This window comes from Bradyrhizobium sp. BR2003, from assembly GCF_009720285.1.
Lineage (GTDB): Bacteria > Pseudomonadota > Alphaproteobacteria > Rhizobiales > Xanthobacteraceae > Bradyrhizobium > Bradyrhizobium elkanii.
The window spans coordinates 57,672-173,014 of record NZ_SMYJ01000035.1; the positions used below are offsets into that span (position 1 = coordinate 57,672).

Genomic DNA, 115,343 nt, shown 5'->3' on the forward strand with positions numbered 1-115,343 from the left:
GGCATAGGCGCCCTCCCAGAGCAGGAAGTCCGACAGCCGCTTCTCGCCCGAGGTACGGATGATCAGATCGACGTCGCGCAGTCCGGCCTCGCCGGTGATGAGATCGGCGAAAGTCTCGCGGCTCAGCTCGCCGGCGCCGGCCGCGCGCGCGGCGGCGTTCAGGATGGCGTCGCGCGCCGAATAATCGATCGCGATGCGCAGATGCAGCGTGGTGCCGCCGGCGGTTTCGGCCTCCGCGCGCGTGATCGCTGCGGCGATGCCGTCGGGCAGCCGGTCGCGGCGGCCGATCACGGTGAGCCGAACGCCGTTGCGCACGAGCGCGGCGATCTCGTTGGCGAGATAGAACCGCAGCAGCCCCATCAGTGCCGCGACCTCGGCCTTCGGACGGCGCCAATTGTCGCTCGAGAAGGCGTAGAGCGTCAGCGTGCCGACGCCCTGGTCCGGTGCGGCCTCGACGATGCGACGGATCGCCTCGACGCCGGCCTCGTGTCCGCGCAGGCGCGACAGGCCGCGCCGCGTCGCCCAGCGGCCATTGCCGTCCATGATGATGCCGACATGGAGCCTGATGGCGGCTTCCGGCTTGAGCGCGACGTTACTTTGCATCACAAAGTCTCCGGACAAAATGGGATGATTCAAACCGGCTGGATACCGAGGCGGCCAGCTGCGACGTCGTCCTTGCCGGCGACCTTCTCAGCCTTGCCGCCGGCCTTGTCTGCCGTGCCGGCAGCCCTGGCCGCGTCACGCACCAGCTGCTCGAGCACGGCGAGATAGTCGAGGAAGCGGCGGCGGCCGCTCTTGGTCAGGCGGCAGGTGGTGTGCGGACGATTGCCTTCATAGCCCTTGATGACGTCGACGAGACCGGCCTCCTGCAGCACGTGCAGGTGCCGGCTGAGATTGCCGTCGGTCAGGCCGCAGAGCTGCTTGAGATCGGCAAAGGCGAGCCCCTTCGGATGCGCCATCAGCGAGGTCAACAGGCCGAGCCGCGCCTTCTCGTGGATGACGCGGTCGAGGCCGTCATAGGCAAATGGCGCGGTGGTCAGGTCAGTCTTCGGCATCATGGCCTCCGGAAGCGAAATAAAGCAGCGCTGCGAGCAGCAACTGGCCGATCGCGAATGGCAGTCCCATGGTCCAGGGCGACAGCGCGTGGCTCTGGCTTGCGATCAGCAGCACCGTGAAGCCCGACAGGAAATACCATGCGCCGCCAAGCGCGATCGTGCGCGGCAGCAGGCGGACCGAGGCGAACACGCCGAGGCTGACCAGCACCTGCCACAGACCCGGCAGCATCCACAGCGTCTCGGGCGCGAACTTCCATTGCAGGACAGCGAGCAGCACGCCGGCGATAACAGCCGGAACGAACTGCTCGATCGCCTGTTGGACCATCGCGTCCGCAAGACCGGAATGATGCCGCCGCGAGCGCGCCTGCATCTCGATCCAGATCAACACGGCGGAGACCAACGCGGCCGCCGCCCAGCCTGCGAGGAACGCGATCGGATGAGCGGTGGGATCGGCGAGCCAGAGATATTGCGCAAGCGCCGTAATGAGCGCGATGCCGCTGGTGGCAGCGACGGTCGCCGGACCGTAGCCGCGAAACGCCGTTCCGGCCGCAATCTGGCTGCGGATCGCGAGGATATCGGCCAACGCCTTGTCGAGGTCACGCATGATTCGCCCGAACTTTGTATTGCAAAGTATACGGGATCACCAAGTAAACACAAGCGGCATCGCGCCGCCTGCCGAGCGTGATGTTTAACGGCCGGTTACTGCGCGGATTGCGGCGAAACCGTGCCGCGTCAAACCTTCACGAGGCTGGCGAAGCCGCCATAGATCATCCGCTTGGCGTCGAACGGCACATCGCCCGTGCCCATCGACGCCAGGCGCGGATCGGCCATCACCCTGGCGTTGATCCTGTCGCGCTGGGCGCGCGACTTGTAGGTGATCCAGGCGAACACGACGGTTTCGCCGGCCTTCAGTTTCACGCTCTGCGGAAATGAGGTCAGCTTGCCCGGCTTGACGTCGTCGGCGACCCACTCGCGATAATCCAGCGCGCCATACTCGCGCCAGACCTTGCCGGCCTTCTTCGAGAGCTGCGCATAGGCTTTGAGCTTCTTCTTCGGCACGGCGACGATGAATCCATCGACGTAGGGCATGGGCGATTCCTGTTGTTTGGGCTCCCTGTCATTGCGAGCGTCAGCAAAGCAATCCATCTCTCCAAACGCCGAGGAATGGATTGCTTCGTCGCTTGCGCGCAAAAATTGCTCTGCAATTTTGCCGCGAACCCCTCGCAATGACGATCAGGAGTGACAGCAGGATGCCTGAACCGGCGTCGGTTGGTACTGGTCACGTAGCCGCACCCAGTCCATCGGATAGGGCAATCCTTCCTCGTGGCGGCCGAGCGGCGTCAGGTCGAGGTAGTGATAGGCGGCATTCATCATGTCGAGGCCGCGCGCGAAGGTCGAGTAGGTGTGGAACACGCTTCCCTGCTTGTCGCGACAGAACACGCTGATGCCGGGCAGTTCGGGACCGTAGAGCGGGGTCGTTCCATAATTGTACTCCGCGGTCCCCGCATCGATCTGCGCTTGCGTGAACGAGACGCCGTAATCGTAGTTGAAGTCGCTCTCTCCCGAGGAGACCCAGTCGAAGGTCCAGCCCATCCGGGCCTTGAATGCGTCGAGCTTGGCGAGCGGCGCCCGCGAGACCGCGATCATCGTGGTGTCGCGCGCGGCCAGATGCGGAACCATACGCTCGAAGCCGTCGGCCCAGAACGAGCAGTTCTTGCACGCCGCGTCCCATTCCGGCGCAAACATCACGTGCTGCACCACGAGCTGCGGCCTGCCCTTGAAGAGATCGCCGAGGGTCATTGTGCCGCCGGGGCCGTCGAAGACATAGTCCTTGTCGACCTTGACCCAGGGCAGTTCGCGGCGCTGCCGGCTCAGCGCTTCGCGGGCCTGGGTCAACTCCTTCTCGCCGATCATCAGCGCCTTGCGGGCTGCGATCCATTCTTCGCGCGAAGCGATCTTGTGCTGTTGCATGGGATGCTCCTTTGCAGATCAGGCGTCGACAAAGCTTTCCAGATTGCCGAGGAATGCGGTCCAGCCGCGCTGGTGGTTGTCGCGGGCGGTCTCATCGACGAACTGCGCGTGATGGAAGGTGAGCAGCGTGCCGCCGGCATCGGGCTTGATCGATATCGTCACCTCGGATTCGCGCTCGGGCGTCGAATGCCAGGCCCAGCTGAACACCAGCTTCTCGTTCGGCACCACCTCACGATAGACGCCGCCGACCTCGTGATATTCGCCGTTCGTGCCGATGAATCCGATGCGATAGCGTCCGCCGACGCGGACATCGAGCTCCGCGCGCGTCGTAGCCGGCTTGACTCCACCCGGTCCGAACCACTGCGCTAGATTTTCCGGCTCGGTCCACGCGGCGTAGACTTTTTCCGGCCGCGCGCGGAGCCGCCGCGTGAGGGTGAGGCTTGGGCGCGCGGCGAGGCCGGCGTCGGCGGCGACTGCGGATTTGTTTGCCATGGATCTTCCTCCACAAAAGCGGCAAGGCGGTCGAGGTTGTCGGACCAGAATTGCGCGTAGCGATTGAGCCAGTTCATCGCCTGCTCCATCGGCCGCGCGGTGAGCCGGCACGCCACCGTGCGGCCGGTCTTTTCGCGCGCGACGAGACCCGCATCGGTGAGCACGTCGAGATGCTTCATGATCGCCGGCAACGACATCGCGAACGGCTGCGCCAGCTCGCTCACCGACAGGCTGTCCTGCTCGCCGAGCCGCGCCAGCAGGGCGCGGCGGGTGGGATCGGAAAGGGCCGCAAAGGTGCGGTCCAGCGTTTCGTCTTTAAACTTAACCATATGGTTTAGTATAGGCGTAAACGGCGCGACGTCAAGCGCGCGGCTTCACGATCGCGTCAGGATGGACCCGGCGCGGGGACGAACGTCAGGAATGGTGGGGGCAGACTGCCTTGCGATGATGCCGCAACACTAGTCGGGATAAACGGTCCGGTGCCGGCGCTGATAGCGGCGCGGTGGCGGCGGTTCACTGAACAGGAAGCGCGGATTTTCGCCGCAATAGAGATAGCGGCCCGACACGCTCGCGAGACACTGCTCGTAGGTTCGGTAGGCGCATTCGCCGGGGTAGCCCAGGCTCGGGCCCTGCGCACACCATGGGTAGTCATACGGATCGGCGGAGGCGGGCGTGATACTCGCCGCGCCGGCGAGCGTCATCGTTCCCAGAACAAGCATTGCCAATCCCGATGCGCGCATGATCCGGCTCCTCGGATGCCGCAGTTAGTCAGGTGCGGCATCTTTTGTAAGGTTCCTGAACGTCAATTTATTCCGCGTCAAGGCCCGACGAACTTGCCTGCACCACGCGGGCCACATTTGTCCCGCGCGATCCAGCATCGCAAACCTTGCAAGGCCTACTCGACCTTGAGGCCGGCGAACTCGACCACCTTCTTCCACTTGTCGGTTTCGGCCTTGATGTCGTTGCCGAAGGCTTCCGGCGTCTGGATCAGCGGATCGCCGCCGAGCTCGACCAGACGCTTCTTCATGTCGGGTTCGGCGAGCACGGCGTTGATCTCGGTGTTGAGCTTGGCGATAACTTCCTTCGGCATGTTCTTCGGCGCGCCCATGCCGAACAGCGCGCTCGCCTCGTAGCCCTTCACGGTCTCGGAGACTGACGGGACGTCCGGCAGTTGCGAGGATCGCTCGGTTGACGTCACCGCCAGCGCGCGCAGCGCGCCGGAGCGGATGTGCTGGATGATCGAGGGCATGTTGTCGAAGATCACCTGCACTTGGCCGCCGAGCATGTCGGTGATCGCAGGCGCGGCGCCGCGATACGGCACGTGCTGCATCTTGCAACCGGTCATCGCCATGAACATCTCGCCGGAGAGATGCACCGAGGTGCCGTTGCCGGAAGAGGCCATGTTCACCTTGCCGGGGTTGGCCTTCACATATTCGATGAACTCGGCGACGTTCTTGGCCGGCACGTCCTTGTTGACGGTCATCACGTTCGGCACGCGATTGAAGGAAGCAACCGGCGCGACGTCGCGCACGAAGTTGAACTTCAGATTGGCGTAGAGCGAGGCGTTGATGTAATTGGCCGGATTGACCAGCAGCACGGTGTAGCCGTCCGGCTCGGCGTTGATCGCCGCCTCGGTGCCGATATTGTTGCCGGCGCCCGGCTTGTTCTCGATCACGAATTGCTGCCCGAGCCTCTCCGACAGCCGCTGCCCGACCAGGCGCGCGATGATGTCGGTGGCGCCGCCCGGCGGATAACCCACGATCCAGCGCACCGGCCGCGCCGGATAGTCGGCAGCGGAAGCGCGGCCGATCGCGAATGTCGAAATCCCCGACCCGATCAGGCCCAGCGCGGTACGGCGTGAAATCATGAAGTTTCTCCCAATCCAGCAGGGTTTGGCGCCCTGCCCGTTTCTGTTGCGTTGCGTGCGGCGCGGTTTTAACAAACAATGCCTGAAGCGGCCAGTGCGACACGTGCGCCGCCGACCGCGACGAAAGACTAAGCTGCAACGCTCTGGACCGAAAAGGATCGATCATGTCCGTCAAGGTGAATGGGCTCGACCATCTCGTGATCAACGTCACCGATGTCGTGCGCTCGGTTGCCTGGTACAGCAGGATCCTCGGCATGGAGGTGAAGGTGTTCGACGCCGGCAAGGGCAAGACGCCGCGCACCTCGCTGGTGTTCGGCAACCAGAAGATCAATGTGCGGCCGCGCGATGCCGACAAAGTGGACTGGTTCACCGCCGATCATGAGGCGGCCGGCAGCGACGATCTCTGCTTCCTTACCTCGAGCACGCCCGAGGAAGTGGTCGCGCATCTGAAGGCCAATGGCGTCAGGATCGAGGAAGGCCCGGTGGCCAAGCAAGGTGCGCGCGGCACGCTGCGCTCGGTCTATTGCCGCGACCCTGACGGCAGCCTGATCGAGATCTCGTCGTACGAGAAGGACGCGACCTAGCTTTCGATCGACATTGCGAGCCGGCGTGGCGTGCGAATGCGCGCTCGATGACGGATGCCGCGAACAAGTCGATCTCTTCCGCGCGGCGGAACAGATTGCTTTGGCGCAAAACCGCTTTGCAAATCCCGATTTGCTCTCGGCGCACGCCGATGGCAGAACAGCTCCCAACCAAGACCAATGGCGGCCGACAAGGCCGCGCGGGAGGACATATGAACAATTCAAAAGCAGTGCCGGGCGTCGTGGGACCGTTTGCGGGACTCGATGTGCCATGGCTGCTCAAAATGCGTGCCGAGGTGCGCCGCGATCATCCATTCCTGATCTGGGCGCCGTTCGACGCGCCGGCGCGGCGCTGGAGCTACGGCCAATTGCATGAGCGCGTCGGCGCGCTGGCTGCGGGCCTTGCGAAGCGCGGCATCCGGCAGGGCGACTATGTCCTGATCCATCTCGACAATTGCATCGAGGCGATCATGGCGTGGTTCGCCTGTGTCGAGCTCGGCGCCATCGCCGTCACCACCAACACCCGCTCGGCCGCCGCCGAGATCGAATATTTTGCCGGCCATTGCGGCGCGGTCGCTGCGATCACCCAGCCGGCCTATGCCGAGCTGATATCAGCCAACTGCAAGGGCCTGCGCTGGATCGCCGTGACCTCGCACGACGCCGGGCAAGCGCCGGCGCAGCCGCCCGCGCGCGGCGACAGTTTCGAGACGCTGTTTGCCGACAGCGCCGACCGGCCGCGTCGCCCGACCGATCCGCTCGCACCCTGCAGCGTGCAATACACCTCCGGCACCACGTCGCGACCGAAGGCGGTGCTTTGGACCCATGCCAACGCGCTGTGGGGCGCCAAGATCAACGCCGCGCATCAGGACCTGCACGCCTTTGACGTGCACCAGACCTATCTGCCGCTGTTCCACACCAACGCGCTGGCCTATTCGATGCTGGCGAGCCTGTGGGTCGGGGCGACCTGTGTGATCCAGCCGCGCTTCTCGGCGAGCCGCTTCTGGCCGGTGGCGCTCGAGCACGGCTCGACCTGGACTTCGACGATCCCGTTCTGCATGAAGGCGCTGCTGGAACACGAGGTGCCGAAGAATCACAAGTTCCGGCTCTGGGGCACCGCCGTGAACGAGCCGCCGGCGTTTGCCGTGTTCGGCATCAAGATCATCGGCTGGTGGGGCATGACCGAGACCATCACCCACGGCATCATTGGCGAGGTCGATCAACCCAACACGCCGACGTCGATCGGCCGCGCCGCGCCCGAATACGAAATCCGCATCACCAATGACGACGGCACGCCGACCGGCGTCGGAGAGACCGGCAACCTCCTGATCAAGGGCATTCCGGGCCTGTCGCTGTTCGCCGAATATCTGCACAACGAGACGGCCACGCGCGAAAGCTTCGACGAGCACGGCTATTTCATCACCGGCGACCGCGTCACGATGCTGGAGCGCGGCTACATCAAGTTCGGCGACCGCTCCAAGGACATGCTGAAAGTCGGCGGCGAGAATGTCGCGGCCTCCGAGATCGAGCAGGTGATCGCGGTGGTGCCGGGCGTGCGCGAGGCCGCCGTTGTGGCGAAGAAACACCCGATGCTGGACGAGGTGCCCGTCGTCTTCATCATCCCGCAAACCGGCGTCGCCGCCCTGCCCGCCGATCTGCACGACAACGTCATGACCGCCTGCCGCTCCGCGCTAGCCGACTTCAAGGTGCCCCGCGAGATCCGCTTCGTCGACGAGATGCCGCGCTCGACGCTGGAGAAGGTCGCGAAGGCGGAGCTCAGGAAGATGCTGGAGTGAGGATTCCGTCATTGCGAGGAGCAAAGCGACGGAGCAATCCATGCTTCCGTATGGGGCGCCATGGATTGCTTCGCAGAGCCTGTCATCGGGCGCGCGTTCGCGCGACCCGTTGGCCCGCAATGACGCTCAATTCACCTCGAAGCGGATCGGCAGCTTCTTCGGGCCGTTGACAAAATAGGCCTGCGTCATCTTCACCTCGCCGTCGAGCGACAGCGACTTCAGGTGCGGCAGCAGCTCCTCGAACAGGATGCGCATCTCGAGCTTGGCGAGGTACTGACCGAGGCAGAGATGCGCGCCATAGCCGAACGCGACATGGCGATTGGGCTTGCGGTCGCTGCGGAAGCGATCGGGGTCCTCGAACACCTCCTCGTCGCGATTGCCCGAGGCGTAGCACAGCATCAGCCAGTCGCCCTTGGCGATCTTGCGGCCGCCGAGCTCGGTATCCGCGGTGGCCGAGCGCATGAAATGCTTGACCGGGGTCATCCAGCGGATCGACTCGTCGACCAGGCCCGGGATCAGGTCCGGGTTGGCCTTCACCTTGGCGAATTCCGCGGGGTCCCGGGCGAGCGCCCAGATCGCGCCGGCGGTCGAGGATGAGGTGGTGTCGTGGCCCGCGGTCGCGACGATCATGTAATAGCTGGTCTGATCGTGCTCCGGCATGTAGTCGCCGCCGATCTTCGCATTGGCGATGACGGTGGCGAGATCGTCGCGCGGATTCTGGCGGCGATCCTCGGTGATCTTGCGGAAGTAGGCGGAGAAATCGGCGATGATCGCCTGCAGCATCGCGGAGACCTGCTCCGCGCTGAGCGCGTCGCGGACCCGCGCGGTGTCGGGATCCTGCGGGCCGAACAGTTCCTGCGTCAGCTTGAGCATGCGCGGCTCGTCCGCCTCGGGCACGCCGAGGATCTCCATGATGACGTGCAGGGGATAGCCGAGCGCGACGTCCTCGACGAAGTCGCAGGCGCCGCCCCTCGCGAGCATGCGCTGCACCGTGGTGCGCGCGATCTCGCGGACGCGGGCCTCGAACTTGCCGAGATTGGCCGGCATGAACCAGCCCTGCGTCAGCGCGCGATATTTCGGGTGGTCGGGCGCATCCATCTGCACCAGCGAGCGCACCAGGTTTGGCCCGCCGGTGATTTTGCGAACGCGCTCCTCGAGCGCCTGCGTCGTCAGCGTGGTCGGCCGGTCGGCGTTGTGGAACAGCTCGTTCTGGCGGCTGATCGCCTGGATATGGGCGTGCTTGGTCACCACCCAGAACGGATCGAACTTCTCGGGCCGCGCGATGCCGAGCGGGTTGTTGGCGCGCAGCCAGCGATAGCTCTCGTGGATGCGGTCGTCCGCATAAGCAACGGGATCGACAAGGGTTGCCGCGATGTCGGCGGGGATGTCGAAATCGCCAGTCGTTGCCGTATCCATGATCGTCCTCACCCGCCCAAGTCAGGCGCTCAAGCATCGGTCCTGCCGATGATCACCGGAATCTAGGCGGAGGTAAGGAGCACGACTTGCGTTGATTGGCTAGGGCCAGACACGTCATTCCGGGGCAACGCACGCAGCGTTGAACCCTCAGGTGCGCAATTGCGCACCGAAAATCTCGAGATTCCGGGTTCGATGCTCACGCGTCACCCCGGCATGACATGAACTCAATAATGCCCGAACGCCACCGGGCGGAACGCTTGCAGCAATTGCTGGTCGAGCTTGCCGCCCATCTCCTCCATCATGGAGAACGCCTTGGCGTGGGTGAACTGCAGCCGGTAGGCGCGCTTTTCGACCAAAGCGGCATAGACATCGACGATCGTGGTGACGCGGACGATGTCGCTGATCTGGTTGCCGCTGAGGCCGTTCGGATAGCCGGTGCCGTCGAGGAATTCATGGTGGTGCAGGATCACGTCGAGCATTTCCGGCGGGAAGCCGCCCTGAGCCGACAGCGCCTCGTAGCCGCGGCGCGGATGCTCGCGCATCTCGGCCATTTCCTCGACCGTCAATGCGCCGGGCTTGTCGAGCAGCGCGACCGGAACGAACGCCTTGCCGACGTCGTGCAGCAGCGCGGCGCGGGCGAGCCGGCGCTGGTCGTCCTCGCGCATGCCGAGATGCTGCGCGAACGCGACCGCGAAGCCGGTCACGAACAGGCAGTGCCGATAGGTCTCCTGGTGATGGCAGCCGACCGTGGTCAGCCATTCGCGCAGCGAGTTGTGCTTGATCGCCTTGAGGATCTTGTTCTCGGCGGCGACGATGTCCTCGAACTTGAGCGGCTCGCCGGCGCGCATCCGCTCGAACATCTTGACCATCACGCCGTGCGCGGCCTCGACGCCGCGGTTGAGCGCCTTGCCGCGGTCGGTCTCGTCATAGCCGCTGTCGTCGGGGAACGCGGCGCGGATGCGCTGCAGGATGCCGCGCGCATCGAACGGCCGCGAGATCGTGTCGGTGGCGCCGAGCGCCCAGGCCTGCATCGAGGCGTGATGCAAGGCATCCGCCAGCACGAACAGCCGCGGCATCTCGCGATAGGCATCGGCCTGCAGCTTGGCGCGGACGAGCTGCACGGCTTCGGGCGAGCGCAGGTTGATGTCGACGACGATGCCGGAGAGATCGCGGGCCGGCCGCTCGGGAATGTCGGAGGTCGGAACGGTATCGACCTCGCCCACCGAGCGCAAAATACTGGCGAGCTCGTTGCTCTGGTCGCTTCGATCTGACGCCAGCAGGAGGCGGCGCTTCGAAGTCTGGTTGTTGGCTAAGGCAGTCATGGCATCCCCGTCGCGGTAACGACCGACGCCGGGACGCTACCTGACGATGCGTTCCCTCCAACTTAATGGGGATGCTGAACGGCGCTTAAGCGCAATGGATACAATTTGAGGGATCGCCAAATCCGCCAGCAAAATCAGGCCGGCCGAAATTCAATGCAGATGCGGGCGTCGGTGGCGAATCATGAATTCTTGCAGCGTCAAAGTTGACGCCGTCACCGCCCGGCCGACGCGCGGAGCCAAGAAACGCCGGAGAGCTCATCCTCTCCGGCGTCCTTGTTCGTTCAGGCCGTTACGCCTTCATCGCCGCCTTGACGGCTTCCGCGGTGATCGGCAGGCCGCGGACGCGGGCACCGACCGCGTTGAAGACGGCGTTGCCGATCGCCGGCGCCACTACCGTCACCGCGGGCTCGCCGACGCCGGTCGCCTTCTCGCCATTGGCGATGACGTTGACCGCGACTTCCGGCAGCTGGCTCATCCGAAGCGGCGTGTAGCTGTCGAAGTTGGTCTGCTCGATGCCGCCGTCCTTCAACGTCGCCTTCTCGAACAGCGCCAGCGACATGCCCCACAGCGCCGCGCCCTCGACCTGGGCCCGGATGCCGTCGGGATTCACCTGCGTACCGACGTCGGTCGCAACCGTCAGCTTCTTCACCGTCACCTCGCCCGACGGGGCGACCGCGACATGGGCGACGCAGGCGGTCCAGCTCGCCGTGGCGCGCTCCTGCGACGACACGCAGGCAACGCCCATGCCTTCGCCCTTGGGCAGCTGCTTGGTGCCGTAGCCGGCAAGGCCCATCGCAGCGAGCAAGGTGTTGCGCAGACGCTGCGCGCCGCCGTCATTCTTGCCCTTGCCGTCGAGCAACGAGATGCGCAGCTGCGCCGGGTCCTTGCCGGTCGCATGCGCGATCTCGTCGATCATGCTTTCGACCGCCCAGAACGTCCAGCCCGGCGCCACCGAGCGGAGCTGACCCGACGGGGTGGCGTTGTGCGCCATCTCGTTCTTGATCGCCCGCACATAGTGGTTCGGCACGGTGTAGAAGAAGTCCGCTCCGTTCACGGTGAACGAGTCGAGCGGGCCTTTCTTGTCGACCGACGGTGTGAGGAAATCGGGGATTCCCCAACGCGCGGTCGGCCAGGCCGAGACCACGTCGTGGCTCATCGCGACGATCTTGCCGTCGCCGTCCATGCCGGCCTTCACTTTCTGGTAGGTCAGCGGACGCGAGAAATCCATCGTCATGTCGTTTTCGCGCGTGTAGATGACCTTGACCGGCTTGCCGACGGCCTTCGCCGCCTGCACCGCGGGCACCATCATGTCGGCGTCGAGACGCCGGCCGAAGCCGCCGCCCAGCCACATCTGGTGCATCACCACGAACTTCGGATCGATCCCGGCGGCGCCGGCTGCAATCGCGCCGGAGCGCGTCGCGAACTGGTTGCCGGAATAGATGTGCAGGATGTCGCCCTTGAACTCCGCGGTGGCGTTCATCGGCTCCATCGGCGCGTGGATGTTGATGTTGGTGGTGTATTCCGCCTCCAACACCTTGGCCGCCGAGCCGTACGCCGCGTTCGGATCGCCGTCCTTGACGAAGAACTCGCCGGAATCGCTGAGCCCCTGAAGCCGCTTGGCCTCGGCGAACAGCGATTCGCTCGACAGCTTTGCGTTCGGACCGCCGTCATAGCTGATCTTCAACGCCGCCGCGGCCTTCTTCGCCTGCGCATAGGTGTTGGCGACCGCGACGACCCAGCCGGTCGTGGTTGTGGTCTTGTCGTCGAGGGTGACAGCCTTGATGAAGCCGGGCAGCTTCTTGGCCGCGCTATCGTCGACCGACTTCACGGTGGCGCCGTAACGCACCGGCGGGGTGACCAGCGCGCCGTAGACCATGCCCGGCACCATCACGTCGATGCCGTACTTGGCCGTGCCGTTGACCTTCGACGGAATGTCGAGCTGCGGCACCGAGACGCCGATCATGGTGTACTGGTCGGGCGTCTTGAGCTTGATCGCCTTCAGGTCATCCGCCGTGAAAGTCTTGGTCGCCTTGCCGCTCTTCACCACCTCGGCGAACGACATCGACTTCTTCGACTTCGCATGGCTGATCCTGGAATCACGCACCACCAGCTCGCCGGCCGGCACGCCCATGGAGGCTGCCGCCGCTTCGGTCAATGCGATGCGGCCGGCGGCGCCGGCGCGGCTCATGGCATCGAAGTTCATCATCGTCGACCAGCTGCCGCCGGTGATCTGCGCGCCCAGCACGGGATCATTGAACTTCGGATCGTTGGAGGCGAGCTGGACACGCATGTCCTTCCAGCTCGCGCCGAGCTCTTCGGCCACGATCTGCGCCATGGTCGAGGCGACGTGCTGGCCCATGTCGGCCTTGCCGCAGGTCACGGTGACGAGACCATCGGGCGCGATCGAATACCAGACGCTCGGCTCGAAGTTGGTGGTTGCGGGTGCCGCGAGCGCCTGGTCGATGCCGGACGCGGCGTAGCCGAGCACGAGGCCGGTTGCAGCGGTGCCGACCAGGAAGGAACGGCGGCTGAGATCGGTCGTCTCGGGCGCGAGGTTTTTCACGTGCTTGTTCATGTGGCCCTCCGCTCGGATCCGGTGGCCGATGCAGTGCGCATGTCGGACGCAGCGCGCATGATCGCCTTCTGGATTCGTGAATAGGTCATGCAACGGCAGAGGTTGCCGTCCATATGCGCGACCACTTCTTCCTTGGTCGGGTTGGTGTTCTTCGACAGCAGCGCCGCCGCCTGCATGATCTGGCCGGACTGGCAGTAGCCGCATTGCGGCACCTGCTCGGCGACCCAGGCCTTCTGCAAGGGATGATCGCCCTTGGCGGAGAGGCCTTCGATGGTGGTGATTTTCTTGCCGACGGCGTCGGCGACCGAGGTCTGGCAGGACCGCACCGCTTCGCCGTTGACGTGAACCGTGCAGGCGCCACACAGGCCGGCGCCGCAACCGAATTTGGTGCCCGTCATCTGCAATTGCTCGCGGATGACCCAAAGCAGCGGCGTGTCATTGGCCGCCTCGACGGACATATTCCGTCCGTTGATATTGAGATTTGGCATCTCTCTCCCCTTCCGGTGTAGGAAGCCGCTTACGGCGGCAACTCACTGTTGGGTCTTGGCCGGCGCCCACCGGGTCAGCGACAGTTGCCGAAACAATGATCCGGTTCCCGGCTGGAGGCAATCCAATTTGGAATTGCTCGAAAAGAATAAATTTCCGAAGATGCCTGTTGTGCGATGCGGCAACGGCATGACGCTTTTTGGAATGCCAGCGTTCGTGTCTAATCGACTGGCGCTTGCTCAAAGCGTCGGCAGCAGGAATCGGCAACGCCGTGCGATGACAGCGGCGAGAGAAACACAAGGAGCCCGTCAATGGCCAAGCTCAACCGCAGCGGCGTCGACATCTACTACGAGGTTCACGGCAGTGGCCCGCCGCTGATCCTGACCCACGGCTATTCCTCGACATCGGCGATGTGGCAGGGCCAGATCGAGGCGCTGTCGCAACGGCACAAGCTGATCCTGTGGGACATGCGCGGACACGGCCGGTCCGACTATCCCGATGATCCCGATGCCTATAGCGAAGCGCTGACGGTCGGCGACATCGCCGCTTTGCTCGACGCCGCCGGCGCCGACAAGGCGATCGTCGGCGGGCTGTCGCTCGGCGGCTACATGTCGCTCGCCTTTCACCGCGCCCATCCGGAGCGGGTGCGGGCGCTGCTGATCATCGATACCGGCCCGGGCTTCAAGAAGGACGACGCCCGCGAGGTCTGGAACCAGCGCGCCCGCGACACCGGCGACCGCTTCGACCGCGAAGGGCTCGAGGTGCTGAGATCGCTGAGCGCCGAGCGCGCGTCGGTCACCCATCGCAACGCCAGGGGCCTCGCGCTCGCGGCGCGCGGCATGCTGGCACAGCGCGATGCACGGGTGATCGAATCGCTGCCCGAGATCCAGGTGCCAGCGTTGGTTGTGGTCGGCGCCGACGACACGCCGTTCCTGGCGGCGTCCGACTACATGGCGGCAAAGATCCCCGGCGCGCAGAAGGCGGTGATCCCGAACGCCGGCCACGCCGTCAACATCGACCAGCCGCAGGCCTTCATCGCCGCGGTGCTGGCGTTCCTGGATGGCCTTGAGGCCGGCGCGCCGGGAAAGACCGCGCCATGAAGACGATCGCGGTTGCCTTGTTGCTGACTGCGGCCACGACAGGGGCGAGCGCGCAGACGCTGCCGTTCGTCACAGCCCCGTCCACTTTCACCGCGACGTTGTCCAACACCACGCCGCTGGTGTTCGGCATGGGCGTCGCGGACGCGCAGCGCGCGCTCGGCACGCCCCTCACCTATGTCAGCGGACGGCCCGGCAACGAGATCTTCCTGACCTTCCGCGACCTCGGCGGCAGCGGGCTGTTTCCGCATCACGACCGTCTCTTCCTCCAATTCCGCAAGCACCGGCTGACCGGCTGGAAGGCCGACTGGGGCGAGAACTGGATGTGGCGATAGAGCATGGTCCGGACCCGGAGGGCCGCGTTAGCGCAAAGTGCGAAGCGGTTTTCCGAAAAGGCCATGCTCAAACGAAGAGCCAAAGCACGATGACAATTTCATCGCGCCCTGGACCTCATCATCGAGAGCTTCATGCAACCCCCAACATGACAAGGATGGACCATGGGACAAGACATCAAACTCAAGGCTTCGGACGGATTTGAACTCGGCGCCTACCGCGCCGATCCTGCCGGCGCGCCGAAGGGCGCGGTCGTCGTGATCCAGGAGATCTTCGGCGTCAATCACCACATCCGCTCGGTCTGCGACCGGCTGGCGAAGGAAGGCTATGTCGCGGTTGCACCTTCGATCTTCGACCGCATCACGCCGAACTTCCAGAGCGGCTATTCCCCCGACGAGATCGCCGAGGCGCGGAAGTTCGTCGCCAATCCGGACTGGGCCGCAATGCTGCGCGACACCCAGGCTGCGATCGACGCGGCGAAGCCGGTCGGGCCGGTCGGCATCATCGGCTTCTGCCTCGGCGGCAGCGTCGCCTACGCGGCCGCCACCAAGCTCGCCGGGCTGTCAGCCGCGGTCGGCTATTACGGCGGCGCCGTCGTGCGCTTCGCCGACGACAAGCCGGCGGTCCCGACGCAGCTGCATTTCGGCGAGAAGGATGCCGGCATTCCCCTGAGCGATGTCGAGACCGTCAAGTCGAAGCGGCCCGAGGTCGAGGTCTTCATCTATCCCGGCGCGCAGCACGGCTTCCATTGCGACGAGCGCGCCAGCTACGACAAGGCAAGCGCCGACATCGCCTGGCCGCGCAGCATGGAATTTTTCGCGAAGCATTTGAAGAAGTAGCATCCGTCATTGCGGGGCAGAGCCGTCCGAAGGACGGCGTCGCTGCCGCTCGCCTATGCCCGGCAATCCATCGAGCGAGTTTCTTGAAGATGGATGGCCGGGTCGAGGCCCGGCCATGACGACGTCTCTAGAACCAGCGCTCGCCGACGAACACCGTATCGCCCGGGCTCATCGGCGTGCCGAGCGGCACCACGAAGCGGCCGGAGCCGGACGCATCGGTGTGGGTCAGCGTCACGCTGTCGCGGCGGGCACGCGGCGAGAAGCCGCCGGCGATCGCGACCGCGCTCTCGACAGTCATGTTCGGCACGTAGGGATATTGGCCGGGGGCCTGGACTTCGCCGAGGATGAAGAACGGACGATAGGACTCGATCTCGACCGCCACCGAAGGCTCGCGGATGAAGCCGTTGCGCAGCCGCGCCGAGATTTCGCCGGCAAGCCCGGCCGGCGTGCGGCCGCGTGCCGGCACCGAGCCGATCAGCGGCATCGTGATCGCGCCCGCGGCGTCGATCGCATAGGAATTGGTCAGGCCTTCCTGGCCGTAGACGACGACGCGGAGCTTGTCGCCGGGGCCAAGATGATAGCCGTTGTCGTAACCGGCGGGCGGTCCACCCGGGGCGGCGGCATAGACGACCGGGGCGCCGGCCGGCGCGGCATAGCCATAACCAGGGGACGCACTGGCGAAGGCGGAACGCAATGCGCTGATCGCACCGCCGCCGCCTGCATCGGCAACCGGAGCGGGTGCGTAGACCGGGCCATAGCTGACGGCATCGACGCCTTGCGGGCCCAAACCTTGCGGGCCAATGGCGACGGGACCGGACGTGCTCATGCAGCCAGACAGCGCGAGCGCAGCCACAACGGCAGTGATCGGCAATCGTAACGCGCGTGCAACCGGCACCGGACCTATCCCTCAACGGCGAGACAGGCCCAGTCTTGCACCACTTATGGTTAATAAAGGGTTTTCGAGGGTCGAGCGGGAGGCCGGAAAAGCCGGCCTCCCATTGGCTTAGCGCCGCGCCCGGGAAGAGCGCAAACCGACTTTCCGGAGCGAGCTCTTTCTCAACAAGAACGCAACAGGACGATCAGGCGGTGACGCCGATGCCGATCGGGCAGGACACACCAGTGCCGCCGAGCCCGCAATAGCCCGCCGGATTCTTGGCGAGGTATTGCTGGTGGTAGTCCTCGGCGAAGTAGAACTCACCTGCCGGCGCGATCTCGGTGGTGATGGCGCCGAGGCCCTTGGCGGCAAGCGCCTTCTGATACATCGCCTGCGACTCATCGGCGGCTTTGCGCTGCGCTTCGCTGAACGTGTAGATCGCGGAGCGATATTGCGTGCCGATGTCGTTGCCCTGGCGCATGCCCTGCGTCGGGTTGTGGCTCTCCCAGAATGTCTTCAGCAGCTTCTCGTAGGAGATCTTCTTCGGGTCGAACACGACCAGCACCACTTCGGTGTGGCCGGTGCGCCCCGAGCATACTTCCTCATAGGTCGGGTTCGGCGTGTGGCCGCCGGCATAGCCGACCGCGGTGGTGTAGATGCCCTCGCCGAGTTCCCAGAATTTGCGCTCCGCGCCCCAGAAGCAGCCGAGCCCGAACACCGCCTGCTCGAGGCCTTGCGGATAAGGCGGCTGCAACTTGCTGCCATTGACGAAATGGGTGGTCGCGGTCGGGATCGGCGTTGCGCGGCCCGGAAGCGCCTCGGCGGCGCTCGGCAACGCGGTGGTCTTGCGCATGAACAACATGGACACCTCCAGCGGGACATCGGCCGACGCGGCAACGGCCTGCGGGCCGGCTGTCACCTATATATGTCCTTACGCGGATGATGGCAGCCCCGTTACTGAGTGCTGCAGCCAAGGAGGCTGCCGACAAGTCAGTCGCGCGCGTAGCCGATCAAGGGCTTGCGCGGCCGGAACAGGATCATCAGCAGAATGCCGGCAATGCCGAGCACTGCGAACACGGGCTGCTCCAGAAGCAGGCGGATCACGTCATTCCAGAGCCAGGGCGCGAAGCGATCCACCCAGGCATGGAATGCCTGCTGGCTCGACTGGTGGATGTCGTTCCAGAACTGGCCGAATTGGGTGAACCGCAGGCTCTGGTCGGCGACGTAGCGGGCCCCGTCATAGACCATGAAGATGAAGCTGCCGGCCAGCAGCAGAAGGCCGATCAGACGGAAAAAGCCGCGGATCATGCGTCACCCTAACTCCCAGTCGCGCCCCACGCGTCGTCAGGCCTTACCGGGCGCCCCCCGGAAATTCAACCTCTTCAGCGGCTTATCCAGCCCCCGCGGGGCGATTTCGGGCCCTTTTTGGGTCCCGAAAGCGTTGACGCTTAAGCCCGCGCCATCTATAAGACCGGCCGATGGCGGCGGGCGCAATCCTGCCGCCGCTGTTCTTTGGACAGTGCCGCAGGCGGGGGCAGCATTTTGCGCTCCTCGCATGGCCGCCTCAAGGACACCCAAGAAAACCACCTTGGACAAATACATCAGAGTTGAGATTTGAACCGGCCGGTGCGCGCAAGCCCGACCACCGAGCGATCACCGCCGAAGGACAGTTAGAGAACCATGGCCAACACCACCTCCGCCAAGAAGGCGACCCGCAAGATTGCCCGCCGCACCATCGTCAACAAATCGCGCCGCACGCAGATGCGTGGCGCGGTGCGCACCGTCGAGGAAGCGATCAAGAGCGGCGACCGCGAGGCGGCGCTGAAGGCGATGAGCCGCGCCGAGCCCGAGCTGATGAAGGCAGCGCAGCGCAACATCATTCACAAGAACAATGCGAGCCGTAAGGTCTCGCGCCTGTCGCAGCGGATCGCCAAGCTCGCCAAGTAAATGCTCGGCGCGTGAGCTGACTGGAAAACACATTTGTCACGAAGCCCGGCTCGCGCCGGGCTTTTTGTTTTTGTCTCGACTTTTGTCGTGGAAGTTTCATAGCGCGAGAACACTACGCGTTGCCGCACAACGAACTGCGTGTCATGTTTCGTCGCGTCCGTAGTTCTACCGGCTCAACATGCTTAACGCGCCGCACTCGCTCACAGATCGTTCTTCGCTAAGCTAGATAGATGGAATAGCGCGCAAGCATTTCGCGGCGAAACTTGCGACGCGGGGTTACCCTGCAAAAGTAATCGAGAAAAATGACGTCTCGCGAATTACTTATGCACATAGCGTTGGACAGCGATTGGAAAAATGACCGGCGCGAGACCAAATGTAAATTTTCTATGAAAAATTTTTGGTATTGCACCGTCGTTTGTGACACGCGTGAATCTGTGCGGTGATTCAAAAACTTGCTTTCGCAACTCAGCATCGGCAACGCCGCAACAGTCGCGAAGAGTCTCGACCCCCGTCGAATCCACGGATTGTCAGGAAATGCGCTTGGTGTATTTATTTCTTGTTCGCGACGCCCACGGCTCTCCAGATCAGCGCGGTTTGAGACCCAGGGGCGGACGCACAAATCGGCGGCGGTGTGTGCGTTAGCGACGCTTTCCAAGCGAAGCTGAATTGACGGCTCATAGCGATATGGGGACGGTCGACCTGTGTCAAAATATCTCCGGCGATGTCCCCGGCAATTTGGGGGATCGAACAAGAGAGACCAGGACGTCAGTCGGAATTTGGCAGCGGGAACGCGGAGCGAGTGAACGGGTTGACGACGACACGGCGGCGGCGAAGCGCCGGGCATTTCGGTGTTCGGTAGCAGCAGTTCGAATTTGAAGACACGAGCAAGCTGACAACTTGCCGCGATACGTCGCGGCGGGAGGGGGAGGTCTTATGCCTTACGGTATCATCACTGCAGTCGAACCAACGACAGCCGAAGCGCAAATTTCCAGTGGTGCCGTAATCAACCCCTCGGACGTCGGCTCTTACCCGCAGCGTCCGTCAAGTACGCGCTGACCTCGCGGGGCGCATCTTCTCCAAACAGCTGATCTGTCGGGTGGCGCACGATCGCCGCACGGGAGAGCTTTGTCCGGAGCAGACCACGCCCGCTAGAGGTCGCGCCGTGGCAGCAAACCTGCACGGCGCTTTCGCAACGATTATCTCTCAGACTTGGAAGTACGAAGGCAATGACGAACACGGAACAGGATCGCTGGTCGCGGGTGAAGGGACGTCTGCGGACGAGCGTTGGCGAGGACGTTTACACGAGCTGGTTCGCACGGATGGATCTGGAAAGCGTGCACGACGAGAGCGTGCACCTGTCGGTTCCGACCCGGTTCCTCAAGAGCTGGATCCAGGCGCATTATGCCGATCGCGTGCTGTCCTGCTGGCAGGCCGAGATGCCGGAAGTGCACAAGATCGACCTTACCGTCCGCTCCGCGATCCGTGCGACGGCTCCGGTGAAGGAAACGGCCGCGCCCGTCGAAGTGCGCCGCATCGAGCGCACCGACGGCCGCCCTGCGCCCGAGTTGCGCTCATTTGCGACAGCGCCGGTGTCGGCAAGCCATGACGCGCTCGGCGGCTCTCCGCTCGATCCGCGCCTGACCTTTGCCAGCTTCGTCGTCGGCCGGTCCAACACCCTGGCTCATGCGGCGGCCCGCCAAGTCGCGGAAGGTCGCCGCGGCGATCCCGTGATGTTCAACCCGCTCTACATTCATGCCGGCGTCGGCCTCGGCAAGACGCATCTGCTGCAGGCGGTGACCTGGGCCGGCAATTCCGGCGGCGAACGCAAGGTGCTGTATCTCACCGCCGAGAAGTTCATGTACGGCTTCGTCGCGGCGCTGAAGACGCAGACGGCGCTGGCCTTCAAGGAGGCGCTGCGCGGCATCGACGTGCTGGTCATCGACGATCTGCAGTTCCTGCAGGGCAAGTCGACGCAGGCCGAGTTCTGCCACACGCTGAACGCGCTGATCGATGCCGGCCGCCAGGTCGTGATCGCGGCCGACCGTCCGCCGTCGGATCTGGAAAGCCTCGACGACCGCGTGCGCTCGCGGCTCGCCGGCGGCCTCGTGGTCGAGATGGGCTCGCTCGGCGAGGAGCTGCGGCTCGGCATCCTGAAGTCGCGCGTCGCCGCGGCTCGCGCCCACCATGCAAGCTTCGACGTGCCGGAGGAGGTGCTCGACTATCTGGCGCGCACCATCACCCATAACGGCCGCGACCTTGAAGGCGCGATCAACCGACTGCTGGCGCACTCCAAGCTCAACAACCAGCCGGTGACGCTGGAGATGGCCGAGCGCGAGGTGCGCGACCTGATCCGCCCGCAGGAGCCGAAGCGGATCAAGATCGAGGACATCCAGCGCGTCGTCGCCCGGCAGTACAATGTCAGCCGCTCCGACCTGCTGTCGTCCCGCCGCACCGCCAATGTGGTGCGCCCGCGCCAGGTCGCGATGTATCTGGCGAAGACGCTGACCTTGCGCTCGCTGCCGGAGATCGGCCGACGCTTCGGCGGCCGCGACCACACCACGGTGTTGCACGCCGTGCGCAAGATTGAGGCACTGGTCGCCAAGGACACGGCGCTGTCGGAGGAAGTCGAATCGCTGAAGCGCCAGTTGCAGGAATAGGGCCGCTTCATCCGCCCGGCTCGTTCCATCGCCCTCCCCTCGCCAAAGGGGAGGGCTAAACTTTTTTCCGACCCAAAACGTGGGGAACGGGGCTCGTTTCGCGCCCGTATCCCTTGCACCGGCCGCCCATCCGCGCCACCTTGCGGTCCCCCCGTGGGTTTGATCAAATCTGGCATTGATCCGGCTTTTCGGGTTTCCAATGCCGCGGTGCTGCCCTGAACGGCCGCCCGGCTTTTCCATCTGAGGGATCTGGCGGGTATTGCAATGAAGGTCACCGTCGAGCGCGCGCAACTCCTGAAATCGCTGGGTCACGTTCACCGCGTGGTCGAGCGCCGCAACACCATCCCGATCCTTGGCAACGTGCTGATCCGCGCCGAGGGCGCCAAATTGTCGCTGAAGGCGACCGACCTCGACCTCGAGGTGACGGAGACCCTGGCCGCTGAGACCGGAACCGCCGGCTCGACCACGGTGCCCGCGCACATGTTCTACGACATCGTCCGCAAGCTGCCCGACGGCTCGCAGATCGTGCTGGAAGCCGATGGCGACCGCTCGGTGCTGGCGGTGCGTGCCGGCCGCTCGCGCTTCACGCTGCAGACCCTGCCCGAGAGCGACTTCCCGGGCCTTGCCGCCGGCGACATGACGCATTCGTTCTCGCTGCCGGCGTCCGATATCAAACGCCTGATCGACCGCACGCAGTTCGCGATCTCGACCGAAGAAACCCGCTACTATCTCAACGGCATCTATCTGCATGCGGCGGGCAACGCCAAGGCGGCGACCCTGCGCGGGGTCGCGACCGACGGCCACCGGCTGGCGCAGATCGACCTCGCGCTGCCCAAGGGCGCAACCGGCATGCCCGGCGTGATCGTCCCGCGCAAGACGGTCGGCGAGGTGCAGCGGCTGATCGAGGGCGACGACGCCGAGATCTCGATCGAGCTGTCGGACGGCAAGATCCGCTTCACGCTCGGCAATGTGGTGCTGACCTCGAAGCTGATCGACGGCACCTTCCCGGACTACGGCCGCGTCATTCCGCAGAACAACGACAAGGAACTGGTCGTCGACAAGAAGGATTTCGAAGCCGCCGTCGACCGCGTCTCGACGATTTCCAGCGAACGCGGCCGCGCGGTGAAGCTCGCGCTGTCCGCGGGCAAGCTGGTGCTCTCGGTCACCAACCCGGATTCCGGTAGCGCCACCGAAGAGCTCGAGGTCGAGTACGCCTCCGACGCGCTCGATATCGGCTTCAACTCGCGCTATCTGCTCGACATCGCCGCCCAGATCGAGGGCGAGGTCGCGGTACTGAAGCTCGCCGATCCCGGCTCGCCGACCCTGGTGCAGGACCGCGACAGCAAGGGCGCGCTCTACGTGCTGATGCCGATGCGGGTGTGATTCTTCACTCGTCATGGCCGGGCTTGACCCGGCCATCCATCGAGCAAGATATGAGCTATTGGGTGTACATCCTCGCGAGCAAGCCCGGTGGAACCCTTTACGTTGGCGTGACTAATAATCTTGTTCGCCGGATTTACGAGCATCGCGAAGGATCTCGCCGAAAGCTTTACGAAGCGATACGGCGTCAAGAGCCTCGTCTACTTCGAGGCGGCCGAGACAATCGCCGCGGCGCTTCAGCGCGAGAAAAACATCAAGCACTGGTCGCGCGAGTGGAAGATCGATCTGATCGTTGCCGGCAATCCCGACTGGCGAGACTTATATGATGAATTTGTCCGCTGACGCGGACGATGGATTGCCTGGTCAAGCCCGGCAATGACAAGGTAACATGACCCCGTCCCGCATTCACCGCCTGTCGCTGACGCATTTCCGCAATTATCGGACGGCGACGCTGCAGGTCGCCGGCGACATGGTGGTGCTGGTCGGGCCGAACGGTGCCGGCAAGACCAATTGCATGGAAGCGGTCTCGTTCCTGTCGCCGGGCCGCGGCCTGCGCCGCGCGACGCTGGAGGACATCGCCGACAACCAGGGCGACGGCTCCTGGGCGGTGTCGGCCGAAGTCGAGGGCGCGCTCGGCCTCGCGACGCTCGGCACCGGCATCGATCCGCCGACCGGTGACGCCGGCAGCACGAGGCGCTGCCGCATCGACCGCGAACCGGTGGGGTCCGCGACCGCGTTCGGCGATCATTTGCGCATCGTGTGGCTGACGCCGGCGATGGACGGCCTGTTCATGGGCGCCGCCTCAGAACGGCGGCGCTTCTTCGATCGCCTGGTGCTGGCGATCGATTCCGAGCATTCCAGCCGCGTTTCCGCGCTGGAGCGGTCGCTGCGTTCGCGCAACCGGCTGCTCGAGGTGCGCAACTATGACGACCATTGGTGTGACGCGATCGAGCGCGAGACCGCGGAGCTTGCGGTCGCGGTCGCCGCGTCGCGGGGCCAGACCGCCGCCAAGCTCGCTGTGATGCTGCGCGAGCGCGGCGCCGCCTCGGCCTTCCCCTCCGCCGAGATCATGCTCGATGGCTGGATGGAGAATGCGCTGCTGCAGGAGCCCGCAACCGCAGTGGAGGACCGCTACCGCGAGATCCTGCGCGCGGGCCGGCCGCGCGATGCCGCCGCCGGCCGCACGCTGGACGGCCCGCATCTGACCGATCTGCAGGTGGTCTACGCGCCGAAGAACATGCCGGCGCGTGACGCCTCGACCGGCGAGCAGAAGGCGCTCTTGATCGGGCTGGTGCTGGCGCACGCCACGATGGTCGCGGAGATGACCGGCATCGTGCCGCTTCTGCTGCTCGACGAGGTCGTCGCCCATCTCGATCCGAACCGCCGCAAGGCGCTGTTCGACGAGCTCGCGAAGCTCGGCGCGCAGGTCTGGATGACCGGCGCCGATCCCGCGGCGTTTGTCGATATCGGCCCTCGGGGGGAGATTTTCGACGTCGAATCCGGCCACGCCACACGGCGCGGCTGAGGGTGCGGAACAGGCTCCGAGAGGGGCTCGAATCCGCCCTCGAATCGGGCTTTTCGAGACTGCCGGAATCGGCCCTTGAAAGCCTTGAAACAGGCCTAAAAAATCCTATTTATTCAATAGTTTGTAGATGGAGACTTTGCGCTAGGCGCAACCCCTCTTTCGTGGCACAAATAGCGGAATCAGCGCCTCATTTTGCGCAGCTGATTCGGACATCCTCGAAGGCCTCACATGACTGAACCTGCCCGGCAGACCCCTGCCGAATCTGAGCATCCCGTTCCGGCCGAATATGGTGCGGAATCGATCCGGGTGCTGAAGGGCCTCGACGCCGTCCGCAAGCGCCCCGGCATGTATATCGGCGACACCGACGACGGTTCCGGCCTGCACCACATGGTCTACGAGGTCGTCGACAACGCGATCGACGAGGCGCTGGCGGGCCATGCCAGCCGCGTCCTGGTCACCCTCAACGCCGACAATTCCGTCACCGTGTACGACGACGGACGCGGCATTCCGGTTGGCATCCACAAGGAAGAGGGCGTCTCGGCAGCCGAGGTCATCATGACCCAGCTGCACGCCGGCGGAAAATTCGACCAGAACTCCTACAAGGTTTCCGGCGGTCTGCACGGCGTCGGCGTCTCCGTCGTCAACGCGCTCTCGAGCAAGCTCGCGCTTCGGATCTGGCGCGACGACAAGGAGCACTACATCGAATTCGCGCACGGCGATGCCGTGGCGCCGCTCAAGGTGGTCGGCGATGCCCCGGGCAAGCGCGGCACCGAGGTCACCTTCCTCGCCTCGGTCGAGACCTTCAAGAACATCGAATATGATTTCGCGACGCTGGAGCACCGGCTGCGCGAGCTCGCCTTCCTCAATTCCGGCGTCAACATCGTGCTCTCCGACATGCGTCATGCCGTCGAGAAGCGCGAGGAGATGCACTATTCCGGCGGTGTCGAGGAATTCGTCAAATATCTCGACCGCAACAAGAAGGCGATCGTGCCGGCGCCGATCATGGTGCGCTCGGAAGCCAACGGCATCGGCGTCGAGGCGGCGCTATGGTGGAACGACAGCTACCACGAGAACGTGCTGTGCTTCACCAACAACATCCCGCAGCGCGACGGCGGCACCCATCTGGCCGGCTTCCGCGGCGCGCTGACGCGCCAGGTCAACGGCTATGCCGAGGCCAATGCGAAGAAGGAAAAGATCGCGCTGACCGGCGACGATTGCCGCGAAGGCCTCACCGCGGTGCTGTCGGTGAAGGTGCCCGATCCGAAATTCTCGTCGCAGACCAAGGACAAGCTTGTGTCCTCGGAGGTTCGACCGGTGGTCGAGAACGTCCTGAACGAGGCGCTCGCCGCCTGGTTCGAGGAGAATCCGAAGGAAGCCAAGGAGATCGTCGGCAAGGTCATCCAGGCCGCCGCGGCTCGCGAGGCTGCGCGCAAGGCGCGCGAGCTGACCCGCAAGAATCCGCTCAGCGTCTCCTCGCTGCCCGGCAAGCTCGCCGACTGCCAGGAGAAGGACCCGGCCAAATCCGAACTGTTCATCGTCGAGGGCGACTCGGCCGGCGGCAGCGCCAAGCAGGGCCGCAACCGCGAATTCCAGGCGGTGCTGCCGCTGCGTGGCAAGATCCTCAATGTCGAGCGCGTCCGTCCCGACAAGATGCTGTCGTCCGAGCAGATCGGCACGCTGATCACCGCGCTTGGCACCGGCATCAGCGACGATTTCTCTGTCGACAAGCTGCGCTATCACAAGATCATCGTGATGACCGACGCAGACGTCGACGGCGCCCATATCCGCACGCTGCTGCTGACCTTCTTCTATCGTCAGATGCGCTCGATCATCGATGGCGGCTATCTCTATATCGCCCAGCCGCCGCTCTATAAGGTCTCGCGCGGCAAGTCCGAGCAATACCTGAAGGACGAGCGTGCGCTCGAGGACTATCTGATCTCGACCGGACTCGATGAATGCGTCTTCAAGCCGGCCTCCGGCGACGACCGCTCGGGCCGTGACCTGCTGTCGCTGGTCGAAGACGCTAGGGTCATCCGCTCGGTGCTGCGCAACCTGCACAGCCGCTATAATCGCGCCGTCATCGAGCAAGCCGCGATCGCGGGCGTGCTCAATCCCAGGATCACCGGCGATATCGCCACCGCCAATTCGGCGGCCGAATACATCGCCAAGCGGCTGGACGCCGTGGCCGAGGAGGTCGAGCGCGGCTGGATCGGCACCTTCACCGAAGGCCAGGGGTTCCAGTTCGAGCGCACCGTGCGCGGGGTCAGGGAAGTCGCCGTGATCGACGACGCCTTCCTCGGCTCGGCCGACGCGCGGAAACTCGACGAATACGCGACCGAGCTGCAAGACACCTACGTGCGCGCGGGCAAGCTGCGGCGCAAGGATGCCGAGCAGATCATCCACGGCCCGATCGACCTGTTCGAGGCCGTGACCGACGCCGCCCGCAAGGGCATCTCGCTGCAGCGCTACAAAGGTCTCGGCGAGATGAACCCGGAGCAGCTCTGGGAGACCACGCTGGACACCGAGGCGCGCTCGCTGCTGCAGGTGAAGATCAAGGAGGTCGACGAGGCCGACGATATCTTCACCAAGCTGATGGGCGACGTGGTCGAGCCGCGCCGCGAGTTCATCCAGGACAATTCGCTCAGCGCGACCATCGACATCTAGGGTTCTGCGCACGGCCAGGCGGGCGTGCGCTTCTCTGTGCCGACGCGGCGCTACCTTTCGGGTGGAAGCAGCGCCGGGAGTTGTGTTACGGTGCCGGGCGGCCGTTGATTCCATTGCAGAATTTCCAACGGCCCAGTCTGAATGATGCGTCAGGGGACATTCCGCGTGCCGCCGATCCAATACATCGTCGAAGGCGGCCGCCGCCTTTCGGGCACCATCGAGCCGTCGGGCAACAAGAACTCCGCGCTGCCGATCATCGCCGCGGCACTGCTCACCGAGCACCCGGTCACGCTGACCAACGTGCCGCGCATCCGCGACACCGAAACGCTGGTCGAATTGTGCCGCTCGGTCGGCGCCAGCGCCGAATGGACCGAGCGCAACACGCTGCAAATTCATGCCAAGGAGATCCGCGCCGCCGATCTCGATCCGGCGCTGTGCGCGCGCATCCGCGCCTCGATCCTGCTCGCCGGTCCGTTGCTCGCCCGCTGCGGCGAGGTCGCGCTGCCGCCGCCCGGCGGCGACGTGATCGGCCGCCGCCGGCTCGACACGCACTTCCTGGCCTTCGAGCAGCTCGGCGCCACCGTCACCGCGACGCACCGGCTCGAATTCCGCGCCACGCGGCTGAAGGGCGCCGACGTGTTCCTCGACGAGCCCAGCGTCACCGCGACGGAGAACGCGCTGGTCGCCGCGGTCGCCGCGCGCGGCACCACCTATCTGCGCAACGCGGCCTCCGAGCCGCATGTGCAGGACCTCGCCAATTTCCTGATCGCGCTCGGCGCCAAGATCGAAGGTGTCGGCACCAACACCATCATCGTGCACGGGCCGGCAACGCTCGGCAGCACGACTTTCGCGATCCAGCCCGACCATATCGAGGTCGGATCGCTGATCGGGCTTGCCGCGGTGACCCGCTCGCCGCTGCGCATCGCGCGCGCCGGCGTCGAGCATCTGCGCTCGATCCGGATGGGCTTTGAGCGGCTCGGCATCGTCTGCGGCGTCGAGGGCGACGACCTCGTCGTCCCGTCCGGCCAGACCATGAAGATCCAGGACGATTTCGGCGGCCATGTGCCGAAGCTCGAGGACCAGCCCTGGCCGGCCTTCCCGGCCGACCTGATGTCGATCGCCATCGTCACCGCGACGCAGTGCGACGGCGTCATCCTGATGCACGAGAAGATGTTCGAATCCCGGATGTTCTTCGTCGACAACCTGATCGCGATGGGTGGCCGCATCGTGCTGTGCGACCCGCACCGCGCGATCGTCGCCGGCCCCAGCCGGCTGCGCGGCGCGCCGATGAACTCGCCCGACATCCGGGCCGGTATGGCGATGCTGCTGGCCGCGGTGTGTGCCGAGGGCACCTCCACCATCAACAACGCCGACCAGATCGAGCGCGGCTATGAGCGGATCGATGAGCGGCTCAACGCCCTCGGCGCCAAGATCAAGCGGATTCCCGCGCGATCGTGATCCCCTGCGGCAGCTTGGTCATCCTTCCGGCCGGTTTGCCGTGCTAAGCGTGCCGTCATGACCTGCATCGACAAGCTCGACCCGGCCGCGCCGAACGCGGCCGTTGTCGTCCCTCGCAACCTGCTCACGGCCGAGCTCGCGGAAACGCTGAAGCTCGCGGTGCCGCTCGCCCTGACGCAGCTCGGGCAGATCGCGATGATGACCACCGATCTCGCCTTCATCGGCCGGCTCGGCAGCGAAAGCGTCGCCGCCGCGGCGCTGGCGCATACCGTGTATTTCGTCAGCTTCACCATCGGCATGGGCATGATGTCGGCGGTCTCGCCCCTGGCCGCGCAGGCGTTCGGCGCGCGCAACCCGCGCGTGATGCGGCGCGCGCTCCGCGTCGGCCTGTGGGCCGGCTTCTTCATGGTGCTGCCGCTGATGGCGCTGCCGTTCCAGGGCGAGCGCATCCTGCTTATGCTCGGCCAGACCCAGGCCACCGCGCACCTGGCGCAGCAATATCTGTTCGGTCTCGCCTGGGGCATCCTTCCGGCGCTGTGGTTCATCGCGCTCCGCGGCTTCATGAGCGCGGTGAACCGGCCGGAGCCGGTGCTATGGATCACGCTCGCGGCGATCCCGGCCAATGCGCTGATGGTCTACCTGTTGCTGTACGGCAAATGGGGCATGCCCGAGCTCGGCATGTTCGGCGCCGGACTTGCGACCACGATCGTCAATCTCGGCACCTTCCTTGCCGGCGTGTGGTTCGCGGCGCGCCGCCGCCCATTCCGCAAATATCACGTCTTCAGCCGCCTCTGGCGCGTCGACTGGCCGCTGATGGGCAAGCTGGTCGCCGTCGGCGCGCCGATTTCGATTGCCTTCCTGCTGGAGTACGGCCTGTTCGGTGCTGCCGGTCTGCTGATGGGGCTGATCAGCACCACGGCGCTGGCTGCGCACCAGATCGCGCTGCAGATCGCGGCGATCCTGTTCATGGTGCCGTTCGGGGTCAGCATGGCCGCTACCGTGCGGGTCGGCCAGGCCGTCGGCCGCCGCGATACCGACGCCGTGCAGCGCGCCGGCTTTGTCGCGATCGCGCTCAGCGGGATCTTCATGAGCATCATGACGCTCGCGGTGATCCTGGCGCGCTTCGAGATCGCGGCGCTGTTCCTCGGCGAGGCCTCCGACACCACCGCGCAGCTCACCGCGGCGCTGCTGCTGATCGGCGCGACCTTCTTCATCGCCGACGGCATTCAGACCACCACCGCGGGCGCGCTGCGCGGCATGAACGACACCCAGGTGCCGCTGCTGTTCGCCGTCATCAGCTACTGGCTGATCGGCTTCGCGTCGGCCTCCGCGCTCGCCTTCTGGGCGAAGCTCGACGCCGCCGGTGTCTGGATCGGGCTGTCGCTCGGGACGGCGGTCTATGCGACCCTCCTTGTCTTGCGTTTCCGCCTGCTGGCACGCAAACTGGGCAAATGAGGGTCGACGAGGTCACGCCGAACGTGGATTCCGCCGCGCTGCTCGCCGGCGCGCAATTCGTCGACGCGTTCCGGATCGCCACTGCGCGCCCCGACCTCGATGCGCGGCACGCCGCCGAGGCGATGGTGGCGCGGCAGCCGCGCTGGATCGAATGGCTGCTTGCCCTGCGCAATTTCATTGTCGCGCCGCTTGGCCTGAAAACCTCGGGCGCGGCCGACGGCGTGGCGCGCGACATGATCGGGATATTTCCGGTGGTGAGCGAGACGCCGGAGCGTCTGGTCGCGGGCTTCAACGACAAGCATCTTGACTTCCGGCTCGTCGTAGACGTCGCCTCCGCGGGAGCTGTGCGCAGCATCACCGCGACCACGCTGGTGCTCACCCACAACTGGTTCGGTCGCGCCTATCTTACGGTGATCCTGCCGTTCCACCGCCTGATCGTGCCGGCGATGCTGCGCAAGGCCGGAGGCTGAACGACGGAACTCCAGACGCGTTTTCTTCACGCGAACCGGTACCCACTTCGCTCGAAAACGCTCTCGTCTCAGGCCGCGCTCTTCTCCGGCGTGTCGGCGACGATCTTCTCGGAGGCGTCGGCGTTGGTGCACCAATTGCCGTGGCAGCGCTTGAGGTCGTTGAGGTTCTGCCGCATCTGGTCGAGCGAGAAGCCGAGCGCGTAGAAGCGCTCGGCGGCATCGACCGGCAGGCCGCGGATCAGGCCGTCCCTGCGCACCGCGGCGACCTCCTCGCTATAGGCATGCAGCGCCGCATCGACCGGCGCCATGTCGGCCGGGCCGCTGCCGGCGCGCAGCGCGGTCGCGACCGCCACCATGTAAGTCACGATCGCCTTGCTGACCTCGGCCAATGGCCGCGCCAGCCTCGCCTGGATATCGGCCGGCAGCGGCACCACACAGGCGCGCCCGATCATCACGACGTCGTGCCGCAGCCGCTGGATGGTCCGCAGCAACGGGCCGGTATCCGGCCCCGATGACAGATGCATCGAGCGCTCTCGCTCGGCCTCGAGGCCGGTCGCGTGCAGATTGGTCACCGCGGTGCCGATGCCGTCCTGGATCCGGTGCAGCGCGTCATTGTCGAGGCCGCGCGTCAGGCCGGCGAGCAATTCGGCGAACGCCGCCGACAGCAGCTCCAGCAGCTTCGATCCATTGACCCTGATCTGGCTGACCGCGCGCGACGGCAGCACCAGGAACGAGATCAGAAGCCCGGTGAGCGCGCCGACCGTCACCTCGAGGACGCGGTCGATCGCGGAATCCAGCGGGTTGGAGTGATGCATCGTCGGCAGCAGCAGCACGATCACCGCCGTCACCGTCGCCGAGTTCAGGCTCGGATTGAGCGCGGCGATGAAGGCGAGCGGCACGATCGCCAGCACCAGCAGCGCCAACAGGCTGCCCTCGCCGGAATGCGGGATCAAAACCGCGATCGCGCCGCCATAGACGGCGCCGCCGATGGTACCGAGCATGTAGTCGCGGCTGGCCTTCAGCGAGCGGCCGACGCTCATTTGCGTCACGATCAGTGAGGTGAGCACCGCCCAGAGCGGCAGCATGAGGTTGAGCGCCAGCGCGATGGTATAGGCCGCCACGCCGGCGGACGCGATCCGGACCGCCAGCGCCAGCTGCGTCTTGCGAGCCCAGAGCTGGTCGAACATGCGTTTTGCGAAGGTCCTCATGCACCGTGATCCGCAATCAAAGGAAAGGCCCGTGTTACATGACTTGAAGCTAACCGACCTGAAGCTAACCGATCTGGAGCATGGCAGCTGCCCGCGGCGGCAAGGTGGCTTGAAAGGCTTGACCTGCCCGCCTACCCTGCGCCGCGAAATTGAGGAAACACGATGGCCCACGAAACCGCAACGCTCGCCGCCTATGTCGCCGACCTGAAATATTCCGACATTCCGCCGGAGGTGCTGGAGCGCGCCAAGGTTTTGACGCTGGATTTCCTCGGCAGCACCATCCGCGCCTGGCGCGATGCGGAATCAACACCCTCGCTGATGAAGATGCTGGAGGCGCTGGCACTCGACGGCAAGGGCGAGGCCACCGTGTTCGGCGACACCAAGACCTGGACCCCGGCGATCGCGGCGCTGCTCAACGGCGCGCTCGGCCATTCGCTCGACTTCGACGACACCCACGCCGATTCCTCGCTGCATCCGAGCGCACCGGTGGTGCCCGCCGCGTTCGCGGTCGGCGAGATGGTCTGCGCGTCCGGCCGCGACGTGCTGACCGCGATCGTCGCCGGCTATGAAGTGTGCTGCCGGCTCGGCAACGCACTCGACCCGACCTCGCATTATGCCCGCGGCTTCCACCCGACCGCGACCGCCGGCACCTATGGCGCCGCCGCCGCGGCAGCCAAGCTGTTCGGGCTGTCGAAGGAACAGATCATCTCCGCGTTCGGCGTCTCCGGCAGCCAGGCCGCAGGCTCGCTGCAATTCCTGGTCAACGGCGCCTGGAACAAGCGCTACCAGGTCGGCGCCGCCGCGATGAACGGCGTGGTCGCCGCGACGCTCGCGCGCAACGACTTCATCGGCTCGAGCGAGGCGGTCGAGGGCAAGCACGGCCTGCTGGTCGGCTACAGCGACGATGCGCATCCGGACAAGGCGGTGGCCGGACTCGGCAGCACCTATGAGACGCTGAAGATCGGCGTGAAGCCGTATCCGAGCTGCCGCTACACCCACGCCGCGATCGACGCGCTGATCGCGATGCGGCGCGAGCACAATCTGACGCCGGACCAGATCAGGAAGGTCGAGATCGGCCTGCACCGCAACGGCATCACGCTGACCGGCGACGCCGCCACCAAGCGCCACCCGACCTCGGTGGTCGGCGGCCAGTTCTCGATGTTCTTCACCGGCGCGATCGCGCTCGACCAGGGTCATTTCGGCTGGGACGATTACGATCGGCTGGGCGATGCGGCCATCGACGCGCTCGCCGACAAGTTCGACGTGGTGCAGGACGACCGGCTCGAGGTCGGCCGCACCCATCCGTTCGGCGCCCGCGTCTCGATCACGACGGATGACGGCACCCATGAGCGCCTCTATGCCGATCCCTCCGGCGAGCCGACCTCGTTCCCCGACGCAAAGGCGATGCAGCAGAAGTTCCTGACGCTGGCCCGCCCGGTGCTCGACAAGCGCGCCGACCAGCTCGCCGACGCCATCCTGACGCTGGAGCGCTTCGACCGCGTGGAGAAGGCGACGCAGCTGGGGCGGCAGTAGACGATCACTCGTTGTGCTGAAGCACGCCGCGCGCCACACCACCGCTGTCGTCCCTGCGCAAGCAGAGACCTATACTCCGCAGCGGAGGTTGCGGTCGGGACTCGTCATTCAGCGCTGCGCAACAACCGGCATTCGTGGTTATGGGTCCCTGCTTGCGCAGGGACGACACTGAGTTTGTTGCACGGCCGTCCGCATTCTCGCGACACGATCTGTCAGTCGCGTCCTTCAAGGATAGCCTTGTCCGACGTCGCTGTGACGACGTCACGGACCAGATCGAACACGCCGTCCGCCTCGAGCGGCATGTTCGGCGAGCGGCCGATCCGCACGATGACGAGGTGCTGCGACGGCACCATAATCACATACTGCCCGATCGTGCCCTTGGCGAAGAAGGCATCGCGCGGCCAGCCGTTTTCGACGCGATAGTTTGCGCCAAAGCTGTCGCCGAGATTGGTCCAGAAGCCCGCGCCGATACCGACCCAGGCGTTCGGCGTCGGCGATGCGGAATACTTGACCCAGCCTTCAGGCAGGATGCGCTTGTCACCGGCCATCCCGTCATTGAGGTAGAGCTGACCGAACCGCGCCCAGTCGCGTGCGCTCGCCATCATCGCGCCCGATCCTTCCGGCGTGCCCGCAGCGTCGAACTGCATCACGACATTGCGCATGCCGAGCGGTCCGAACAGCTCCTCACGCGCGAAGCGCATCACATCAGCCGCATGCCCACCGGCGGCGTTGCGGATCAGATGCGAGAGGATCAGGTAGTTGCCGTCGTGATAATTCCAGATCCGGCCGGGCGCGCTCTCCAGCGGAGCGCTCTCGGCGAAGGCGGCCATATCCGATTCCACGTACTTCATGCGGTTGACCGGCTCGAGCACGGATGCCAGCGACGCCTGCAGCGAGCTACCGAGTGCGAGGCCCGCGGTGTGGCGCAGGAGTTGATCGACGGTGATCACGTGGCGCGGATCTTTCGGATCCTGCCAGGCCGCGATCGGGACCGGCTGGTCGACCGCAAGCATGCCATCGCGCACCAGGATTCCGATCAGCGCCGAGATCACCGATTTGGTCGCGGAGAAACCGAGCAGCGGCGTGTCGGTGCTGATGCCGTCGGCGTAGCGCTCGGCGACGATGCGGCCGTCCTTCATCACGACGACAGCGCGGGTGTGGCGGAACGGCGGCTCCGCCGGCTCGGCAAAGGCGCGGTCGATCGCGGCCGCAAGCTGCGGGGTTTGCGGCGCGACGAGCGCGGGGCCGGCGATCTCGGACAGCAATGCGGCTTGCGGCCTCGAAGGCGGAAGCGCGGTATCGTCCAGCGTCTCGCCATGGTCGAGCGTGCAGCCGAGCGCATCGCGATAGACCGCATGGCTGCGGCCGAGCCCGAACAGCGTCACGGTGACGTCCTTGCGATCGAGGTCGACCTCGGTGGCCATCGCCCAGGTGATCAGGCCGGCGCCCGGCATCGCGTCCGTGGTCTCGGTCAGGTTTCGCCTGGGGTCGAGCCCGCTGACGAAGGTCTCCGAGCAGATCACACTGGCGACAAAGCCGGTCGCGACCTCAGGCACATCGCGGGCGCGGGCGGCAGACAGCGCCAGTGCACCGAACGCGGTGGTGGCGACGAGAATGAAGACGAGCTTTCGACGGGTCACGGGATCCTCCGGCATGGCACGATGAGCGTGTGGCCGGGATCAGGCAGCAGGGTGCGCAAGGGCGCTCGCCGGATTTGGGAAGCGGACTAGTCGAGAACTCGGTTCGGTTCGCCGATTTCGAAATATTGCAATGTTTACAAAGGGCCCGCGGACTCGTGTCACCCCTCCCGCTTGCGGGGGAGGTCGGATCGCATCCAACGATGCGATCCGGGTGGGGGCTCTCTCCCCGAAATGACAGCGCGTACTTCGCTGAGAGACCCCCACCCCGGCCCTCCCCCGCAAGCGGGAGAGGGAGAAGAGTCACACCGCGCTCGCCTTCTTCCGATACTCCGTCGGGGTAACCCCCGTGGTCGCCTTGAAGGCGCGGTTGAAGGGGCCGAGCGACTGGAAGCCGGCGTCCATGGCGATGGTGATGACGGGGACCTCGGCCTGCGAGGGATCGGCGAGCGCGGCCTTGGCTTCCTCGATCCGGTGGTTGTTGAGGAAGACGTTGAAATTGCGGTAGCCGAGCCGCTGGTTGATCAGCCGCCTGAGACGATATTCGGGAATCTTCAGCCGGGTCGCCAGCGTGCCGATCGTGACGTTGTCGTGACGATAGATCCGCTCGTCCGCCATCAGCCGGATCAGGGCATCGATCAGCTTGCGGTCGGCCGCCTCCTCGGCCGCGGCCGGCTTCGCCGGCACGACGGCCTCCGCCGGCACCGTGAACAGGTCGGCGCCGTCGACGCGCATCATCGCCCAGGTGATTGCGGCCACGATGGCGGTGAGCACGGCCGCGTTCATCAGGTTGGCCCATTCCACTGTCACGCGGCTGCCGGCATTGGCAATCTGAAGCAGCGCGTTCATTCCGCCGTACAGCGCGGACGCGGCGACGATGAAGACGCGGACACGGCGGCGACGCTCGACCAGATCCGCCGACCACGATCCAATGGTTTGCGCCACCGCGAGCGCAACGAAGACGAGCGTGAGCGAATTGACCATGATGATCGCGATCCGCGCGTGACCGGCGGGTGCAATCCACATGCAATTGACGAAGCTGTAGGCCACGACCGCGGCCCAGATCAGGCCGTGCCACCAGCGCAGCTGAAACGCGTCATCGAACAGCGCGCGCGTGAACAGCCAGAACACCACGATATCGCCGGTCGAAAGCGCGATCAGTGGCGCATGCCAGTCCGAGACCGGCGGCCCGGCACCGATCGACGCGGTCACCGCATGCGCGGCCGAACCGAGCGCGAAAGCGGCCGCAAGGCGCCCGGACAGCGCCTTGCGCAAATCAGTGAGCAGCAAGGCGGCAAGCACCAGCAGCAGCGCCACGCCGGCGCTGCGCAGGCAGAGTTCAAGTGCGGCCCAATCTGAAGCAGCCGATGTCATCGCCGAACAATCGTCGGTCGGACGTGGTTTTTCAAGATGGCTCGCGCTGCCAGCGCTGGCGTGTCGTCACCCAGATATCGACCACATCGCCCTCGAGCCTGCCCGGCCCCTCGTTGACCGCGCCGAGTCGCCGCGCCACCGCCTGCGAGGCGACGTTGGCAGGATCGATGCAATGGATGATGCGGTCGACCGCGAAGTTGTCGAATACCCAATCGGTCGCGGCCCGCGCCGCCTCCACCGCGTAGCCCTTGCCGCGGTGCTCTTTGGCAATGCCCCAGCCGACCTCGAAGCCGGGCCATTCAGGGGGATGATACGGGCCGACACGGCCGATGTAGCGGCCGGAAGACTTCTCCTCGACCGCGAACATGCCGAAGCCGTGCAGCGCCCAATGGCCGGAGATGACGGCGGCGTTGCGCCAGCCCTTCAGCTCCGAGGTGACCGGCTGATGATCCGGCGTGATGAAGCGCGCCGTCTCGGGATCGGACAGCATTTTCGTGTTCTCAGCGACATCGGATGCGCGCCACGGCCGCAGGATGAGCCGCGCGGTCTCGATCACCGGACCATCGACCTGCAACAGTCTTGCACCTGGCTTGATCAGAGAAACCATGACGTCCTCCAGTTTCCAAGTTTGTACTTGCTGCCATCGAGAGCCGGTGCAAGCCACAAGTAATTCGTCGTCCCGGCTCGTGCCGAGCCTGTCATCGGGCGGCGCTTCGCGCCGACCCGTTGGCTTGGCCGGGACGACGGATAGAGAGTATGATCGCGGCAAAAGAGAAGGAGATTTTTCCATGAGCTGGCAGCCCTCGACCGATCCCGAACTCGGCGATCCCAAGACCTGCGACGCGCTGGATCTGATCATCGTGCCGCGCACCCGCGATCTCGGCGACGGCTTTGCGGTGCGCCGCGCGCTGCCGCACGGCAAGCGCCAGATGGTCGGGCCCTTCATCTTCTTCGACCATTTCGGCCCCGTGCAATATCTCGCCGGCAAGGGCATGGACGTGCGGCCGCATCCGCATATCGGGCTCGCCACCGTCACCTATCTGTTCGACGGCAGCATCATGCACCGCGACAGCGAGGGCAACATCCAGGAGATCCAGCCCGGCGCGATGAACCTGATGACCGCGGGCCGCGGCATCGCGCATTCGGAGCGCACCCCCGACGTGCGGCGCCGCGACGGCCAGAAGATGCTCGGCCTGCAAAGCTGGATCGCGCTGCCTGCGGGCAAGGAGGAGATCGCGCCGTCGTTCCAGCATTATGGTGCGGGCGACCTGCCGATGATCTCCGAGCGCGACTTCACCGCGCGCATCATCGCAGGCTCGGCGTTCGGCATCACCTCGCCGGTCAGCATGGTCTCGCCCTGGTTCTACACTGAAGTAACCGCGAGGGCCGGCACCTCGGTGCCGCTCGACCCCGATCACGAGGAGCGCGCGATCTACCTCGTCGACGGCGAGGTCGAGATCGCGGGCGACCGCCACGAGGGACCGCGGCTCCTGATCTTCCGGCCCGGCGACCGCATCACCGTGAAGACGCTGCGGCCAACCCGCATGATGTTCCTCGGCGGCGACGCCCTGGAAGGGCCGCGCCACATCTGGTGGAATTTCGTCTCGTCATCCAAGGAGCGGATCGAGCAGGCCAAACAGGACTGGAAAACCGGCCATTTCGCGCAGGTTCCGCACGAACACGAGTTCATTCCGCTGCCGGAGTGAGCTATTTCCTGTGATAACCTCGAGCGCCCGCATGCCTCGCGTGCGGGCGCTCGTCTTTGCAAGCCATCTATTTTGAAAAGCCACCTAGAAAGATCACGCCATGACCGCGATGCTATCCAGCGACTTGCCCCTGCCCCGGATCGGCCGCGGCAAGGTGCGCGATATCTACGCCGTCGGCGACGACCGCGTGCTGCTGCTGACTACCGACCGGATCTCGGCGTTCGACGTAGTGATGGCGGAAACCATTCCGATGAAAGGCGCGGTGCTGACCCAGATCAGCGCCTGGTGGTTCCGGCAGCTCGAGGGCACCGTGCCGCATCACATGATCAGCGCCGATGCCGACGAGATCATCCGCGCGGTGCCTGAGCTGAAGGATCATCGCGCCGATATCCTCGGCCGCGCGATGCTGTGCAAACGCACCACCGTGTTCCCGATCGAATGCGTGATCCGCGGCTACATTTCCGGCTCGGCGTGGAAGGAATATTCCGCCGATGGCACCCTGGCCGGCGAGAAGCTGCCGGCCGGCCTGGTCGAGAGCCAGAAGCTCGAACCCGCAATCTTCAGTCCGGCGACCAAGGCGGAGGCCGGCCATGACGAGAACATCACGGTTAATCGGGTGCGCGAGATCGTCGGCGCCGACGTTGCCGCGACACTGGAGAAGATGGCGCGCGACGTCTACGCATACGGCGAGCAGACCAGCCGCGCGCGCGGCATCATCATCGCCGACACCAAGTTCGAGTTCGGCCGCGACCGGGACGGCCGCATCATCCTGATCGACGAGGTGATGACGCCGGATTCCTCGCGCTTCTGGGCGGTCGATGCCTACAAGCCCGGCCAGCCGCAGCCGAGCTTCGACAAGCAGCCGCTGCGCGACTATCTCGACGTTGAGCGCCGCGCCGGCCGCTGGGACGGCGACGCGCCCGCCCCGCCGCTGCCGGCGAGCGTGGTGGATGCGACGAGCAAGCGGTATCTGGAAGCGTATCGCCGCGTGACGGGAAGCGAGCTGAAGGTTTAACCTCTCCGTCGTCGCGTTCGCTCCATCACCGTCAACCTGAGGCTGAGGAGGTTGCAACGCGGCCATCTCGAAGAGGCGACGGCCACCAGCGGGGCTGTGCATCCTTCGAGACGCGCTACGCGCTCCTCCAGCGACAACGGCAAGGCCGTTGCGCGGGGATGACGGGGGAGGTCAGGTGAATCCCATTCACCCCTGTTGAAGACAAACCTTTTGTCGGCGCATCGGCTGCGCTGCACTCTCCACTTAAACGGAGAGCCTCACGATGCGGCAATTGACTTATATCGGCGGCAACAAGGTCGAATGGCGGGATGTTCCCGCGCCGAAACTCCAAGACGATCGCGACGCGTTGGTGCAGCCGCTCGCGGTGACGCGCTGCGATCTCGATCTTGCGATCGTGCACGGCCGATCGGGCTTCGCGGGTCCGTTTGCGCTCGGACATGAGACCGCGGGCCGCATCGTCGACATCGGCGGCGCGGTGAGGAATTTCGCGCCCGGCGATCTCGTCATCGTTCCGTTCCAGATCAGCTGCGGGGTCTGCGACCGCTGCCGGCGTGGCCATACCAATGCCTGCACGGCGGTGCCGTTCCGCTCTTCCTACGGGTTGAAGCCGGTCTGTGGCGTGGAATATGGCGGCGGCCTGTCCGACCTGATCCGCGTACCGTTTGCCGATCACATGCTGGTCCATCAACCACAGGGCCATGCCTTGTCGCAAACCGCAGGACTGGCCGACGGCGCGACCGACGGGTTCAGCGCCGTGGCGCGCTGGCTGCAGCAGCGCCCCGGTGCCGACGTGCTGGTGATCGGCGGTTTCGCCCAGTCGCTCGCGCTGTTCGCGGTGCAGGCGGCGGTGGCGCGTGGTGCGGGCCGCGTCGTCTATCTCGACGACCACGTGCCGCGCCTCGCCAAGGCGAAGTCGCTCGGTGCCGACGTGATCGAAGCGCCCGCTGGCCTCTCGATGGAGCCGCCCGGCGTGTTCCCGATCGTGATCGATGCGGCCGCGACCGACGCCAGCATGCTGCTCGCGCTCCGCGCGACCGAGCCCAACGGCATCTGCCAGCGCATGTATGGCGACTTCGCCGAGACGACCCCGGTGCCGCTCCGCCACATGTATGGCATCGGCGTCACGTTGAAGATCTCGCGCGTCAATGTCCGCGCCGAGCTGCCCGAATGCGTCGCCCATGTTGCGGCAGGCCATTACCACCCGGAGGAGGTGATCACCCGCCGCGTCCGTTTCGAGGACGCGCATGAGGCGATCGGCGACCCGACCATCCGCGTGGCCTTCGTTCGCGATGGCATTGCCTGACCGGGACCGGTAGGTTGGCTCCAACCAACAAACGAAGGGAGCGCCCCATGCCTGATGCCGATACCGTGCTCGTCGAGCGCGACGGTCCCGTCACCATCATCTCCATCAACCGTCCGCACAACCGCAACGCCGTCGATGGCGCCACCGCGCGCAAGCTGTATGACGCGTTTCTCGCCTTCGATGCGGATGCGAGCGCATCCGTCGCGGTGTTCACCGGCACCGGCGGCTATTTCTGCGCCGGCGCCGATTTGAAGGCGGTGGCGGCGGGCGATCCCGAGAAGAAGCGCGAGGTCGGCGGCCACAACACGATCGCGCCGATGGGACCGAGCCGGCTGCGGCTCTCGAAGCCGGTGATCGCCGCGATCGAAGGCTTTGCGGTCGCCGGCGGCATGGAGCTCGCGCTGTGGGCCGACATGCGCGTCGTGGCCGAGGACGCAACCTTCGGCGTGTTCTGCCGCCGCTTCGGCGTGCCACTGATCGATCTCGGCACCATCCGCCTGCCGCGACTGATCGGCCATTCGCAGGCGATCGATTTGATCCTCACCGGACGCCCGGTCGGCGGCGTCGAAGCCCACCGCATGGGGCTCGCGAACCGCCTGGTGCCGAAGGGCGAGACCCGCGCCCACGCCATTGCGCTCGCCAAGGACATCGCGAAATTCCCGCAGAACTGCCTGCGCGCCGACCGGCTGTCGGCGCGGCGGCAGTGGGACCTCGACGAGGAAGAGGCGATCAGGAACGAGATGCGCGGCGGGCTCGAGGTGATCGCCTCGGGCGAAACGCTGTCGGGCGCGGCGCGCTTTGCCTCCGGCGTCGGCCGTCACGGCGCCTTCGGAAATGAGGGCGGGCAGAGCTGACACATAGCTTCGCGCGCGACCGCCTCTCCCTGTCGCGGGAGAGGCGAAAGCGCCCGCGTTGAGAACCGACTGTCACAAAAATCCTGTTGTCGTCCTGCGCCGGGCTCGTCTACGACTGGCGGCGAAAGTTCAGGACATTTTTTACGTGATTAGTCGATCGCTTTATTTCGGCTCGCAAGCGCGGCGGGCCATGCACGACGTGCTCGGCGGCAGCGCCGCCAGTGTGCTCGGCATCACGTTCGGCCTGTCCTACGCGCTTTTGATCTTCGCCGGGCCATTGTCGCCCTATCTGTCATACGGCGTGGCGGCGACGTTCATTTCCTCTGCAGTGCTCGCGACCTTCATCGCACTCGGCAGCTCCCTGCCCTTCGTGGTCGCCGGCCCCGACACCTCCACCGCGGCGGTGACGGGAATCCTGATGGCCTCGCTGGTCGAGCGCGTCAGTGCCGCCAATCCGACGGCGCCGCTGCTCGCGCCGGTGCTGATCACGCTCGGGCTCTCGACCATCGTCACCGGCATCGTGCTGTGCTGCCTCGAGCTGACACGGTTCGGCCGAGCCATCCGCTACGTGCCTTACCCTGTTGTCGGCGGATTCCTCGGGGCAACCGGCCTGTTGATCGTGCTGGGCGCGATCAGGGTCATCACCGGATACCCTGTGCAGGTCAGCACTCTCTTCCATTTTACGAGTATTATCACGATCGCCGAGCTCAGCGCCGCCTGCGCCATGGCGCTGGTGCTGTACCTGACCTGGCATCGCTCGCGCACCCCGTTCGGCCTGCCGATCATCCTGATCGGCGGCGTGATCGTGGCGCACCTCGTATTCTGGATCATCGGCATCACGCCCGAGGAAGCGCATCTGACCGGCTGGACCTTCGAGCCGCCGCCGACATCCACCTTCATGGTGCCGTGGCACATGGCCGAGCTTGCGCAATATCCGTGGTCGGCGGTGCCGGACCTGCTCGGCAACATGATCGCGGTCGTGTTCGTCACGGCGGCGAGCACGCTGTTCAACACCACCGGCATCGAGGTCGCGGTGCATCGCGAGGCCAATCTCGAGCGCGAGCTCAACATCACCGGCTTCGCCAACATCCTGACCGGCGCGCTGGCCGGCTATGCCGGCTGCATCTCGGTCAGCCGCTCGATCCTCAACTTCTCGAGCGGCGGGCGCGGCCGGCTGTCGGGCTGACAGTCGCTGCGATCTCGCTGCTGATGCTGGCGGCCGCTCCCCAGTTGCTCGGCTACATGCCGAAATTCGTGCTCGGCGGCCTCCTGATCTATCTCGGCGCCGACCAGCTGCATAAATGGATGATCGAATCGCGCAAGCGGCTGTCGCAGACCGAATATCTGTCGCTGCTTGCGATCATCGTCATCATCGTGACCTGGGGCTTCGTGCCCGGCATCCTGATCGGCGTCATCATCGGCTGCGCCACCTTTGCGCTCAGCGCGGCACGGGTTGAGGCGATCAAATACGGCTTTGACGGCTCAGAGTATCGCAGCTCGCTGGATCGCTCACGCGACGACCGCGAGGTGTTGTCGGCCCATGGCGGCAAGATCCAGGGGCTGACCCTGCAAAGCTATCTGTTCTTCGGCTCCGCCAACCGCCTGTACCAGCACGTCAAGGCGCTGCTGCGCGAGCGCCCGGAGTGCCGCTATCTGCTGTTCGACTTCAAGCTCGTAACCGGCGTCGATTCGTCAGCGGCCTACAGCTTTGCGCAGATCAAGCGCAGCGCGCACGAGGTCGGCGTCGAGCTGGTGCTGGTGCATCTGTCGGCCAAGGCCGAGCAGGTGCTGCGCTCCAGCGATTTCATCGCCGAGGGCGTTACCGTGATCGACGAGCTCGATCGCGCGCTGGAGTGGTGTGAGAACCAGATCAGCGCGCAGCACCAGGAGCTCGCGCAGGAGGAGGCCGACCTGCGCGGCTGGTTCGCCGGGATGCTCGACAGCGAGAACGACGCCGACGCGCTGATCCGGCGCTGCCAGCGCATCGAGGTCGACGCCGGCGAGGTCATCGTGCACGCCGGCGACGCCGCCGATTCCATGCACTTCATCCTCGACGGCCGCGTCGGCATCATGGTGCCCGCCGAGGACGGCCGCTCCACCCGGGTGCGCAGCCTCGGCCGCTACACCACGATCGGCGAGATGGGCCTCGTCTCGCAGGCCCCGCGCAGCGCCACCATCCAGGCCGAGATGGCGAGCGTGCTCTATGTGCTGAACACCCACCAGTTCGCCGCGATCCGCGATGAGGACCCCGAGCTCAGCCACAAGCTGCTGACCTATTTCGTGTCGGTCATGGCGGAGCGACTGACGTTTGCCAATCGCACGATTGCGGTGCTGCGGCGCTGAAGCGAGGACGCGGATACGCTACAGCAACCCGCGGCTTTCGCTCGCCGCAAGCTGGTCCATCAGCGCCTTGTCCTGATAGCGCGCGAGCGAGAGGCTGCGGGCGAAGGCCGGCACGGGCGCACCGACCACGGCGCGGGCACAAAGGTCGCCGGTGGCGCAGGCCCCCATCGTGCCGTAACCCGACAGCGCCGCGGCGAGGAACACGCCTGATGTTTTCGCAGCCCCGATCAGCGGCCAATTCTCCTTCGTCATCGGATAGTAGCCACCGTAATGCACACGGTCGCGCGGCAGCGCGCCGAGATATTGCGCGAGCAGCGGCTGCAGCCGGCTCGCCGCGCGCAGCACGACTTCGGGGAAATATGGATTCAGCTCCGGCTCGCGAACCGGCTCCGTGGTCTGTTCCGCGTTGAAGGCCCAACCGAGCTTGATCCACTCGCCGTGATCGCCGCCGTCGGGCCGACAATGGATGCTGCCCGGCATCGGCGCCAGCAGGCGCGAAAATTCCGGTGCCGCTGCCAGCGCCTCGCGCTCGTCATCGGACCAGGCCAGCGTCTGGCCGTCGAGATCGATCGCGAACGGCATTTTGCGATCGACCGCGCGGTTGCGATCGGCGAACGCGATCTTCTGCTGCAGCACGTTGACGATCGGAAGCTCTTCGCCATGCATCGCCGCGACATGCGCTGCGAACGGGCCCGCGGCGTTGACGATGATATCGGCCTTGATGGTCTGCCGCGCGCCATCGGCCAGCACATCGATGACGAAGCGGTCGGTCTTCGCGATGCCGAGCACGCTCGCCTGCTGGAATTGCGCACCCAGCGGCCGCATCGTTTCCAGCATGTACTGGCCGAGCTGCTGGCCACTGATATCGCCCGCGCGGCGGATATGCAGCGCAGTCGCGACCTCCTTGTCGAAGCTCGGATAATGCACCTGGATCAGGTCACGGCCGAGCAGAACGTCGACGCCGTCGGGCGCACTCTGCCAGTTCGCCGAATGCGGCGCCAGGTAGCCGCGGCTTGCACCCTCGTGCAGGCGGATCAGCTTTTCGGCCTGCGCGCCATAGCCGGCATGAAGTTGCTGCAGCAGCTCCTCGGGCTTCTCCTCGCGCGTGACCAGGAGATAGCCGCGCCGCGTCATGTGGATGCGGTTGTCGCTGCGGCGCGCGATCTCCTCCATCAGGTCGGTGGAATGGTTGGTGAAGTCGGCCATCGTCGGATGCGGCCACCAGTTGCGGTAGTTCTCGCCGGACTGTGCCGAGGTCAATGCCATCGGCTGGCCTTCATCGACAATCAGCACGCGCGAACGCTTGTGCTGAACGGCGAGATAGTAGGCCGTGGCGATGCCGGCGATGCCCGCACCGATCACCAGGATTTCGACGTCATTGGTCTTCACGCGCACTCTCCATGGGCCGCGCAGCGCGGCCCGCGATCATTCACAAGGTCTGGACGACGATCAGGCAGAGCGCCCCTCGCCTGCATCACGCAGCGCCTGGCGCTGCGCCGAGCGCAGCGTCTTCTGCGTCTCCTCGATATGGTCGCGCAGCAGCCGGACCGCCTTCTTAACCTCGCCGTCGCGGCAGAATTCGAGCAGCCGGTAATGCTCGCGTTGCGGACGCTCCTTGCCGGTCGCCAGCGACACCAGCGCCCGGGTGAAGCGGCCGACATGGCCGTAATTCGCCTCGATCATGCCGAGCAGGCGCGGGCGATTGCACGGCGCGTAGAGCGTGGCATGGAATTTCCAGTTGAAGGCACCCCATTGCGCCGGATCGGGCTCGGCATCGTAGGCGCGGAGGATTTTCGTCGCCGCCTCGAGATCGATCTCGCCCATGGCCGGGATCGCCAAGCGCAGCGCGTGGCATTCGAGCGCGATGCGGATTTCGAGCAGCTCGATCACCTCGTCGATCGAGAGATCCGAGACCACCGCGCCGCGATTGGGCAGGAAAGTCACAAAACCCTCGGCCTCGAGCTGGCGCAGCGCCTCGCGCACGGGAATGCGGCTGGTCCCGAACCGCGCGGCGAGCTCGTCCTGACGCAGCTGCAATCCGGGTGCGAGCTCGCCCGAGCTGATCGCGGCCCGCAATGCCTCGCGCACGGCGTCCGGCGCGGAACCGTGGGGTCCGGCGCCTCGATGGCTGGTGACGGTTGCGGGTTCCATCCGGCTTCTCTCTCGCTGTGCGGCGGCGACCAGGATATCCAACATGGCACTTATTGTATAAAATCGGTTTGCCGATTATGCAATCCATGTGTATAAAATCATACCTTATCGTATCCTATTGCCAGCGTTCGCGAGCATCCGATGCATCAAGCCACCAAGCGACTGATCTACCTAGCTTTTCTGGTGACAGCGTCCGCTCCGGCACAGGCCCAATCGTCCGGCGGCACCCTGGCCAAGATCCGCGACGCCGGCGAAATCCGGCTCGGCCACCGCGACGTTTCGGTCCCGTTCTCCTATCTCGACGACAACCAGAAGCCGGTCGGCTTTGCGATGGACCTCTGCGCCCGGATCGTCGATGCGGTGAAGGCCGAACTCAGGCTGCCGACACTGCAGACCAGGCTGCAGCCGATCCAGCTCTCCACCCAGATCCCGCTGATCGAGAACGGCACCATCGACATCGTCTGCGGTCCCGCCACCAATACGCTGGAGCGGCAGAAGGTCGTCGCCTTCAGCAACACGATCTTCGTGTCGAGCATCCGCGCGGTGGTGCAGAGGGACGCGCCGATCAAGACCTTTGAGGATCTCGGCGGCCGGCCGGTCTCGCTGACCTCGGGCTCGACCTCGATCGGACTGCTGAGTGCACGGGCCCAGGAGAAGAACTTTCAGACCAAGAACATCCTGACGGCGGACCACGCCGCATCGTTCCTTGCGCTGACCACCGGGCGTAGCGAAGCCTTCGTGATGGACGACATTCTGCTGGCGAGCCTGATCGCCGGCAGCCGCAATCCGGCGAACTGGCGCATCATCGACGACAGCCTGCGCACCGAGCCCTACGGGCTGATCATTCGCAAGGGCGATCCGGAGTTCAAGGCGCTGGTCGACCGGAAGCTGGTCGCCATGATGAAGAGCAATGAATTCCAGGAGCTCTACGCAAAATGGTTCACGCGGCCGATCCCGCCCAAGAACGTGAACCTGAATTTTCCGATGACCGCGCCACTGAAGGACGCCGTCGCCAATCCGAACGACAAGGGCGTCTGACTGTGACTGGCAATCGCCAGATCGGCGGCGGATCTTCTGCAGCGGAACCGCGACCATGGAATGCCCACCGCACACGCGCGTGTGGCGCGCGATGGCCTTTCGGCGCTTTCCCTAAAAATCGACGGTCATGGAAAGCCACAGCGTCCGCGGCATGCCGCTGATCACATAGCCGGTAGGATTGCCGATCCAGTAGTGCTTGTCGAACAGATTGGTCAGTGACGCCCTGAAGGTGGTCGGACGCCCCGCGAGGGTGGTCGCGTAGCGCGCACCGATGTCGAAGGTCGCCCAGGCGGGGACGCTTTGGACGTTGTCGGCACTGACATAGGCCCGGCTGGTGTAGATGACACGCGCCGTCGCGGTAAGGCCGGACACGAAGGGCGTATCCCATTCGACACCGAGATTGCCCTGCAGGTCGGGCGCACCGATCGCGTGATTGCCGTCGTAGAGATGTCCCTGCGTTTGGGTGAGCCGGGCATCGAGCCAGGTCACGCCACCGAGAACGCGGACGCCGGGCGTGACCTCGCCGAAGGTATTGAGCTCGATGCCGCGGTTTCTCTGCTCGCCATCCAAGCTGTAGATCTTGGTGATGGGATCGATCACGCCGCTCGGCTGGCTGATCTGGAACGCCGCAAGGCTCGCACCGAGGCCTCCGAGATCGAGCTTCGTGCCGACCTCGACTTGTCGCGTCTTGAACGGCGCAAACACCGCATTGGTATTCACCGCGCCGGAGGGCGGCGTCGGCCCCGGCGTCAGGCCTTCGATGTAGTTGGCATAAAGCGAGAGTTGCTTGATCGGCCTCACCACCAAGGCAATCGAAGGCGACGTCGCGCTGTCGTCGTAATGCGTTGTTTCCAGGCCGCTGACCGGATTGAAGCTGTTCGCGATCACCTGCTGCCGGCGCGCGCCCACGATCACCTGCAACGGGCCCCCCATTGTCGTGATGGTGTCGGCAACGCCGACGCTGCGCAGCCCGAGGAAGCCGGACTTCCCCTCCGGGAATATCGATACCGGTGTGCCGGCGGTCATCAACAAGGTCGGTCTGTAGATGTTGGTCAGGTAGGTCGCGTAGTTGGTCTGGCCGAGCCAGTCCGTCCGGTTTTGCGCGCTGCCGCTGACGACGACCTCGTGGCCGATGGGACCCGCGTCGAAGCGCGCGCGTATACCCGCCTCTCCGGAGGCGCCCTCCGACTTGCCGGTCTGGAATCGGGACGTACCCAAGGCATCGCCTGCGGTGTTGAGAATCGTCGCGCCCGGATCTTCCTGCTTGTCGTAACGGAACTGGTTGGCGCCGATCGCGCCAAACACGGTGACGCTGTTGCTCAGATCGTATTCGGCCCTGGTCAAGCCGGTCAGGCTCTGCGAGCGCGCATAGTCAAACGGCTGCGCGAGATTGATGCGCGGATCGGGGGCGCTCGGCATGGCGATGCCGGGCACGGGCGTATAGCCGCGCTGGGCTGCCTTCATCCAGTCGTCCTGAGAGATGATGTCCGCCGACCAGCGAAAGCGCTCTCCATGATAGTCGACGCCGAGCGAGCCGACGCCGTTGCGCGCCGACTGCCGATCGATCGTGGTGTTGCCGCCGTCGATCCCGCCGTTGAAGCGAACGCCCCATTCCTTCTGTTCGCCGTAGCGGCGTGCGAGGTCCAGCTCCGTTCCAAAACGTCCATCCGAGATGTAGCCGGCGGTCAGGCGCGTGATGTCCTCCGCCGCCCGCTTCGTCACGACATTGACCGTGCCACCGATGCTGCCTTGCGGAGCCATGCCGTTGAGAAAGGCACCCGGCCCCTTGAGCAGTTCGATACGCTCGATGGGGGCCGGATTGACGCGGTAGGCTGGAACGAGGCCGTAGAGTCCGTTCAAGGCGATTTCGCTGTTCTCGACCCGGAAGCCGCGGATGGTCAGCGCGTCGTAACGATTGCTGCTGCCGATCGCAGCACGCACCGACGGATCGGAATTGGTCAGTACTTCCGCAACGCTGGTTGCCTGCTGATTGCGGATCGTCTTCTCGGTGTAGCTCGTCAGGCTGTACGGGGCCTCCATATAGTCCTTGTTGCCTAGCAGGCCGAGCTTCCCGCCGCGCGCGACCTGGCCGCCGATATAGGGCACGGGTAACGCCGCCTGTTGCGCGCCGGCCGTCGGCGCGGCCGCAGCCTGCGGCGCGTGCTCGCGCCTGCTCACCTGACGCGATGCCGACGAGCGCACTGAGCGCGACGACGTCGGCCTCCGAACCGGCGTGGCTCGATGCTGTGGCGCGGTGACGACGACTGGGGGCAGCGGCGCAACACTGCTCGCGGGTGGCTGCTCCGGCGACTGGGCGAGCGAAGGGACCGCAGTAAGGAGGACAGACGCCCATGCGAGTTGGAGTGCGCGTGGAGCGTTTGAACTGACGAGCATGAGGTCCCCGGATTCTTCGTGGCTTCGCCTCGAACATCATCAGGGTTCGAGCGCGACCACCGGGGCATAAGGAGCATGCGTTGTGAGGCCAACTAGAACGCATCTAAGCGACGGGATAACACCTGCCGCGCAAGACAACATCGATGCGGCAGATACCGCGTTTCGATTATTCTTTCGCTGAATCGGCGTTGCGCGCATACGGCTTGCTTCGAATCGCCACCTTCGAGGTTAGAGGGATTCTTGATGCGATCGTCGTCGCGATCGCGCGCTGCATCCAACCGTCGCAATGAATTGTCGCAGACCGCGAATGCGGGCGGCGGAGCGATCGACAATGACGACCGATGGATTCACCGGCATGCGTCCCCTCGCCCGTCAGGGCGAAGGGACACGCAGCTAGGCGATCAGACGCCGGCCATCATCACGTATTTGATCTCGACATACTCATCCATGCCGTGGCGCGAGCCTTCGCGGCCGAGGCCCGATTCCTTGACGCCGCCGAACGGCGCCACTTCGGTCGTGATCAAGCCGGAGTTGACGCCGACCATGCCCGACTCCAGCGCCTCGGCGACGCGCCAGACGCGGCCGATGTCGCGCGAATAGAAGTAGGAGGCGAGGCCGAACGGCGAGGCGTTGCACATCGCGATCACGTCGGCCTCGTCCTTGAAGCGGATCACCGGCGCGAGTGGGCCGAAGGTTTCTTCGTGCGAGACCAGCGCGTCCGGGCGCACATCCGACAGCACGGTAGGCTCGAAGAAGCTGCGGCCGAGCGACGAGCGCTTGCCGCCGGTCACGATCTTGGCACCGCCCTTCACCGCATCGGCGATGTGCCGCTCGACCTTCTCGATCGCTTCCATGTTGATCAGCGGACCCTGCGTCACGCCGGCTTCCGTGCCGTCGCCGATCTTCATCTCCGCGACCTTCTTCGACAGCTTCGTGACGAACGCGTCGTAGATCTTGTCCTGAGCATAGAGACGGTTGGCGCAGACGCAGGTCTGGCCCATGTTGCGATACTTCGAGACGATGGCGCCTTCGACCGCGGCATCGATATCGGCATCGTCGAACACCACGAACGGCGCGTTGCCGCCGAGCTCGAGGCCGAGCTTCTTCACGCCGACCGACGCCTGCCGGTACAGGATCTTGCCGACCTCGGTCGAGCCGGTGAAGCCGACGAAGCGCACCGCCGGATGCTCGCACAGCACCTTGCCGATCGGCGGCGCGTCACCGGTGATGATGTTGAACACGCCCTTCGGCACGCCGGCCTTCTCGGCCAGCGCTACGAGAGCGAGCGCGGACAGCGGCGTCTCGTTGGCGGGCTTCAGCACCACGGTGCAGCCGGCCGCCAGCGCCGGCGAGACCTTGCGGGTGATCATCGAGTTCGGGAAATTCCACGGGGTGATGGCGCCGCAGACACCGATCGGCTGCCGGATCGCGAGCAGACGCGCGTCCAGACGCTGCGTCGGGATCGTCTCGCCATAGACGCGACGCGCCTCTTCCGCGAAGAATTCGACATAGGCGGCGCCGATATCGACCTCGCCGAGCGCTTCGGCCAGCGGCTTGCCCTGCTCGGAGGTCAGGATCAGCGCGAGATCCTCGCGGTTGGCGATGATCAGGTCGAACCATTTGCGCAGGATGTTGGAGCGCTGCTTGGCGGTCAGCTTGGCCCAGGCCGGAAACGCGCGCTCGGCGGCTTCGACGGCCCTGGTGGCGTCGTCGGCGCTCAGCTGCGGGATCTTGATCAGCTCGACGCCGGTCGCCGGATTGTTGACGGCAAATTCAGGCGTGCCGACCCAGGCGCCGTCGATGTAGCAGCGGTCGCGCAGCAGCGAGGGGTCCTTCAGGCGGCTTTGCAGGGAGGATGCTGCGGATGGCGTGGCGCGTGCGGCAACGGGCGGGGTCATGGCGTTACTCCTGTCATTTCTGGAATTTCTTGAATTTCTTGGGGGTGTTCGCCGCCTATATAAGCGGAAAGCCGCTGCGATGCACCGGCGCCGGGCGCGACCCTGCTTCAAGCAATATTGAGGGCTCGCGCGCGATCGTGAAAACGGAGAAACTGATACGTCGTCATTCCGGGACCGTGCGCAAGCACCAGATCCGGAATCTCGAGTTCCGGGTTCGATGATTTGCATCACCCCGGAATGACGGCTCCGTCTCAGACCGCCCCGCCGGACATATAGGTTTCACGACGGCCGATCATGCGCTCGGCCGCGGCCTTGGCGTCCGCCTTGGTCGAGGTCGCGCAGGTCCGGTATTCGAGGTCGGCCTCCGCCCGCACATCGCGGCGACCGAACCAGGATTTGGTGCCGGTCTGCAGCAGCGCCAACGCCCGCGCGACATTCTCGACGGCCTCGAAGGAGTGCAGTGCGCCGGTACCTGCGTAGCGGACTTCGTAGAGACCTGGGCTGATCGGCGCCTCGATATTCTCGCCGCGGCCCGGCCGCGGATAGCGCTTCCATTCACTCCATGTCGAAATCATTGCTGCGCCCCCCGCAAGGCGGGAAATGACGAATCTTTTCGTCAAATCCGGTCCAATCCGCCGCACCGTTTGTGCAGCGATCTGAATGCGTTAATGCAAATAATCAGGTACGAAAATCATTCCTTGATCACGTTACCGTGGCCGCCGGCGGAGGTCACCGGGACTGGCGCGGAGTCCCCTGCAAAATCTGCGCGCGTGGTGAACGCCTCCCGACCAAGGCCGTTTCTAGCGGCCCGGCCTTCACGACATCGCGACATCGTCGCATCGCGCCCGCCTTGCGGGAGCGGAAAAGCGGGAGGATGATCCGCCCACTTCAAAACAATAAACCCACCGGAGGAAGCCCCCAATGCAGAGCAAGGCTCAGATCGATCAGGTATTGCGCCAGAAGAGCGAGGCAAAGGAAATTCCCGGCGTGGTCGCCATCGCGGCCACCGGCAAGGACGTGATCTACGAAGGCGCGTTCGGCAAGCGCGACCTCTCCAAGAGCGATCCCATGACGGCGGACAGCGTGTTCTGGATCGCCTCGATGACCAAGGCGGTGACCTCGGCGGGCGCGATGCAGCTTGTCGAGCAGGGTAAGCTCTCGCTCGATGAGCCGATCGGCAAGCTGTTGCCCGATCTCGCCGCGGTGCAGGTGCTTGACGGCTTCGACGCCAAGGGCGAGCCGCAGCTGCGGCCGGCGAACAAGCCGATCACGCTGCGCCAGCTCATGACCCACACCGCCGGCTTCGCCTACGACATGTGGGACGGCAACCTCGGCAAATATCTGGAAAAGACCGGCACGCCCGGCATCATCACCTGCCTGAATGCCGCGCTGAAGACGCCGATCATGACCGATCCCGGCACGCGCTGGGAGTACGGCACCAATATCGACTTCGTCGGCAAGGCGGTGGAAGCCGCATCCGGCAAGAAGCTCGATGCCTATCTGCGCGACAACATGTTCGCGCCGCTCGGCATGAGCGATACCGCGTTCAAGATCTCCGACGACATGCGCAAGCGGCTGGTCGGCATGCATGCCCGCGGCGAGGACGGCACGCTGGCGGCAATCCCGTTCGAGCTCGAGCAGAACCCTGAATTCCACATGGGCGGCGGCGGCCTGTATTCGACCGCGGCCGACTACATCAAGTTCTGCCAGATGATCCTCAACAAGGGCAAAGGCAACGGCAACCAGGTGCTGAAGGCCGAGACGGTCGCGACCATGGGGCAGAATCACATCGGTGAGCTCACCGTCGGCAAGATGACGACGGCCTTGCCGATGTACACCAACGATGTCGACCTCTATCCCGACATCGTCAAGAAGTGGGGACTGAGCTTCCTCATCAACACCGCCAAGACGCCGGAAGGCCGCAGCGCCGGCAGCCTCGCCTGGGCGGGCCTTGCCAACACCTATTACTGGATCGATCCGTCGCGCGACGTCTGCGGCGTGATCCTGACCCAGTTATTGCCGTTCGCCGACAAGCACAGCCTGGAAGCCTTCGCAGGCTTCGAGAAGGGCATCTACGCCGGGCTGGACGCCGGCAGCGGGCAGCGAGCGGCGTAAGTCCACTGGGAACGACGGAAGTCGACACTCCACGAACTCGTCATGCCCGGCCTCGTGCCGGGCATCCACGTCTTTGGTTCCGCTCGAAAAGACGTGGATGGCCGGGACAAGCCCGGCCATGACGGGCGTTGACGCTTGTCCACCCTTTTGCAAGCGAGGGATTTCTCATACCCGCCATAGGTCGGGCCTGTCCCATCGGTGCCAAACGACTAAGATCGCGCAAAAAAGCGCGGCGACGCGAACACGACCACGAGGAGGACGATCTTGGCACCCACACCCAAGGCAGACAGCTATGTGTGCGGCATTTCCGATAAGCCGCTGCTCGGTGAAACCATCGGCCGCAGCCTCGACCGCGCACGCGTGCGCTGGGGCGAGCGCGAGGCGCTGGTCTCGCCCAGTCACCATGTGCGCTGGACCTGGAACGAGTTCGCAGACCGCGTCGAGGCCTTGGCAGCCGGCTTTCTCGCGCTCGGGCTGCAACGCGGCGAGCGGATCGGCATCTGGTCGCTGAACCGGCCGGAATGGACGCTGACACAGTTCGCCGCCGCGAAAGCCGGCCTGATTCTCGTCACCATCAATCCGGCCTATCGCCTCAGCGAGCTGGAATTCGCGCTCGGCAAGGTCGGCTGCGCCGCGATCGTGACGGCAACCGCTTTCAAGACCTCGGCCTATATGGAGATGCTGAACACGCTGCTGCCCGAGCTCGCAAGCTCGGAGCCCGGTCACTTGCGGTCAACGCGGCTGCCGCAATTGCGCGCCGTGATCCAGATCGGCGGACCGGCCGCACCAGGCACGATACCGTTCGAGCAGGTATCGCAGATGGGCGGCGATCGCCATCGCGAGCAGCTTGCGGCGCTCGGCGAGAGCCTGCAGTTCGACGATCCCGTCAACATCCAGTTCACCAGCGGCACCACCGGCTCGCCCAAGGGCGTGACGCTGACCCACCACAACATCCTCAACAACGGCTACTTCACCGGCCGCGCCATGCGCCTGACCGAGCAGGACCGCATCTGCATTCCGGTGCCGCTCTATCACTGCTTCGGCATGGTGATGGGCAATCTCGCCTCGGTCACGCTCGGCACGACCATGGTCTATCCCGGCGAAGGCTTCGATCCGCTGGCGACGCTGACCACGGTCGCGCAGGAGAGATGCACGACGCTGTACGGCGTGCCGACCATGTTCATCGCCGAGCTCGACCATCCCGACTTCGCGCGCTTCGATCTGTCCTCGCTGCGCACCGGCATCATGGCCGGCGCGCCCTGCCCGATCGAGGTGATGAAGCGCGTCAACACCGAGATGAACATGCGCGAGGTGACGATCGCCTACGGCATGACCGAAACCAGCCCGGTGAGTTTCCAGAGCGCGACCGACGATCCGCTGGAGCGCCGCGTCTCGACCGTCGGCCGCATCCATCCGCATGTCGAGGTCAAGGTGGTCGATCTCGACGGCAAGGTGGTGCCGCGCGGCGAACGCGGCGAGCTCTGCACCCGCGGCTACAGCATCATGCTCGGCTATTGGGACGAGAAGGAAAAGACCGGCGACGTGCTCGACGCCAACGGCTGGATGCACACCGGCGACCTCGCCGTGATCGACGACGAGGGCTATTGCAACATCGTCGGCCGCATCAAGGACATGGTGATCCGCGGCGGCGAGAATTTGTATCCGCGCGAGATCGAGGAATTCCTCTACCGCCATCCGAAGATCCAGGACGTGCAGATCTTCGGCGTCGCCGACGAGCGCTATGGCGAGGAGCTGTGCGCCTGGGTCAGGATCAGGCAAGGCGAGACGCTGACCGCCGACGAGGTCCGCGCCTTCTGCCAGGGCCAGATCGCCCACAACAAGATCCCGCGCTACGTCGAATTCGTCGAGGAATTCCCGATGACGGTGACCGGCAAGATCCAGAAGTTCGTGATGCGCGACGCGGTGGAGCAGCGGCTGGGATTGAAGGCGGCGAAGACGGCGTGATGCCGTTCTTCTCCCTCTCCCGCTTGCGGGGGAGGGTCGGGGTGGGGGCTCTCTCCGCGAGTCATTCCGTGGAGAGAGCCCCCACCCGCACCGCATCTTCGATGCGCTGCGACCTCCCCCGCAAGCGGGAGAGGTGAAAGAAGCCAGCGACGCTCCTAAACCAGCAGCCCCTGCTGTTTCGCCAGATCCTGCAGCGACACCAGCGGCCGGGCGCCGATGTGCTGGATCACCTCGGCGGCGGCGAGCGCGCCGAGCCGGCCGGCATTCGCGTGGCCGACATTGCGCACGAGACCGACCAGGAAGCCGGCGGCGAACAAATCGCCGGCGCCGGTGGTGTCGACCAGCCTGTCGATCGGAGAGGCGGGCGCCGCGACGACGCTGTCGCCAGATATCACGACGCAGCCCTTCTCGCTGCGGGTGACGACGCCGAGTTTGGTGTCCTTGCCGAACTGCTTCAGCGCGGTGTCGAAATCCGAGGTCTGGTACAGCGAGTGCAGCTCGGACTCATTGGCGAACACCAGGTCCACGATGCCCTTGCGCATCAGATCGAGGAATTCGTCGCGGTAGCGATCGACGCAGAACGAATCCGACAGCGTCAGCGCGACCTGGCGGCCCGCGCCATGCGCGATATCAGCCGCCTTCACGAAGGCGTCCTTGGCGTTCTTCGGATCCCAGAGATAGCCCTCGAGATAGATAATGCTGGCGGCTGCGATCTGGTTTGGATCGATGTCATCCGGCGTCAGGTCCTGCGCGGCGCCGAGATAGGTGTTCATGGTGCGCTCGCCGTCCGGCGTCACCAGGATGTAGGAGCAGCCGGTGGCCGGGCCGGCTTTGGCCGGCGCGGTGTCGAAGGTCACGCCCGCGGCGCGGATGTCGTGGACGTAGAGCTTGCCGATCTGGTCGTCCTTGACCTTGCCGACATAGGCAGCGCGGGCGCCGAGACTGCCGACGCCGACGATGGTGTTGGCGGCCGAGCCGCCCGACATCTCGGTCGTCACGCCCATGTCGCTGTAGATCGCGGTGGCGCGCGCCTCGTCGATCAGTCGCATCGAGCCCTTGGTCATGCCGTGACGGGCAAGGAATGCCTCGTCGGTCTGCACCAGCACGTCGAAGATCGCGTTGCCGATCCCAAGAATGTCGTATTTTGCGTCAGCCATAGACCTGCCCTGTGTTAACGCCACCCAACAAGAGTGGCGGCCTATCACGTTCGGCCTTGGGGCAGCAAGGGAAGCTCTACGTTCCGTCATCCCGAGGAGCGCGGAACGCGCGTCTCGAAGGATGCGCGGCCGCACTCTGGCCGATTCATCCTTCAAGGCTCGCCGAAGAGGCTCGCACCTCCAGCGACAAAGGCGAAGCCTTTGCGCGGGGATGACGGGTTTAGTACAGCGGCGCTGGCAGCAAAGCGCGCTACTGCTATACAGACCCCATGTTCCGCTCCTTCCTCACGGTTTCCTCGGGAACGCTGGCCTCGCGACTGCTCGGCTTCGTGCGCGATTCCCTGATTGCGGCGCTGCTGGGCGCGGGGCCGGTGGCGGATGCGTTCCTGGCGGCATTCCAGCTTGTGAATGTGGTGCGACGGCTGCTGGCCGAGGGCGGGTTGAATGCCGCTTTGGTGCCGGCCTGGCTGAAGGCGCGCGATGCCGATGGCGTGGCCGCGGCGACCGCCTTTGCCGGCCGCGTGCTCGGCACCATCAGCGCCGCCGTGATTGCGGCCGCGCTCGTCATCGGCGTGCTGATGCCGCTGGTGATCGCGGCGATCGCGCCGGGGTTCGTCGGCCGCGACACGCTGCAATTCGCCGTCGACGATGCGAGGCTGATGCTGCCCTATCTCGCCTTCGCCGGCCCGGTCACCGTGATGATGGCGCTGCTCAGCGCGCAGGGACGTCTCGCGCTGACCGCGTTCTCGCCGCTGTTGTTCAACATCGCGCTGATATCAGTGATGGCCGTGCTGCTGGTGCGGCAGCAGGAGCCGGCGCAGGCCGCGCTGGTCATGGCGGCGACGATCGGCGCCGCCGGCTTCCTGCAGCTGTCGATGCTGGCGCTGCGTGGCGCAAAGGTCGCTTCGCCGCTCCGCGTGTCCTTCGATCCTGACATGCGTCGCTTTCTCGGCCGCGCGGTCCCGGGCATGGTCGCCAGCAGCGCGCCGCAATGGCTGATGGTGGCGGGCGCGGTGATCGCATCGACCTCGCCGTCGGCGGTGTCCTGGCTCTATTTCGCCAACCGCCTGCTCGAGCTGCCGCTCGGCATTGTCGGCGTCGCCATGGGCACCGTGCTGATCCCGGAGATGACGCGCGCCGTGCGCAGCGGCGAATCCAGCGCGATCGCGCATGCGGAATCGCGTGCCCTCGAGCTTTCGGTCGGACTGGCGCTGCCGGCGACGCTCGGCCTGATGGTGCTGAGCGAGCCGATCGTGCGTATGCTGTTCGAGCACGGCGCGTTCACCGCCCAGGATAGCGTGGCAACCGCGCAAGCCTTGATCTGGCTGACGCTGGCCTTGCCGGCCCATGTGCTGGTGAAGGCGCTGTCGCCGGCATTCTTTGCGCGCGAAGACACGCTGACGCCGCTGTTTGCGACGCTGAAGGCGGTCGTGGCGGCGATCGCGGCGGCCTTCCTGCTCGGCCATCTCTTCGGTGCGAGCGGAATTGCCGCAGGCATCGCGCTCGGCGCCTGGAGCAACGCACTGGCGCTGATCCGCAAGGGGGCCGCGACCTTCGGCTTCTCGATCGATGCCGACGCGCGCCGCCGGCTGCCGCGCATCCTGGCCGCGGCGCTCGCGATGGGCGCCCTGCTCTGGCTCGCAAAGGGCACGCTGCCGTCAGCCGGCAGCCACGGTTTCGTGCAGGCGGCCTCCCTGCTCGTGCTGATCGCGGCAGGTATCGCCGGTTACGGGCTGTTCTTGCAGCTTTTCGGCGTCACCGGCTGGCGCGAGGCGGTTAACGCCGTCAGGCAAAGGCGCCCCGCCTGACTTGCGCGCGCAGAGCTTAAGTGGCAAACGACGCGGCAAAACTAGCCATTTCCGGGAATTAGACCATGGCGTTCGTTGAACGGGTTTTCTCAGGCGTCCAGCCGACGGGCAATCTGCACCTCGGCAACTACCTCGGCGCCATCGTCAACTTCGTGAAGATGCAGCAGACCCACAACTGCATCTATTGCGTCGTCGACATGCATGCGATCACGCAGGGCGTCGAGGTCTGGGGCGGCCCGGCCGAGCTCGCCCGCAACACCCGCGAGGTCACCGCGGCCTTCATCGCTGCGGGCATCGACGCCAAGAAGCACATCGTGTTCAACCAGAGCCAGATCGCCGGCCATGCCGAGCTGACCTGGATCTTCAACTGCGTCGCGCGGATCGGCTGGCTGAACCGCATGACGCAGTTCAAGGAGAAGGCCGGCAAGGATCGCGAGAACGCCTCGGTGGGCCTCTACGATTATCCGGTGCTGATGGCTGCCGACATCCTGCTCTACCGAGCGACCCATGTGCCAGTCGGCGAGGACCAGAAGCAGCATCTGGAGCTGTCCCGCGACATCGCGCAGAAGTTCAACAACGATTTCGGCGATTCAATTCGTGGACATGGATTTGCCGACGGCCTGCTCTTCCCGCAGCCCGAACCGCTGATCACGGGGCCCGCGACGCGGGTGATGAGCCTGCGCGACGGCACCAAGAAGATGTCGAAGTCGGATGCGTCGGACAATTCGCGCATCAACCTCACCGACGACGCCGACACCATCGCTCAGAAGATCCGCAAGGCGAAGACCGATCCGGAGCCGCTGCCGTCGGAAGAGAAGGGTCTGGAAACCCGCCCCGAGGCCGACAACCTGGTCGGCATCTACGCGGCGCTGGCCGGCATCTCCAAGCAGGAGGTGCTGACGCAATTCGGCGGCGGGCAGTTCTCCAGCTTCAAGAACGCGCTGGTCGAGGTTTGCGTCGCAAAACTGGCGCCGATCGCCTCCGAGATGAAGAAGCTGGTCGCCGATCCCGGCCATGTCGACGCGGTCCTTGCCGACGGCGCCAACCGCGCCCGCGGCATCGCCGACGAGACCATGCGCATCACCAAGGACATCGTCGGCTTCATCCGTCCGCGCTGACGCGCAGGCAGGAACTGCGTGCTCCCTCTCCCAAACGGCGAGGGAGTATGGCACCATAGGTTGGTTTGGTTCAGCACCGGGACATGCATGACCACCCAGCGACGAAGCTACGAGACAGGTCACAAGCCGAAATGCCTCGTCATCGTTGACGACACTGCGGAATGGGACCGAGCGGTCTATTACGCCAGCCGGTGGGCGATCCGGGTCGGCGGCGGCGTCGTGATGCTGCGGGTGATCGAGACCGAGGACCAGAACCAGCAATGGCTCGGGGTCGCCGACATCATGCGCGCGGAGGCCGAGGAAGCCGCCAACGAAGCGCTCGACCGCGCCGCCGGCCGCGCCAACGGGATCGCCGCGATCACTCCGGAGCGGGTGATTCGCGAGGGCGACCCGACCGAGCAGATCCTCGATGTGATCGACAAGGACGTCGATATCGCGGCGCTGGTGCTGGCCGCCAACCCGGGCGCCGAGGGGCCCGGGCCGATCATCACCACCATGGCCAAGACCATGGGGGCATTCCCGATTCCGGTGACCATCGTGCCCGGCGGCCTGACCGACGCCGAGATCGACGCCCTGTCCTAGCGCGTTACCGGCGCCGGACCCGCTTCCGGGCATGGGTATGAGCCTGGAACCGCGGTTTTGCGGCTTGATCGCGGGCTTTTTAGTTGCCATCTGACTCCTTGATTTGACGCGTTTTCTTCGCGAACCGGTGTCACTTCGCTGGAAAACGCTATAATGGAACCCAACGCGCCGGCCTTGAACCGGCGACGCCGGAGACAGCAGATGTTCATTCAGACCGAAGCCACGCCCAATCCCGCCACGCTGAAATTCATCCCGGGCCGCATGGTGCTCGACAGCGGCACCATGGAATTCTCCTCGCCCGAATCCGCCGCGCGCTCGCCGCTCGCCGAACGGCTGTTCGCCGTATCCGGCGTCACCGGCGTGTTCTACGGCGGCGACTTCATCACCGTGACCAAGGCGGACGGCGACTGGCAGCACCTCAAGCCCGCGATCCTCGGCGCCATCATGGAGCACTACATGTCCGGCGCGCCGCTGCTCGCCGACGGCACCGCGGCCAGCGACGACGCGCGCGATGAGGAAGACGAGTTCTTCGACGAGGCCGACGCCGAGACGGTCGAGCAGATCAAGGACCTGATCGAGACCCGCGTGCGTCCCGCGGTTGCCAATGACGGCGGCGACATCACCTTCCGCGGCTTCAAGGACGGCATCGTCTATCTCAACATGAAGGGCTCCTGCGCCGGCTGCCCGTCATCGACCGCAACCCTGCAACACGGCATCCAGAACCTGCTCCGGCACTTCGTGCCCGACGTGCAGGAAGTCCGGCCGATGTGATGGAGCGGCGAATGGCGAGTGGCGAATCGCGAATAGCATTCTCCGCTGGACCCCTGTTCGCCATTCCCTATTCGCTATTCGCCCTCCCATGATGATTCTCGCCATCGATACGGCGCTCGACGCCTGTTCCGCGGCGGTGCTCGACACCACCTCCGGCAATACAATCGCCATTGAATCGCAGGTGATGCAGCGCGGCCATGCCGAGGCGCTGATGCCGCTGATCGCTCGGGTGATGAAAGAGAGCGGCATCGGCTTTGCCGGGCTCGACCGCATCGCCGTCACCACCGGCCCCGGCAGTTTCACTGGCCTGCGCGTCGGCCTCTCGGCGGCGCGCGGCCTGGCGCTGGCCGCGGAAAAGCCGGTGGTCGGACTGTCGACGCTCGCCGCCTACGCCGCGCCTGTCGTCGCCGAGAACGGCGCGTCTGCGATCCTGTCGGCGATCGATGCGCGGCATGATCACGTCTATTTCCAGCTGGTCGGCGGCGACGGCAGCCCGATCATCAAGCCGAAGGTGGCGCCGATCGCGGAAGCGCTCGAGGCCTCCCAGTACGGCGCGCTGCATCTGGTCGGCAACGCCGCCGACATCCTCGCCGAGCGCTGGCCCGCCGACGCCGCACCGCCGGTCAAGGTCGGCCGGCAGCCCGCGCCCGATATTACCTGGGTCGCCTGGATCGGCGCGGCCGTGGATCCTGAAACCGCGCCGCCGCGGCCGTTCTATCTGCGCGCGCCCGACGCCAAGCCGCCGAAGGACCGGCTCGAAATCAGCGTGCCGCGATCGACATGATCGGCTGGCTGTCACGGTGGTGGGGCGGCGGTCCGCCCGCGGTCGAGCCCGCATCGCTGCGCGATGCGGCGCGGCTCGCGCAATTGCACGGCGCGTCGTTTCATCGCGGCTGGGGCGAGGGCGAGTTCGAGGCGATGCTGACCGAGCGCAACACGCTGGTGCACCGGCTGCGGCAGGGACGCAAGGTGATCGGCTTTGCCGTCTCGCGGATGGCAGCGGACGAAGCCGAAATCCTGTCGATTGCGATCGATTCCAATCAGCGCGGCCGCGGGCTGTCGCGCGACCTGCTGCTGACCCATCTCGGCCATCTTGCCGGCCGCGGCATCCGCACCATCTTCCTCGAAGTGGAAGAGAACAATCAGCCGGCGCGACGGCTCTATGAAAGGGCCGGATTCGGCGTGATCGGCCGCCGCGAACGCTACTACAAGCAGCCCGGCGGGGAACATTTGAACGCGCTTCTGATGCGGCGCGACTTGTCGTAACATCGGCACGATGGCAGAACAGCGCCCTGCTCTGCCATCCAAGGCCAAGGACCTGCCAAGGACCCATGACGACGGTGAAAATCACGCCTGCGCAGAAGAATACCGGCATCGAGGCGCGCTGCGCCGCGACCGGCATGCGCATGACCGAACAGCGCCGTGTGATCGCACGCGTGCTGGCGGAGGCCATGGATCACCCCGACGTCGAGGAGCTCTACCGCCGCTGCGTTGCGGTCGACGACAAGATCTCGATCTCGACCGTCTATCGCACCGTGAAGCTGTTCGAGGATGCCGGCATCATCGAGCGCCACGACTTCCGCGAGGGCCGCGCGCGCTACGAGCAGATGCCCGAGAGTCATCACGACCATCTGATCAACCTGCGCGACGGCAAGGTGATCGAGTTCACCTCCGAGGAAATCGAGAAGCTGCAGGCCGAGATCGCGCGCAAGCTCGGCTACAAGCTGGTCGATCATCGTCTCGAGCTGTATTGCGTCCCGCTCGACGAAGACAGCAAGTCCTGAAGCATGATCCGGAAAAGTGCGAAGCGGTTTTCCCTCGCGACAAACGCGGGACGCGTTTGCGCGGAGATCATGCTCAAACAAGGAGCTAAAGCGCGATGATGATTCAACCTGATCTCATCGCGCTTTAGGCGCGTGCGGGAACGCGTCACCCGACCATGACATTCGATCTCGTCATCTTCGATTGCGACGGCGTGCTGGTCGACAGCGAGGTGATTTCCTGTCGCGCGCATGCGGAAACGCTGACGCGTCACGGCTTTCCGATCACACCGGACAGCGTGCTGAAGCGCTTCCTCGGCGTGTCCGACCGCGAGGCGCGGCGGATCGTCGAGAGCGAGATCGGCCGCGCGCTGCCCGAGACCTTCGAGGCCGAGGTCAAGCACGCGACGCTGAGCTTCTATGCCGACGATCTCAGCGCGATCGCGCATGTCGGCGAGGCGATCGCCGCGCTCGACCTGCCGAAATGCGTGGCGTCGAGCGGCACGCCGGAAAAGATCCATCACGGCCTGACCTGTGCCGGGCTCTACGACCAGCTCGCGCCGCATATTTTCTCCGCCACCCAGGTCAAGCGCGGCAAGCCGGCGCCGGATCTCTTCCTGTTCGCAGCCGCGCAGATGGGCGCCGACCCCACGCGCTGCGTCGTGATCGAGGACAGCGTGGCCGGCGTCACCGGCGCCCGCGCCGCCGGGATGAGCGTGCTCGGTTTCTACGGCGGCAGCCATTGCACCGCGGAACACGAAGACATGCTGCGCCAGGCCGGCGCGGCCATAACCTTCGCCGATATGCGCCAATTGCCCGATTTGATCGCCCAGACCGGCCAAAAACACGGCTCGATCGCTGGATTTTCGCCGGTTTAAGCTATATTTCAGCCTCGGCGCCCCGATGGCGCCGTTTCCATTTTTCGCTCTCAGGGTTCCATGACGACGCCGCGCAAGCTGCACATCAAGTCCTATGGCTGCCAGATGAATGTCTACGATGCGCAACGCATGGCGGACACGCTGGCCGGCGAGGGCTTTGTCGAGACCGCGAGCGCCGAGGACGCCGACCTCGTGATCCTCAACACCTGCCACATCCGCGAGAAGGCGTCGGAGAAAGTCTACTCCGAGCTCGGGCGGCTGCGTGTCGCCAAGGACGAGGCCGCGCGGGCGGGCCGCGAGATGAAGATCGCGGTCGCCGGCTGCGTCGCGCAAGCCGAAGGCGCCGAGATCATCCATCGCGCGCCGACCGTCGACATCGTAGTCGGGCCGCAGAGCTATCATCATCTGCCCGCGCTCTTGAAGCGCGCCAAGGAAAACGGCCGCGCGCTGGAAACGGAATTCCCGGTCGAGGACAAGTTCGGCTTCCTACCGCAGCCGAAGCCGGATGCGATCCGCGCCCGCGGCATCTCCGCCTTCGTCACGGTGCAGGAAGGTTGCGACAAGTTCTGCACCTTCTGCGTGGTGCCCTATACGCGCGGCGCCGAGGTCTCGCGGCCGGTCGCCAGGATCATCGACGACGTCAAGCAGCTCGCCGACAACGGCGTGCGCGAATTCACGCTGATCGGACAGAACGTCAACGCCTATCACGGCGAAGGTCCCGACGGCCGCATTTGGCCGCTCGGCAAACTGCTGCAGCGGCTCGCCGGGATTCCCGAGGTCGCGCGGCTGCGCTATTCCACCAGCCATCCGCGCGACGTCGACGACAGCCTGATCGCGGCCCATCGCGATTTGCCCGAACTGATGCCGTTCGTGCACCTGCCGGTGCAATCGGGGTCGGACCGGATCCTTGCCGCCATGAACCGCAAACATACCGCCGATGACTACCGGCGCGTCATCGACCGGTTCCGCGCCGCGCGGCAAGACATTGCTTTTTCATCAGATTTTATCGTGGGCTTCCCCGGAGAGACCGCGGAAGAATTTTCCGCCACCCTCGCGCTTGTCACGCAAATCGGATACGCTGCGGCGTATTCATTCAAGTATTCGCCACGGCCGGGCACGCCGGCGGCGGAGATGCGGGAGACGGTGTCAGCAGCCGAGATGGACGAGCGCTTGGGGCGGCTTCAGGAATTGATCGACAGCCAGCAATCGGCCTTCAACCGGGCTGCGATTGGCACAACGGTCGATGTGCTGTTCGAGCGCGCCGCGCGCAATCCGGGCCAGATCGTCGGCCGCACCGCCTATCTGCAGCCCGCCCATGTGATGGCATCGCCCGACATCATCGGCCGGGTCCTCCCGGTGAGGATCGACAGCCTCGAGCGCTACAGCCTGATCGGCGAGCTTGCGACGCCGGCAGCGCCGCGCCCTATTTCGCAGACCATTGGAGCCTGAAATCCTTGCCCAAAAGCGCATCGGATTCGTCTTCACTCGCTCCCAGCCGCAAGCCCGACCGCGACATGCAAATGCCACCTGAGACCCGACCACCTGAGACCCAGGTCGTCATCGATTTCGACGACAACCGTGCCGCATCGGCGCTGGTCGGCCCTTATGGACAGAATCTGGCGCTGATCGAGCGCCGACTCGGCATCGTGGTCGATTCCCGCGGCAACCACGTTACCATCGCCGGCTCCCGCGACGGCTGCGACGCGGCGCGGCGCGTGCTAGAGACGCTCTACGCCCAGGCCGTCGCGGGGCACGATCTCGACCAGGGCGAAGTCGAAGGCGCGATCCGCGCCGTGATCGCGCAGGGCTCGCTGTTCGAATTCGACAACAAGACCGCCAAGCCGACGTTTGAAACGATCAATCTGCGCAAGCGTCCGGTGCGTGCCCGCACCGCGGCGCAGGATTCCTACATCCGTGCGCTGAAGCGGCATGAACTGGTGTTCGGCATCGGCCCGGCCGGCACCGGCAAGACCTGGCTCGCGGTCGCCCATGCCGCGCAACTGTTCGAGCGCAAGGAGGTCGATCGCATCATCCTGACGCGGCCCGCGGTCGAGGCCGGCGAGCGGCTCGGCTTCCTGCCTGGCGACCTCAAGGAGAAAGTCGATCCGTATCTGCGCCCGATCTATGACGCGCTGTACGATCTGATGGATGCCCGCGTCGTCGAGCGCGCGCTGCAGGGCAACGAGATCGAGATCGCGCCGCTCGCCTTCATGCGCGGCCGCACTTTGACCAACGCCGCCATCATCCTCGACGAGGCGCAGAACACTACGACGATGCAGATGAAGATGTTCCTGACGCGTCTCGGCGAGAACAGCCGAATGATCGTCACCGGCGACCCGTCGCAGATCGACCTGCCGAACGGGCAGACCTCAGGGCTCGCGGAAGCCGTGAAGCTGCTCGACGGCGTCGAAGGCATCGCGCAGGTGCATTTCAAGGCCGAGGACGTCATCCGCCATGAATTGGTGGCGCGCATCGTGGCCGCCTATGAGGGATTGCCGCAAAAGCCGGCAAACGCCAGAACTTGAGACCAATAGCTTCGGCCGCGAGCCCACACGACGCGGGATCCGGCCATAACGCAGATTTTGAAACCAAAGTGTCTGCTTTTCCTGCAACCGAGGTTCTCGTCACCGCCGAATGCTGGCAGGCCGAGCCCGACGCCGACGCGGTGATCCATCGCGCCATCGAGGCTGCCGCAGGAATCGCCGATGCCGACGTCGCCGATGCCGAGCTTGCGGTGATGCTGACCGACGACGCCGGGATCCGCACCCTCAACGCCAACTGGCGCAGCATCGACAAGCCGACCAACGTGCTGTCGTTTCCGGCGCTGCAGCCGGAAGGCGCCGGCGGACCCGACGATGCCCCGCGCATGCTCGGCGACATCGCGATCGCCTACGAGACGACGCGGCGCGAAGCCGATGAGGAACAGAAACCGTTCGATCATCATTTGAGCCATCTCGCGGTGCACGGCTTCCTGCACCTGATCGGTTACGACCACGAGAACGACGACGATGCCGAGGACATGGAGGCGCTCGAGCGCGAGATCCTCGCCTCCCTCGGCATTCCCGACCCCTATGCGGATCGGATCGCCTGACATGCCGGATTCCGAACCGACCCATGACAATCCGCGCAACGTGAGCAACCTGCCCGCCGTCGTGCACCAAGGCGAGGTGCAGCGCCCGGCGGCCGAAGGCTGGCTGGTGCGCGCGATCCGCACGCTGTTCGGCTGGAAAGCCGGCTCGGTGCGCGACGATCTGCAGGTGGTGCTCGACGCCTCGACGCCCGACGATGTCGGCTTCTCGGCGATCGAGCGCACCATGCTGCGCAACATCCTGTCGCTGAACGAGCGGCGGATCGCCGACGTCATGGTGCACCGCGCCGACATCGTCGCGGTCAAGCGCGACATTCCGCTCGGCGAATTGATGAGCCTGTTCGAGAGCGCGGCGCATTCGCGGCTCGTCGTCTACAACGAAACCCTCGACGACCCCGAGGGCATGGTGCACATCCGCGACCTGCTCGCCTTCATGACCGCGAAGGCGCGCGTCCCCGACGCGACCAAGACGAAGCGCAAGAAGCCGTTCCCGGCCGGGCTCGATCTGCGCAGCGTCGATCTCGCGCTGCCGCTGTCGGAAGCCAATATCATCCGCAAGCTGCTCTACATCCCGCCATCGATGCGCGCGATCGACCTGCTGGCGCAGATGCAGGCCTCGCGGATCCATCTCGCGTTGGTGGTCGACGAATATGGCGGCACCGACGGGCTGGTGTCGATCGAGGATATCGTCGAGCAGATCGTCGGCGAGATCGACGACGAACACGATTCCGACGAGCCGCCGTCGATCGTTCGCCAGCCGGACAACTCCTTCGTCGCGGACGCGCGCGCCAGCCTCGACGATGTCCGCTCGGTGATCGGCGAGGATTTCGTGATCGGCGATGCCGGCGAGGAGGTCGAGACGCTCGGCGGCTACCTCGTGTCGTTCGTCGGGCGCCTGCCGGTGCGCGGCGAGGTGATCTCGGGACCCGGCAATTACGAGGTCGAGGTGCTCGACGCCGATCCGCGGCGGGTCAAGCGCGTGCGCATCACCGCGCGCAAGGAACGGCCGACGCCGCGCAAGGAGCGCGAACGGCGCCGCGAGCAGGCGCCGGACTCCGGAAACCCGCAGGCGAACGACAACATGCCGCCGCCCGGCGAGGGAGCCGGTCCGCAGTGAGGCTGTCCGACAAGCTCCGATCGATCGGCCTTGCAATCATCCTGACCTGGGGATGGAAACGCGCCGTCCTCGCGCTCACGGCCGGCGCGCTGTCTTCGCTGGCGATGGCGCCGTTCAACGCCTGGCCGGTTCTGTTTCTCACCTTTTCCATCGCGGTCTGGCTGATCGACGGCAGCGCGGCCGGCCGCTGGCGCGGTCTGCCCGCCGCGGCGCTGTCCGGGTTCTGGTTCGGCCTCGGCTATTTCGTGCCGGGCCTGTACTGGATCGGCTACGCCTTCTTCGTCGATGCGGACACCTTCGCCTGGCTGACGCCGTTCGCGGTGCTCGGCCTGCCCGCTTATCTCGCTTTGTTCACTGCGTTCGGCTTCGCGCTGGCGCGGCTGATCTGGCCGCGCGACGCCTCGCGCGTGCTGGCGCTCGCGGTCAGCCTGACGGTTTCGGAATGGCTGCGCGGCCATCTCCTCAGCGGCTTTCCGTGGAATGCGTTCGGCTACGCACTGACCGAGCCGCTGGCGCTGGCCCAGACCGCGTCGCTGGTCGGGTTGTGGGGCATGACATTCCTGGCCGTCGCGATCTTCGCAAGCCCGGCCGTGTTGATCGACGGCGCCTCGCGTGGCCGCAAGCCGTGGCGCGTGCCGGCGGCCGCAGTGCTGGTGTTGGCAGCGATGCTGGCGTTCGGCGTGGTCCGCCTCGCGCAGCAGCCGACCAGGATGGTCGACGGCGTGAAGCTGCGCATCATGCAGCCCGATTTGCAGCAGGACGCCAAGTTCAACTACTCCGCCAAGGCGGCGGTGATGCAGAAATATCTCACCCTGTCGGATCGCGCCTCCGGGCCGCATGCCACCGGCGTGAAGGACGCCACCATCCTGATCTGGCCGGAATCCGCGTTTCCGTTCTTCCTGACCAAGGAAGCCGACGCGATGGCGCAGATCGCCGACCTCCTGCCGAAGGGAACCGTGCTGATCACCGGTTCGGTGCGCGCGCCCGATCTGCCGCCCGGCGTCCGCGTCACGCGCGCCTATAATTCCGTCTACGTCATCGACCACGACGGCAGCGTGCTTGCGGTCTACGACAAGCTGCATCTTGTCCCGTTCGGAGAATATCTGCCGTTCCAGGACTGGATGGAGAAGCTCGGCTTCGTGCAGCTCACCAAGGTGCAGGGCGGCTACATTCCCGGCACGATCCGCCGGACGCTCGATATTCCGAATGCGCCGCGCGCCCTGCCCCTGATCTGCTATGAGGCGATCTTTCCCGGCAACGTCGTGAGCCGCGACGACCGTCCCGGCTGGATCGTCAATGTCACCAATGACGGATGGTTCGGAATCTCGACCGGCCCTTACCAGCACCTGCAACAGGCCCGGCTGCGCACCATCGAGGAAGGCCTGCCGATGGTCCGTGCCGCAAATACGGGCGTCTCGGCCGTCATCGACCCCGTCGGCCGGATCGTCGCACAACTCGGGCTCGGCATCGAAGGCGTGCTCGATGCCGGCCTGCCGGCGGCCATCGCGCCGACGATCTATGCGCGTATCGGGAACATCCCCGCCGCTGTGATTGTGATCACAGCCCTGGCGTTCGTGCTGCGGCGTCGGTTTGTGAGGCGAAAACCCTGACGGTCGCATATCGCCGGTTGTCGCGAACCCGAAAAAACGTCGAAATTTACCTCAGTATGATTCCACCAGTTGACAGATCGACCGTGCACTTCGCATTGTACGGGTCCACGCGAAATCACAAGCCAAGTCAGCCCCTTTGCGCAAATTGTCCGCATTTCGTCCCGATCCTCCTTGCAGGATTTGACGGCACCGGCGCCTGAGGCATACTTCACTTCCAACTTGCCTCATCCACGGGCGCGCAATCCCTTAGGAGAGTTGGAGATGTCCACCAAAGCGCCCAATCCTGTTGACAAATATGTCGGCAGCCGCGTCCGTATGCGACGCATCATGCTCGGCATGAGCCAGGAGAAACTGGGCGAGGCGTTAGGCCTGACGTTCCAGCAAGTGCAAAAATACGAGAAGGGCACCAACCGCGTCGGCGCCAGCCGGCTGCAGCAGATCTCCGAAATCCTGCAAGTGCCGGTCTCTTTCCTGTTCGACGGCGGCCCGAGCGGGGTCAAGGCCGCCGACGGCTTCAGCGAGGGCGCCTCGCCGACCTATGTCTCCGATTTTCTGGCAACCGCCGAAGGCCTGGCCCTGACCCGCGCCTTCACGCGGATTGCGGACGCCAAGCTCCGCCGCAGCATCGTCGAACTGGTCGAGCAGATCGCGGCGCGCGAGGCGGCCGAGCAGGTCTGATTCAGCCATATCCGTTTGAGCGATCGTCAAATCTGGAATATGCCCATTCCGGCGTAGGCTAACGCGATGAGTTCAGCTTGAGCATCATCGCGATTTAGCGCCTCGTTTGAGCATGATTTCGGATCATGCTTTGGCGCGTGCGCGCAATGACACAGCGAATTCACAGGCGACGACAACAGCATGTCCAGCAATCCGTTCGAAACCGCCGTGATTCTCGACGGCATCCGCCGCTGGGTCGAGATCGAATCTCCGACCGAACGGCCCGATCAGGTCAACAAGCTGGCTGATCTCGTCGCGTCGGGCTATCGCGACCTGCCGGCCACGGTGGAACGCATTGCGGGACGCGACGGCTGCGGCGATCACCTGGTGACGCGCTCGTCCTGGGGCCAGGACGCGCCGGGCATCCTGGTGCTGAGCCATCTCGACACAGTCCATCCGATGGGATTCATCGAAAGGTTACCATTCACGGTCGACGGCGACAGCGCGTTCGGCCCCGGCATCTACGACATGAAGGGCGGCGCCTACCTCGCCTATCATGCATTCCGGCAAGTCTGCGCCGACGGCGCGCGCCCGCCGCTCGGCATCACCCAGCTCTACGTATCGGACGAGGAGATCGGCAGCCCGACCTCGCGGGCGCTGATCGAGGCCGAGGGGCGCAAGGCCAAATACGTGCTGGTGACCGAGCCGGCGCGCGACGGCGGCAAGATCGTCACCGGACGCAAGGGCGTTGCGCGGTTCGACGTGTTCATCAAGGGCGCGCCGGCCCATGCCGGCACGCGCCCCGAGGATGGCCGCAGCGCGATCCGGGAGCTCGGCAATGTGATCCAGGCGCTGGAGGCGATGAACGACCTCGAGCGCGGCGTCACCGTCAATGTCGGCGTCGTCCGCGGCGGCACCAAGCCGAACGTGATCGCCGAAGAGGCCTATGCGGAAGTCGACATGCGCGTGCCGACCATGGCCGACGCCGACGAGCTGGTGCCGAAGATCCTCGGAATCACCTCACGCACCGAGGGCGTCAGCGTGAAGATATCGGGCGAATTGAACCGTCCGCCGTATGAGAAGAGCAACGCCGGCGCCGCACTCTACGAGCACGCCAAGGGGCTGGCCGCCGAGCTCGGCTTCGAACTGGCGGATGTGTTCACCGGCGGCGGCTCCGACGGCAATTTCACCGCGCCGCACACCGCGACCCTCGACGGCCTCGGCGTCGACGGCAAGGGCGCGCATACCCATTACGAGCAGCTCTACATCTCGTCGATCGAGCCGCGCGCGCGGCTGCTCCACCGTCTCTATCAAACGCTGCGATGACACCGGCTCCAGGCGACCGCGGCGATCGCGATTCCCCCGACGACGGCGCGATGGCGCATGCGCGCGGCTCGTTCTTCGGACGGCGCAAGGGCCACAAGCTGCGCCCGCATCAGGCCGACCTGATCGACACTCTGCTGCCGCATCTGGCCGTCGACATCTCGGCGCCCGCGCCCGAGGCGCTGACCGAATTGTTCGATGACGGCATCGAGAATGTCAGGCTCGAGATCGGCTTCGGCGGCGGCGAGCATTTGATCGCGGAGGCACTGGCCTTTCCGACCACGGGCTTCATCGGCTGCGAGCCCTATGTCAACGGCATGGCGAAGATCCTGACCCAGATCGAGGCGCTGAACATCGGCAACATCCGCCTGTTCGCCGGCGACGCGGCCGAGCTGCTGGCCTGGGCGCCGACGCGCTCGCTTGCGCGCATCGACCTGATCCATCCCGATCCCTGGCCGAAGCGGCGGCACTGGAAGCGGCGCTTCGTGCAGGATGCGACGGTCGCTGCGATGACGCGGCTGCTGCCGCCGGGCGGCGAATTCCGCTTCGTCAGCGACATCGACGATTACTGCGCCTGGACGCTGGCGCATCTTATGCGCTCGCCCGACTTCGCCTGGCTCGCCGAGCGCGCGATCGACTGGCAACAGCCGTGGCCGAACTACACGATGACGCGCTACGGCGCCAAAGCCGAGCGCGAGGGGCGCAAGGCGGCGTATTTGCGGTTTCGCAGGCTCTAGCACCTCGTCATGGCCGGGACGAGCCCGGCCATGACGGCGAAGGGAATTACTTCCCCGCCAGCCGCGCCTTCCTGACGTCGGTCGCCTCCCACACCATCCGCTTGCCGCGCTCGCGGCCGAGCAGCTCGATCGGATCGTGATTGTCGATGTGACCGAACTGACCCTTGTAGACGCTGTAGCCGCACAATTCCTGCAGACGGCGCGGAAAGCGGGCCGCGGTCTCGCGCGGAATGCCGAGCTGCAGGTTCTCCTGTTGCCGCATCCAACCCCAGCAATAGGCGCAGGAGAAGGCAAAGCGCCTGGCGTGGCTGGTGTTGGCGCCGCCGCCATGCCACAGCGCGCTGTCGAACAGCATCACGCTGCCGGCCGGCATGGTCGCGGTGACCGCGTCGTACTCCTTGCCGTATTCGGGCGACGAATCGAATTTGTGGCTGCGCGGGATGATCCGCGTCGCGCCGTTATCTTCGCGGAAATCGGACAGCGCCCAGATCGCATTGATCGTGATCGGAATGTGCGGCCGCGGCAACGGGATCAATTGGGTGTCTTCGTGAATCGGCTGCGCCTCCTGGCCCGGACCGAGCACCAGCGAGCAGAACGACGAGAGCAGGCATTCCCTGTCCAGCACGCGTTCGACCACCGGCAGCACGTTGCCATGCAGCGGCACCTCCCAGAACAGATCGTCATAGGTCAGGAGGTTGTTGATGCGCAGCGTCTTGAAGCCCTCGAACGACGTCCTGGCAGGTGCGAGATTGTGCTCGCGCTCGATTCTCAGCACCGCCGCCTTCAATCCCTCGACCAAGTCCGGCGAGGCGGCGCGCTCGATCACGGTGTATCCGTCGTCGCGGATCCGCGCGGCGTGCGATTGGATGTCGGCGTCCGTCAGCATGGCGATCTCCCCGTTGGCGCTGTGTCGCGCCTTGCGGAAAGCATAGCGGAACGATTTTGGGTTTGGGAGGTACTTCGATGGCACCGTCACACTGAGGAGCGCGGAACGCGCGTCTCGAAGGGTCGACGGCCACCGGCCGGGCCGTTCATCCTTCGAGACGCCGCTTCGCGGCTCCTCAAGATGACGGGTTTGAACGTTGCGCTTGGACTAGCGCGACTGCCAGAACTCCATGACGCGCTGCGCCGTTGACGGCATCAGGCGCACGAAATTCACCCGCGCGCCTTCGATATCGGCAGGAGACGGCACGCGGTTCGGCCCCAGCCGCATCAGGATCAGGGCGCGCACGGTCGGCCATTCGAAGCCGATCGTCTTGCTGGCGATCAGGATCGGATCGTAACGGTCGCCGGAGATCAGGCGATCGAGCGTGACGATCTTCACGCCGGCCATCGCGGCGAGCGCCGCCACACATTCCTCATATTTGAAGGCCTTTGCGAAGCCGGCCACCGCGGCCTCGTTCAATTCGCCGGCGCGATGCAGCGCCAGGATGACGCGCTGCGCGGCTGTGAAATCGCGACCCTCGACCTGAACGATCACGCCCTCGATCTCGTTCATCGCCAGCTTGATCTCGGCCTGGCGCTCCGGCTTGGCGACGGCATGCAGGCGGCGGCGGATCACGTCGATCGAGCCGGCGAGCAGGCCCTTCAGATGCTCGGGCGGAAGATCATCGCGGCGGCCGATCCGCAGCGTCAGCACGCCGTCCTGGCCAGCGCGCCGCACCAGCGTCGCGAAGGACGCATCCGAGAACGCGGCGCCCGCATTGCCGGCCGCGCATCGGATCACATCGCGATCGCCGCGGCGGACGAGGACGTCGGTCAGCGCAGTCGAGAGCTTCGATCGCTCGGCCATCGCGAGCAGATGGCCCTGGCCCTTGGCATTGGCGATCTCGACCAGCACCTTTTCGTCAAGCACCGGCGATCGGCGCAGCAGCGGCCCCGCGATCGCGACCTCGTCGTCGCGGGCGAGCTGCCCGACCAGATGGCGCGGCGCGTTGGCAAGGGGCGCGAGCCGTTCGGCGAGATCGATCCGCGCAGCAAGCTCGGCATGCGGGACCAGGCTGGTCAACACCCCGTCGAACAGGTCGATATGATCGGGACGGAAGCCCGCGGCGCCCTGCAGGAACAGCTCGCCGAGCCGCCGCGCGGCCTCGGCGCGGCGCTTGGGGTCGCCGCGGCGAACGATGTCGTCGAGTTCCGGGATCAGCGCAGGGGCTGTCGTCATGAGCCTTGTCCAACCGGCGAGTTCTGCCGATTTTCGGCAATCTATGGTCCCGTTCGTAAACGGAGGGTTAGATCAATCCGGCATCCGGGGAGCCGTAAAATCGCCTCCCGCCGGACCCGGGGGCTTGCCGGCCCCGGGCAAAAGAGCTATATCCAGCGCAACTTATGGTATCTCATACGATCGCGTAGGAGAGTGGGCCCCCCGGGACCCGCTCTTTTTTATTACCTGACGGGACCCAACGAGGCCGGGTCCGGTTTGGGTAGCGTTAGCGGCCCCTTAAGGCCACCTGAACAACACAACAGACCTCAGCAGCCTTTAGACCTTAGACAGCCTTTGACACTGGATATGACCGAACCGACCGCCACGTCCGTGGACACCGAACTGCTCGCCGAGCCGCGTCTCGTCGTCGAGCCCGGGGTTGCGGCGCGCGTCGCCGCGGTCGCGGTCCCGGTGCTGCAGGGCATGGGCTATCGCCTGGTGCGCATCAAGGTCTCAGGCGATGCCGGCTGCACGGTGCAGATCATGGCGGAGCGGCCCGACGGCTCGATGCAGCTCGAGGATTGCGAGGCGATCTCGCGCGCGCTGTCGCCGGTGCTCGATGTCGCCGACCCGATCGAGCGCGCCTACCGGCTGGAAATCTCTTCGCCCGGCATCGACCGCCCGCTGGTGCGCCGCTCCGACTTCGAGCGCTATACCGGGCATCTCGTGAAGATCGAGATGGCGGTGGCGCATCAGGGTCGCAAGCGGTTCCGCGGCGTCCTTGCCGGCGTCGAGGGTGATGCGGTGCGCGTCAGGCGCGACGATCCGCGTCCCGACGAGGACGCCGAGGTTCTCCTTGTCATGGAGGACATCTCGGACGCGCGGCTGGTGCTGACCGACGAATTGATCGAGGAATCGATGCGTCGCGGCAAGGCCGCCGAGCGCGAGCTGCGCCGCGAGCTCGGCCTCGCGCCGCCGCAACCGGCGCACGCCAGGAAGAGCGATCCGGCGAAGAGTCAGAAGCCGAAACCCAAGCCTGGTGACAAGCCTGCTCACAAGCCCGGCAAGAAGCCGGCCCCGACCAATACCAAAAAGCACCGCCTGGCGGCCGAGCGCGCGCGCCGTGGCGAGATCGATCCATCCGAAGGAGACTAAGCCATGGCAGTCAGCGCCAACAAACTCGAACTGCTGCAGATCGCAGACGCAGTTGCGCGCGAAAAGTCGATCGACCGCTCCATCGTGATCGCGGCGATGGAAGACGCCATCGCCAAGGCCGCGCGTGCCCGCTACGGCAGCGAGACCGACGTCCATGCCGAGATCGATGCCAAGAAGGGCGAGCTGCGGCTGACCCGCCACATGCTGGTGGTCGACGTCGTCGAAAACTCGTCGAACCAGATTTCGCTGCACGATGCGCAGCGCGCCAATCCGGGCGCCCAGGTCGGCGACACCATCGCCGACACGCTGCCGCCGCTGGAATATGGCCGCATCGCCGCGCAGTCGGCCAAGCAGGTGATCGTGCAGAAGGTGCGCGAGGCCGAGCGCGACCGGCAGTACCAGGAATTCAAGGACCGCATCGGCGACATCGTCAACGGCATCGTCAAGCGCGTCGAATATGGCAGCGTGATCGTCGACCTCGGCCGCGGCGAAGCGATCGTGCGCCGCGACGAGATGCTGCCGCGCGAAGTGTTCCGCAACGGCGACCGCGTCCGCGCCTATATCTTCGACGTCCGCCGCGAGACCCGCGGTCCGCAGATCTTCCTGTCGCGCACCCATCCGCAGTTCATGGCGAAGCTGTTCGCGCAGGAAGTGCCGGAAATCTACGACGGCATCGTCGAGATCAAGGCGGTTGCCCGCGATCCGGGCTCGCGCGCCAAGATCGGCGTGATCTCGCGCGATTCCTCGGTCGACCCGGTCGGCGCCTGCGTCGGCATGCGCGGCTCGCGCGTGCAGGCCGTGGTGAACGAGCTGCAGGGCGAGAAGATCGACATCATCCCGTGGTCGCCCGACATCGCGACCTTCGTCGTCAACGCGCTGGCGCCGGCTGAAGTCGCCAAGGTCGTGATCGACGAGGACCGCGAGCGCATCGAGGTCGTGGTTCCCGACACCAACAACCAGCTGTCGCTGGCGATCGGCCGCCGCGGCCAGAACGTCCGCCTCGCCTCGCAGCTGACCGGCTGGGACATCGACATCCTGACCGAGCAGGAAGAGTCGGAGCGCCGCCAGGCCGACTTCGAGAACTCGACCCGCGTGTTCATGGAAGCGCTCAATGTCGACGAGGTGGTCGGCCAGCTGCTCGCCTCCGAAGGCTTCACCTCGGTCGAGGAACTCGCGCTGGTCGATGTCAAGGAACTCGCCGGCATCGAGGGTTTCGACGAGGAGACCGCCAACGAGCTGCAGACCCGCGCCCGCGAATATCTGGAACAGCTCGAGGCGGAACTGGAAGCCAAGCGCAAGGAACTCGGCGTCGAGGACGCCATGAAGGACGTGCCCGGCATCACCGGCAAGATGCTGGTGAAGCTCGGCGAGAACGACGTCAAGACGGTCGAGGATCTCGCCGGCTGCGCCACCGACGACCTGGTCGGGTGGACCGAGCGCAAGGAAGGCGGCGAGCCGACCAAGCATGCCGGGTTCCTCGACGGCATCGAGATCTCGCGCGACGAGGCCGAGGCCATGATCATGCAGGCCCGTCTGAAGGCCGGCTGGATCACCGAGGCCGACCTCGCCAAGCCTGCCGAGGAGGCCGAGGCCGCCGAAGCAGAAACGACGGCTTCGTAGCGCGTGTTCCGCAAAGTGGATACCGGCTTTGCGATAAGAACTCGCGCCAATTCATGAAGGAGATGCCCGACGGATGCTGGCTCAGGCTGACCTCGATCTCGACGATGGGCCGCGGACGCAGAAGTCCGCGACCACGCGGATGTGCGCGGTCAGCCGCGAGGTGCGTCCGATCGACGAACTGATCCGGTTCGTCATCGCGCCCACGGGCGAGGTGATCCCGGATCTGAAGCGCAAGCTGCCCGGCCGCGGACTATGGGTTTCCGCGTCGCGGCGCAGCGTTGCGGAAGCGGTCCGCCGTCACCAATTTAGCAAGGGATTCAAGCGCGACGTCCGCGTCGCGCCGACCCTCCCCACCGACACCGACACCCTCCTGGTGCGTAGCGTCACCGAGGCCCTGGCAATGGCCGCCAAGGCCGGTCAGGTCGTGTCGGGCTTCGGCAAGGTCGAGGACGCACTCAACCGGAACGAAACTGCAGCCCTGATCCACGCTTCCGACGGCGCCGCGGACGGAATCCGCAAATTGGACGCGATCGTCAGGCAAAGGGGCGAAAAACGTGGTGAATCGCCGGTAATCCCCGTCGTCAATGTTTTGACGTCGGAAGAATTGGATTTGGCACTTGGGCGGTCAAATGTGATACATGCTGCGCTGCTCGCGGGCCCGGCGAGCAAGACGTTCCTGTCGCGCTGCCAGATGCTGGTCCGATACCGGATGGCCGACGACGACAAGACCGTCGAAGCGGCCAGAAATTCCAGAGCGTGATCCGGGAAGGCGGACGCCGTCTTTCCGACCGGTCATGCTCAGCAAACGACGACACGTTGAAGGATTTGTGCGGCAAACGCACAGCGAAACGAGATTAGGACTGCTGAATGGTTGATACCAAGACCCCTGGCGACAAGACTTTGAGTGTCCCGAGCAAGACGCTGTCGCTGAAGCCGCGCGTCGAGACGGGCACCGTGCGCCAGAGCTTCAGCCACGGCCGGACCAAGCAGGTCGTGGTCGAGAAGCGCGGCAAGCGTCGCGTCGGTGGCGATGGTCCGGGCGAGGCGCATGCGCCGGAACCCGCGGTTGCAAAGCCGGCGGCGCCCGCCGCCAAGCCGCCGCTCGGCCGTCCCTCGGGCCCGCCTCCCGGCCAGCAACAGCGTAACGCCCGCTCCGGCGTGGTGCTGCCGACCCTGACCGAGGACGAGCGTTCCGCGCGTGCCAGCGCGCTGGCCGACGCCCGTCAGCGCGACATCGAAGAGCGCCGCCAGGCCGAAGAGGAAGCCAAGCGCCGCGCCGTCCGCGAGGCTGCCGAGAAGGCCGAGCGCGAGGCCGCCGAGGCCCGCCGCAAGGCGGAAGAGGAACGCCATCGCCACGAGGAAGAGGCCAAGCGCAAGGCCGAGGTCGAGGCCAAGCGCCGCTTTGGCGAAGGCGAGGCCAAGCCCGGTGCGGCGCCTGTCGCTGCTCCCGCCAAGCCCGCCGGAGCCGCACCCGCGTCTGCTCCGGCCGCCCGTGCGCCCGGCGCAGCCCGCCCGACAACGACCACGACGCCTGGTGCGCGCACGCCTGCGGCCCCGGGGCGGCCGCCGGCCGTCGCGGCCGAGGCCGACGAGGATGAAGGACCGCGCCTGGTGCGCCGCCCCGGCGGCATCGTGCGCCCGGCCGCCGCGCCGAAGACCACCCACAAGCCCGGTCCGCAGAAGCAGCGCGGCCGCCTGACCGTGACCACCGCGCTCAATGTCGACGACGTGCGCGAGCGTTCGATCGCCTCGTTCCGCCGCCGCACCCAGCGCCTGAAGGGGCATGCGTCGAACGAGCAGAAGGAAAAGCTGGTTCGCGAAGTCATCATTCCGGAAGCGATCACGATCCAGGAACTGGCGAACCGCATGTCGGAGCGCGCGGTCGACGTCATCCGCATGCTGATGAAGCAAGGCGCGATGCACAAGATCACCGACGTGATCGATGCCGACACCGCGCAGCTGATCGCCGAGGAACTCGGCCACAGCGTCAAGCGCGTCGCCGCGTCCGACGTCGAGGAAGGCCTGTTCGACATCGTCGACGATTCCACCGACACCGAGCCGCGCTCGCCCGTGGTCACCGTCATGGGTCACGTCGACCACGGCAAGACCTCGCTGCTCGACGCGCTGCGCCACGCCAACGTGGTGTCGGGCGAAGCCGGCGGCATCACCCAGCATATCGGCGCCTATCAGGTGCTCTCGCCCGAGAGCGGCACCAAGATCACCTTCATCGACACGCCCGGCCACGCGGCGTTCACCGCGATGCGCGCCCGCGGCGCCAAGGTCACCGACATCGTCGTGCTGGTGGTCGCGGCCGATGACGGCGTGATGCCGCAGACGATCGAGGCGATCAACCACGCCAAGGCGGCCAAGGTGCCGATGATCGTGGCGATCAACAAGATCGACAAGCCCGATGCGCGGCCCGAGCGCGTGCGCACCGAACTGCTGCAGCACGAGGTACAGGTCGAATCGCTCGGCGGCGACGTCGTCGACGTCGAGGTCTCGGCCAAGAACAAGACCAATCTCGACCGGCTGCTCGAGATGATCGCGCTGCAGGCCGAAATCCTCGACCTGAAGACCAATTCGCAGCGCCCGGCGGAAGGCACCGTGATCGAAGCCAAGCTCGATCGCGGCCGCGGTCCGGTCGCGACCGTGCTGGTGCAGCGCGGCACGTTGCGCATCGGCGACATCATCGTCGCCGGCGCCGAGATGGGCCGCGTCCGTGCCTTGATCTCCGACCAGGGCGAGAATCTCGAGGAGGCCGGTCCCTCCGTGCCGGTCGAGGTGCTCGGCTTCAACGGCCCGCCGGAAGCCGGCGACCGTCTCGCCGTCGTCGAGAACGAAGCCCGCGCCCGCCAGGTCACGAGCTACCGTGCGCACCAGAAGCGCGAGAACGCGGCGGCCTCGATCTCCGGCATGCGCGGCTCGCTCGAACAGATGATGTCGCAGCTGAAGACCGCGGGCCGCAAGGAGTTCCCGCTGATCGTCAAGGCCGACGTGCAGGGCTCGCTGGAAGCGATCCTGGGCTCGCTGGAGAAGCTCGGCACCGAGGAAGTCGCCGCCCGCATCCTGCATGCCGGCGTCGGCGGCATCTCGGAATCCGACGTCACGCTGGCGGAAGGCTTCAACGCCGCGATCATCGGCTTCTCGGTTCGCGCCAACAAGGAAGCGGCGGCTGCGGCCAAGCGCAACGGCATCGAGATCCGCTACTACAACATCATCTACGACCTCGTGGATGATATCAAAAAGGCGATGTCCGGCCTGCTCGCGCCCACGCTGCGCGAAACCATGCTGGGCAACGCGCAGATCCTGGAAGTGTTCAACATTTCCAAGGTCGGCAAGGTCGCCGGCTGCCGCGTCACCGACGGCACCGTGGAACGCGGCGCCAATGTTCGCCTGATCCGCGACAACGTGGTGGTGCACGAAGGCAAGCTGTCGACGCTGAAGCGCTTCAAGGATGAAGTGAAGGAAGTGGTCGCCGGCCAGGAGTGTGGCATGGCGTTCGAGAACTACGGCGACATGCGTGTCGGCGACGTGATCGAGTGTTACCGCATCGAGACGATCCAGCGCTCTCTGTAAGTCCAAATCTTACGAAGCGCCTGGGTCCATTTAACTGAAAATGCGACTGCGCGGCCGGACTTTGGTCCGGCCACCAGCGCATTGTCTGATTGAAAGCAAAGCTAGGACATTGATGCCCGCGGCCACGGCCAGCGGGCGTGACGGTTTTGGAAGAAGGTCATGCCCCGTCAAAAGAAGAGTTCCAGCCCCGGCGGCTCACAACGTCAGCTGCGCGTCGGTGAAACGGTTCGCCATGCGGTTGCCGATATTCTGTCGCAGGGTGACGTCCACGATCCCGATCTGGAAGGCCACATCATCACCGTTCCCGAGGTGCGTATGTCGCCGGACCTGAAGCTCGCGACGATCTATGTGATGCCGCTCGGCGGCCGCGACACCGAAACGGTGATATCCGCGCTCGAGCGCAACAAGAAGTTCCTTCGCGGCGAGATCGCGCACCGCGTCAACCTGAAATTTGCACCCGACATTCGCTTCCGCGTCGACGAGCGGTTCGACGAGGCGGAACGCATCGAGAAACTACTGCGGACACCTGCGGTGCAGCGAGACCTTGCACCCGATTCGGACGACGAGTGATGACTGTGATGACGACCAACAGCGTTATCGACGCGAAGGATGCCGACGCGCGCGACGCTGAGCGGGATGCTTTTGCCGGCCAGCGCACCGACGATGCGCGCCGCACCAACAACGACCCGCGCCAGAAGCAGGGCAGGCAGAACCAGCAGCCGCGCCGCGACAAGCGCGACGTCCACGGCTGGGTGGTGCTCGATAAGCCGATCGGCATGACCTCGACGCAGGCGGTCGCGGTGCTCAAGCGCCTGTTCCAGGCCAAGCGCGCTGGCCATGCCGGCACGCTCGATCCGCTCGCCTCCGGCGGCTTGCCGATCGCGCTCGGCGAGGCCACCAAGACGGTGCCGTTCGTGATGGACGGCCGCAAGCGCTACCGCTTCACGGTGTGCTGGGGCGAGGAGCGCGACACCGACGACACCGAGGGCCGGCCGGTCCGGACCAGCGAGAGCCGGCCGACCGCCGATTCGATCCGGGAACTGTTGCCGCGCTTTACCGGGGTGATCGAGCAGATCCCGCCGCAATATTCGGCGATCAAGGTGCAGGGCGAGCGCGCCTATGACCTGGCGCGCGATGGCGAGACCGTGGAACTGAAGCCCCGCCCGGTCGAGATCCACGAATTAACCCTTGTGGGACACGGAGATAACGGCCAATCCGTGTTCGAGGCCGAGTGCGGCAAGGGAACCTATGTCCGGGCGCTCGCCCGTGATATGGGCCGGATTCTGGGCTGTTTCGGCCATATCTGCGCCCTGCGGCGGACCCTTGTCGGTCCGTTTACCGAACGGGACATGATTCCGCTGGAACAGTTGGAGGCTTTATGCAATAGAGCCGCGTCTGGCGAGGGCAGCCTCGCCGACGCGCTTTTGCCCGTTGAGACCGCGCTGGACGACATCCCGGCACTGGCCGTCACACGGGCTGATGCGGCAAGGCTCCACAGGGGCCAGGCCGTTTTGTTGCGCGGACGGGATGCGCCCAATACGAGCGGCACAGTCTATGTCACGGTGGCAGGCCGACTTCTCGCGCTTGCCGAAATTGGCAATGGCGAACTCATCCCCAAGCGCGTGTTCAACCTGAACGGACTGACTGCCGGTCCGGCTCGCAACCATGAAAGTAACTGACGATGTCGATTACCGCAGAGCGCAAAGCGGAAGTCATCAAGACGAATGCCACCAAAGCCGGCGACACCGGCTCGCCCGAGGTTCAGGTCGCGATCCTGTCGGAACGCATCAATAACCTCACCGAGCACTTCAAGAGCCATGTGAAGGACAACCATTCACGCCGCGGCCTCCTGAAGCTCGTGTCGACGCGTCGCTCCCTGCTTGACTACATCAAGCGCAAGGACGAGGCGCGCTACAAGGCGCTGCTCGAAAAGCACAACATCCGTCGTTGATTTGAGAAGCACGCGCGCGAGTTCGCGCGCGTTTTCGCATGGTCGTCCGCGAACTCGGACTTTCGAATTGTCGAAAGATGATCATGCGCAGCATGGCAATGGTGCCATGCCAACTAGCGTCCAGCAGCAATCCGGCCGCTGGACCGGGCAAGATGCCCAGATGACCGAAAGGATGGACGCCATCCGAAATCCAGGGACCATGGCAGGATCGCCGGATACTGATCGCAACCGCGTGTCAGTGTCTCGCCGTCTTGGCATGGTCTTTGTGTCTCAGGGCGCCATGCTTTCGTGAAACCATGAAAGAAGACCGAAATGTTCAATACGCATTCCGTCGAGATCGACTGGGGTGGACGTCCCCTCAAACTTGAAACCGGCAAGATCGCCCGCCAGGCCGACGGCGCCGTGCTGGCCACCTACGGCGAGACCGTGGTGCTTGCCACAGTGGTCGCGGCAAAGGCGCCGCGCGAAGGCGTCGACTTCCTGCCGCTCACCGTCGACTACCAGGAGAAGGCCTATGCCGCGGGCCGCATTCCCGGCGGCTACTTCAAGCGCGAAGGCCGTCCGACCGAGAAGGAGACGCTGGTCTCCCGCCTGATCGACCGCCCGATCCGTCCGCTGTTCGTCGACGGCTGGCGCAACGAGACCCAGGTGATCATCACCACCCTGTCGCACGACATGGAGAACGATCCCGACATCCTGGCGATGGTCGCGGCGTCAGCGGCGCTGACGATCTCCGGCGTTCCGTTCAAGGGCCCGATCGGCGCCGCGCGCGTCGGCTTCGCCAATGACGAATACGTGCTCAACCCGACGCTCGACGAGATGACCGAGACCCAGCTCGACCTGGTCGTCGCCGGCACCGCCGACGCCGTGCTGATGGTGGAATCGGAAGCCAAGGAGCTCAACGAAGACGTGATGCTCGGCGCGGTCATGTTCGGCCACCGCCACTTCCAGCCGGTGATCAACGCGATCATCGAGCTCGCCGAGAAGGCCGCCAAGGAGCCGCGCGACGTTACCCCGATCGACAATTCGGAGATCGAGAAGGAGATGCTCGGCATCGCCGAGCAGGACCTGCGCAAGGCCTATGCGATCCCGGTCAAGCAGGAGCGCTACGCCGCCGTCGGTGCCGTCAAGGAAAAGGTGCTGGCGCACTTCTTCCCGGAAGGCCAGGAGCCGAAGTTCGACAAGCTGCGCGTCGCCGACGTGTTCAAGGAGCTCGAGGCCAAGATCGTTCGCTGGAACATCCTCGACACCGGCAAGCGCATCGACGGCCGCGACGTCAAGACCGTGCGCAACATCATCGCCGAAGCCGGCGTGCTGCCGCGCGCTCACGGCTCGGCGCTGTTCACCCGCGGTGAGACCCAGGCGATGGTCGTGACCACGCTCGGCACCGGCGAGGACGAGCAGTATGTCGACGCGCTGTCGGGGACGTACAAGGAGACGTTCCTGCTGCACTACAACTTCCCGCCCTACTCGGTCGGCGAGACCGGTCGCCTCGGCGGCACCAAGCGCCGCGAGATCGGCCACGGCAAGCTCGCCTGGCGTGCGATCCACCCGGTGCTGCCGCCGCACCACGAGTTCCCGTACACGATCCGCGTGGTCTCCGAGATCACCGAGTCGAACGGCTCCTCCTCGATGGCCTCGGTGTGCGGCGCCTCGCTGTCGCTGATGGACGCCGGCGTGCCGCTGAAGCGGCCGACCGCCGGTATCGCCATGGGCCTGATCCTCGAAGGTCAGCGCTTCGCAGTGCTGTCGGACATCCTCGGTGACGAGGATCATCTCGGCGACATGGACTTCAAGGTCGCCGGCACCGACCAGGGCATCACCTCGCTCCAGATGGACATCAAGATCGAGGGCATCACCGAGGAGATCATGAAGGTTGCGCTTGGCCAGGCCAAGGAAGGGCGCATCCACATCCTCGGCGAGATGGCCAAGGCCCTGACCGCGGCGCGCGCCGAGCTCGGCGAATACGCACCGCGCATCGAGACCTTCAAGATCGCCACCGACAAGATCCGCGAAGTGATCGGCACCGGCGGCAAGGTGATCCGCGAGATCGTCGAGAAGACCGGCGCCAAGGTCAACATCGAGGACGACGGCACCGTGAAGGTCGCCTCCAACGATGGCGAGGCGATGAAGGCTGCGATCAAGTGGATCAAGTCGATCGCCTCCGATCCCGAGGTCGGCCAGATCTACGAGGGCACCGTCGTCAAGGTGATGGAGTTCGGCGCGTTCGTGAACTTCTTCGGCGCCAAGGACGGCCTCGTTCACATCAGCCAGCTCGCGGCCAACCGCGTGCAGAAGACCTCCGACGTCGTCAAGGAAGGCGACAAGGTCAAGGTCAAGCTGCTCGGCTTCGACGATCGCGGCAAGACCCGCCTGTCGATGAAGGCCGTCGACCAGACCACCGGCGAGGACCTCGAGGCCAAGCAGAAGACCGAAGCGCCGGCTGCGCGCGAAGCTGCCGGCGAGTAAGTCAGGGCCACTCGAGTTGCAAATCGACTGTTACGAAAGGGCGGCCCTGTGGCCGCCCTTTTTGGTTTGCCGAGATGGGGCGCAAATCAATCTCCGCTGATCGGCATGCGCGGTTTTGACCCGGCATTGTGACCGGATTCGCTGGAACCCGTTCACAACTCGGGCCTAACATCAGGAAGCTTTCCCAGCACGGAGAACCACGATGTCCTCGATGTCCCGACGCCATTTGATCATCGCAGCAGGCGGCATCGCCGCGGCCGCCGCCACGTCGCGCGCAGCGTTCGCGCAGGCCACGGCGCAGGCCCCCACCGGACCGTTCAAGATCGATCCGCTGACCTATCCCACCAATGCGCTGGAGCCGCATATCGACGCCAAGACGATGGAAATCCATCACGACCGGCATCATCAGGCCTATGTCACCAACCTCAACAATTTCGCCAAGGACAATCCGCAGATCGCCGAGAAGCCGGTCGTCGAGGTGCTTGCCAATCTCGGCAGCGTGCCGGAGGCGATCCGCACCGGCGTGCGCAACAACATGGGCGGCCACGCCAACCACACGATGTTCTGGCAGATCATGGGACCGAACGGCGGCAAGGCGGACGGCGAGGTGCTCGCCGCGATCGATAGCGACCTCGGCGGCATGGAAAAATTCCAGACCGATTTCAACGCCGCCGGCGGGCGCGTGTTCGGCTCCGGCTGGGTGTTCGTCACCGTGACCAAGGACGGCAAGCTCGCGATCGAGACGCGGCCGAACCAGGACAATCCGATCATGGACGGCAAGCGCGCGCTGCTCGGCAACGACGTCTGGGAGCACGCCTATTATCTGACCTACCAGAACCGTCGGCCCGATTATCTGAAGGCGTGGTGGAATACGGTGAACTGGAAGGCCGTGGCCGAGCGCTATGCGGCGGCGAAGGCCGGGACGCTCGGCGTGTGAGCCGCCGGGCTCGCCGGTCGCGAGGAACTGCGTTACCTTCGAAAGCCCCGCGATCGCGTCGCGGGGCTTTCACCTTTATGCATCCACAGCGTCGCACCACCGGTGTCGAACGCCGTGAGGATCGACGATGACGCTGCCGCCCATCCGCCCCGCACGCTGCGACGAACATGACGCGATCGCGCGTGCCTGGATGGCGAGCTGGGCCTCGACCGGGCTCTCGCAAGCCAGCGACAGTTTGTTGAACGATCTGCGTATCCGCCTGCCGCGCGAGATCGCGGGTGGCTGGAGCCTGTTCGTCGCCGACGATCGCGGCAGCATCGCCGCGATGCTGGCGCTGCACCTGCCGACCTTGCTGCTCGATCAGCTGATGGTGGTGCCCGCCTATCAGGGCCGGAGCCTCGGACGTCAGTTGCTTGCCTTCACGCGCCGGCAGATGCCCGACGAGATCTGGCTGAAATGCGTCCGCGAGAATGAGAAGGCCTGGCGCTGGTACGAGCGCGAAGGCTTCGTATTCGAGAAGGAAGCGCCCAATCTGGTCACCGGCTTCATGATGAAGCACTATCGGTGGACAAGAACAAACCGCACATCGGAGACTAAGCCATGATCAAGCTGTACTGGTCGCCGCGCTCGCGCTCGTTCTCCGCCATCTGGCTGCTGGAGGAATCCGGTCTGCCATACGAACGGGTACTGACCGACATCAGCACCGGCGCGCAGAAATCGTCCGATTTCCTCAAGATCAACCCGATGGGCAAGGTGCCGGCGTTGACCGACGGCGACGCGCAACTCGCCGAGGCCGCCGCGATCTGCGCTTATATCGCCGACCGCTATCCCGAGACCAAGCTCGCGCCTGCCACGAACGATCCGAAGCGGGCGCGCTATCTGCAGTGGCTGTTCTTCTCGCCGAGCTGCATCGAGCCGGCGCTGATCCAGCTCTTCACCAAGCTCGAGGTGCCGACCAGCACCGCAGCATGGGGCAGCGCCGCGCAGGTGTTCGACGTGCTCGACGCCGAGCTGCAGAAGGGGCCGTGGATCCTCGGCGATCAGTTCTCCGCCGCCGACATCGCGATCGGCGCGGGACTGAACTTTGCGGTGCGCGTCTTCAAGATGGTGCCGCCGCGGCCGTCGTTCGAGGCCTATATCGGCCGCTGCGTGGCCCGGCCCGCGTTCCAGCGCGCGGAGAAGATCGCGGCGGGGTGAGGCATGTAGCGCGGATGGAGTCTCGTGGCCCGGACGGAGCGAAGCGCAATCCGGGAAAAGTCTCTGACGTAGAAAGAGCTCTCCCGGATTGCGCTTCGCTCCATCCGGGCTACGAAGCAATGAATTTGCGAACAGCCTAACCCGGCACGACGCGGGGATCCACGTCCTGCGTGTAGTCGACGCCGTCGATGCCGAAGCCGAACAGGCGGAGGAATTGGCTCTTGTACTCGCCGAGATCGGCCAGTTCGCCGAGCGTCTCGGTGGTGAGCAGCGGCCAGCGCCGCGACACTTCCGTCTGCACTTCGGGCGAAAGCTCCCAGTCGTCGACCCGGACGCGCTGCGCGTCATCGAGCGCGACGCCCTTACCGAGCTTCGTCCGGAACAGGCGGTCGATCTGCTCGATGCAGCCTTCATGGAGGCCGAGCTGCTTCATGACCTTGAACAGCACCGTGCCATAGAGCGGCACCACCGGAATGGCCGAGCTCGCCTGGGTGACCACGGCCTTCAGCGCGACGACGCGCGCCGCGTCCGCGCCGAGCCGGCCCCGGATCGCTTCCGCCTTGCTGTCAAGATCGACCTTGGCGCGGCCGAGCGTGCCGTTCCAGTAGATCGGCCAGGTCAGTTCGCTGCCGATATAGGTGTAGTTGAGCGTCCGGAAGCCCGGCGCCAGCACGCCGGCATCCGCCAGCTGGTCGATCCAGCGCTTCCAGTCGTCGCCGCCCATCACCGCGACGGTGGCCACGGTTTGCTCCTCGCTCGCCGGCTCGAGCGTCGTCTGGAACACCTCGCCGGTCTCGGTGTCGAGCGTCTTGATCTCGACCGGGGCGCCAAGCGGCTTGATCACTGAACGATAGATCTTGCCGGTGTCGGGATCAGTGCGGACCGGCGCCGCCATGCTGTAGACCAGCAGGTCGAGCTGTCCGAATTTCTCGCGCACGCGCTCGATGAAGTTTTTCTTCATCTCGTCGGAGAAGGCATCACCCTCGAGCGTGAGCGGCGAGCGCCCGATCTTCTCGGCCTCGATCTCGAAGGCGCGGTTGTTGTACCAGCCGGCGCTGGCGCTTTTCTTTTCCGACGGCTCGCGCTCCAGCGACACGCCGATGGTGTCGGCGCCGCCGGCGAAGGTCGCGACGATGCGGCTCGCAAGGCCATACCCCGTCGAACAGCCCAGCACGGCAACGCGCTTCGGGCAGTCGGCGACCGGGCCCTGCTTCAGAACATAGGCGATCTGTTCGCGGACATTCGTGGCGCAGCCGACGGGATGTGCCGTCGTGCAGATGAAGCCTCGCACGCGCGGTTCAATAATCATTCCCACCCCATTCCGGATCGTTGCAATGTTCTCATTCGCTGTCTGCGGACCTTCCTCCCCTCAGCAAGCGAGGAGGGGCGAAATCACGCGTCAAGCCGCCTGAACACCAGCGTGGCGTTGGTGCCGCCGAAGCCGAACGAGTTCGACAGCACGGTGTTGAGCTTGGCGTTGTCGATGCGCTTGCGCACGATCGGCATGTCGGCAAACACCGGATCGAGTTCGGTGATATGCGCGCTCTCGCAGATGAAGCCGTTGTTCAGCATCAGCAGCGAATAGATCGCTTCCTGCACGCCGGTGGCGCCGAGCGAGTGGCCGGTCAGCGCCTTGGTCGCCGAGATCGGCGGGCACTTGTCGCCGGTGCCGAACACCTTGCGGATCGCCTCGATCTCCGGCGGATCGCCGGCGGGCGTCGACGTGGCATGCGGATTGATGTAATCGACCGGCGTGTTCACGGTCGACATCGCCATGCGCATGCAGCGCTCGGCGCCCTCGCCCGACGGCGCCACCATGTCGTAGCCGTCGGAGGTCGCGCCGTAGCCAACGACCTCGGCATAGATCCTGGCACCGCGCGCCTTGGCGTGCTCGAGCTCTTCCAGCACCACGACACCCGCGCCGCCGGCGATCACAAAGCCGTCGCGGTTGAGGTCGTAGGGACGCGAGGCGATGGCCGGCGTGTCGTTGTATTTCGAGGACATCGCGCCCATGGCGTCGAACAGCACCGACAGCGTCCAGTCGAGCTCCTCGCAGCCGCCGGCGAAGATGACATCCTGCTTGCCGATCTGGATCGTCTCATAGGCGTTGCCGATGCAGTGGTTCGACGTCGCGCAGGCCGACGAGATCGAATAGTTCACGCCCTTGATCTTGAACCAGGTCGCGAGCGTCGCCGACGCGGTCGAGGACATGCCCTTCGGCACCGCGAACGGACCGACACGCTTCGGGCCCTTGGCGCGCGCGATGTCGGCGGCCTCCACCAGCGTGCGCGTCGACGGTCCACCGGATCCCATGATGATGCCGGTGCGGATGTTGGAGACTTCGCTCTCCTCGAGGCCGGAGTCGCGGATCGCCTGTTCCATCGCAACGTGATTCCACGCCGCACCTTCGGCAAGGAACCGCATTGCGCGGCGATCGATCACCTCGGCGGGATTGAGTGTCGGCGCACCGTGCACCTGCGAACGGAAGCCGAGTTCGGCGGCCTTCTCCGCGCGCGAAATGCCCGACTTCGCCTCGTAGAGGCTCGCAAGCACTTCCTGGGTGTTGTTACCGATGGACGAGACAATACCCATCCCCGTGATGACAACCCGCCTCATGTTCGCCTCGCCCTGCCTTTATGTTGCCGCATGATGATCCTGCTCAAGATGGCGCCGTGCCCTGCTTGAACAACCCGACCTTCAAGTCCTTGGCGCGATAGATAATCTCGTCGTCCATGGAAAGCCACCCGTCGGCAATTCCAAGCACGAGCTTTGACCGCATCACGCGCTTGATATCGATGTTGTACACAACCTTGCGCGCGTGCGGCAGCACCTGTCCGGAGAACTTCAGCTCGCCGAGGCCGAGCGCGCGGCCACGACCTTCGCCACCGATCCAGCCGAGGTAAAAGCCGACCATTTGCCACATGGCATCGAGGCCGAGGCAGCCCGGCATCACCGGATCGTTTTTGAAATGACAGCCGAAGAACCAGAGATCCGGTTTCACCTCGAGCTCGGCGCGCACCAGTCCCTTGCCGAACTCGCCGCCATTTTCCGAAATCTCGCTGATGCGATCGAACATGAGCATCGGCGGCAGCGGCAACTGGGCGTTGCCAGGACCGAAAAGCTCGCCCCGCCCGCAAGCCAGCAAATCCTCGTATTCGTAACCGCCGCGCCGATCCAGCATCCTCTTTCCACCTCTGATGTCCCGATGAAGCGCTTTGCTTGGTCGGACCTTGATCTACCCACGGGAACCGGAATAACCCGTCCCGCATCTTGGCGCTACCTGGGTACGCCACGGCCTGTTATCTCTGCCGAAAGCGCATATGTGGTCCGCGCGCTCTCTAACATACGGCCAACTGGGCGGCAAAGCGGCATTCCGATGATAAATGACCGCTTCTCCTTAGGTTTCTACCGCAGCTTGGATTCGTTCTAGTTGCGAAAAACTTGCATCTGATAGGCATCCTTTTTATATTTAACAGGAATATTGCCTGAGTTGGGTGCATAGAGTGGATATGAACGAGGAAGTACCGGCTGTGAACGATGATGCCGTGCACCCGGCTGCCCGGGGCGCTGGGCACCACCCTGCCCTGACCGGCTGTCCGTGGCATGACGTCAACGAAATGTTGCAGTCTGCCGGTCTGCGGCCGACCCGCCAGCGCATGGCGCTGGGCTGGCTGCTGTTCGGCAAGGGTGCCCGCCACCTGACCGCTGAAATGCTGTACGAGGAAGCCACGCTGGCCAAGGTTCCGGTGTCGCTGGCGACCGTCTACAACACCCTGAACCAGCTGACCGACGCCGGCCTGCTGCGCCAGGTGAGCGTCGACGGCACGAAAACCTATTTCGATACCAACGTGTCGACGCACCACCACTTCTATCTCGAGCACAACCACGAGCTGGTCGACATTCCCGACCCGAACCTCGTGCTGTCGAAAATGCCCGACGTGCCCGAAGGCTACGAGATTTCCCGCGTCGACATGGTCGTGCGGCTGCGCAAGAAGCGCTGAACGGTCTTACGGTCGAAATGAGTTGTGATGGCCGGGCTCGTCCCGGCCATTTTCATTTGGGGACCAGGAAGCTCAGTCCACCTTCTCGTCGGCGTAGACGCCCCAGAGGCGCTGCTGCTCGATCCAGCCGTCGAACCCGCTGCCGGTGACCCGGCACCAGTTGTTGGCGCATTTCTTCACCTGCGCGACGACGCCGGCCTGCAGGCGCGCCGCGACGGCGCTGGTGGCATCGGGGCGATCGTACAGCGAGGCCAGATCGTCCTTGTTCTTCATCGTGACGACGGCGGTGCGGCGGCCGGACAGCAGGGAATGATAGACCCAGCCTTCGGCGCCCTCGGAATCGCGCACCCGGCGCCAGTTCTCGAACTCGGCGGTGATTTCGACCGGCAGCCCCGACCGCGTGTAGACCCAGGCGACGTCATTGTCCTTGGTCGGGCCGGCCCGGACGTTCACATGATCCGACTTCAGGCTGACATAGCGCGGAATCGGCAGGCCGCTGGTGGTGGGGCTCAAATCCTTGGCGGAATGTCCGGGCATGACCGACGCACTCAGCATGCTTCCGACCAGCGCCACCAATGAACTGAAACGCCAGAACGCCACCATCAACTCGTCTCCTGCCGAGATGCCCAACCCGCATTCGGCGCACCGCAACCCAAACCACGCCCGAAGGCCCCTGCGCCGGCGCCCGTTCGCTCCCGCACTGCAAGTCCGGGGGGTTCTTGTCTTGGCCCGGCCTTCTGCTAGAGAGGACGGAACGCCTGAGAGCCAGAACACCCGAATTTCCCGTCGTTTCGCCTTGGCGAAAAGCCGGGGCAAGTATCGGGGAACCCTAGGAAACGCGAAGGAAACGCCGGGACAGCGCGGCTATCAGCAGTGTCGAACAACCGGGTTAATGAGGCCTGAACGGTTTGTTTTTTGGCAAGCCGCGCGCCTCATGAAAGCAGGACATGTCGGTGAAGAAAAAGCCTCTCGTCGTCGTCACCCGCAAGCTGCCGGACTCGATCGAGACCCGGATGCGCGAGCTGTTCGACGCCAGATTGAATCTCGACGACACACCGATGACGCCGGAACAGATCGCCGAGGCGGCGCGAACCGCCGACGTGCTGGTGCCGACCGTGACCGACATGATCCGCGAGGACGTGATCAATCAGCCCGACTGCAAGCTGAAGATGATCGCCAATTTCGGCAACGGCGTCGACAATATCGACGTCGCCGCGGCGCATGCGCGCGGCATCACGGTGACCAACACGCCGAAGGTGCTGACCGAGGATACCGCCGACATGACCATGGCGTTGATCCTTGCGGTGCCGCGGCGCCTGATCGAGGGCGCCTCGATCCTGACCGAAGGCAAGCAGCATTGGGCGGGCTGGTCGCCGACCTGGATGCTCGGCCACCGCATCGGGGGCAAACGGCTCGGCATCGTAGGCATGGGCCGCATCGGCCAGGCGGTGGCGCGCCGTGCTCGGGCCTTCGGCCTGCAGATCCACTATCACAACCGCCGCCCGGTGGCGCCCATGATCGCCGAAGAGCTCGGGGCGACCTATTGGGAAAGTCTCGATCAGATGCTGGCGCGGATGGACATCATCTCGGTGAACTGTCCGCACACGCCGGCGACCTATCACCTGCTCTCGGCGCGGCGGCTCAAGCTGATCCGGAAAGAGGCCTATGTCGTCAACACCGCGCGCGGCGAGGTGATCGACGAGGACACGCTGATCAAGCTGATCGAGGCCGGCGATATCGGCGGCGCGGCCCTCGACGTCTATGAGCACGAGCCCGCGGTGAACCCGAAGCTAGTGCGGCTCGCCAGGGCCGGCAAAGTGACGCTGTTGCCGCATATGGGTTCGGCCACCATCGAAGGCCGCGTCGAGATGGGCGAGAAGGTGATCATCAACATCCGAACCTTCCTCGACGCTCACAAGCCGCCGGATCGCGTGCTGCCGAGCATGCTGTAAGTGCTCGTAGCCGGGATTACGCCGCGCTCCATCCAAGCCACGCAGCTCCAGCCTCCCCTTGCAAAGAGGAGGTCGCTTTGCTCGCGAGAGCAAAGCGGGTGGGGATCTGCTCTCTCCACGAGCGACGGTGCGCGTGGCTAGACCCCCCATCCCCCCATCCCGATCCTCCCCCTTTCAGGGGGAAGGGGAAGCGAGATCCGTAGCCCGGATGGAGCGCAGCGCAATCCGGGACAGCATCACCGCGTCAAGCCCCCCGGATTACGCTTCGCTCCATCCGGGCTACGACACCGCCAAAATATGGAAAACAACCCCATGCAAAGGAGCCGATGCGGCCGGCAGGTAGGATTGCCGCGGTATTTCTATCCTCCCCTGGAGGGGGAGGGTCAGCTCACATGAAGCGAAGCGGAATGTGAGAGGGGGTGGGCTGATCTCTCAACGCGGGCAGCGTTCGAGTGGTGAGACCATCACCCCACCTCGTCGCTCATTTCATTCGCGCCGATCCCAGAGCGAGCTTCGCTCGCCTCGCCCCCTCCAGGGGAGGATAAGAACCATCTATCTGGTCTTCCGCCGCGCCTGCTTGCGCCAGTCGGCAACGAACGACACGAAAGCGGCGAGCGCCGGCGGCGGCTGGCGCCGGCTCGGATAATAGAGGAACGGTCCGTCGAACGGCGGGCACCAGTCGTCGAGCACGCTGACCAGTACGCCGGATTTGACGCCGTAGCGGACATAGCCCTCGAACGTCGCCCAGTAGCCGACGCCGTCATGGACTGCACGCAGCGCGAGACCGAGATGGGTCGCGGTCAACTTGGCCGGCGGCGAAATCTTCACCACGCGGCCGCTCTTCTCGAACTCCCAATCGAACATCACGCCGTTGCTGAAGCGGCTGCGGATGCAGGGATGCGCCAGCAGATCCTTCGGATGCATCGGCCGGCCGTGCTTTGCGACATACGCGCTCGACGCCACGATCGCGTAGCGTTGCGGCGCACCGAGCGGGACCGCGACCATGTCCTGCGCCAGATGCTCGCCGTAACGCACGCCGGCGTCAAAGCCCTGCGCGACGATGTCGACGAACGCACTCTCCGCGACGACGTCGAGGTCGACCCGCGGATATCTGGCGAGGAACGGCGCGATCATCGGCGCCAGCACCAGATCGACCGCGGGCGGCGGCGCGTTGATGCGCAACCGCCCCGACGGCTCGGCGCGCAGGCCGCGCACCTCCGTGATCGCATCGGCGACGTTGACCATGGCCGGCGCGACGCGGGCGAGCAGCAGTTCGCCAGCCTCGGTCAGCGCGACGCTGCGGGTGGTGCGGTTCATCAGGCGGACGCCGAGCCGCTCTTCCATGTCGCGCAGGCGCTGGCTGAGGCTGGAGACCGAGACGCGCTGCTCGAGCGCGGCCCGCCGGAAATTGCGCGTGCGCGCCACCGCCACGAAGGCGTCGAGGTCGCGAAGGTCGAAATCCTGCATTGTTCGATATAGTGAACAAGCTATTCGCGATTGTCCAGCTTATCGTCCGAAACCGACCGGCCCATATCACCCCGGCATTTGGCGACGGATTCTCCGCCGCAAACGTTCGAGGAACATCCACATGGACACACGCAAACTCGGTTCCGCCGGTCCCACCGTCTCGGCCCTCGGCCTCGGCTGCATGGGCATGTCCGAGGTCTATGGCCCGGCTGATCGCGGCGAAAGCATCGCCACGGTGCATGCGGCGCTCGATGCCGGCATCACGCTGCTGGATACCGGCGACTTCTACGCCATGGGCCACAACGAGATGCTGGTGCACGAAGCCCTGAAGGACGTCGCGCGGGACCGGCTGCAGATCAGCGTCAAGTTCGGCGCGCTGCGCGGCCCCGCGGGTGAATTTGCCGGAATGGACACCCGGCCGGCCGCGGCGAAGAATTTCCTCGCCTATTCGCTGCAACGTCTCGGCACCGACTACATCGACATCTACCGCCCGGCCCGTCTCGATCCCAACGTTCCGATCGAGGAGACGATCGGCGGCCTCGCCGATCTGGTGAAGTCCGGCTACATCAGACATATCGGCCTGTCCGAGGTCGGCTCCGACACCATCCGCCGTGCGCATGCCGTGCATCCGATCGTCGATCTCCAGATCGAATATTCGCTGATCGAGCGTGGCATCGAGCGCGATATCCTGGCGACCTGCCGCGAGCTCGGCATCGGCATCACAGCCTACGGCGTGCTGGCGCGCGGACTGATCAGCGGCCACTGGTCGAAGGAGTCCGGCAAGATCGGCAGGGATTACCGGCTGATGACGCCGCGCTTCCAGGGGGCGAACCTCGATGCCAATCTCGCGCTGGTGGAGCAGTTGCGCGCCATTGCCGCCGAGATCGGTGCAACGCCGGCGCAGGTCGCGATCGCCTGGGTCGCGGCGCAGGGCAAGGAGATCGTACCGCTGGTCGGCGCCCGCACCCGCAACCGTCTCACCGAAGCGCTCGGCGCGACCAGGCTGACGCTGGCGCAAGCTCACCTCGCTGCACTGGCGAAAGCCTTCCCGCCGGATATCGCGGCCGGCACCCGCTATGCGGCCGAGCAGATGGCGCATCTCGACAGCGAGAAGCCGGCCACCAGATAACGGCGGCAATCAAGTGCGATGGGCGCCGAGGTCGGTGATGACAGGCCCATCGCCATTGAGCGGGTTCTGCGGATCGCGCGCGTAACGCAGGGTTTCGAACCGCATCGCGCGCGCATCCACCATCAGGAGGCGGCCGACCAGGCCCTCGCCGAAGCCGACGATCTCGCGGATCGCCTCCAGCGCCATCATCGAACCCAGGACGCCGGCCAGCGCGCCCATCACGCCGGCCTCGGCGCAGGCCGGCACCGTGCCCGGCGGCGGCGCCTCCGGAAACAGGCAGCGATAGGTCGGGTTGAACACGCCGTCCGCATTCTTCTCATGCGCGCGGATCGTGGTCAGCGAACCGTCGAACTGGCCCAGTGCGGCGGTGATCAGCGGCCGCTTCGCGAGGAAGCAGGCATCGGCGACGAGATAGCGGGTCTCGAAATTGTCGGAGCCGTCGAGGACGAGATCGTAGCTCGCGATCAGCGCCATCGCATTGTCGGCGGTGAGCCGCATCGGATGCGCCTCGAACGTGACATGCGGATTGAGCGCATGGATCTGCGCCGCCGCGCTGTCGACCTTGCGCTTGCCGATATCGGACGTCGCATGGATGATCTGGCGCTGCAGGTTGGAGAGCGAGACGATATCATCATCGATCACGCCGAGCCGGCCGACGCCGGCGGCGGCCAGATACATCAGCACCGGCGCGCCGAGGCCGCCGGCGCCGATCACCAGCACCGACGCCTGCTTCAGCGCGTTCTGGCCGGGGCCGCCCACCTCGCGCAGGACGATATGGCGGGCATAGCGTTCAAGTTCGTCGGCACTCAGCATTGTCTCATCTATCCTACCCGTGACCCGCATGGTGAGAAGCGCGACGCGCGTCTCGAACCATGAGGCCCGGTCTCTGGCCTCATCCTTCGAGACGCGGCTGACGCCGCTCCTCCAGCGACAACGGCAAAGCCGTTGCGCGGGGATGAGGGTTGACGCGCTCGCTGAACCGGAGCGCGGTTGTTGCCGACCAAGCAGATGTGCTTAATTGCCCGGACGTCAATGGTGTCGGTCATTTCCCCCGGATTTGTCATGAGATCGGTGCTTTCGGCAACATTGATGGCCGCTTCCATGGGCATGGCGCAGGCCCAGATGACCCCGCCCTCGACGGCCGGGACCAGGCCGAAGACCGTGACGACGGTGCCGATACGCCCCGCTTTGCAGAAACCGGAGGATACCGCTGGCGCGATGGCGCAGGCCGAACGGCTGGCGCTGCAATCCGACCTCGCCTGGGTCGGCGAATACAACGGTGCGATTACGGGCGACGTCAGCGAGCGCATGATCAACGCGATCAAGGAATTCCAGAAGAAGCGCGGCGGCAAGCCGACCGGCGTGCTGAACCCGCAAGAGCGCGGCGTGCTCGCGGACACTGCGCGGCGGAAGCAGGAAAGTGTCGGCTGGAAGATCGTGACCGAGCCGACCACCGGAGCGCGGCTCGGCATTCCGACCAAGCTGGTGCCGCAGCTGACCAGCGATGCCGCCGGCGCCAAATGGACCTCGCCGACCGGCACCGTCCAGGTGCTGCTGGCCCGCCGCAAGGAAGCCAGCCCGACCACCGCAAAACTTGCCGAGCAGGAAAAGAAGGAGCCGGCCGGCCGCACCATCGACTACACCGTGGTGAAGCCGGATTTCTTCGTGCTGTCGGGCATGCAGGGGCTGAAGAAGTTCTATCTGCGCGGCACCTTGAAGGGCGACGAGGTCCGCATCCTCTCCATCCTCTATGACCAGGCGATGCAAACCACCATCGAGCCGGTGGTGATCGCGATGTCGAGCGCGTTCAATGCATTTCCGGCCGCCGTGCAGGCCGGTCCGCCGCCGCGCAAGACCGTCGAATATGCCACCGGCGTCGTGGTCAGCGACGACGGCGCCATCGTGACCGACCGCGTGGCGACCGACGACTGCATCGCCCTGACGATCCCGGGCTACGGCAATGCCGATCGGGTCGCCGAGGACAGGGATCACGACCTCGCGCTGCTACGCATCTATGGCGCGCGCGGGCTGAAGCCGCTCAAAATCGCAGGCCAGGCGACGCAGGCCGCGCTCGACTTAACCGGCATCGCCGATCCGCGGAACCAGGGCGGCGGCGCGGCCGCGAGCAGCGTGAAGGCTTCGGTCGCACAGGTCGGCGGCGGCGATCAGGCGCTGTCTCCGGCGCCTGCGCTCGGGTTCTCCGGCGCAGCGGCGCTCGATAGTGGCGGCAGGTTTGCCGGCATCGCGGTGCTGAAGCCCGTCATCGTTGCAGGCCCCGCGAACGCGGCGCCGCCGGCGCAGGCCGCGCTGGTGCCGGCCGACACGGTGCGCAGCTTCCTGAAAGCGCATGGCGTCACCGCGTCGGGCGACTCGGCAGACGCCAAGGCCGCCGTGGTCCGCGTCATCTGCGTCAGGAAGTAGAGTCACCTCGCCCCGCTTGCGGGGAGAGGTCGAATTGCATCGCCAGATGCAATCCGGGTGAGGGGGTACAGGTCCATCAACGGACACCGCCTCGCGAGAGGCCCCTCACCCGCCCTCTCCCCGCAAGAGCGGGGCGAGGGAGCCTAACCACCTCACCTCAACGCAAACCGCACTCCGGCGCGGGCGAGTCCGCCAGCAATGCCGATCGGCGTGCCGTCGGCGCGCCAGCAGGCTGCGCCCGACATCGTGCCGTCAGCGTGAAACTGGATCGCGTTCATGCCGCCGGCCACCGTCGGCACCACCTGCACCTTGTGGCCCTTGGCTGACAGCGCGGCGCGGATGGCTTCCGGCACCGCCTGCTCGACCTCCAGCGCATTGCCCTCGGTCCAGACCCGCGGCGCCTCGACCGCCTCCTGCAGGCTCATGCCGTGGTCGATCAAATTGATCAGCGCCTGCATCGCGCTCGGGAAGATGCGCTTGCCGCCGGGCAGGCCGAGCGCGTAAGTCAGCTTGCCGTCGCGCAGCGCCATCATTGGCGACATCGAGGTGGTGACGCGCTTGCCTGATGCCAGCGACAGCGCGTGCCCCGGCCGCGGGTCGAACAGGTTCATGTAGTTGTTCGGCACGGTGCCAAGGCCGGGGATCAGGATCTTGGCGCCGAACAGATTGTTGATGGTCTGGGTGGTCGCGACCACATTGCCCATCGCATCCGCCGCGGTCATGTGCGTGGTGTGCGCGCTTTCGAGCTGGGTGACGCCGGCGCTCCAGGCCTGCGCGCGATCGGGATCGATCGCGCGACGGCGATCCTCGGCATAGGCCTTCGAAGTCAGCCGCTCGACCGGGACGTTGATATAGGCGGGATCGCCACTCGCGGCCGCGCGGTCGGCAAAGGCGATCTTCAGCACCTCGGCAAGATAGTGGATCGTGTCGGCCGTGCCGAAGCCGAGCCGCGCGATGTCATAGCCTTCGAGGATGTTGAGCATCTGCGTGATGTGCACGCCCGACGCCGCCGGCGGCGGAGGCCCGAGAATTTCCCAGCCGCGGTAGTCGCAGCGGATCGGCTGCCGCTCGACGGTCTTGTAGGTCGCAAGATCCGCTTGTGCGATGAAGCCGCCGTTCTTCTTCATGTAGTCGACCAGGATGTCGCCGAGCGGTCCCTGGTAGAGCGCGTTGTCGCCATGATCGGCGATGTATTTCAGCGTCTCGGCATATTCCGCCTGCACCACGCGCTCGCCGGGCTTCAGCGGTGTGCCATCAGGCAGATAGATCGCCGAGATCGGCTTGTCCTTCAGCATCTCCTCGGCGCCGTCGGTGATGCATTCGTGCAAATAGGGCGTCGCCGCATAGCCGCGCGCGGCGTGCTTGATCGCGGGCTGCATCACGTCGGCGAGACTCATGGTGCCGAAGCGGCGCAGCGTTTCGCACCAGGCCTTCAGCGAGCCCGGTACCGCGACCGCCTTCGGCCCGTTCAAATTCTCGTTGCCGACGGTGTCGAACACGTCGTGCGCCGAGCCGGGCTTCGAGGTGTAGGTATCCGGCCGCACCGCCTGCGGCACCGTGCTTTGGCCGTCGATGAAGCGATGGCTGCCGTCGGCGAGGCGAATATGCGCCATGCCGCCGCCGATGATGCCGACCATCATCGGCTCGACCACGGTCAGCGTGAACAAGGTGGCGATCGCCGCATCGATCGCATTGCCGCCAGCCGCTAACATCTCGGCGCCGGCGCTCGATGCCAGCGGATGATTGCTCACCACCATGCCGCGGCTACTGGTGGCCGGTTGCTTCTCGCATTGAAAATTTGTCGCGGCGCGGTCGCGCCAGGCGTCATTCATCGACATGCCGTTCATCGCCATTGTGTTCTCGTTCTTGAAGGAGCGATGGGCCATGTTCGCCAGCCCCGCATCCGCGGTCAAGCCGCCGCGATTTTCCTCACGACGGCATTCGTAATGAGGTCACGTCGCCGGGCGATCGCGCAGCCAGGTCTCGCGCGTGACCTTCCATTTCTCCGCTCTGGATTCGCCATTGTGGTGCGGAAGCTCCACAAAGCCGACGAATTCGGCTCCGGTCTTCTGCTTGACCCGGCGCGAGGCGACGTTGGACTGCGCGTTGCAGACATGGAAGTGATCGAGGCCGAGCGTCAGGAAGGCGAAATCGTTCACCGCCGCGATCGCTTCCGTCATGAGGCCCTGATTCCAGTACGGCTCGGCGAGCCAGAACCCGCGATTGCCTTTGCGGCCATCGGCGCGCGGCCGGAAACTGATGTTGCCGATCGCCTCGCCATCGCCGGCACGCAACACCAGCACCCATTGATAGCTTTCCTCGCCGGCTGCGATCTTGGAGAGCTCCCGCTTGATGAAGCTTTCCGCACCGTCGCCGGGATAGGGCCATGGCACGACCGTGGCGAGAGTCTTGATCACATTCCAATTGTTGAAATGACGCTGGATCGCCGCGGCATCCGACAGCGCAAGCGGCCGCAGGATCAGGCGCTGCGTCTCGATGCGCGGGGACTCGAACATTGCTACTTCTGGCACTTCGGGCACCAGAACGTCGAACGGCCGTTCTGGGTGAAGCGCCTGACGATGCCCTCGCAGCCTGAGGTGCGGCACGTCTCGCCCTCGCGGTCGTAGACCTGGAACGAATGCTGGAAATAGCCGAGATCGCCATTGGTCAACCGATGGTCGCTGATCGAGGAGCCGCCGGCCTTGATCGCCTGGTTGAGCACCGCATGGATCGCGTCGACCAGCCGCCTGGCGTGGTCGGTGGGCTCAGCCTTCCTGGTTGCAAGCGTCGCGGCCAATCGCCGCGGCGACAGATGCGACCGAAACAGCGCCTCGCAGACATAGATGTTGCCAAGTCCCGCCACCACGCGCTGATCGAGCAGCGCGGCCTTCAGGCTGGTCTTCTTGTTGTGGCAGGAGCGCGCCAGCATCGCCGCGTCGAACTCGTTGCCGAGCGGCTCGGGACCGAGCCCTTTCAGCAGCGGCTCATCCTCGATCGCGTTGCGCGCGATGATCTTCATGTAGCCGAAGCGCCGCGGATCGTTGAAGACGACGGCCGCGCCCGACGACATGTGGAACACGACGTGATCATGCGCGCGATCCTCGCTGCGCGGGTGGTGGAATTGCCCCGGCGTCGCCGCGCCGTCCTGCTTCAGCACGCGGAACGAGCCCGACATGCCCAGATGCATCAGCAGCACGTCGCCGGAGTTCAGGTCCGCCATCAGATATTTGGCACGGCGGCCGAGCCCGGTGATGGTCCGGCCCTCCAGCCGGGCGATAAAGTCTTTTTGAAACGGAAACCGCAAATCCTTGCGGCGGGCCTCGGCCTTGAGGATCCTGGACCCCTCCATGGCCGGCTGCAGGCCGCGGCGGACGGTCTCGACTTCGGGTAATTCCGGCATGGCAGGCATTCACCTTTTGGAAGTGACGTGATAGCGCCATTGCGGCCGCCGCGCTATGGTCTGGCTGGAGCGTTTTCGAGCGAGGCCTGTCCCGCACTTGATGCGGGATGGGCACCGGTTCGCGTGAAGAAAGCGCGACCAAAAGGTAAGAGTATGAGTTGATGGATCGGCCGGATCAAACCACCCATTTCGGCTTCAGGGACGTGCCCCTGGGCGAGAAGCAGACGCTGGTGAACGACGTGTTTCACAGCGTGGCGTCACGCTACGACCTGATGAACGATCTGATGTCGGCAGGCCTGCACCGGGCCTGGAAGGACGTCATGATCACGACGCTCGATCCGCCGAAGGGCGACCGGCCGTTCGCGCTGCTCGACGTCGCCGGCGGCACCGGCGACATCGCGTTCCGCGCCGCCAAGACCGCGGGCGCGGGCTTTCATGCCACGGTCTGCGACATCAATACCGACATGCTCGCCGTCGGCCGCGAGCGTGCCGCGAAGCAGCACCTCGATGACCGCGTGTCGTTCGTCGAGGGCAACGCCGAAGCGCTGGGCTTCGCCGACCGCGGGTTCGACGCCTACACCATCGCGTTCGGCATCCGCAACGTGCCGCAGATCGACCTTGCGTTGCGCGAGGCCTATCGCGTGCTCAGGCCCGGCAGCCGCTTCCTGTGCCTGGAATTCTCCACCGTCGACGTGCCCGGCCTCGACCGGATCTACGATCTGTTTTCCTTCAAGGTGATCCCGCCGCTCGGCCGCGCCGTCACCGGTGACGCCGAGTCCTATCAATATCTCGTCGAGTCGATCCGCAAATTCCCGCGGCCGAGCGCGTTCGCCGACATGATCGGCGCCGCCGGCTTTGCCCGCGTGAAGTGGCAGAGCCTCTCCGGCGGCATCGTGGCGCTGCATTCGGGCTGGCGTTTGTGATCTCTGCACTGACCCACATCTCGCGCCTCGCCCGCGCCGGTTTCGTGTTTGCGCGCGAGGGCGTGTTCGGCGTCGTCGATCCGGCGCTGGTACCGCCGCCCGGGCAGCTCGCGCTGAAGCTGGCGCGGCTGATCGAGCGCCGCTCGGCCAAGTCCGGTCCGCGGTTGTCGCGCGCACTGACGCGGCTCGGACCCGCCTATCTCAAGCTCGGGCAATTCCTCGCCACCCGCCCCGACGTGGTCGGTGTGGCGATGGCGCGCGATCTCGAAAGCCTGCAGGACCGGCTGCCGCCATTCGCCCAGGAGGCGGCCGAAACCGTCATCACGCAATCGCTGGAACGGCCGCTGGCGCAGGCCTTCGTGCATCTGGGCCCTGCGGTTGCCGCAGCCTCGATCGCGCAGGTGCATCGCGGCGAGATCGAGCGCGACGGCGTGCGGCATCAGGTTGCGGTCAAGGTGCTCCGGCCCAATGTCGCCGCGCGCTTCCGCCGCGACCTCAGCGACTTCTTCTTTGTCGCGCACAAGGCCGAGGCGCATTCCGCCGAGGCGCGGCGCTTGCGGCTGATCGAGGTCATCAACACGATGTCGCGCTCGGTCGCGATGGAGATGGACCTGCGGCTCGAGGCGGCCGCGCTGTCCGAGATGGCCGAGAACACCCGCGACGATCCGGACTTCCGCGTCCCCGCGGTGGATTGGGATCGCACCGCGCACAGCGTGCTGACGATGGAGTGGATCGACGGCATCGCGCTGAACGATCACGTCCGGCTGGCGCAGGCCAAGGTCGATTTGCCCGATCTCGGCCGCAAGGTGATCCAGAGCTTCCTGCGCCATGCGCTGCGCGACGGCTTCTTCCATGCCGACATGCATCCCGGCAATCTGTTCCTCGACGAGACCGGCCGGCTCGTTGCCGTGGATTTCGGCATCATGGGACGGCTCGGGCTGAAGGAGCGGCGCTTCCTGGCCGAGATCCTGCTCGGCTTCATCACCCGCGACTATCGCCGCGTCGCCGAGGTGCATTTCGAGGCAGGCTACGTGCCGGGCCACCATTCGGTGGAGAATTTCGCGCAGGCGATCCGCGCGATCGGCGAGCCGATCCACAATCGCACCGCCGAGGAAATCTCGATGGCGAAGCTGCTCACGCTTCTGCTCGAGGTCACCGGCCTGTTCGACATGCAAACGCGCCCCGAGCTGATCCTGCTGCAGAAGACCATGGTGGTGGTCGAGGGCGTGGCGCGCGGCTTCGACCCGAAGCTCGACATCTGGAAGATCGCCGACCCCGTGGTGCGCGAATGGATCACCCAGAATCTCGGCCCGGCCGGCCGCATCCAGGGCGCGATGTCGGGCGCGGGCGAGCTCGGCCGCATCCTCGCCAACCTGCCGTCGATCGCCAACCGCGCCGTCACGGTGCTCGAGCAGCTGGAGACCATGACGCTGGAGGGCCATATGCTGTCGTCCGACTCGATCGACGAAATGGCCCGCGCCGAGGCCCGCAAGGCGCGGGTGCAGACCGTCGGCCTCTGGGTCATTGCGATCGCCTCCATCGCGATCTTTTTCGCCATCCGGGCGCACTGATTGCAATGCATGCACCATGTGATAGCATCGCTATCATATTGAGCATGATGCCTGAGGGCACGCCATGGCCAGCCTGACCATCCGCAAACTCGACGATACGCTGAAGGCCTATCTGCGGCTGCGCTCCGCCAGGAACGGCCGGTCGGTCGAGGAGGAGGTCCGGGTGATCCTCCGGGACCTCGCAGACAGCGGACCGGAGCCTGCCGAGGTGACCGGCCCAGGTTCCACGACAGTGACAGCCCCTGCTCCGCGGGCCGTCAGCGCGGCCGGCGAGCCCCGGGTCACCCTGATCATCGGCGGGGGGATTGCGGCCTACAAGGCGCTGGATCTGATCCGGCGGCTCAAGGAACGGCATATCCAGGTCCGCTGCGTGCTGACCAAGGCGGCCCAGCAATTCGTCACCCCGCTCGCCGCCAGCGCGCTGTCGCATGAGCGCGTCTACACGGACCTGTTCGATGCCGAGAGCGAATTCGATGCCGGCCATATCCGCCTGGCGCGGGACTGCGATCTGATCGTGGTGGCGCCGGCGACCGCCGACCTGATGGCCAAGATGGCGCACGGCCATGCCGACGATCTCGCCACCGCCACCTTGCTGGCGGCCAACCGGCCGATCCTGCTGGCGCCGGCGATGAACCCGCTGATGTGGAACAATCCGGCCACCCGCCGCAACGTGCTGCAGCTCCGCCGCGACGGCGTCCATACGGTCGGGCCGAATGCGGGGGAGATGGCGGAAGCCGGCGAGGCCGGTGTCGGGCGGATGGCCGAGCCGACCGAGATCGCCGCCGCCGCCGACCGCATGCTGCGCCCGCCGCAGCCGCGTCCGCTGGCCGGCAAGCGGGTGCTGATCACCGCGGGCCCGACCCATGAGGCGATCGATCCGGTCCGCTACATCGCCAACCGCTCGTCCGGCAAGCAGGGCTTTGCCATTGCCGCCGCCGCCCGCGCCGCCGGTGCCGAGGTCGTGCTGGTGACCGGCCCGGTCGATCTCGACGACCCCCAGGGCATCTCGGTCATGCACGTGGAGTCCGCCCGCGACATGCTGCACCGGGTCGAGGCCGCGCTGCCGGTCGACGTCGCGATCTTTGCCGCCGCGGTCGCCGACTGGCGGGTCGCCAGTGAAGGCAGCCAGAAGCTGAAGAAGACCGCGGCCGGCATGCCACCGCTGCAACTGGTCGAGAACCCGGACATCCTCGCGACAATTTCCAAGCTGAAGGAGCAGCGGCCGCCGCTGGTGATCGGCTTCGCCGCCGAGACCGAGCACCTGATCGAGAACGCCAAGGCGAAGTTCGCGCGCAAGGGCTGCGACTGGATCGTCGCCAACGACGTCTCGCCGGCGACCGGGGTGATGGGCGGCGACCGCAACACCGTTCACCTGCTCTCGCGCGAGGGCAAGGACGTCACCGTCGACTCCTGGCCTGTCATGACCAAGGAGGAAGTCGCGACCGCGCTGGTGTCGCGCATCGCCAGAGCCGTAGGAACAGCATCGTGAGCGCCACCATCAAGGTCGAAGTCCACCAATTGCCGCACGGCGCCGATCTCTTGCTGCCGATCTATCAGACCGCCGACGCGGCCGGCCTCGACCTGCTTGCGGCGGTGCCGCAGTCGGCGCCGCTGCTGCTGCTGCCGGGCCGCTACGAGATGGTTCCGACCGGACTGACGATCGCGCTGCCGGCGGGCTACGAGGCCCAAGTGCGACCGCGCTCCGGCCTTGCCGCCAAATACGGCGTCACGGTGCTGAACTCGCCCGGCACGATCGACGCCGACTATCGCGGCGAGATCAACGTGCTGCTGATCAACCACAGCCACGAGGTGTTCTCGATCCGGCGCGGCGAGCGCATCGCGCAGATGGTGATCGCGCCGGTCACGAAGGCCGAGCTGGTTCCGGTCGAGGTGCTGTCGGCGACCGGGCGCGGCAGCGGCGGCTTCGGCTCGACCGGACGCTAGGGCGCGTCGGAGAAGTGTGCGGACGCGCCTCGGGAGATCACGCTTCGTGCGCTCCCCGCATGACTACGGAGTCAATTCGCATAAAATCCGCGCCACCCGGCCGCATTTTTTCACAGGGGATTCTGCGTTCACGGTCTGGACTCTTACTCGCCGAGTCCCGTTGGGACTATTCTGTTTTGATTCGAGCGCGACGGGGGGTCTTCGTCGGGCTGACTGGTCCTGCTTGGGCATGATCGGCGGACAAACGTCGTACGTTTGCCGTGAGGGAACACCGGTCTCCTCTTTTCCGGATCATGCCCGGGGTTTGTGCGTTCTGGGGCAACATATGTCGGGCGTAGTCGCGGCAATGCGTCGAACCCTGCTGTCATGCACCTCACTGGCGCGCGACGGCATGATTGGGCTCGCCATCACCGCGCTGCTGCCGGCCCGCGCCTCGTTTGCCGCCGAGAGCCCGGTCGCCCAGGCGATGTCGGATCATTTCGGCTTCAATCACCAGGAGGTCGCGGTCCTCGCGACGTCGCTTGCGCTGGTTGGTTTCTCGGCCGTCGCCGCGATCCTCCTGATGCGCACCCGCGTGCGCGCGACGAGGGCCGAGGAGCAGTTGCAGTCCGAGATCGCGGACCTGCAGGCGCAATCGGACCGGCTGCGCGCGCTGCTGTTCGTCGAGCCGCAGGTCCTGATCTCCTGGGCCGCGGGCGACAACCGGCCGCAGATCTCGGGCGACATCTCGCTGGTGATGTCGCAGGAAGGCTCACCGCAACGCGTCCTCGCCTTCGGAACCTGGCTGCCGCCCGAGCCGGCGCTGCAGATGGACCACGCCGTCGACGCGCTGCGCGAGAAGGGCGAGGCGTTCCTGCTCAACCTCTCGACATCGGCCGGCCGCGCCATCGAGGCGATGGGCCGCGCGATCGGCGGCCAGGCCATCGTGCGGATCCGCGAGCTCGGCGGCCTGCGCCGCGAGCTCGCCGAGTCCAACCTGCGCTACAAGACGCTGCAGGAGGAAACCGAGCTGCTGCGCGATTTCGCCGCCGCCGCGCCATGGCCGATCTGGGCCAAGAGCCTCGAGGGCAATCTGCGCTATGCCAACGCGGCCTATGTCCGCGCCACCGAGGGCAAGAGCGTGTCGGACGCGCTGCAGCGCAATCTCGAACTGCTCGAAAGCGACCAGCGCACCGAATTGACCCGCGCGCTGAACGACAATGCCAAATATGCCGCGCGGCTGCCGATCGTGGTCAGCGGCGAGCGGCGGATCTACGACGTCCAGGCGCTGAAACTCTCCGGCGGCAGCGCCGGCATCGCGATCGACGCCAGCGAAGCCGCCGCATTGCGCGCGGCGATCGCGCGGATGGTGGAAGCGCACCGGCGCACCCTCGACCAATTGTCCTCGGGCGTCGCGGTGTTCGATGCCGACCGGCGGCTCACCTTCTACAACGAGTCCTATCGGCGGCTGTGGGGCCTCGACCAGGCTTTCCTCGACGGCAACCCCGACGATTCCAGCGTGCTCGACCGGTTGCGCGCCAACCGCAAGCTGCCGGAGCAGCCGGATTTCCGCGCCTGGAAGGCCAAGCTGCACGAAGCCTATCGCGCGGTCGAATCCGAGACCTATACCTGGTTCCTGCCCGACGGCCGCGCCATCAGCGTGGTTACCACGCCGAACCTCGAGGGCGGCGTCACCTATCTGTTCGACAACGTCACCGAGAGCCTCGACCTCGCCCGCCGCTACGACCGCCTGACCCGGGTGCAGCGCGAGACCCTGGACAATCTCGGCGAGGCGGTCGCGGTGTTCGGCAGCAATGGCCGTGCGGAACTGTTCAACCCGCCCTTCGCCAAGATGTGGAAGCTGCCGGCCGACGCGCTGCAGGGCGAGCCGCATATCGAGGCGGTGGAAGCACTGTGCCGGCCGCTGTTCGACGACGCCCTGACTTGGCGCACGCTGCGCGAATCGATCACCGCGATCGAGAACCGCGCCCAGGTCGCGCTCAAGCTCGAGCGCAAGGACGGCAGCGTGCTGAATTGCATGACCATCCCGCTGCCCGACGGCAAGACCCTGCTCGCCTTCCAGGACATCACCGACACCGAAAATGTCGAGCGGGCACTGCGCGAGCGCAACGAGGCGCTGGAAGCCGCCGACCAGATGAAGGTGGACTTCGTCCACCACGTCTCCTACGAGCTGCGCGCACCGCTCACCACCATCATCGGCTTCGCGCATTTCCTCAGCGATCCCTCGACCGGACCGCTGACGCCGAAGCAGGCCGAATATCTCGACTACGTCACCAAATCGACCAACGCGCTGCTGGCGCTGACCAACAACATTCTCGATCTCGCCACCATCGACGCCGGCGCGATGAAGCTCGAGCTCGGTCCGGTCAATATCGGGCAGGCGATCGAGGCTGCTGCCGAAGGCATCCAGGACCGCCTCGCGACCGACCGCATCACGCTGAAGGTCGACATCGAGCCCGACATCGGCGCCTTCGTCGGCGACGAGCGGCGCGTGGTGCAGGTGCTCTACAATCTGCTCGCCAACGCCGTCGGCTTCTCGCCGCATGACGCCACCGTCACGATCAGCGCGCACCGCACCGAGCACAGCGTGGTGTTTGCGGTGACCGACGCCGGTCCCGGCATTCCGGCCGAGATGCGCGACAAGGTGTTCAACTGGTTCGAGAGCCATTCGCACGGCTCGCGGCATCGCGGCGCGGGCCTTGGCCTGTCGCTGGTCCGTTCCTTCGTCGAACTGCATGGCGGACGGGTGCGGGTCGATTCGACCGTAGGCCGCGGCACGACCGTGACCTGCGACTTCCCGATCGACCAGACCGCACATCGCAACGCTGCTGAATGACGGCGACCTCGACATTCTCGGTGGCGCTCGCGAACGAGATCGCGACAGCGGAGCTGATGGCCGACCTCGCGCTGCTGATCGGCGCCGGCGACGTCATCACGCTGTCCGGCGACCTCGGCGCCGGCAAGACCACGGCCGCGCGCGCGCTGATCCGTTACCTCGCCGCCGACGATGCGCTGGAGGTGCCGAGCCCGACCTTCACGCTGGCGCAGAGCTACGAGCTGCCGTCGTATCCGCTGGTCCATGCCGATCTCTACCGCATCAAGGACGCCAGCGAGCTCGAGGAGATCGGGCTGTCGCCGCTGCCCGACGACATCGTGGCGCTGATCGAGTGGCCGGAGCGCGCGCCCGACGCGATGCCCGCCGACCGCATCGATATCGCGTTCAGCCATCGCCCGGCGCTCGGATCGGCGGCGCGCGCGGCCGAGATCACCGGCCATGGCAAGGGCGCGGCGAAGGTGGCGCGGCTCAACGAGTTGCGCCAGTTCCTCGACCGGGCGGGCTTTCTCAATGCCCGGCGTGAACGCATGCCGGGCGACGCCTCGACACGCTCCTATGCGCGGCTGCGCAACGACGACGGCACCGTCATCCTGATGAACTCGCCGCGCCGTCCGGATGGCCCGGCGATCTACAGCGGCCAGTCCTACAGCGCAGCGGTGCATCTCGCCGAAGACGTCAGGCCGTTCGTCGCGATCGGAAACGGCCTGCGTAAATACGGCTTTTCGGCACCGGCGATCCGGCACATCGATCTTGAATCCGGCTTCCTCATCACCGAGGATCTCGGCGCCGAGGGCATCATCGAGGGCGATCCGCCGCAGCCGATCGCGGAGCGTTACGAGGCCGCGGTCGACATGCTGGCCGCGCTGCATCGCGAGGCACTGCCCGACACGCTGCCGCTGACAGCAGACGAGCGCTACGACATCCCGGTGTTCGATATCGACGCCTGGTTGATCGAGATCGGACTGATGCTGGAATGGTACTTGCCCGACCGCGGCGTGCAGCCGAGCGAGGAGCTGCGCGCCGAATTCCTCGGGATGTGGCGCGGCCTGCTGGAGAAGCCCGCAGCGGCGCCGCGGACCTGGGTGATCCGCGACTTCCATTCGCCGAACATCATCTGGCTTGCCGAACGCACCGGCATCCTGCGCGTCGGCGTCATCGACTTCCAGGACGCGCTGCTCGGCCCCGCGGCCTACGACGTGGTATCGCTGCTGCAGGATGCGCGGATCGACGTGCCCGAGCAGCTCGAGCTGTCGCTCTTGACCCGCTACATCAAGGCGCGGCGCGCGACCGATGCAAGCTTCGATCCGGCCGGCTTCGCCGAGCTCTATGCGATCATGTCGGCGCAGCGCAACACCCGCCTGCTCGGCACATTTGCGCGGCTCAACCGCCGCGACGGCAAGCCGCAATATCTCAAGCACCAGCCGCGGATCTGGACCTATCTCGAGCGGTCGCTGGCGCATCCGGCGCTGACCAGCTTCCGCATCTGGTACACGGCCAACGTCCCTCCCCCGGTACCGTAGTTTACGGGTTATTAGCCTCGGGTCCCCTAAGGTTGCGGAGCCCGCACCTGATCCATGGCGCGGCCGGATCTGGAGCGGGACCACACGATGGGGACGGAACGACGCAAGGGCGATCGTGTCACGTTTGAGCGCGGCATAGCGGCGCACATGATGGGCATCGACGGCACCTGGCGGCGCGACTGCACCATGGAAGACGTGTCGGAGACGGGCGCCAAGCTCTCCGTCGACGGCTCGGTCGAGGGCCTGAACCTGAAGGAGTTCTTTCTGCTGCTGTCGTCCACAGGATTGGCCTATCGTCGCTGCGAGCTGGCATGGGTCAACGGCGACCAGATCGGCGTCAACTTTCTCAAACAAGGCGACAAGAAGAAGAAAACTGCCAAACGCGGCACGCAAGCTGCCGACGTCTAGGCCAGGGTCGTCATTGCCGTCTTACGGCCGTCATGTCCGATGACTATGGCGTCTGATTGATGTGCTTGCCGAATCGCCGTGATATGATCGGCGCATGAGAGATGATGACCGAGAATATCCGGAAGATGCCCGTCACACCCCATAAGGCCATGGTGCTCGCTGCGGGCCTCGGCGTGCGCATGCGCCCCCTGACCAACACGATGCCGAAGCCGCTGGTCAGCGTCGCCGGCCAGCCGCTGCTCGACCATGTGCTCGACAAGCTCGCCGGCGCCGGCGTCAGCGAAGCCGTCGTGAACGTGCACTATTTGCCCGATCAGATCATCGAGCACGTCAAGACCCGCAGCCGTCCGCGCGTGATCATCTCCGACGAGCGCGATCAGGTGCTCGGCACCGGCGGCGCGGTGGTGAAGGCGCTGCCGCTGCTCGGCGACGCGCCGTTCTATCATCTGAACGCGGACACGATGTGGATCGACGGCGTGCGCTCCAATCTGGCGCGGCTCGCGGAAACCTTCGATCCCGCGCGGATGGATATCCTGCTCTTGATGGCGCCGACCGCCTCGAGCATCGGCTATAGCGGGCGCGGCGATTATTCGATGCTGCCGGACGGCGCACTGCGCAAGAAACGGGAAAACCAGGTGGTGCCGTTTGTCTATGCCGGCGCGGCGATCATGTCGCCCGCGCTGTTCGCCGACGCGCCGGCCGGCGAGTTCTCGCTGACCAAGATGTTCGACCGCGCCAACGAGCAGGAACGACTGTTCGGCCTGCGCCTCGACGGCGTCTGGATGCATGTCGGGACTCCGGACGCGATCCAGGCCGCGGAAGAAGCTTACCTGGAAAGCGTCGCTTAGACGGCGCCTTCGTCAGCCATCGGCGTCGATCGCGAGCACCGCGAAGCTCGCAAGCCAGTGTTCGCCCATATAGTCGCCGGCGATATGCGGCAGGCCGGCGTCGAGATGGCGTCGCGCGGCATCCTGCAGGATCGGACGACGGGCATCGGCCGCCGCCAATGCGCCGGCCAGCGCCCGCCAGCACCATGCGCGGCTGAGATTGAGCCCATCGAGATGCGCCAGCTTGCCGTCCGTGCGGTCGGTGACCGTGGCGGGCCGGAACAGGGTTGCGGGTTCGCGCAGCTCAAGCCGCGGCAGGAAGCGGTCGAACCAGGGCAGGAAGTCGCGCGGGGGCAACAGCCGGCGCATGCACTCCGCTTCGATCAGCGCGGACGACTGGAAGTCGTCGCCGCTCGGCTCGCCCCAGGCAGGGCAATCCTGATCGGCGCCGTACCAGCGCAGCGCCGTGTCGCGCAACAGCGCGCCGAACGCATCGTCCTGTGTCGCCGCTGCGTAGTCGGCTGCCATGCGCAGCCCGAACGCGGTGTTGAAATGGGTGCCGACCCGCACCGGATAGGTGGCGAGCGGCAGGAAATCGCGGTAGCGCTGCGCGAAGATCCCGGCAAGCGGCGCGATCCGGTCGCGCCAGTTGGCGTTCTCGAGGAGCGAGAGCTCTGCCGCGAGCTTCAACAGCCAGCCCCAGCCGTAAGGCCGCTTGAAGCCGCGCGCGGTCGGGGCGGCGAGATAGCTACATTCGGCCGCGACCTTCTCCGCCACGAACTGCGCGTCGAACAGCGCGCGGATATCGTCCGCCGCCTCGGATGAGGGATAGCGGCGCAGCAGCCGGGCAAGCATCCAGGTGCTATGGACGCAGGAGTGCCAGTCGTAGCTGCCGAAAAACACCGGATGCAGCTCGCGCGGCGTGCGCGCGTCCTGCGGCCCCGCCAGCACGTGATCCGGCTTGTTCGGATATTCGCGCGTGACATGGCCTAGCGCGATGCGCGCGAAGCGGACGGCGAGGTCTTCGGTCAGGATCGTCGCGCTCATGGCGAGGCATTCTCCTTGCGCTCGCGGCGAACGAGCATCTCGATCAGCCGCGGCGTCATATAGATCGGAAACTGCGTGGCGGCGAAGAACAACGCCGTCATCGGCGACACCGCAGCACCCATCGCCGACCAGACCAGTCCGACATTGCGGTTGCCGAGAATGAGGCCGCTGGTCAGCCGTGCAGCCAGATTGCCCGGCGTGAGCAGCGCGCCGCACAATTGCAGGGCAAGATTGCAGGCGAAGGCAAGGCCGACGCAGGTGAAGGCGGCGGCCGGTTGCGCTTCGATCTGAGTGCGCACCCCGGCCATGGTGGCGACCGCGAACAGCAGTAGCGAGGCGAGCACGAGCGCGTCGATGATGCGCGCATGCTGCACCAATCGTCCAGCGGCCTGACGGCGCAGCAGCAACGCCAGCGCACCGGCGGCGCCGACCAGCAGCGCCAGCCGCGTCGCAAGCGCCAGCGGATCGAGCGCGAGATCGGCAAATCCCGCGGCGATCAGCGGCACGGTGACCGGCGCCAGCGCCATCGACAGCAGCGTCACGGCAAGCGGAATGGTCGCGTCGAAGCCGAGCATGCGCGCGACGGCCGCCGTGCCGCTCGACGGCGGCGCGCATACCGACAGCACCAATGCGACGATCAGCTCCGGTCGAAAGCCGGCGCCGCGCGCGGCGAAGCCGACGGCAAGCGGGCTCGCCAGCATGGCGAGCCCCGGCAACAGCAGCCAGACCAGTGGCCGCCGCAACGCGCGCCGGAACGCCGTGCCGTCGACCTGGAGGAAGGTGCCGAGCACCAGAACGAAGATCGCCGCCGCCATCAGCGGGCGCACGCCGTCCGCCAAGGCAGGGAAAGCCAATCCTGCCAGCACGCCGATGATCAGCAGTGTCGGCCCGCGCGGTACCAGCCTCGCAAATCTCGCCAAATTCCTGGGTCCCGTCGTCATGTCCGGCCAACGAGCATAGGCCGGGGCAAATCATTGTTGAAATCGATTATTGTTATAGGCACTATTTCTTCAATGAATTTAGCCGCCATCGATCTCAACCTGCTGGTCGCCTTCGAAGCGCTGATGGAGGAGCGCCACGTCACCCGGGCGGCCGAGCGCATCGGGCTCGCCCAGCCGTCCATGAGCAGCGCGTTGCGGAGGCTGCGTGCGCTGTTTGCCGACGAACTGTTCCTGCGTGCCGGCGCGGGCATGCAGCCGACCGAAAAGGCGCTGGCGCTGGCCGGGCCGATCGGCGAAGCGCTGCGGCAAATCCGGGGCGCGCTGGCGCCTGACCAGGGCTTCGATCCGGCCATCGCGCGACGGCGCATCACCATCGCCGCGACCGACTACGGCGATCTCGTTGTGGTGCCGGAACTGACCCGGCTGCTGCGCATTGAAGCCCCCGGCATTGACCTTGCCGTGCGCCCGCTCACCGATGCGACGGTGGCGCTGGCGAAGCTGGAGCGCGGAGAACTCGATGCGCTGATCGGCGGGCACCTGCCGGAGTCGCCGCGCTGCGTCCGGCACCGGCTATTCGAGGAACGCTTTGTCTGCATCCGCGATGCGCGCGCGAACCGATCGGAACGCCTCAGTCTGAAAGATTACGCGACCCTGCCGCACGCGCTGTTCTCGGCGACCGGCGGCGATGGCCTGCCGAGCGTGATCGACGCGCTGCTGGCACGCCATGGGCTGAAGCGACGGGTGGCGGTGACGCTCGCGCATGTGGTGGCCGTTCCGTTCGCCGTGGCCGGCACCGACCTCATCGCCACGATGGCCGAGCGCGTCGCCCGGCGCTTCACGCTTCTGGCCGACATTGCCGTCGTCGCGCCGCCGCTCGACATCCCCGCCTTCGCGATCGACCTGATCCACCCAAGCCGCGCCGCCCGGGATCCGGCGTTGCGCTGGTTCCTGGATGCCGCCGATCGCTGCGCCGGCCGATTGCGATATTGAGCGGTGAGGGGTGGCTATCGACGGCCGCCGCTCCCTATATTGGCGCCGGATTCGAATCAGGCAGCCCATGCGCGTCTTCAGTGTTCCCGTCTCTGCGCCGTTCCTGCGCACCGTCATCTCGGCGCTGGTCGATGGCCGGCTGGTCGCGGGATTCGACGCGCAGAGCGATCCGGCAAGGCTCGCCAACGCCACGCTGTATCTGCCGACCCGCCGTGCCGGACGGCTGGCGCGGGAAATCTTCCTCGATGTGCTCGAGTCCGACGCCGCCGTGCTGCCGCGCATCGTCGCGCTTGGCGACATCGATGAGGACGAACTCGCCTTCGCCGACCAAAGCGAGGACGTCGGCGGCGCCGCGCCGCTGGAGATTCCGCCAAGGCTCGGCGAGCTCGAGCGCCGGCTGACCCTCGCGCATCTGGTCGCGGCCTGGGCCAAGACGCCGGTGTCGGCGCCGCTGGTGGTCGGCGGCCCGGCCTCGACGCTGCAACTCGCCGGCGATCTGGCGCGGCTGATGGACGACATGGTGACGCGCGGCGTCGACTGGCGCGCGCTCGACCGCCTAGTGCCGGACCAGCTCGACAAATATTGGCAGCACTCGCTCGACTTCCTGCGCATCGCGCGCGACGCCTGGCCCAGCTACCTCAAGGAGATCGGCCGGATCGAGCCCGCGGCGCGGCGCGATCTCCTGATCGAGGCGGAAGCTGCGCGGCTGACCGCGCATCCCACGGGCCCGGTGATCGCGGCCGGTTCGACCGGCTCGATGCCGGCGACGGCAAAATTCCTGCACGCGGTGGCGAAGCTGCCGAACGGCGCCGTGGTGCTGCCCGGGCTCGACACCGATCTCGACGAGGACTCCTGGGACACGATCGGTGGCGAACGCGGCGACGACGGCAGGTTCACCACGCCGCCCTCGTCGAACCATCCGCAATACGCGATGCACGCCTTGCTCGACCGCTTCGGCATCAGGCGCCGCGACGTCGAGAGCCTTGCGCCACCGGCTCCGCTCGGCCGCGAGGTGCTGGTGTCGGAGACGATGCGTCCCTCGACCGCGACCGCGCAATGGCATGACCGGCTGGAACGGCCGGAGATCGTGGCGCGGATTTCCGCCGGGATGACCAACCTCACCGTGGTCGAGGCGCCCAATCCGGAAATGGAGGCGCTGGCGATCGCGGTCGCGATGCGCGAGGCGCGTCATCTCGGCAAATCGGCCGCGCTGGTGACGCCGGATCGCGCTTTGGCGCGCCGCGTAATGGCGTCGTTGACGCGCTGGAAGCTCGAGTTCGACGATTCCGGCGGTGATGCGCTGATGGAAACGCCGGCCGGCGTGTTCGCCCGCCTCACCGCGGAGGCTGCAGCCAAGGGGCTGGAGCCACCGACGCTGCTCGCGCTGCTCAAGCATCCGCTGTTCCGGCTCGACGGCCCCCATGGCGCGCTCCGGCGTGCGATCGAGGTACTGGAGATCGCGCTGCTCCGCGGTACGCGGCCGCAAGCCGGGACCGGCGGCCTCGCGCGCGACTTCGCGCG

At 65.7% G+C, this 115,343-nt stretch carries 100 protein-coding genes and 3 pseudogenes (2 of these 103 cut by a window edge); 64 read left to right on the plus strand and 39 right to left on the minus strand.

All coding sequences use genetic code 11. From position 1 onward, the window contains the following. The 9 genes and pseudogenes from E2I15_RS29265 to E2I15_RS29305 all read right to left on the minus strand — a co-directional run. Positions 1–603, minus strand: partial view of a di-trans,poly-cis-decaprenylcistransferase gene (locus E2I15_RS29265; RefSeq protein WP_018269238.1) — the 5' portion only. The gene continues 138 nt to the left of window position 1, outside the view; 603 of the gene's 741 nt are visible here — the first part of the coding sequence; the start codon lies at positions 601–603; its stop codon lies off the left edge, out of view. 29 nt (positions 604–632) lie between these two features. Continuing rightward, positions 633–1,055: a transcriptional regulator gene (locus E2I15_RS29270; protein WP_170991476.1), complete on the minus strand. Its 423-nt coding sequence runs from the start codon at positions 1,053–1,055 to the stop codon at positions 633–635. Further along, positions 1,042–1,659: a hypothetical protein gene (locus tag E2I15_RS29275; RefSeq protein ID WP_028341412.1), complete on the minus strand. Its 618-nt coding sequence runs from the start codon at positions 1,657–1,659 to the stop codon at positions 1,042–1,044. The genes E2I15_RS29270 and E2I15_RS29275 overlap by 14 nt, the downstream gene beginning before the upstream one ends. Before the next feature lie 128 nt (positions 1,660–1,787). Beyond that, positions 1,788–2,144, minus strand: a complete 357-nt coding sequence (locus E2I15_RS29280) for a DUF1428 domain-containing protein (protein WP_137478474.1) — start codon at positions 2,142–2,144, stop codon at positions 1,788–1,790. A 144-nt stretch (positions 2,145–2,288) separates the two neighbouring features. Further along, entirely contained in the window at positions 2,289–3,026 is a 738-nt protein-coding gene (locus E2I15_RS29285) for a DUF899 domain-containing protein (RefSeq protein ID WP_137478473.1), read from the minus strand. 18 nt (positions 3,027–3,044) lie between these two features. After that, positions 3,045–3,407 (minus strand): annotated as a pseudogene (locus E2I15_RS29290) (SRPBCC family protein); the annotation flags it as partial. Next, entirely contained in the window at positions 3,392–3,847 is a 456-nt protein-coding gene (locus E2I15_RS29295) for an ArsR/SmtB family transcription factor (RefSeq protein ID WP_137478472.1), read from the minus strand. The gene E2I15_RS29295 and the pseudogene E2I15_RS29290, both read right to left, overlap by 16 nt. Positions 3,848–3,976: 129 nt before the next feature. Continuing rightward, a complete protein-coding gene (locus E2I15_RS29300; protein ID WP_170991475.1) occupies positions 3,977–4,258 on the minus strand; it encodes a DUF3551 domain-containing protein in 282 nt (93 codons plus the stop codon). A gap of 155 nt (positions 4,259–4,413) precedes the next feature. After that, a complete protein-coding gene (locus tag E2I15_RS29305; protein ID WP_137478471.1) occupies positions 4,414–5,385 on the minus strand; it encodes a Bug family tripartite tricarboxylate transporter substrate binding protein in 972 nt (323 codons plus the stop codon). Between the two features lie 164 nt (positions 5,386–5,549). Here E2I15_RS29305 and E2I15_RS29310 point away from each other — a divergent pair, with 164 nt between their 5' ends. Further along, complete coding sequence (locus E2I15_RS29310; RefSeq protein WP_016843620.1) at positions 5,550–5,969, plus strand: VOC family protein; 420 nt, start codon at positions 5,550–5,552, stop codon at positions 5,967–5,969. A gap of 209 nt (positions 5,970–6,178) precedes the next feature. Then, positions 6,179–7,759, plus strand: coding sequence for an AMP-binding protein (locus E2I15_RS29315; RefSeq protein ID WP_137478470.1), 1,581 nt, complete (start codon positions 6,179–6,181; stop codon positions 7,757–7,759). A 126-nt stretch (positions 7,760–7,885) separates the two neighbouring features. Here the strand turns inward: E2I15_RS29315 and E2I15_RS29320 are convergent, their stop codons facing one another. The 4 genes from E2I15_RS29320 to E2I15_RS29335 form a co-directional block, all read right to left on the minus strand. Next, on the minus strand, positions 7,886–9,175 hold the full coding sequence (locus tag E2I15_RS29320; RefSeq protein WP_137478469.1) for a cytochrome P450: 1,290 nt from the start codon (positions 9,173–9,175) through the stop codon (positions 7,886–7,888). 224 nt (positions 9,176–9,399) lie between these two features. Then, complete coding sequence (locus E2I15_RS29325) at positions 9,400–10,497, minus strand: HD-GYP domain-containing protein (protein WP_137478468.1); 1,098 nt, start codon at positions 10,495–10,497, stop codon at positions 9,400–9,402. Positions 10,498–10,786: 289 nt separating this feature from the next. Beyond that, complete coding sequence (locus E2I15_RS29330) at positions 10,787–13,072, minus strand: xanthine dehydrogenase family protein molybdopterin-binding subunit (protein ID WP_137478467.1); 2,286 nt, start codon at positions 13,070–13,072, stop codon at positions 10,787–10,789. After that, positions 13,069–13,560 (minus strand): (2Fe-2S)-binding protein, encoded by a 492-nt coding sequence (locus E2I15_RS29335; RefSeq protein WP_026192016.1) that lies wholly within the window; start codon positions 13,558–13,560, stop codon positions 13,069–13,071. The genes E2I15_RS29330 and E2I15_RS29335 overlap by 4 nt, the downstream gene beginning before the upstream one ends. A 309-nt stretch (positions 13,561–13,869) precedes the next feature. Between E2I15_RS29335 and E2I15_RS29340 the strand changes: the two genes are divergently transcribed. The 3 genes from E2I15_RS29340 to E2I15_RS29350 all read left to right on the plus strand — a co-directional run bounded on the left by E2I15_RS29340 (position 13,870) and on the right by E2I15_RS29350 (position 15,827). Continuing rightward, on the plus strand, positions 13,870–14,658 hold the full coding sequence (locus E2I15_RS29340) for an alpha/beta fold hydrolase (protein ID WP_137478466.1): 789 nt from the start codon (positions 13,870–13,872) through the stop codon (positions 14,656–14,658). Beyond that, positions 14,655–14,990, plus strand: coding sequence for a hypothetical protein (locus E2I15_RS29345; protein WP_137478465.1), 336 nt, complete (start codon positions 14,655–14,657; stop codon positions 14,988–14,990). Before E2I15_RS29340 ends, E2I15_RS29345 begins: the two co-directional genes overlap by 4 nt. Before the next feature lie 162 nt (positions 14,991–15,152). Beyond that, entirely contained in the window at positions 15,153–15,827 is a 675-nt protein-coding gene (locus E2I15_RS29350; RefSeq protein ID WP_137478464.1) for a dienelactone hydrolase family protein, read from the plus strand. Positions 15,828–15,954: 127 nt separating this feature from the next. Here the strand turns inward: E2I15_RS29350 and E2I15_RS29355 are convergent, their stop codons facing one another. The 3 genes from E2I15_RS29355 to E2I15_RS29365 all read right to left on the minus strand — a co-directional run bounded on the left by E2I15_RS29355 (position 15,955) and on the right by E2I15_RS29365 (position 18,009). After that, the gene (locus tag E2I15_RS29355; protein ID WP_170991474.1) at positions 15,955–16,722 is read right to left on the minus strand and encodes a polysaccharide biosynthesis/export family protein; all 768 of its coding nucleotides are present in this window, start codon (positions 16,720–16,722) and stop codon (positions 15,955–15,957) included. Between the two features lie 184 nt (positions 16,723–16,906). After that, positions 16,907–17,563, minus strand: coding sequence for a peptide-methionine (S)-S-oxide reductase MsrA (gene msrA / locus E2I15_RS29360; RefSeq protein WP_137478523.1), 657 nt, complete (start codon positions 17,561–17,563; stop codon positions 16,907–16,909). Between the two features lie 128 nt (positions 17,564–17,691). Continuing rightward, entirely contained in the window at positions 17,692–18,009 is a 318-nt protein-coding gene (locus E2I15_RS29365) for a hypothetical protein (RefSeq protein WP_016842666.1), read from the minus strand. A gap of 372 nt (positions 18,010–18,381) precedes the next feature. Between E2I15_RS29365 and rpsT the strand changes: the two genes are divergently transcribed. The 9 genes and pseudogenes from rpsT to E2I15_RS29410 all read left to right on the plus strand — a co-directional run bounded on the left by rpsT (position 18,382) and on the right by E2I15_RS29410 (position 30,257). After that, positions 18,382–18,648 (plus strand): 30S ribosomal protein S20, encoded by a 267-nt coding sequence (gene rpsT / locus E2I15_RS29370; protein ID WP_016842667.1) that lies wholly within the window; start codon positions 18,382–18,384, stop codon positions 18,646–18,648. A 1,226-nt stretch (positions 18,649–19,874) separates the two neighbouring features. Further along, positions 19,875–21,305, plus strand: a complete 1,431-nt coding sequence (gene dnaA / locus E2I15_RS29375) for a chromosomal replication initiator protein DnaA (RefSeq protein WP_016842668.1) — start codon at positions 19,875–19,877, stop codon at positions 21,303–21,305. A 264-nt stretch (positions 21,306–21,569) separates the two neighbouring features. Beyond that, positions 21,570–22,688, plus strand: a complete 1,119-nt coding sequence (gene dnaN, locus E2I15_RS29380; RefSeq protein ID WP_016842669.1) for a DNA polymerase III subunit beta — start codon at positions 21,570–21,572, stop codon at positions 22,686–22,688. Positions 22,689–22,738: 50 nt separating this feature from the next. Continuing rightward, a pseudogene (locus tag E2I15_RS29385) lies at positions 22,739–23,027 on the plus strand (GIY-YIG nuclease family protein). Between the two features lie 46 nt (positions 23,028–23,073). Further along, complete coding sequence (gene recF, locus E2I15_RS29390; RefSeq protein ID WP_137478462.1) at positions 23,074–24,210, plus strand: DNA replication/repair protein RecF; 1,137 nt, start codon at positions 23,074–23,076, stop codon at positions 24,208–24,210. Between the two features lie 228 nt (positions 24,211–24,438). After that, the gene (gyrB, locus tag E2I15_RS29395) at positions 24,439–26,874 is read left to right on the plus strand and encodes a DNA topoisomerase (ATP-hydrolyzing) subunit B (RefSeq protein WP_137478461.1); all 2,436 of its coding nucleotides are present in this window, start codon (positions 24,439–24,441) and stop codon (positions 26,872–26,874) included. 165 nt (positions 26,875–27,039) lie between these two features. Continuing rightward, positions 27,040–28,332, plus strand: coding sequence for a UDP-N-acetylglucosamine 1-carboxyvinyltransferase (gene murA / locus E2I15_RS29400; protein ID WP_137478460.1), 1,293 nt, complete (start codon positions 27,040–27,042; stop codon positions 28,330–28,332). A gap of 57 nt (positions 28,333–28,389) precedes the next feature. Then, positions 28,390–29,787: an MATE family efflux transporter gene (locus E2I15_RS29405; protein WP_137478459.1), complete on the plus strand. Its 1,398-nt coding sequence runs from the start codon at positions 28,390–28,392 to the stop codon at positions 29,785–29,787. Further along, positions 29,784–30,257: a DUF2867 domain-containing protein gene (locus E2I15_RS29410; protein ID WP_137478458.1), complete on the plus strand. Its 474-nt coding sequence runs from the start codon at positions 29,784–29,786 to the stop codon at positions 30,255–30,257. The genes E2I15_RS29405 and E2I15_RS29410 overlap by 4 nt, the downstream gene beginning before the upstream one ends. A gap of 68 nt (positions 30,258–30,325) precedes the next feature. Here E2I15_RS29410 and E2I15_RS29415 read toward each other — a convergent pair whose 3' ends face one another. After that, the gene (locus E2I15_RS29415) at positions 30,326–31,465 is read right to left on the minus strand and encodes an FUSC family protein (RefSeq protein ID WP_137478457.1); all 1,140 of its coding nucleotides are present in this window, start codon (positions 31,463–31,465) and stop codon (positions 30,326–30,328) included. A 162-nt stretch (positions 31,466–31,627) separates the two neighbouring features. Here E2I15_RS29415 and E2I15_RS29420 point away from each other — a divergent pair, with 162 nt between their 5' ends. Continuing rightward, positions 31,628–32,998 carry an MmgE/PrpD family protein gene (locus tag E2I15_RS29420; protein ID WP_137478456.1) on the plus strand — a complete coding sequence of 457 codons (1,371 nt, stop codon included), beginning with the start codon at positions 31,628–31,630 and terminating at the stop codon, positions 32,996–32,998. Between the two features lie 212 nt (positions 32,999–33,210). Here E2I15_RS29420 and E2I15_RS29425 read toward each other — a convergent pair whose 3' ends face one another. The 3 genes from E2I15_RS29425 to E2I15_RS29435 form a co-directional block, all read right to left on the minus strand. Next, positions 33,211–34,638 carry a serine hydrolase domain-containing protein gene (locus E2I15_RS29425; protein WP_170991473.1) on the minus strand — a complete coding sequence of 476 codons (1,428 nt, stop codon included), beginning with the start codon at positions 34,636–34,638 and terminating at the stop codon, positions 33,211–33,213. Between the two features lie 300 nt (positions 34,639–34,938). Next, the gene (locus E2I15_RS29430; protein ID WP_155262623.1) at positions 34,939–36,009 is read right to left on the minus strand and encodes a helix-turn-helix domain-containing protein; all 1,071 of its coding nucleotides are present in this window, start codon (positions 36,007–36,009) and stop codon (positions 34,939–34,941) included. Positions 36,010–36,040: 31 nt separating this feature from the next. Next, positions 36,041–36,616 carry a GNAT family N-acetyltransferase gene (locus E2I15_RS29435; protein WP_137478454.1) on the minus strand — a complete coding sequence of 192 codons (576 nt, stop codon included), beginning with the start codon at positions 36,614–36,616 and terminating at the stop codon, positions 36,041–36,043. Positions 36,617–36,797: 181 nt separating this feature from the next. Between E2I15_RS29435 and E2I15_RS29440 the strand changes: the two genes are divergently transcribed. From E2I15_RS29440 to E2I15_RS29460, 5 genes and pseudogenes are all read left to right on the plus strand, one after another. Then, entirely contained in the window at positions 36,798–37,715 is a 918-nt protein-coding gene (locus E2I15_RS29440) for a pirin family protein (protein ID WP_137478453.1), read from the plus strand. Between the two features lie 100 nt (positions 37,716–37,815). Next, positions 37,816–38,730 (plus strand): phosphoribosylaminoimidazolesuccinocarboxamide synthase, encoded by a 915-nt coding sequence (locus E2I15_RS29445; RefSeq protein WP_137478452.1) that lies wholly within the window; start codon positions 37,816–37,818, stop codon positions 38,728–38,730. 262 nt (positions 38,731–38,992) lie between these two features. Next, a complete protein-coding gene (locus tag E2I15_RS29450; protein WP_137478451.1) occupies positions 38,993–40,033 on the plus strand; it encodes a zinc-dependent alcohol dehydrogenase in 1,041 nt (346 codons plus the stop codon). A 47-nt stretch (positions 40,034–40,080) separates the two neighbouring features. Then, on the plus strand, positions 40,081–40,887 hold the full coding sequence (locus E2I15_RS29455; RefSeq protein ID WP_137478450.1) for a crotonase/enoyl-CoA hydratase family protein: 807 nt from the start codon (positions 40,081–40,083) through the stop codon (positions 40,885–40,887). Between the two features lie 190 nt (positions 40,888–41,077). Continuing rightward, a pseudogene (locus E2I15_RS29460) lies at positions 41,078–43,230 on the plus strand (SulP family inorganic anion transporter). An 18-nt stretch (positions 43,231–43,248) separates the two neighbouring features. Here E2I15_RS29460 and E2I15_RS29465 read toward each other — a convergent pair. Next, positions 43,249–44,619, minus strand: coding sequence for an NAD(P)/FAD-dependent oxidoreductase (locus E2I15_RS29465; protein WP_137478449.1), 1,371 nt, complete (start codon positions 44,617–44,619; stop codon positions 43,249–43,251). Between the two features lie 60 nt (positions 44,620–44,679). Beyond that, on the minus strand, positions 44,680–45,381 hold the full coding sequence (locus tag E2I15_RS29470; RefSeq protein WP_137478448.1) for a GntR family transcriptional regulator: 702 nt from the start codon (positions 45,379–45,381) through the stop codon (positions 44,680–44,682). 141 nt (positions 45,382–45,522) lie between these two features. Here E2I15_RS29470 and E2I15_RS29475 point away from each other — a divergent pair, with 141 nt between their 5' ends. Continuing rightward, entirely contained in the window at positions 45,523–46,419 is an 897-nt protein-coding gene (locus tag E2I15_RS29475; RefSeq protein ID WP_137478447.1) for an amino acid ABC transporter substrate-binding protein, read from the plus strand. A 111-nt stretch (positions 46,420–46,530) separates the two neighbouring features. On the opposite strand, the gene E2I15_RS29480 is transcribed toward E2I15_RS29475, so the two are convergent. The 3 genes from E2I15_RS29480 to E2I15_RS29490 all read right to left on the minus strand — a co-directional run bounded on the left by E2I15_RS29480 (position 46,531) and on the right by E2I15_RS29490 (position 51,286). Continuing rightward, the gene (locus E2I15_RS29480; RefSeq protein ID WP_210241878.1) at positions 46,531–48,597 is read right to left on the minus strand and encodes a TonB-dependent receptor; all 2,067 of its coding nucleotides are present in this window, start codon (positions 48,595–48,597) and stop codon (positions 46,531–46,533) included. Positions 48,598–49,214: 617 nt separating this feature from the next. After that, a complete protein-coding gene (locus E2I15_RS29485; RefSeq protein WP_137478445.1) occupies positions 49,215–50,711 on the minus strand; it encodes an NAD-dependent succinate-semialdehyde dehydrogenase in 1,497 nt (498 codons plus the stop codon). A gap of 251 nt (positions 50,712–50,962) precedes the next feature. Further along, the gene (locus E2I15_RS29490) at positions 50,963–51,286 is read right to left on the minus strand and encodes a hypothetical protein (RefSeq protein WP_137478444.1); all 324 of its coding nucleotides are present in this window, start codon (positions 51,284–51,286) and stop codon (positions 50,963–50,965) included. A gap of 346 nt (positions 51,287–51,632) precedes the next feature. Between E2I15_RS29490 and E2I15_RS29495 the strand changes: the two genes are divergently transcribed. Both E2I15_RS29495 and E2I15_RS29500 read left to right on the plus strand, forming a co-directional pair. After that, positions 51,633–52,826 carry a serine hydrolase domain-containing protein gene (locus E2I15_RS29495; RefSeq protein ID WP_137478443.1) on the plus strand — a complete coding sequence of 398 codons (1,194 nt, stop codon included), beginning with the start codon at positions 51,633–51,635 and terminating at the stop codon, positions 52,824–52,826. A 264-nt stretch (positions 52,827–53,090) separates the two neighbouring features. Next, a complete protein-coding gene (locus E2I15_RS29500) occupies positions 53,091–54,791 on the plus strand; it encodes an AMP-binding protein (RefSeq protein WP_137478442.1) in 1,701 nt (566 codons plus the stop codon). A gap of 155 nt (positions 54,792–54,946) precedes the next feature. Here the strand turns inward: E2I15_RS29500 and E2I15_RS29505 are convergent, their stop codons facing one another. Beyond that, entirely contained in the window at positions 54,947–55,948 is a 1,002-nt protein-coding gene (locus E2I15_RS29505) for an adenosine kinase (RefSeq protein ID WP_137478441.1), read from the minus strand. Between the two features lie 269 nt (positions 55,949–56,217). On the opposite strand from E2I15_RS29505, the gene murJ reads away from it, so the two are divergent. The 16 genes from murJ (at position 56,218) to E2I15_RS29585 (ending at position 71,397) form a co-directional block, all read left to right on the plus strand. After that, on the plus strand, positions 56,218–57,756 hold the full coding sequence (gene murJ / locus E2I15_RS29510) for a murein biosynthesis integral membrane protein MurJ (RefSeq protein ID WP_137478440.1): 1,539 nt from the start codon (positions 56,218–56,220) through the stop codon (positions 57,754–57,756). 65 nt (positions 57,757–57,821) lie between these two features. Next, entirely contained in the window at positions 57,822–58,874 is a 1,053-nt protein-coding gene (gene trpS / locus E2I15_RS29515) for a tryptophan--tRNA ligase (RefSeq protein ID WP_069278989.1), read from the plus strand. Positions 58,875–58,961: 87 nt separating this feature from the next. Continuing rightward, on the plus strand, positions 58,962–59,456 hold the full coding sequence (locus E2I15_RS29520; RefSeq protein ID WP_137478439.1) for a universal stress protein: 495 nt from the start codon (positions 58,962–58,964) through the stop codon (positions 59,454–59,456). 201 nt (positions 59,457–59,657) lie between these two features. After that, a complete protein-coding gene (locus tag E2I15_RS29525) occupies positions 59,658–60,227 on the plus strand; it encodes a NifU family protein (RefSeq protein WP_028335524.1) in 570 nt (189 codons plus the stop codon). A gap of 88 nt (positions 60,228–60,315) precedes the next feature. After that, positions 60,316–61,011, plus strand: a complete 696-nt coding sequence (gene tsaB, locus E2I15_RS29530) for a tRNA (adenosine(37)-N6)-threonylcarbamoyltransferase complex dimerization subunit type 1 TsaB (RefSeq protein WP_137478438.1) — start codon at positions 60,316–60,318, stop codon at positions 61,009–61,011. Beyond that, positions 61,008–61,493, plus strand: coding sequence for a ribosomal protein S18-alanine N-acetyltransferase (gene rimI / locus E2I15_RS29535; protein ID WP_137478437.1), 486 nt, complete (start codon positions 61,008–61,010; stop codon positions 61,491–61,493). Before tsaB ends, rimI begins: the two co-directional genes overlap by 4 nt. A 65-nt stretch (positions 61,494–61,558) precedes the next feature. Next, positions 61,559–62,011, plus strand: a complete 453-nt coding sequence (locus E2I15_RS29540; protein WP_016840396.1) for a Fur family transcriptional regulator — start codon at positions 61,559–61,561, stop codon at positions 62,009–62,011. A gap of 155 nt (positions 62,012–62,166) precedes the next feature. Continuing rightward, a complete protein-coding gene (locus E2I15_RS29545) occupies positions 62,167–62,865 on the plus strand; it encodes an HAD family hydrolase (protein ID WP_137478436.1) in 699 nt (232 codons plus the stop codon). A gap of 60 nt (positions 62,866–62,925) precedes the next feature. Then, positions 62,926–64,314 (plus strand): tRNA (N6-isopentenyl adenosine(37)-C2)-methylthiotransferase MiaB, encoded by a 1,389-nt coding sequence (gene miaB / locus E2I15_RS29550; protein WP_137478435.1) that lies wholly within the window; start codon positions 62,926–62,928, stop codon positions 64,312–64,314. A 5-nt stretch (positions 64,315–64,319) separates the two neighbouring features. After that, on the plus strand, positions 64,320–65,390 hold the full coding sequence (locus E2I15_RS29555; RefSeq protein WP_137478434.1) for a PhoH family protein: 1,071 nt from the start codon (positions 64,320–64,322) through the stop codon (positions 65,388–65,390). Between the two features lie 68 nt (positions 65,391–65,458). Next, complete coding sequence (ybeY, locus tag E2I15_RS29560; protein ID WP_137478433.1) at positions 65,459–65,956, plus strand: rRNA maturation RNase YbeY; 498 nt, start codon at positions 65,459–65,461, stop codon at positions 65,954–65,956. 1 nt (position 65,957) lies between these two features. After that, on the plus strand, positions 65,958–67,070 hold the full coding sequence (locus tag E2I15_RS29565; protein ID WP_170991471.1) for a hemolysin family protein: 1,113 nt from the start codon (positions 65,958–65,960) through the stop codon (positions 67,068–67,070). Next, positions 67,067–68,680, plus strand: coding sequence for an apolipoprotein N-acyltransferase (gene lnt / locus E2I15_RS29570; RefSeq protein WP_137478431.1), 1,614 nt, complete (start codon positions 67,067–67,069; stop codon positions 68,678–68,680). The genes E2I15_RS29565 and lnt overlap by 4 nt, the downstream gene beginning before the upstream one ends. A gap of 261 nt (positions 68,681–68,941) precedes the next feature. Beyond that, a complete protein-coding gene (locus E2I15_RS29575; protein WP_137478430.1) occupies positions 68,942–69,358 on the plus strand; it encodes a helix-turn-helix domain-containing protein in 417 nt (138 codons plus the stop codon). 180 nt (positions 69,359–69,538) lie between these two features. Then, on the plus strand, positions 69,539–70,663 hold the full coding sequence (locus tag E2I15_RS29580) for a M20 family metallopeptidase (protein ID WP_137478429.1): 1,125 nt from the start codon (positions 69,539–69,541) through the stop codon (positions 70,661–70,663). Beyond that, on the plus strand, positions 70,660–71,397 hold the full coding sequence (locus E2I15_RS29585) for a tRNA (guanine(46)-N(7))-methyltransferase TrmB (protein WP_422109831.1): 738 nt from the start codon (positions 70,660–70,662) through the stop codon (positions 71,395–71,397). The genes E2I15_RS29580 and E2I15_RS29585 overlap by 4 nt, the downstream gene beginning before the upstream one ends. Positions 71,398–71,443: 46 nt before the next feature. Here the strand turns inward: E2I15_RS29585 and E2I15_RS29590 are convergent, their stop codons facing one another. Together E2I15_RS29590 and E2I15_RS29595 are read right to left on the minus strand one after the other, a co-directional pair. Next, a complete protein-coding gene (locus E2I15_RS29590) occupies positions 71,444–72,283 on the minus strand; it encodes a phytanoyl-CoA dioxygenase family protein (RefSeq protein ID WP_137478428.1) in 840 nt (279 codons plus the stop codon). A 207-nt stretch (positions 72,284–72,490) separates the two neighbouring features. Continuing rightward, a complete protein-coding gene (locus tag E2I15_RS29595) occupies positions 72,491–73,561 on the minus strand; it encodes a DUF2336 domain-containing protein (protein WP_137478427.1) in 1,071 nt (356 codons plus the stop codon). A gap of 345 nt (positions 73,562–73,906) precedes the next feature. Here E2I15_RS29595 and rimP point away from each other — a divergent pair, with 345 nt between their 5' ends. The 11 genes from rimP to E2I15_RS29650 all read left to right on the plus strand — a co-directional run bounded on the left by rimP (position 73,907) and on the right by E2I15_RS29650 (position 86,445). Then, the gene (rimP, locus tag E2I15_RS29600; protein WP_137478426.1) at positions 73,907–74,695 is read left to right on the plus strand and encodes a ribosome maturation factor RimP; all 789 of its coding nucleotides are present in this window, start codon (positions 73,907–73,909) and stop codon (positions 74,693–74,695) included. Positions 74,696–74,698: 3 nt separating this feature from the next. Then, entirely contained in the window at positions 74,699–76,315 is a 1,617-nt protein-coding gene (nusA, locus tag E2I15_RS29605) for a transcription termination factor NusA (RefSeq protein ID WP_028343910.1), read from the plus strand. Positions 76,316–76,388: 73 nt separating this feature from the next. Continuing rightward, complete coding sequence (locus tag E2I15_RS29610) at positions 76,389–77,075, plus strand: RNA-binding protein (RefSeq protein ID WP_137478425.1); 687 nt, start codon at positions 76,389–76,391, stop codon at positions 77,073–77,075. 107 nt (positions 77,076–77,182) lie between these two features. Further along, the gene (infB, locus tag E2I15_RS29615; RefSeq protein ID WP_137478424.1) at positions 77,183–79,891 is read left to right on the plus strand and encodes a translation initiation factor IF-2; all 2,709 of its coding nucleotides are present in this window, start codon (positions 77,183–77,185) and stop codon (positions 79,889–79,891) included. A 159-nt stretch (positions 79,892–80,050) separates the two neighbouring features. Continuing rightward, positions 80,051–80,461, plus strand: a complete 411-nt coding sequence (gene rbfA, locus E2I15_RS29620; protein WP_137478423.1) for a 30S ribosome-binding factor RbfA — start codon at positions 80,051–80,053, stop codon at positions 80,459–80,461. Further along, positions 80,461–81,570: a tRNA pseudouridine(55) synthase TruB gene (gene truB, locus E2I15_RS29625; RefSeq protein WP_137478422.1), complete on the plus strand. Its 1,110-nt coding sequence runs from the start codon at positions 80,461–80,463 to the stop codon at positions 81,568–81,570. Before rbfA ends, truB begins: the two co-directional genes overlap by 1 nt. Positions 81,571–81,572: 2 nt before the next feature. After that, complete coding sequence (gene rpsO / locus E2I15_RS29630; RefSeq protein WP_050406190.1) at positions 81,573–81,842, plus strand: 30S ribosomal protein S15; 270 nt, start codon at positions 81,573–81,575, stop codon at positions 81,840–81,842. 312 nt (positions 81,843–82,154) lie between these two features. Then, positions 82,155–84,311 carry a polyribonucleotide nucleotidyltransferase gene (gene pnp / locus E2I15_RS29635; protein WP_137478421.1) on the plus strand — a complete coding sequence of 719 codons (2,157 nt, stop codon included), beginning with the start codon at positions 82,155–82,157 and terminating at the stop codon, positions 84,309–84,311. A 202-nt stretch (positions 84,312–84,513) separates the two neighbouring features. Continuing rightward, positions 84,514–85,248: a superoxide dismutase gene (locus E2I15_RS29640; RefSeq protein WP_137478420.1), complete on the plus strand. Its 735-nt coding sequence runs from the start codon at positions 84,514–84,516 to the stop codon at positions 85,246–85,248. Positions 85,249–85,375: 127 nt separating this feature from the next. Next, positions 85,376–85,852, plus strand: a complete 477-nt coding sequence (locus E2I15_RS29645) for a GNAT family N-acetyltransferase (RefSeq protein WP_137478419.1) — start codon at positions 85,376–85,378, stop codon at positions 85,850–85,852. Beyond that, positions 85,849–86,445 (plus strand): glutathione S-transferase family protein, encoded by a 597-nt coding sequence (locus E2I15_RS29650; RefSeq protein WP_137478418.1) that lies wholly within the window; start codon positions 85,849–85,851, stop codon positions 86,443–86,445. Before E2I15_RS29645 ends, E2I15_RS29650 begins: the two co-directional genes overlap by 4 nt. Positions 86,446–86,581: 136 nt before the next feature. Here E2I15_RS29650 and fabV read toward each other — a convergent pair whose 3' ends face one another. From fabV to fabA, 3 genes are all read right to left on the minus strand, one after another. Further along, positions 86,582–87,754 carry an enoyl-ACP reductase FabV gene (gene fabV / locus E2I15_RS29655; protein WP_137478417.1) on the minus strand — a complete coding sequence of 391 codons (1,173 nt, stop codon included), beginning with the start codon at positions 87,752–87,754 and terminating at the stop codon, positions 86,582–86,584. A gap of 83 nt (positions 87,755–87,837) precedes the next feature. Next, positions 87,838–89,061 carry a beta-ketoacyl-ACP synthase I gene (gene fabB, locus E2I15_RS29660; protein ID WP_137478416.1) on the minus strand — a complete coding sequence of 408 codons (1,224 nt, stop codon included), beginning with the start codon at positions 89,059–89,061 and terminating at the stop codon, positions 87,838–87,840. 43 nt (positions 89,062–89,104) lie between these two features. Next, entirely contained in the window at positions 89,105–89,626 is a 522-nt protein-coding gene (fabA, locus tag E2I15_RS29665) for a 3-hydroxyacyl-[acyl-carrier-protein] dehydratase FabA (RefSeq protein ID WP_016844716.1), read from the minus strand. A 328-nt stretch (positions 89,627–89,954) separates the two neighbouring features. On the opposite strand from fabA, the gene irrA reads away from it, so the two are divergent. Beyond that, entirely contained in the window at positions 89,955–90,446 is a 492-nt protein-coding gene (irrA, locus tag E2I15_RS29670; RefSeq protein ID WP_026192029.1) for an iron response transcriptional regulator IrrA, read from the plus strand. A gap of 72 nt (positions 90,447–90,518) precedes the next feature. Here the strand turns inward: irrA and E2I15_RS29675 are convergent, their stop codons facing one another. Continuing rightward, on the minus strand, positions 90,519–91,046 hold the full coding sequence (locus tag E2I15_RS29675) for an SH3 domain-containing protein (RefSeq protein WP_026192030.1): 528 nt from the start codon (positions 91,044–91,046) through the stop codon (positions 90,519–90,521). Between the two features lie 347 nt (positions 91,047–91,393). Between E2I15_RS29675 and E2I15_RS29680 the strand changes: the two genes are divergently transcribed. Continuing rightward, positions 91,394–92,398, plus strand: coding sequence for a 2-hydroxyacid dehydrogenase (locus tag E2I15_RS29680; protein ID WP_137478415.1), 1,005 nt, complete (start codon positions 91,394–91,396; stop codon positions 92,396–92,398). Between the two features lie 552 nt (positions 92,399–92,950). Here the strand turns inward: E2I15_RS29680 and E2I15_RS29685 are convergent. After that, positions 92,951–93,865, minus strand: coding sequence for a LysR family transcriptional regulator (locus E2I15_RS29685; RefSeq protein WP_137478414.1), 915 nt, complete (start codon positions 93,863–93,865; stop codon positions 92,951–92,953). A gap of 121 nt (positions 93,866–93,986) precedes the next feature. Here E2I15_RS29685 and E2I15_RS29690 point away from each other — a divergent pair, with 121 nt between their 5' ends. Beyond that, the gene (locus E2I15_RS29690) at positions 93,987–94,994 is read left to right on the plus strand and encodes an aldo/keto reductase (RefSeq protein ID WP_137478413.1); all 1,008 of its coding nucleotides are present in this window, start codon (positions 93,987–93,989) and stop codon (positions 94,992–94,994) included. A 9-nt stretch (positions 94,995–95,003) separates the two neighbouring features. Here the strand turns inward: E2I15_RS29690 and E2I15_RS29695 are convergent, their stop codons facing one another. Further along, entirely contained in the window at positions 95,004–95,807 is an 804-nt protein-coding gene (locus tag E2I15_RS29695) for a HesA/MoeB/ThiF family protein (RefSeq protein WP_137478412.1), read from the minus strand. Positions 95,808–96,056: 249 nt separating this feature from the next. On the opposite strand from E2I15_RS29695, the gene E2I15_RS29700 reads away from it, so the two are divergent. Continuing rightward, positions 96,057–97,415, plus strand: coding sequence for a serine protease (locus tag E2I15_RS29700; protein ID WP_170991470.1), 1,359 nt, complete (start codon positions 96,057–96,059; stop codon positions 97,413–97,415). A 152-nt stretch (positions 97,416–97,567) separates the two neighbouring features. Here E2I15_RS29700 and ggt read toward each other — a convergent pair whose 3' ends face one another. The 3 genes from ggt to mutM form a co-directional block, all read right to left on the minus strand. Then, a complete protein-coding gene (ggt, locus tag E2I15_RS29705) occupies positions 97,568–99,247 on the minus strand; it encodes a gamma-glutamyltransferase (RefSeq protein ID WP_137478519.1) in 1,680 nt (559 codons plus the stop codon). Positions 99,248–99,367: 120 nt separating this feature from the next. Then, the gene (locus E2I15_RS29710) at positions 99,368–99,931 is read right to left on the minus strand and encodes a GNAT family N-acetyltransferase (protein ID WP_137478410.1); all 564 of its coding nucleotides are present in this window, start codon (positions 99,929–99,931) and stop codon (positions 99,368–99,370) included. Between the two features lie 2 nt (positions 99,932–99,933). Further along, positions 99,934–100,815, minus strand: coding sequence for a bifunctional DNA-formamidopyrimidine glycosylase/DNA-(apurinic or apyrimidinic site) lyase (mutM, locus tag E2I15_RS29715; protein WP_137478409.1), 882 nt, complete (start codon positions 100,813–100,815; stop codon positions 99,934–99,936). Positions 100,816–100,976: 161 nt separating this feature from the next. On the opposite strand from mutM, the gene ubiE reads away from it, so the two are divergent. From ubiE to E2I15_RS29755, 8 genes are all read left to right on the plus strand, one after another. Further along, positions 100,977–101,738, plus strand: coding sequence for a bifunctional demethylmenaquinone methyltransferase/2-methoxy-6-polyprenyl-1,4-benzoquinol methylase UbiE (gene ubiE / locus E2I15_RS29720; protein ID WP_137478408.1), 762 nt, complete (start codon positions 100,977–100,979; stop codon positions 101,736–101,738). Continuing rightward, positions 101,735–103,309: a 2-polyprenylphenol 6-hydroxylase gene (ubiB, locus tag E2I15_RS29725; protein WP_137478407.1), complete on the plus strand. Its 1,575-nt coding sequence runs from the start codon at positions 101,735–101,737 to the stop codon at positions 103,307–103,309. The genes ubiE and ubiB overlap by 4 nt, the downstream gene beginning before the upstream one ends. A gap of 64 nt (positions 103,310–103,373) precedes the next feature. Continuing rightward, positions 103,374–104,798, plus strand: a complete 1,425-nt coding sequence (gene coaBC / locus E2I15_RS29730; RefSeq protein ID WP_137478406.1) for a bifunctional phosphopantothenoylcysteine decarboxylase/phosphopantothenate--cysteine ligase CoaBC — start codon at positions 103,374–103,376, stop codon at positions 104,796–104,798. Next, positions 104,795–105,253, plus strand: a complete 459-nt coding sequence (dut, locus tag E2I15_RS29735) for a dUTP diphosphatase (protein ID WP_137478405.1) — start codon at positions 104,795–104,797, stop codon at positions 105,251–105,253. The genes coaBC and dut overlap by 4 nt, the downstream gene beginning before the upstream one ends. 325 nt (positions 105,254–105,578) lie before the next feature. Next, positions 105,579–108,089, plus strand: coding sequence for a sensor histidine kinase (locus tag E2I15_RS29740; protein WP_137478404.1), 2,511 nt, complete (start codon positions 105,579–105,581; stop codon positions 108,087–108,089). Continuing rightward, complete coding sequence (tsaE, locus tag E2I15_RS29745; RefSeq protein WP_137478403.1) at positions 108,086–109,609, plus strand: tRNA (adenosine(37)-N6)-threonylcarbamoyltransferase complex ATPase subunit type 1 TsaE; 1,524 nt, start codon at positions 108,086–108,088, stop codon at positions 109,607–109,609. Before E2I15_RS29740 ends, tsaE begins: the two co-directional genes overlap by 4 nt. Positions 109,610–109,696: 87 nt before the next feature. Continuing rightward, on the plus strand, positions 109,697–110,017 hold the full coding sequence (locus tag E2I15_RS29750; protein WP_028341691.1) for a PilZ domain-containing protein: 321 nt from the start codon (positions 109,697–109,699) through the stop codon (positions 110,015–110,017). A gap of 125 nt (positions 110,018–110,142) precedes the next feature. Continuing rightward, positions 110,143–110,865, plus strand: coding sequence for a nucleotidyltransferase family protein (locus E2I15_RS29755; protein WP_137478518.1), 723 nt, complete (start codon positions 110,143–110,145; stop codon positions 110,863–110,865). Positions 110,866–110,877: 12 nt separating this feature from the next. On the opposite strand, the gene E2I15_RS29760 is transcribed toward E2I15_RS29755, so the two are convergent. Next, positions 110,878–111,891 (minus strand): DUF2891 domain-containing protein, encoded by a 1,014-nt coding sequence (locus tag E2I15_RS29760; protein WP_137478402.1) that lies wholly within the window; start codon positions 111,889–111,891, stop codon positions 110,878–110,880. Continuing rightward, positions 111,888–112,811 carry a hypothetical protein gene (locus E2I15_RS29765; RefSeq protein WP_246668015.1) on the minus strand — a complete coding sequence of 308 codons (924 nt, stop codon included), beginning with the start codon at positions 112,809–112,811 and terminating at the stop codon, positions 111,888–111,890. Before E2I15_RS29765 ends, E2I15_RS29760 begins: the two co-directional genes overlap by 4 nt. Before the next feature lie 93 nt (positions 112,812–112,904). Here E2I15_RS29765 and E2I15_RS29770 point away from each other — a divergent pair, with 93 nt between their 5' ends. Both E2I15_RS29770 and addB read left to right on the plus strand, forming a co-directional pair. Then, entirely contained in the window at positions 112,905–113,822 is a 918-nt protein-coding gene (locus tag E2I15_RS29770) for a LysR family transcriptional regulator (protein WP_137478400.1), read from the plus strand. A gap of 67 nt (positions 113,823–113,889) precedes the next feature. After that, positions 113,890–115,343, plus strand: the 5' portion of a protein-coding gene (addB, locus tag E2I15_RS29775; protein ID WP_137478399.1) for a double-strand break repair protein AddB. 1,693 nt of this gene lie beyond the right edge of the window; only the first 1,454 of its 3,147 coding nucleotides appear in the window; its start codon is at positions 113,890–113,892; its stop codon lies beyond the right edge, outside the window.

Coding starts and splice junctions, on each gene's coding strand:
- E2I15_RS29585 (WP_422109831.1), top strand. CDS start 70,660: ATGACACCGGCTCCAGGCGACCGCGGCGATCGCGATTCCCCCGACGAC.
- infB (WP_137478424.1), top strand. CDS start 77,183: ATGGTTGATACCAAGACCCCTGGCGACAAGACTTTGAGTGTCCCGAGC.
- E2I15_RS29445 (WP_137478452.1), top strand. CDS start 37,816: ATGACCGCGATGCTATCCAGCGACTTGCCCCTGCCCCGGATCGGCCGC.
- E2I15_RS29345 (WP_137478465.1), top strand. CDS start 14,655: ATGAAGACGATCGCGGTTGCCTTGTTGCTGACTGCGGCCACGACAGGG.
- E2I15_RS29330 (WP_137478467.1), bottom strand. CDS start 13,072: ATGAACAAGCACGTGAAAAACCTCGCGCCCGAGACGACCGATCTCAGC.
- irrA (WP_026192029.1), top strand. CDS start 89,955: ATGAACGAGGAAGTACCGGCTGTGAACGATGATGCCGTGCACCCGGCT.
- E2I15_RS29475 (WP_137478447.1), top strand. CDS start 45,523: ATGCATCAAGCCACCAAGCGACTGATCTACCTAGCTTTTCTGGTGACA.
- E2I15_RS29525 (WP_028335524.1), top strand. CDS start 59,658: ATGTTCATTCAGACCGAAGCCACGCCCAATCCCGCCACGCTGAAATTC.
- msrA (WP_137478523.1), bottom strand. CDS start 17,563: ATGTTGTTCATGCGCAAGACCACCGCGTTGCCGAGCGCCGCCGAGGCG.
- E2I15_RS29595 (WP_137478427.1), bottom strand. CDS start 73,561: ATGACGACAGCCCCTGCGCTGATCCCGGAACTCGACGACATCGTTCGC.
- rpsT (WP_016842667.1), top strand. CDS start 18,382: ATGGCCAACACCACCTCCGCCAAGAAGGCGACCCGCAAGATTGCCCGC.
- E2I15_RS29280 (WP_137478474.1), bottom strand. CDS start 2,144: ATGCCCTACGTCGATGGATTCATCGTCGCCGTGCCGAAGAAGAAGCTC.
- E2I15_RS29490 (WP_137478444.1), bottom strand. CDS start 51,286: ATGATTTCGACATGGAGTGAATGGAAGCGCTATCCGCGGCCGGGCCGC.
- mutM (WP_137478409.1), bottom strand. CDS start 100,815: ATGCCGGAATTACCCGAAGTCGAGACCGTCCGCCGCGGCCTGCAGCCG.
- E2I15_RS29650 (WP_137478418.1), top strand. CDS start 85,849: ATGATCAAGCTGTACTGGTCGCCGCGCTCGCGCTCGTTCTCCGCCATC.
- E2I15_RS29520 (WP_137478439.1), top strand. CDS start 58,962: ATGACCACCCAGCGACGAAGCTACGAGACAGGTCACAAGCCGAAATGC.
- E2I15_RS29495 (WP_137478443.1), top strand. CDS start 51,633: ATGCAGAGCAAGGCTCAGATCGATCAGGTATTGCGCCAGAAGAGCGAG.
- E2I15_RS29410 (WP_137478458.1), top strand. CDS start 29,784: ATGAGGGTCGACGAGGTCACGCCGAACGTGGATTCCGCCGCGCTGCTC.
- E2I15_RS29335 (WP_026192016.1), bottom strand. CDS start 13,560: ATGCCAAATCTCAATATCAACGGACGGAATATGTCCGTCGAGGCGGCC.
- E2I15_RS29450 (WP_137478451.1), top strand. CDS start 38,993: ATGCGGCAATTGACTTATATCGGCGGCAACAAGGTCGAATGGCGGGAT.
- nusA (WP_028343910.1), top strand. CDS start 74,699: ATGGCAGTCAGCGCCAACAAACTCGAACTGCTGCAGATCGCAGACGCA.
- E2I15_RS29710 (WP_137478410.1), bottom strand. CDS start 99,931: ATGTTCGAGTCCCCGCGCATCGAGACGCAGCGCCTGATCCTGCGGCCG.
- E2I15_RS29455 (WP_137478450.1), top strand. CDS start 40,081: ATGCCTGATGCCGATACCGTGCTCGTCGAGCGCGACGGTCCCGTCACC.
- E2I15_RS29270 (WP_170991476.1), bottom strand. CDS start 1,055: ATGCCGAAGACTGACCTGACCACCGCGCCATTTGCCTATGACGGCCTC.
- fabB (WP_137478416.1), bottom strand. CDS start 89,061: ATGAGGCGGGTTGTCATCACGGGGATGGGTATTGTCTCGTCCATCGGT.
- trpS (WP_069278989.1), top strand. CDS start 57,822: ATGGCGTTCGTTGAACGGGTTTTCTCAGGCGTCCAGCCGACGGGCAAT.
- E2I15_RS29755 (WP_137478518.1), top strand. CDS start 110,143: ATGCCCGTCACACCCCATAAGGCCATGGTGCTCGCTGCGGGCCTCGGC.
- E2I15_RS29505 (WP_137478441.1), bottom strand. CDS start 55,948: ATGGCTGACGCAAAATACGACATTCTTGGGATCGGCAACGCGATCTTC.
- E2I15_RS29420 (WP_137478456.1), top strand. CDS start 31,628: ATGGCCCACGAAACCGCAACGCTCGCCGCCTATGTCGCCGACCTGAAA.
- gyrB (WP_137478461.1), top strand. CDS start 24,439: ATGACTGAACCTGCCCGGCAGACCCCTGCCGAATCTGAGCATCCCGTT.
- E2I15_RS29405 (WP_137478459.1), top strand. CDS start 28,390: ATGACCTGCATCGACAAGCTCGACCCGGCCGCGCCGAACGCGGCCGTT.
- E2I15_RS29690 (WP_137478413.1), top strand. CDS start 93,987: ATGGACACACGCAAACTCGGTTCCGCCGGTCCCACCGTCTCGGCCCTC.
- E2I15_RS29415 (WP_137478457.1), bottom strand. CDS start 31,465: ATGAGGACCTTCGCAAAACGCATGTTCGACCAGCTCTGGGCTCGCAAG.
- E2I15_RS29325 (WP_137478468.1), bottom strand. CDS start 10,497: ATGACTGCCTTAGCCAACAACCAGACTTCGAAGCGCCGCCTCCTGCTG.
- E2I15_RS29305 (WP_137478471.1), bottom strand. CDS start 5,385: ATGATTTCACGCCGTACCGCGCTGGGCCTGATCGGGTCGGGGATTTCG.
- E2I15_RS29340 (WP_137478466.1), top strand. CDS start 13,870: ATGGCCAAGCTCAACCGCAGCGGCGTCGACATCTACTACGAGGTTCAC.
- E2I15_RS29540 (WP_016840396.1), top strand. CDS start 61,559: ATGACGACGGTGAAAATCACGCCTGCGCAGAAGAATACCGGCATCGAG.
- E2I15_RS29435 (WP_137478454.1), bottom strand. CDS start 36,616: ATGGTTTCTCTGATCAAGCCAGGTGCAAGACTGTTGCAGGTCGATGGT.
- murJ (WP_137478440.1), top strand. CDS start 56,218: ATGTTCCGCTCCTTCCTCACGGTTTCCTCGGGAACGCTGGCCTCGCGA.
- E2I15_RS29680 (WP_137478415.1), top strand. CDS start 91,394: ATGTCGGTGAAGAAAAAGCCTCTCGTCGTCGTCACCCGCAAGCTGCCG.
- E2I15_RS29545 (WP_137478436.1), top strand. CDS start 62,167: ATGACATTCGATCTCGTCATCTTCGATTGCGACGGCGTGCTGGTCGAC.
- E2I15_RS29320 (WP_137478469.1), bottom strand. CDS start 9,175: ATGGATACGGCAACGACTGGCGATTTCGACATCCCCGCCGACATCGCG.
- dnaA (WP_016842668.1), top strand. CDS start 19,875: ATGACGAACACGGAACAGGATCGCTGGTCGCGGGTGAAGGGACGTCTG.
- fabV (WP_137478417.1), bottom strand. CDS start 87,754: ATGATTATTGAACCGCGCGTGCGAGGCTTCATCTGCACGACGGCACAT.
- dnaN (WP_016842669.1), top strand. CDS start 21,570: ATGAAGGTCACCGTCGAGCGCGCGCAACTCCTGAAATCGCTGGGTCAC.
- E2I15_RS29640 (WP_137478420.1), top strand. CDS start 84,514: ATGTCCTCGATGTCCCGACGCCATTTGATCATCGCAGCAGGCGGCATC.
- recF (WP_137478462.1), top strand. CDS start 23,074: ATGACCCCGTCCCGCATTCACCGCCTGTCGCTGACGCATTTCCGCAAT.
- E2I15_RS29575 (WP_137478430.1), top strand. CDS start 68,942: ATGTCCACCAAAGCGCCCAATCCTGTTGACAAATATGTCGGCAGCCGC.
- E2I15_RS29760 (WP_137478402.1), bottom strand. CDS start 111,891: ATGAGCGCGACGATCCTGACCGAAGACCTCGCCGTCCGCTTCGCGCGC.
- rimI (WP_137478437.1), top strand. CDS start 61,008: ATGATCGGCTGGCTGTCACGGTGGTGGGGCGGCGGTCCGCCCGCGGTC.
- E2I15_RS29580 (WP_137478429.1), top strand. CDS start 69,539: ATGTCCAGCAATCCGTTCGAAACCGCCGTGATTCTCGACGGCATCCGC.
- fabA (WP_016844716.1), bottom strand. CDS start 89,626: ATGCTGGATCGGCGCGGCGGTTACGAATACGAGGATTTGCTGGCTTGC.
- E2I15_RS29700 (WP_170991470.1), top strand. CDS start 96,057: ATGAGATCGGTGCTTTCGGCAACATTGATGGCCGCTTCCATGGGCATG.
- E2I15_RS29440 (WP_137478453.1), top strand. CDS start 36,798: ATGAGCTGGCAGCCCTCGACCGATCCCGAACTCGGCGATCCCAAGACC.
- pnp (WP_137478421.1), top strand. CDS start 82,155: ATGTTCAATACGCATTCCGTCGAGATCGACTGGGGTGGACGTCCCCTC.
- E2I15_RS29610 (WP_137478425.1), top strand. CDS start 76,389: ATGCTGGCTCAGGCTGACCTCGATCTCGACGATGGGCCGCGGACGCAG.
- E2I15_RS29645 (WP_137478419.1), top strand. CDS start 85,376: ATGACGCTGCCGCCCATCCGCCCCGCACGCTGCGACGAACATGACGCG.
- ubiE (WP_137478408.1), top strand. CDS start 100,977: ATGGATCGGCCGGATCAAACCACCCATTTCGGCTTCAGGGACGTGCCC.
- E2I15_RS29565 (WP_170991471.1), top strand. CDS start 65,958: ATGCCGGATTCCGAACCGACCCATGACAATCCGCGCAACGTGAGCAAC.
- E2I15_RS29300 (WP_170991475.1), bottom strand. CDS start 4,258: ATGCGCGCATCGGGATTGGCAATGCTTGTTCTGGGAACGATGACGCTC.
- E2I15_RS29430 (WP_155262623.1), bottom strand. CDS start 36,009: ATGACATCGGCTGCTTCAGATTGGGCCGCACTTGAACTCTGCCTGCGC.
- coaBC (WP_137478406.1), top strand. CDS start 103,374: ATGGCCAGCCTGACCATCCGCAAACTCGACGATACGCTGAAGGCCTAT.
- rbfA (WP_137478423.1), top strand. CDS start 80,051: ATGCCCCGTCAAAAGAAGAGTTCCAGCCCCGGCGGCTCACAACGTCAG.
- E2I15_RS29470 (WP_137478448.1), bottom strand. CDS start 45,381: ATGGAACCCGCAACCGTCACCAGCCATCGAGGCGCCGGACCCCACGGT.
- E2I15_RS29590 (WP_137478428.1), bottom strand. CDS start 72,283: ATGCTGACGGACGCCGACATCCAATCGCACGCCGCGCGGATCCGCGAC.
- tsaE (WP_137478403.1), top strand. CDS start 108,086: ATGACGGCGACCTCGACATTCTCGGTGGCGCTCGCGAACGAGATCGCG.
- E2I15_RS29365 (WP_016842666.1), bottom strand. CDS start 18,009: ATGATCCGCGGCTTTTTCCGTCTGATCGGCCTTCTGCTGCTGGCCGGC.
- E2I15_RS29770 (WP_137478400.1), top strand. CDS start 112,905: ATGAATTTAGCCGCCATCGATCTCAACCTGCTGGTCGCCTTCGAAGCG.
- E2I15_RS29285 (WP_137478473.1), bottom strand. CDS start 3,026: ATGCAACAGCACAAGATCGCTTCGCGCGAAGAATGGATCGCAGCCCGC.
- tsaB (WP_137478438.1), top strand. CDS start 60,316: ATGATGATTCTCGCCATCGATACGGCGCTCGACGCCTGTTCCGCGGCG.
- rimP (WP_137478426.1), top strand. CDS start 73,907: ATGACCGAACCGACCGCCACGTCCGTGGACACCGAACTGCTCGCCGAG.
- E2I15_RS29740 (WP_137478404.1), top strand. CDS start 105,579: ATGTCGGGCGTAGTCGCGGCAATGCGTCGAACCCTGCTGTCATGCACC.
- E2I15_RS29275 (WP_028341412.1), bottom strand. CDS start 1,659: ATGCGTGACCTCGACAAGGCGTTGGCCGATATCCTCGCGATCCGCAGC.
- E2I15_RS29310 (WP_016843620.1), top strand. CDS start 5,550: ATGTCCGTCAAGGTGAATGGGCTCGACCATCTCGTGATCAACGTCACC.
- E2I15_RS29485 (WP_137478445.1), bottom strand. CDS start 50,711: ATGACCCCGCCCGTTGCCGCACGCGCCACGCCATCCGCAGCATCCTCC.
- E2I15_RS29695 (WP_137478412.1), bottom strand. CDS start 95,807: ATGCTGAGTGCCGACGAACTTGAACGCTATGCCCGCCATATCGTCCTG.
- E2I15_RS29750 (WP_028341691.1), top strand. CDS start 109,697: ATGGGGACGGAACGACGCAAGGGCGATCGTGTCACGTTTGAGCGCGGC.
- E2I15_RS29315 (WP_137478470.1), top strand. CDS start 6,179: ATGAACAATTCAAAAGCAGTGCCGGGCGTCGTGGGACCGTTTGCGGGA.
- rpsO (WP_050406190.1), top strand. CDS start 81,573: ATGTCGATTACCGCAGAGCGCAAAGCGGAAGTCATCAAGACGAATGCC.
- ggt (WP_137478519.1), bottom strand. CDS start 99,247: ATGAATGACGCCTGGCGCGACCGCGCCGCGACAAATTTTCAATGCGAG.
- miaB (WP_137478435.1), top strand. CDS start 62,926: ATGACGACGCCGCGCAAGCTGCACATCAAGTCCTATGGCTGCCAGATG.
- E2I15_RS29295 (WP_137478472.1), bottom strand. CDS start 3,847: ATGGTTAAGTTTAAAGACGAAACGCTGGACCGCACCTTTGCGGCCCTT.
- truB (WP_137478422.1), top strand. CDS start 80,461: ATGACTGTGATGACGACCAACAGCGTTATCGACGCGAAGGATGCCGAC.
- E2I15_RS29350 (WP_137478464.1), top strand. CDS start 15,153: ATGGGACAAGACATCAAACTCAAGGCTTCGGACGGATTTGAACTCGGC.
- E2I15_RS29685 (WP_137478414.1), bottom strand. CDS start 93,865: ATGCAGGATTTCGACCTTCGCGACCTCGACGCCTTCGTGGCGGTGGCG.